General features: G+C 43.2%; 88 protein-coding genes and 3 tRNA genes (1 of these 91 only partly in view). 46 read left to right on the top strand and 45 right to left on the bottom strand.

Going from position 1 to position 98,700, the window contains the following annotated elements; translation table 11 throughout:
* Positions 1–274: 274 nt before the first annotated feature.
* The 7 genes from B3D47_RS08700 to pal all read left to right on the top strand — a co-directional run bounded on the left by B3D47_RS08700 (position 275) and on the right by pal (position 5,773).
* Positions 275–670, top strand: a complete 396-nt coding sequence (locus B3D47_RS08700) for a hypothetical protein (protein ID WP_286861417.1) — start codon at positions 275–277, stop codon at positions 668–670.
* Between the two features lie 225 nt (positions 671–895).
* Complete coding sequence (ybgC, locus tag B3D47_RS08695; protein WP_004815113.1) at positions 896–1,303, top strand: tol-pal system-associated acyl-CoA thioesterase; 408 nt, start codon at positions 896–898, stop codon at positions 1,301–1,303.
* Positions 1,304–1,330: 27 nt separating this feature from the next.
* On the top strand, positions 1,331–2,029 hold the full coding sequence (tolQ, locus tag B3D47_RS08690) for a protein TolQ (protein ID WP_004815111.1): 699 nt from the start codon (positions 1,331–1,333) through the stop codon (positions 2,027–2,029).
* Positions 2,029–2,478, top strand: a complete 450-nt coding sequence (gene tolR, locus B3D47_RS08685) for a protein TolR (protein WP_286861414.1) — start codon at positions 2,029–2,031, stop codon at positions 2,476–2,478. Before tolQ ends, tolR begins: the two co-directional genes overlap by 1 nt.
* 3 nt (positions 2,479–2,481) lie before the next feature.
* Positions 2,482–3,672 (top strand): cell envelope integrity protein TolA, encoded by a 1,191-nt coding sequence (tolA, locus tag B3D47_RS08680; RefSeq protein WP_286861411.1) that lies wholly within the window; start codon positions 2,482–2,484, stop codon positions 3,670–3,672.
* A gap of 204 nt (positions 3,673–3,876) precedes the next feature.
* Positions 3,877–5,160, top strand: coding sequence for a Tol-Pal system beta propeller repeat protein TolB (gene tolB, locus B3D47_RS08675; RefSeq protein ID WP_008302437.1), 1,284 nt, complete (start codon positions 3,877–3,879; stop codon positions 5,158–5,160).
* A gap of 40 nt (positions 5,161–5,200) precedes the next feature.
* On the top strand, positions 5,201–5,773 hold the full coding sequence (gene pal / locus B3D47_RS08670) for a peptidoglycan-associated lipoprotein Pal (protein WP_048882451.1): 573 nt from the start codon (positions 5,201–5,203) through the stop codon (positions 5,771–5,773).
* Positions 5,774–5,851: 78 nt separating this feature from the next.
* Here the strand turns inward: pal and B3D47_RS08665 are convergent, their stop codons facing one another.
* On the bottom strand, positions 5,852–6,037 hold the full coding sequence (locus tag B3D47_RS08665) for an NF038105 family protein (RefSeq protein WP_004815102.1): 186 nt from the start codon (positions 6,035–6,037) through the stop codon (positions 5,852–5,854).
* Between the two features lie 181 nt (positions 6,038–6,218).
* Between B3D47_RS08665 and B3D47_RS08660 the strand changes: the two genes are divergently transcribed.
* The 5 genes from B3D47_RS08660 to B3D47_RS08640 all read left to right on the top strand — a co-directional run bounded on the left by B3D47_RS08660 (position 6,219) and on the right by B3D47_RS08640 (position 9,506).
* On the top strand, positions 6,219–7,193 hold the full coding sequence (locus B3D47_RS08660; RefSeq protein ID WP_286861407.1) for a class 1 fructose-bisphosphatase: 975 nt from the start codon (positions 6,219–6,221) through the stop codon (positions 7,191–7,193).
* Between the two features lie 51 nt (positions 7,194–7,244).
* Entirely contained in the window at positions 7,245–8,021 is a 777-nt protein-coding gene (locus B3D47_RS08655; protein ID WP_048882448.1) for a TrmH family RNA methyltransferase, read from the top strand.
* 168 nt (positions 8,022–8,189) lie between these two features.
* Positions 8,190–8,804 carry an RNA polymerase sigma factor gene (locus B3D47_RS08650; RefSeq protein WP_004815096.1) on the top strand — a complete coding sequence of 205 codons (615 nt, stop codon included), beginning with the start codon at positions 8,190–8,192 and terminating at the stop codon, positions 8,802–8,804.
* Complete coding sequence (locus B3D47_RS08645) at positions 8,801–9,118, top strand: hypothetical protein (RefSeq protein ID WP_004815094.1); 318 nt, start codon at positions 8,801–8,803, stop codon at positions 9,116–9,118. Before B3D47_RS08650 ends, B3D47_RS08645 begins: the two co-directional genes overlap by 4 nt.
* Positions 9,108–9,506 (top strand): DUF3106 domain-containing protein, encoded by a 399-nt coding sequence (locus B3D47_RS08640; RefSeq protein WP_004892165.1) that lies wholly within the window; start codon positions 9,108–9,110, stop codon positions 9,504–9,506. The genes B3D47_RS08645 and B3D47_RS08640 overlap by 11 nt, the downstream gene beginning before the upstream one ends.
* A 90-nt stretch (positions 9,507–9,596) precedes the next feature.
* Here the strand turns inward: B3D47_RS08640 and B3D47_RS08635 are convergent, their stop codons facing one another.
* The 4 genes from B3D47_RS08635 to cxpE all read right to left on the bottom strand — a co-directional run bounded on the left by B3D47_RS08635 (position 9,597) and on the right by cxpE (position 15,989).
* Entirely contained in the window at positions 9,597–12,044 is a 2,448-nt protein-coding gene (locus tag B3D47_RS08635) for a hypothetical protein (protein WP_286861402.1), read from the bottom strand.
* A 14-nt stretch (positions 12,045–12,058) separates the two neighbouring features.
* Positions 12,059–13,927: a rhombotarget A gene (gene rbtA, locus B3D47_RS08630; protein WP_286861399.1), complete on the bottom strand. Its 1,869-nt coding sequence runs from the start codon at positions 13,925–13,927 to the stop codon at positions 12,059–12,061.
* Positions 13,928–14,049: 122 nt separating this feature from the next.
* On the bottom strand, positions 14,050–14,754 hold the full coding sequence (gene hda / locus B3D47_RS08625; RefSeq protein WP_004815088.1) for a DnaA regulatory inactivator Hda: 705 nt from the start codon (positions 14,752–14,754) through the stop codon (positions 14,050–14,052).
* A gap of 14 nt (positions 14,755–14,768) precedes the next feature.
* Positions 14,769–15,989 (bottom strand): chloramphenicol efflux transporter CxpE, encoded by a 1,221-nt coding sequence (gene cxpE / locus B3D47_RS08620; RefSeq protein WP_253169901.1) that lies wholly within the window; start codon positions 15,987–15,989, stop codon positions 14,769–14,771.
* A gap of 134 nt (positions 15,990–16,123) precedes the next feature.
* On the opposite strand from cxpE, the gene purM reads away from it, so the two are divergent.
* Positions 16,124–17,194, top strand: coding sequence for a phosphoribosylformylglycinamidine cyclo-ligase (gene purM, locus B3D47_RS08615; RefSeq protein WP_253169902.1), 1,071 nt, complete (start codon positions 16,124–16,126; stop codon positions 17,192–17,194).
* A gap of 4 nt (positions 17,195–17,198) precedes the next feature.
* A complete protein-coding gene (purN, locus tag B3D47_RS08610; RefSeq protein WP_286861394.1) occupies positions 17,199–17,828 on the top strand; it encodes a phosphoribosylglycinamide formyltransferase in 630 nt (209 codons plus the stop codon).
* A gap of 56 nt (positions 17,829–17,884) precedes the next feature.
* Here the strand turns inward: purN and B3D47_RS08605 are convergent, their stop codons facing one another.
* Positions 17,885–18,691 (bottom strand): alpha/beta fold hydrolase, encoded by an 807-nt coding sequence (locus B3D47_RS08605; protein WP_286861391.1) that lies wholly within the window; start codon positions 18,689–18,691, stop codon positions 17,885–17,887.
* Positions 18,688–19,710, bottom strand: a complete 1,023-nt coding sequence (sppA, locus tag B3D47_RS08600; RefSeq protein ID WP_286861389.1) for a signal peptide peptidase SppA — start codon at positions 19,708–19,710, stop codon at positions 18,688–18,690. The genes B3D47_RS08605 and sppA overlap by 4 nt, the downstream gene beginning before the upstream one ends.
* Positions 19,711–19,838: 128 nt before the next feature.
* Here sppA and B3D47_RS08595 point away from each other — a divergent pair, with 128 nt between their 5' ends.
* On the top strand, positions 19,839–20,849 hold the full coding sequence (locus B3D47_RS08595; protein WP_180184688.1) for a lysophospholipid acyltransferase family protein: 1,011 nt from the start codon (positions 19,839–19,841) through the stop codon (positions 20,847–20,849).
* Here B3D47_RS08595 and B3D47_RS08590 read toward each other — a convergent pair.
* The 3 genes from B3D47_RS08590 to B3D47_RS08580 all read right to left on the bottom strand — a co-directional run bounded on the left by B3D47_RS08590 (position 20,836) and on the right by B3D47_RS08580 (position 25,297).
* Positions 20,836–23,289 carry a DNA internalization-related competence protein ComEC/Rec2 gene (locus B3D47_RS08590; RefSeq protein ID WP_286861385.1) on the bottom strand — a complete coding sequence of 818 codons (2,454 nt, stop codon included), beginning with the start codon at positions 23,287–23,289 and terminating at the stop codon, positions 20,836–20,838. The genes B3D47_RS08595 and B3D47_RS08590 overlap by 14 nt on opposite strands.
* Positions 23,290–23,385: 96 nt before the next feature.
* A complete protein-coding gene (gene lolD, locus B3D47_RS08585) occupies positions 23,386–24,069 on the bottom strand; it encodes a lipoprotein-releasing ABC transporter ATP-binding protein LolD (RefSeq protein ID WP_004815072.1) in 684 nt (227 codons plus the stop codon).
* Positions 24,062–25,297, bottom strand: a complete 1,236-nt coding sequence (locus tag B3D47_RS08580; protein WP_004815071.1) for a lipoprotein-releasing ABC transporter permease subunit — start codon at positions 25,295–25,297, stop codon at positions 24,062–24,064. The genes lolD and B3D47_RS08580 overlap by 8 nt, the downstream gene beginning before the upstream one ends.
* 26 nt (positions 25,298–25,323) lie before the next feature.
* On the opposite strand from B3D47_RS08580, the gene B3D47_RS08575 reads away from it, so the two are divergent.
* Positions 25,324–25,890 carry a PilZ domain-containing protein gene (locus B3D47_RS08575; RefSeq protein WP_004815068.1) on the top strand — a complete coding sequence of 189 codons (567 nt, stop codon included), beginning with the start codon at positions 25,324–25,326 and terminating at the stop codon, positions 25,888–25,890.
* Positions 25,891–25,900: 10 nt separating this feature from the next.
* Here B3D47_RS08575 and B3D47_RS08570 read toward each other — a convergent pair whose 3' ends face one another.
* Together B3D47_RS08570 and B3D47_RS08565 are read right to left on the bottom strand one after the other, a co-directional pair.
* Entirely contained in the window at positions 25,901–26,803 is a 903-nt protein-coding gene (locus B3D47_RS08570; protein ID WP_286861359.1) for a DMT family transporter, read from the bottom strand.
* A gap of 15 nt (positions 26,804–26,818) precedes the next feature.
* Positions 26,819–27,322 (bottom strand): YaiI/YqxD family protein, encoded by a 504-nt coding sequence (locus B3D47_RS08565; RefSeq protein ID WP_034424949.1) that lies wholly within the window; start codon positions 27,320–27,322, stop codon positions 26,819–26,821.
* A gap of 229 nt (positions 27,323–27,551) precedes the next feature.
* Here B3D47_RS08565 and B3D47_RS08560 point away from each other — a divergent pair, with 229 nt between their 5' ends.
* Positions 27,552–28,481 carry a hypothetical protein gene (locus B3D47_RS08560; protein WP_004815058.1) on the top strand — a complete coding sequence of 310 codons (930 nt, stop codon included), beginning with the start codon at positions 27,552–27,554 and terminating at the stop codon, positions 28,479–28,481.
* 606 nt (positions 28,482–29,087) lie between these two features.
* On the opposite strand, the gene serC is transcribed toward B3D47_RS08560, so the two are convergent.
* Both serC and B3D47_RS08550 read right to left on the bottom strand, forming a co-directional pair.
* Complete coding sequence (gene serC, locus B3D47_RS08555; protein WP_004892133.1) at positions 29,088–30,170, bottom strand: 3-phosphoserine/phosphohydroxythreonine transaminase; 1,083 nt, start codon at positions 30,168–30,170, stop codon at positions 29,088–29,090.
* Between the two features lie 145 nt (positions 30,171–30,315).
* Entirely contained in the window at positions 30,316–30,942 is a 627-nt protein-coding gene (locus tag B3D47_RS08550; protein WP_227591048.1) for a hypothetical protein, read from the bottom strand.
* A 415-nt stretch (positions 30,943–31,357) separates the two neighbouring features.
* Between B3D47_RS08550 and B3D47_RS08545 the strand changes: the two genes are divergently transcribed.
* The 4 genes from B3D47_RS08545 (at position 31,358) to B3D47_RS08530 (ending at position 36,139) form a co-directional block, all read left to right on the top strand.
* Positions 31,358–32,821 carry a TolC family protein gene (locus tag B3D47_RS08545; RefSeq protein ID WP_286861353.1) on the top strand — a complete coding sequence of 488 codons (1,464 nt, stop codon included), beginning with the start codon at positions 31,358–31,360 and terminating at the stop codon, positions 32,819–32,821.
* 62 nt (positions 32,822–32,883) lie between these two features.
* The gene (locus tag B3D47_RS08540; protein ID WP_376747625.1) at positions 32,884–33,918 is read left to right on the top strand and encodes an HlyD family secretion protein; all 1,035 of its coding nucleotides are present in this window, start codon (positions 32,884–32,886) and stop codon (positions 33,916–33,918) included.
* Positions 33,918–35,048: an ABC transporter permease gene (locus B3D47_RS08535; RefSeq protein WP_286861349.1), complete on the top strand. Its 1,131-nt coding sequence runs from the start codon at positions 33,918–33,920 to the stop codon at positions 35,046–35,048. The genes B3D47_RS08540 and B3D47_RS08535 overlap by 1 nt, the downstream gene beginning before the upstream one ends.
* Positions 35,045–36,139 carry an ABC transporter permease gene (locus B3D47_RS08530; protein ID WP_286861346.1) on the top strand — a complete coding sequence of 365 codons (1,095 nt, stop codon included), beginning with the start codon at positions 35,045–35,047 and terminating at the stop codon, positions 36,137–36,139. Before B3D47_RS08535 ends, B3D47_RS08530 begins: the two co-directional genes overlap by 4 nt.
* 25 nt (positions 36,140–36,164) lie before the next feature.
* Here B3D47_RS08530 and B3D47_RS08525 read toward each other — a convergent pair whose 3' ends face one another.
* The 5 genes from B3D47_RS08525 to B3D47_RS08505 all read right to left on the bottom strand — a co-directional run bounded on the left by B3D47_RS08525 (position 36,165) and on the right by B3D47_RS08505 (position 43,554).
* Positions 36,165–36,581 (bottom strand): DUF4878 domain-containing protein, encoded by a 417-nt coding sequence (locus tag B3D47_RS08525; RefSeq protein ID WP_286861586.1) that lies wholly within the window; start codon positions 36,579–36,581, stop codon positions 36,165–36,167.
* 67 nt (positions 36,582–36,648) lie between these two features.
* Complete coding sequence (gene gyrA / locus B3D47_RS08520) at positions 36,649–39,624, bottom strand: DNA gyrase subunit A (RefSeq protein WP_286861343.1); 2,976 nt, start codon at positions 39,622–39,624, stop codon at positions 36,649–36,651.
* A gap of 1,067 nt (positions 39,625–40,691) precedes the next feature.
* Positions 40,692–41,624, bottom strand: a complete 933-nt coding sequence (locus B3D47_RS08515) for an electron transfer flavoprotein subunit alpha/FixB family protein (RefSeq protein WP_286861341.1) — start codon at positions 41,622–41,624, stop codon at positions 40,692–40,694.
* An 18-nt stretch (positions 41,625–41,642) separates the two neighbouring features.
* The gene (locus B3D47_RS08510) at positions 41,643–42,395 is read right to left on the bottom strand and encodes an electron transfer flavoprotein subunit beta/FixA family protein (RefSeq protein ID WP_004815037.1); all 753 of its coding nucleotides are present in this window, start codon (positions 42,393–42,395) and stop codon (positions 41,643–41,645) included.
* A gap of 553 nt (positions 42,396–42,948) precedes the next feature.
* Entirely contained in the window at positions 42,949–43,554 is a 606-nt protein-coding gene (locus B3D47_RS08505; protein WP_286861338.1) for a LysE family translocator, read from the bottom strand.
* A 114-nt stretch (positions 43,555–43,668) separates the two neighbouring features.
* On the opposite strand from B3D47_RS08505, the gene B3D47_RS08500 reads away from it, so the two are divergent.
* Entirely contained in the window at positions 43,669–44,163 is a 495-nt protein-coding gene (locus B3D47_RS08500; RefSeq protein WP_004815034.1) for an Lrp/AsnC family transcriptional regulator, read from the top strand.
* 56 nt (positions 44,164–44,219) lie between these two features.
* Here B3D47_RS08500 and B3D47_RS08495 read toward each other — a convergent pair whose 3' ends face one another.
* The 6 genes from B3D47_RS08495 to B3D47_RS08470 form a co-directional block, all read right to left on the bottom strand.
* Complete coding sequence (locus B3D47_RS08495; protein ID WP_004815031.1) at positions 44,220–44,600, bottom strand: hypothetical protein; 381 nt, start codon at positions 44,598–44,600, stop codon at positions 44,220–44,222.
* Positions 44,601–44,797: 197 nt separating this feature from the next.
* A complete protein-coding gene (gene xerA, locus B3D47_RS08490) occupies positions 44,798–45,730 on the bottom strand; it encodes a site-specific tyrosine recombinase/integron integrase (protein ID WP_253169916.1) in 933 nt (310 codons plus the stop codon).
* A gap of 109 nt (positions 45,731–45,839) precedes the next feature.
* Complete coding sequence (dapF, locus tag B3D47_RS08485) at positions 45,840–46,685, bottom strand: diaminopimelate epimerase (RefSeq protein WP_004815025.1); 846 nt, start codon at positions 46,683–46,685, stop codon at positions 45,840–45,842.
* Positions 46,686–46,697: 12 nt separating this feature from the next.
* A complete protein-coding gene (gene lysA, locus B3D47_RS08480) occupies positions 46,698–47,942 on the bottom strand; it encodes a diaminopimelate decarboxylase (protein ID WP_286861332.1) in 1,245 nt (414 codons plus the stop codon).
* A gap of 24 nt (positions 47,943–47,966) precedes the next feature.
* Positions 47,967–48,200, bottom strand: a complete 234-nt coding sequence (gene lptM / locus B3D47_RS08475) for an LPS translocon maturation chaperone LptM (RefSeq protein ID WP_286861583.1) — start codon at positions 48,198–48,200, stop codon at positions 47,967–47,969.
* A gap of 131 nt (positions 48,201–48,331) precedes the next feature.
* Positions 48,332–49,735, bottom strand: a complete 1,404-nt coding sequence (locus B3D47_RS08470; RefSeq protein WP_004815018.1) for an amino acid permease — start codon at positions 49,733–49,735, stop codon at positions 48,332–48,334.
* 322 nt (positions 49,736–50,057) lie between these two features.
* On the opposite strand from B3D47_RS08470, the gene B3D47_RS08465 reads away from it, so the two are divergent.
* Positions 50,058–51,404, top strand: a complete 1,347-nt coding sequence (locus B3D47_RS08465) for an alanine/glycine:cation symporter family protein (protein WP_286861329.1) — start codon at positions 50,058–50,060, stop codon at positions 51,402–51,404.
* 75 nt (positions 51,405–51,479) lie between these two features.
* Here the strand turns inward: B3D47_RS08465 and B3D47_RS08460 are convergent, their stop codons facing one another.
* The gene (locus tag B3D47_RS08460; RefSeq protein WP_286861326.1) at positions 51,480–51,899 is read right to left on the bottom strand and encodes a hypothetical protein; all 420 of its coding nucleotides are present in this window, start codon (positions 51,897–51,899) and stop codon (positions 51,480–51,482) included.
* Positions 51,900–52,086: 187 nt separating this feature from the next.
* Here B3D47_RS08460 and radA point away from each other — a divergent pair, with 187 nt between their 5' ends.
* The 13 genes from radA (at position 52,087) to B3D47_RS08395 (ending at position 68,867) form a co-directional block, all read left to right on the top strand.
* The gene (gene radA, locus B3D47_RS08455) at positions 52,087–53,472 is read left to right on the top strand and encodes a DNA repair protein RadA (RefSeq protein ID WP_004815011.1); all 1,386 of its coding nucleotides are present in this window, start codon (positions 52,087–52,089) and stop codon (positions 53,470–53,472) included.
* 121 nt (positions 53,473–53,593) lie between these two features.
* Positions 53,594–54,601 (top strand): Tim44 domain-containing protein, encoded by a 1,008-nt coding sequence (locus tag B3D47_RS08450; RefSeq protein WP_286861322.1) that lies wholly within the window; start codon positions 53,594–53,596, stop codon positions 54,599–54,601.
* A 248-nt stretch (positions 54,602–54,849) separates the two neighbouring features.
* Positions 54,850–55,194 carry a hypothetical protein gene (locus tag B3D47_RS08445; protein ID WP_286861321.1) on the top strand — a complete coding sequence of 115 codons (345 nt, stop codon included), beginning with the start codon at positions 54,850–54,852 and terminating at the stop codon, positions 55,192–55,194.
* A 1-nt stretch (position 55,195) separates the two neighbouring features.
* Positions 55,196–56,971: a PepSY-associated TM helix domain-containing protein gene (locus tag B3D47_RS08440; RefSeq protein WP_286861318.1), complete on the top strand. Its 1,776-nt coding sequence runs from the start codon at positions 55,196–55,198 to the stop codon at positions 56,969–56,971.
* On the top strand, positions 56,968–57,306 hold the full coding sequence (locus B3D47_RS08435; RefSeq protein ID WP_286861316.1) for a DUF3325 domain-containing protein: 339 nt from the start codon (positions 56,968–56,970) through the stop codon (positions 57,304–57,306). Before B3D47_RS08440 ends, B3D47_RS08435 begins: the two co-directional genes overlap by 4 nt.
* Before the next feature lie 97 nt (positions 57,307–57,403).
* Complete coding sequence (locus B3D47_RS08430) at positions 57,404–57,928, top strand: tetratricopeptide repeat protein (RefSeq protein WP_163169383.1); 525 nt, start codon at positions 57,404–57,406, stop codon at positions 57,926–57,928.
* 304 nt (positions 57,929–58,232) lie between these two features.
* Entirely contained in the window at positions 58,233–59,615 is a 1,383-nt protein-coding gene (gene ahcY, locus B3D47_RS08425) for an adenosylhomocysteinase (protein ID WP_286861311.1), read from the top strand.
* Positions 59,616–59,806: 191 nt separating this feature from the next.
* Entirely contained in the window at positions 59,807–60,643 is an 837-nt protein-coding gene (gene metF, locus B3D47_RS08420) for a methylenetetrahydrofolate reductase [NAD(P)H] (protein ID WP_004892076.1), read from the top strand.
* A 106-nt stretch (positions 60,644–60,749) separates the two neighbouring features.
* The gene (locus B3D47_RS08415) at positions 60,750–61,460 is read left to right on the top strand and encodes a 16S rRNA (uracil(1498)-N(3))-methyltransferase (protein ID WP_163169380.1); all 711 of its coding nucleotides are present in this window, start codon (positions 60,750–60,752) and stop codon (positions 61,458–61,460) included.
* Positions 61,461–61,655: 195 nt separating this feature from the next.
* On the top strand, positions 61,656–64,532 hold the full coding sequence (locus B3D47_RS08410; RefSeq protein ID WP_286861308.1) for a putative bifunctional diguanylate cyclase/phosphodiesterase: 2,877 nt from the start codon (positions 61,656–61,658) through the stop codon (positions 64,530–64,532).
* A gap of 138 nt (positions 64,533–64,670) precedes the next feature.
* Positions 64,671–66,950 (top strand): NADP-dependent malic enzyme, encoded by a 2,280-nt coding sequence (locus tag B3D47_RS08405; RefSeq protein WP_253169923.1) that lies wholly within the window; start codon positions 64,671–64,673, stop codon positions 66,948–66,950.
* Positions 66,951–67,033: 83 nt separating this feature from the next.
* Complete coding sequence (locus tag B3D47_RS08400) at positions 67,034–68,266, top strand: multifunctional CCA addition/repair protein (protein WP_286861305.1); 1,233 nt, start codon at positions 67,034–67,036, stop codon at positions 68,264–68,266.
* Between the two features lie 160 nt (positions 68,267–68,426).
* On the top strand, positions 68,427–68,867 hold the full coding sequence (locus B3D47_RS08395; protein WP_253169924.1) for a GNAT family N-acetyltransferase: 441 nt from the start codon (positions 68,427–68,429) through the stop codon (positions 68,865–68,867).
* Between the two features lie 39 nt (positions 68,868–68,906).
* Here B3D47_RS08395 and epmA read toward each other — a convergent pair whose 3' ends face one another.
* The 5 genes from epmA to B3D47_RS08370 all read right to left on the bottom strand — a co-directional run bounded on the left by epmA (position 68,907) and on the right by B3D47_RS08370 (position 75,257).
* The gene (gene epmA / locus B3D47_RS08390; RefSeq protein WP_163165365.1) at positions 68,907–69,881 is read right to left on the bottom strand and encodes an EF-P lysine aminoacylase EpmA; all 975 of its coding nucleotides are present in this window, start codon (positions 69,879–69,881) and stop codon (positions 68,907–68,909) included.
* On the bottom strand, positions 69,878–70,945 hold the full coding sequence (locus tag B3D47_RS08385) for a 4-phosphoerythronate dehydrogenase (protein WP_286861302.1): 1,068 nt from the start codon (positions 70,943–70,945) through the stop codon (positions 69,878–69,880). The genes epmA and B3D47_RS08385 overlap by 4 nt, the downstream gene beginning before the upstream one ends.
* 140 nt (positions 70,946–71,085) lie before the next feature.
* The gene (locus B3D47_RS08380; RefSeq protein WP_286861299.1) at positions 71,086–72,324 is read right to left on the bottom strand and encodes a CaiB/BaiF CoA transferase family protein; all 1,239 of its coding nucleotides are present in this window, start codon (positions 72,322–72,324) and stop codon (positions 71,086–71,088) included.
* A gap of 52 nt (positions 72,325–72,376) precedes the next feature.
* Positions 72,377–73,807 carry an MFS transporter gene (locus tag B3D47_RS08375; RefSeq protein ID WP_286861296.1) on the bottom strand — a complete coding sequence of 477 codons (1,431 nt, stop codon included), beginning with the start codon at positions 73,805–73,807 and terminating at the stop codon, positions 72,377–72,379.
* Between the two features lie 226 nt (positions 73,808–74,033).
* Entirely contained in the window at positions 74,034–75,257 is a 1,224-nt protein-coding gene (locus B3D47_RS08370) for an acyl-CoA dehydrogenase (RefSeq protein ID WP_004814982.1), read from the bottom strand.
* Between the two features lie 241 nt (positions 75,258–75,498).
* Here B3D47_RS08370 and B3D47_RS08365 point away from each other — a divergent pair, with 241 nt between their 5' ends.
* A complete protein-coding gene (locus B3D47_RS08365) occupies positions 75,499–76,458 on the top strand; it encodes a LysR substrate-binding domain-containing protein (RefSeq protein ID WP_004814981.1) in 960 nt (319 codons plus the stop codon).
* Between the two features lie 36 nt (positions 76,459–76,494).
* On the opposite strand, the gene B3D47_RS08360 is transcribed toward B3D47_RS08365, so the two are convergent.
* The 3 genes from B3D47_RS08360 to greB form a co-directional block, all read right to left on the bottom strand.
* A tRNA-Ser gene (locus tag B3D47_RS08360) sits at positions 76,495–76,585 on the bottom strand.
* A gap of 242 nt (positions 76,586–76,827) precedes the next feature.
* Positions 76,828–76,918: transfer RNA gene (locus tag B3D47_RS08355), tRNA-Ser, on the bottom strand.
* Positions 76,919–77,006: 88 nt separating this feature from the next.
* Positions 77,007–77,501 carry a transcription elongation factor GreB gene (greB, locus tag B3D47_RS08350; RefSeq protein WP_004814978.1) on the bottom strand — a complete coding sequence of 165 codons (495 nt, stop codon included), beginning with the start codon at positions 77,499–77,501 and terminating at the stop codon, positions 77,007–77,009.
* A 367-nt stretch (positions 77,502–77,868) separates the two neighbouring features.
* Between greB and B3D47_RS08345 the strand changes: the two genes are divergently transcribed.
* Positions 77,869–78,984: a transglycosylase SLT domain-containing protein gene (locus B3D47_RS08345; RefSeq protein WP_004814975.1), complete on the top strand. Its 1,116-nt coding sequence runs from the start codon at positions 77,869–77,871 to the stop codon at positions 78,982–78,984.
* Between the two features lie 64 nt (positions 78,985–79,048).
* Here B3D47_RS08345 and B3D47_RS08340 read toward each other — a convergent pair whose 3' ends face one another.
* The gene (locus tag B3D47_RS08340; protein WP_004814972.1) at positions 79,049–79,432 is read right to left on the bottom strand and encodes an SCP2 sterol-binding domain-containing protein; all 384 of its coding nucleotides are present in this window, start codon (positions 79,430–79,432) and stop codon (positions 79,049–79,051) included.
* Positions 79,433–79,658: 226 nt separating this feature from the next.
* Positions 79,659–80,585 (bottom strand): tRNA 2-thiocytidine(32) synthetase TtcA, encoded by a 927-nt coding sequence (gene ttcA / locus B3D47_RS08335; RefSeq protein ID WP_004814970.1) that lies wholly within the window; start codon positions 80,583–80,585, stop codon positions 79,659–79,661.
* 559 nt (positions 80,586–81,144) lie between these two features.
* Between ttcA and B3D47_RS08330 the strand changes: the two genes are divergently transcribed.
* Entirely contained in the window at positions 81,145–81,951 is an 807-nt protein-coding gene (locus B3D47_RS08330; RefSeq protein WP_171063233.1) for a lytic transglycosylase domain-containing protein, read from the top strand.
* A gap of 170 nt (positions 81,952–82,121) precedes the next feature.
* Entirely contained in the window at positions 82,122–83,027 is a 906-nt protein-coding gene (gene htpX / locus B3D47_RS08325; protein ID WP_004814968.1) for a protease HtpX, read from the top strand.
* Positions 83,028–83,096: 69 nt separating this feature from the next.
* Here htpX and B3D47_RS08320 read toward each other — a convergent pair whose 3' ends face one another.
* The 4 genes from B3D47_RS08320 to B3D47_RS08305 all read right to left on the bottom strand — a co-directional run bounded on the left by B3D47_RS08320 (position 83,097) and on the right by B3D47_RS08305 (position 90,183).
* Positions 83,097–83,690 carry a DUF4112 domain-containing protein gene (locus tag B3D47_RS08320; RefSeq protein WP_004814967.1) on the bottom strand — a complete coding sequence of 198 codons (594 nt, stop codon included), beginning with the start codon at positions 83,688–83,690 and terminating at the stop codon, positions 83,097–83,099.
* A gap of 79 nt (positions 83,691–83,769) precedes the next feature.
* Entirely contained in the window at positions 83,770–85,098 is a 1,329-nt protein-coding gene (gene mgtE, locus B3D47_RS08315) for a magnesium transporter (RefSeq protein WP_004814966.1), read from the bottom strand.
* A 125-nt stretch (positions 85,099–85,223) separates the two neighbouring features.
* Entirely contained in the window at positions 85,224–88,325 is a 3,102-nt protein-coding gene (locus B3D47_RS08310) for a multidrug efflux RND transporter permease subunit (RefSeq protein ID WP_004814965.1), read from the bottom strand.
* A 256-nt stretch (positions 88,326–88,581) separates the two neighbouring features.
* On the bottom strand, positions 88,582–90,183 hold the full coding sequence (locus B3D47_RS08305) for an isocitrate lyase (protein WP_004814964.1): 1,602 nt from the start codon (positions 90,181–90,183) through the stop codon (positions 88,582–88,584).
* Positions 90,184–90,858: 675 nt separating this feature from the next.
* On the opposite strand from B3D47_RS08305, the gene B3D47_RS08300 reads away from it, so the two are divergent.
* From B3D47_RS08300 to B3D47_RS08290, 3 genes are all read left to right on the top strand, one after another.
* Positions 90,859–91,848: a LysR family transcriptional regulator gene (locus B3D47_RS08300; protein WP_004814962.1), complete on the top strand. Its 990-nt coding sequence runs from the start codon at positions 90,859–90,861 to the stop codon at positions 91,846–91,848.
* Positions 91,849–91,975: 127 nt separating this feature from the next.
* Complete coding sequence (locus B3D47_RS08295) at positions 91,976–93,301, top strand: hemolysin family protein (RefSeq protein ID WP_004892036.1); 1,326 nt, start codon at positions 91,976–91,978, stop codon at positions 93,299–93,301.
* 61 nt (positions 93,302–93,362) lie between these two features.
* On the top strand, positions 93,363–93,644 hold the full coding sequence (locus B3D47_RS08290) for a hypothetical protein (protein WP_004892033.1): 282 nt from the start codon (positions 93,363–93,365) through the stop codon (positions 93,642–93,644).
* A 32-nt stretch (positions 93,645–93,676) separates the two neighbouring features.
* Here the strand turns inward: B3D47_RS08290 and B3D47_RS08285 are convergent, their stop codons facing one another.
* On the bottom strand, positions 93,677–94,183 hold the full coding sequence (locus B3D47_RS08285) for a hypothetical protein (RefSeq protein ID WP_286861284.1): 507 nt from the start codon (positions 94,181–94,183) through the stop codon (positions 93,677–93,679).
* Between the two features lie 174 nt (positions 94,184–94,357).
* On the opposite strand from B3D47_RS08285, the gene B3D47_RS08280 reads away from it, so the two are divergent.
* The 3 genes from B3D47_RS08280 (at position 94,358) to B3D47_RS08270 (ending at position 96,100) form a co-directional block, all read left to right on the top strand.
* Positions 94,358–95,086, top strand: a complete 729-nt coding sequence (locus B3D47_RS08280; RefSeq protein WP_273798621.1) for a hypothetical protein — start codon at positions 94,358–94,360, stop codon at positions 95,084–95,086.
* A 146-nt stretch (positions 95,087–95,232) separates the two neighbouring features.
* Positions 95,233–95,318: transfer RNA gene (locus tag B3D47_RS08275), tRNA-Leu, on the top strand.
* 92 nt (positions 95,319–95,410) lie between these two features.
* Positions 95,411–96,100, top strand: a complete 690-nt coding sequence (locus B3D47_RS08270; RefSeq protein WP_286861280.1) for a hypothetical protein — start codon at positions 95,411–95,413, stop codon at positions 96,098–96,100.
* Positions 96,101–96,128: 28 nt separating this feature from the next.
* Here B3D47_RS08270 and B3D47_RS08265 read toward each other — a convergent pair whose 3' ends face one another.
* From B3D47_RS08265 to ftsH, 4 genes are all read right to left on the bottom strand, one after another.
* The gene (locus B3D47_RS08265; protein ID WP_004892021.1) at positions 96,129–96,443 is read right to left on the bottom strand and encodes a DUF5713 family protein; all 315 of its coding nucleotides are present in this window, start codon (positions 96,441–96,443) and stop codon (positions 96,129–96,131) included.
* A 105-nt stretch (positions 96,444–96,548) separates the two neighbouring features.
* On the bottom strand, positions 96,549–97,403 hold the full coding sequence (folP, locus tag B3D47_RS08260; protein WP_286861277.1) for a dihydropteroate synthase: 855 nt from the start codon (positions 97,401–97,403) through the stop codon (positions 96,549–96,551).
* A 76-nt stretch (positions 97,404–97,479) separates the two neighbouring features.
* Positions 97,480–98,094, bottom strand: a complete 615-nt coding sequence (locus B3D47_RS08255) for a GNAT family N-acetyltransferase (protein WP_286861275.1) — start codon at positions 98,092–98,094, stop codon at positions 97,480–97,482.
* Between the two features lie 108 nt (positions 98,095–98,202).
* On the bottom strand, positions 98,203–98,700 hold the 3' portion of the coding sequence (gene ftsH, locus B3D47_RS08250) for an ATP-dependent zinc metalloprotease FtsH (protein WP_004814946.1). Its footprint extends 1,392 nt past the window's final position; the window shows 498 of its 1,890 coding nt (coding positions 1,393–1,890); the start codon falls outside the window, past its right edge; its stop codon occupies positions 98,203–98,205.

The raw sequence follows: 98,700 nt of genomic DNA, 5'->3' as shown, positions 1-98,700 counted from the left end.
TTTATGAAAGAGATCTATTATACTTACTCTTTACTGTTCGCTACAAATCCTCTCTCTGAAGATATTGATAGGTCTATATAAACCTTTTAAATTAAAAAATGAGAAGCAATACTCACTTAAAATAAAAAGTGATTAAAATTCTTTAGAAAAAATATAAAGTTTAAACTGTCTATTCTGATTAAATTTTCTTCCATACATAGTTTTTAAAATACAAATAAAAATCAGCGTATAGGCATTCTAAAACTATGAAAAAGTATTCAATGAGGATTAAGTCATGAAAGTGTTCTTATTGGCGACCTGCGCTATTTTATATCCAGCAATGACTTCTGCCCAAGATGTCTGGGAGTGCAATAATGCAATTTTGCAAAGTCTTTGTCCGCATCCAAATTGTATTAAAAACCCATCTAGTTCTTCACCAGATAAATTAACAATCTCAGTCAATCGTCATAAACATGTCTCCATCTGTGCCGAAAATGCCTGCTGGAATGGTGAAGCTTCAGTGACTTACGTCAACGCTCAACCCCTACTGCAACTTCCTCAAATTCGCTGGGTAGATCGTGATTACCCTCATAATAGTCCAAGTTATGTACTGTCCATAAACCGCGATACGCAATCCATTTTCTTTAAAGGCGATCGTGATAATCATCCAGTTCAGTGCAGGACTGTTTAAAAATTAATTGATTAGTTCTTATCGCTAGCAGTCTCTCTAATACCGCCCCTACAGGTAAAATTTTTCACGTCTTTGAAATCTTGTGCCATTGGTCAAAAAAGTCAGTATGCTAAACTGCCTAGCCTGATATCACTTGACTTGTAGCCTGATTTTGGCAAATTCTAAGCTCAAAATTAGGTGCAGAAAGCAGCATTAATCTGCATGTAAAACCAATGGAAAAGCATTATGGCGAATAAATTTGAATTCAATATCCGCGTTTATATTGAAGACACAGATGCGGGTGGCATTGTCTATCACGCCAATCATATTCGCTTTATGGAACGTACACGTACCGAATGGCTGCGTGCATCAGGTATTAGCCATTACTGGCATCAAAAAGATTACAATTTTGTTGTACATAAAATTAACGTGAAATATTCACGTCCTATTATGATGGATGACTTAATTACCGTCACTGCAAGTGTCGTTTCACTTAAAGCTTCATCTTTTGTATTGCAACAAAATATTTATCGTGGTGAAATCATGCTTGCATCGGGTGAGGTAGAGCTGGCCTGTATCGGCGCTGATATGCGTCCACGTCGCCTACCTGATGAAATACGCGACCTGATTCGACAAGAATTGGAACAAGATTAAAAAAATGAATTGGCACATGTAAACACTATGGCAACCGAGTTAGCATCATCCCTACAAGTATCAGATCTTATTTTACAAGCAAGCCCTGTCGTACAACTGGTTATGCTGTCTCTTTTACTGGCATCTCTGTATAGCTGGTATCTGATTGCCAAGCTTTACATGGGCTACAAAAAAGCACAGGCAGAAGATGAACATTTTCAGAAGATCTTCTGGTCTGGTGCTGAACTGAATACGCTTTATAACAATGCTCAGCTGAACTCTAAACGTACTGGTCTGGAAGATATTTTCTATCAGGGCTTGGGTGAATTTCTTAAACTGAAAAAACGCAATGCCTCTACCACCCAGTCGATTGAAGGCACTGAACGTATTCTGCGCGTGGGCTTAAGCCGCGATCAGGGTAGCCTGGAAAATGGCTTAGGTGCCTTGGCCAGTATCGGTTCAGTTGCGCCTTATGTCGGTCTGTTCGGTACAGTCTGGGGCATCATGAATGCTTTCATTGGTTTGGCAGATGTGGATCAGGTCACGCTAGCAACTGTAGCGCCAGGCATTGCGGAAGCTTTAATTGCAACTGCAATTGGTTTATTTGCTGCCATTCCAGCAGTCCTGGCATTCAACCATTACACAGCTAAAGGTGAAGCAGTTTATTCTGATCGTGCCCTGTTCGCAGAAGAAATGGTGGCCCTGTTACAACGTCAGTCACTTGGCCAGCCTCAGGACAATGACTAATGGCTATTCAACGTTCAGGACGCTTTGAGCGTATTAAAAAACCACTGAAAAGTGACATGAACGTCGTGCCTTATATTGACGTGATGTTGGTGCTTCTGGTGATTTTTATGGTGACGGCACCTATGATTACTACCGGTATTAAGGTTGATTTGCCACAAGCCAATAGCAATCCGATTCAAGCTGAGGACCGCCCTGCCATCGTGACTTTAGAAGCAGATGGTACGATTAAATTAGAAGATAAAAATCACGCAAATGATGTGTTAACGCTCGATGAATTAAAAACAGTCCTGACCCATGCACAAAATGAAGCACAGACTGCGAACAAACAGCTTAGCGTTTTGATTAATGGGAGTGAGACTCGTCCTTATGGCGAAGTCATGAAACTCATGTCTGCCCTACAGGATGCCGGTCTCGCACAAGTCGGCTTGCTTACCGCCCCTATAAAGTAATTTATGAAAGATTTCAAAAAGCCACCCTCTAAGCAGAAAGTGCTTGCGATTGGATTCACGATCGGAGTCCATACAGTCGCTTTGGTGGGATTACTTTATCTGGGGATGAGCAAACCGCCGGAACCGCCAAAACAGATTAAAACTGTACTGGTAAATCCTGAAGACCTAAAACCGGTCACACGTGAAGAAACCGAGTTTGATGAAACTGCCCATGAAAATGTGGCAGAACAGATCACGCAGACTGCTGAGCCTACGGAAGCAGCCCCAGTAATTCCAACTGCTGCCCCTCCAGTGACGCCACCGGCACCAAAAGTAGATACTCAAAAGGCCGCACAAGAAGCGAAAGTCGCAGAAGCAGCACAACGCAAGACTGAACAACAAGCAGCAGAAGCAGCAAAACGTGCTGAGGCTGCAGAACAGGCCAAGGCAGCGGCTGCTAAAGCAAAAGCTGATTCTGCAAATAAATCAAAAGCTGAACAAGAAGCTGCCCGCCGTGCAGAACAGCAAGCTCAGCAGAAAGCAGCTGCTGCAGAAAAAGCAAAACTAGAAGCACAAAAGCGAGCTGACTTAGCAGCTAAACAGCAAGCGGATGCACAGGCGAAAGCCAAGGCTGAAGCTGCTGCTAAGGCAAAAGCCGATGCTGCTGCGAAAAATAAAGCTGCCGCTGATGCAAAAGCGAAAGCTGATGCCGAAGCAAAACGTAAGGCTGATGCTGCCGCGAAAGCCAAAGCAGATGCCGCTGCCAAGGAAAAATCGGATACCGCTGCAAAAGCGAAAGCCGATGCTGAGGCCAAACGCAAAGCCGAAGCAGATGCTAAAGCTAAAGCGGATGCCGAAGCTAAAGCACAGGCTGAAGCTGAGGCAAAGGCTTCTGCTGCTAAACAGGCTGCTGAAGAAGCTGCCCAGAAAAAAGCTGAAGTAAAACGGATTGCCTCTACAGCAAAACGCGACTTTGAAAATAAGATCAAGCGTGCCTGGGATACGCCTACTGGTTCTTCCGGTCAGAAAGCGACTGCCCGCGTTACCCTGAGTGACAGCGGTTCTGTGGTTTCTGTGATCGTGAATGCTAGCGATCCGGACATGAAAGCCAGTGTAGAAGCCGCAGTTCGTGCTGCTGCACCCTACCCGATGCCATCAGATCCAGATGCACGGCGTGAAGCCCGGAGTTTCACCTCTACCTTCACTGCACAATGAAAATTTAAGCCATAATCTGAAAAACAGTTATGGCTTTTATTTTTTTAAGTTAAACTTCAGCAAAAAGCGGCAAAATAATATTCACTTTTCACAGTGTTATAACAGTTTGATCATTGCTGAGTGGTTTCATTCAGCCAAATTCATGCGATGATGTAACGCAATCATATTCACAATAAATCCGTTGATTTGAGTAAATAACGAATGATGGAAAAAACGCGCAAACACTTACTCTGCCTTGCCATATTCGCTGCGCTGGGTACACTGACTGCAACACAATCACAGGCGCAACTGCATCTTGAAATTACCAAGGCCCCTGAAGCAGCTCCAAAGATTGCGATCGTGCCATTCAGTCAGGACCAGAGTATCTACCCGATTGTAGAAAATGACCTGAACCGTTCTGGCAAGTTTACTAGTGCTTCAAAAAACCTGCCGGCAACAGCAACCCTGAATAATCCGAATGCGGATGCCTGGGCGGCTGCAGGTGTACCTTATGTGGTAACAGGCTCATCCAAAACCAATGCTGATGGTTCTTATGAAATTCAATATCAGCTCTATGATATTGAGAAAAAACAGTATCTATTGAATGAACTGTTAACAGTACCGGCTACACGCACCCGTCAAGCTGCTCACATGATCAGTGATGCCATTTTCCAGGCATTGACCGGTATTCCGGGCGATTTCAGCGGCCGTATTGCTTATGTACTGCGCAATCCTGCGACACCTGATCAGCGTTATACCCTGCAGATTGCTGATACCGATGGTGAACAACCAAAAACCATCCTGACTTCACGTGATCCAATCCTGTCCCCAGCTTGGACACCAGATGCGAAAAAGATTGCCTATGTTTCATTTGAAACCAAACGCCCGGCAATTTACCTACAAAATCTGGCAACTGGTCAACGTGAAAAATTGGCCAGCTTCCGTGGTCTCAATGGTGCGCCAAGTTTTTCCCCAGATGGCAAGAGCATGCTATTTACAGCTTCTATGCATGGCAATCCTGAAATCTATGAAATGAATCTGGAAACTCGCCAGTTAAAACGTCTGACGAATGACTCAGCGATTGATACTGAGGCGCGTTATGCACCAGATGGCAAATCTTTTATTTTCACCTCTGACCGCGGCGGTTCGCCACAGATCTATCGTTATGATTTTGCCAACAGTGCAACCAAGCGTCTTACTTTCCGTGGTGCCTTCAATGCTCGCGGTACTTTAAGCGCAGATGGTAAAAAACTGGCATTGGTTCACCGTCCAAGTGGCAGTAATTACAAAGTTGCCATTCAAGACTTGAATTCAGGTGTGAATAATATCCTCACGCCTACCAGTCTGGATGAATCACCAAGCTTCTCACCAAATGGTCAGATGGTAGTCTATGCAACACGTGAAGGTTCACGTGGGCTGCTATCGATCATGTCACTTGATGGCCGTTTCCGTATGAACCTGCCAAGTGAACAAGGTGAAGTTCGTGAACCAGCTTGGGCTCCTAAATAATCCATTACTTCAACATACTCAAAACTTCATGGAGATGAAGATGAAAAAAGTACAATTATTCGCACTTCCATTACTGGCTGCTGCACTAGTGATGACTGGCTGTGCCAGCCGTAAACCAGCAACACAAACGCAAACCGGTGAACTTGGCGCAGGTTCAGCCACAACTGTCGACACTCAAGGTTTGAGCGAAGATGCTGCACTAAATGCACAAAGCATGGCTGGCGCATCTTCTAAAGGTGTCACTGCTGAAAATAAAGCTTACCTGGCAAAACGTGTGGTGCACTTCGACTATGACAGTAGTGAATTGTCAAATGACGATCTTCTCACCCTGCAAGCCCACGCCCAATTCCTGATGGCAAATGCCAATTCACGTGTTGCTTTGACAGGTCATACTGATGAACGTGGTACACGTGAATACAACATGGCACTTGGTGAACGTCGTGCCAAAGCGGTAGAAAGCTTCTTGATAACGACTGGCGTGAATGCAGGTCAACTTGAAGCGGTGAGCTATGGTAAAGAAATGCCAGTGAATCCAGGTCATGACGAAAATGCCTGGAAAGAAAACCGTCGTGTAGAAATTAACTATGAAGCGGTTCCACCACTACTCAAATAAAACTGCCTGAACTGTTCTCAGTTCTGCAAATAAAAAAGCACTCATTGATGAGTGCTTTTTTTGAATGCGAAACATATTTTAGTGCTGAGCTTCTTCGTCCTCGGGATGCTGCATCGACTCAATCATGTCGTGTTTATTGAACTCTTTATACTCCGGCTTAGCCTCATAAGCCTTCCAGGCTTCCTTCATCTTATCTTCAGAAATTTCATCTAAATTAATGGCTTCGCTCGGCGTAGGAGTCGCATCAAACTTTAATGTTGTCATATTTGTGCTCCTGAACCTATGTTTTCCTTTTAATCAACATAGCATTTTCTAGCGGACTTGCAAGTGTAAAATCATAGCAAATAGTCTCAGTTTAATTTTTCTTTTACCTCGTTCTCATCTAAAATATAGCCCAATTACATTTTTATCATTCTGATAAATTTTTATTCGGAGTTTTTCTGACATGTCTTACCTAAGCCTTTCCCAATTTTTACAGCAAAAAACTGGGAATCTCACACCTGAACTTGCACAAGTGATTGAAACAATTGCAAATACATGTAAGACAATTGATCAAGCACTGCAAAAAGGTGCATTGGCTGGCGTATTGGGCAGTGCTCAGCATGAGAACGTTCAGGGCGAAGAACAAAAAAAACTGGATGTCATCTCTAATGACTATTTAATTGATGCATTAAAAATTCATCCAAATGTAGGTGGTCTGGCATCTGAAGAACTGGATGAGTTCACTCCTGCCCAGGAAAATGGTCAGTTCCTGGTATTGTTCGATCCACTTGATGGTTCAAGCAATATTGATATCAATATGTGTGTTGGCACCATCTTCTCGATTTTACCTGCTAAAAATGCCCTAACTCAGGCAGAAGACTTTATGCAAGCGGGTGTCAATCAGGTTGCAGCCGGTTATGTATTGTACGGTCCATCTACCATGATGGCGCTGACTGTAGGGGCAGGTACAATCTTTTTCACTTTCGATCCAGAAACCCAGGAATTCCTGCTGACTTCTGAAAATATTCAGGTTGCTGCAGATACTAAAGAATATGCAATTAATGCATCAAACCAACGTCATTGGGAAGAACCTGTAAAACGTTATATCGATGAACTTCTTGCAGGCAAAACTGGTTCTCGTGAAAAAGACTTTAACATGCGCTGGGTTGCATGTATGGTAGGCGATATTCACCGTATCCTGTGCCGTAGTGGTATCTTCATGTATCCATATGACCTGAAAGATCCGAAAAAAGCTGGCCGTTTACGTCTGATGTATGAAGCAAATCCAATGAGTATGTTGATGGAACAGGCAGGTGGTGCATCTACGACTGGTCGTGTTCGCATTCTTGACATCCAGCCTACTGACTTACATCAGCGTGTTCCAGTGATCATCGGTTCGAAAAACGAAGTTGATCTTGTCACTAGCTACCATAACTAATATTTAAAAACGGCAGTTGGCGTTCTGCTGACTGCCGTGGACTTCTCTCCCATGCCAACGATCTTCCTTGAATCCAAAGATAATCCTAAAATTAAGCACTTGCGTGGCTTGATTGAACAGAATTCATATCGAAAAAAGCAAGGACAAACTGTGCTTGAAGGCACACACCTTTGTCTTGCATGGCTTCATGAAAGCAAGAAAATCAATTCTATTTTCACCACCGAACATGCCCTGCAACATCCGGACTTTGAGATCATTCTACAGAAATACACCGGTGTCGTTTTCGTTATTGGTGAATCTTTATATAAAGACTTAAGTACATTAGGAACTTCGATTGCCTGTATGGCGATCGTGGATATTCCAAGCTCTAGCCAAGCATTGGATTACACCGCAGACACACTGATTCTTGAAAATGTTCAAGATCCGGGCAATGTCGGTACCCTGCTCCGCTCAGCTGCTGCGGCTGGCATTGATCAGATCATTTGTACCAAAGGTTCTGCATCGCTCTGGTCTCCACGGGTATTACGTGCAGGAATGGGTGCACATTTTTCTTTACAGTGTTTTGAGAATGTCACTTTAGAAGAAGTGCTTAATAACTTTAAGATTCCTGTTTATGTGACTAGCTCTCACCGTTCTAGCAGCTTATATAGCAAAGATTTGCGTAAGGCCTGCGTATGGATTCTGGGCAATGAAGGTCAAGGCGTTTCTGACTATGCACTGGAACATGCCGAAGCAGTCACTATCCCTCAACCAGGCGGTCAGGAATCACTGAATGTTGCCATTGCAGGTTCAATCTGTTTCTTTGAAATGGTCCGTCAACGGATCTGATCACACATTTAAGTTACTTTATTTTATTTCTCAGCGACCTGCATAAAAAATAGATTACACTAGAAAAAATAATCAAGTGTAATGTCAACCAAACCATTATTTTCAACGTTATATAGACATGTACTTGAAAATAATGGTGGGTATCCAATGACAGGATTTTCCATCTCTATGGATTTAGCGCCAAAACAGCTTCAGTCGCAAGATGCTAGTACTCTAAAGAGTACAGCCGAGTCACGCCTGAAGAATTTTATGCAAGATGTGACGGGTCGTGCATTGGTGATGATGGAAAGTGCAACCCAAAGCCAGCATGGCATTGCCATGGATCTGGTCCAGGAAGCGTTTATTTCCCTGCATAAATCCTATGCAGACCGATCCACTGAAGAATGGTATCCCCTGTTTTACACCATTTTAAATAACAAGTTACAGGACTGGCGACGTAAAGAAATGCGTCGTAATCAGCCATTTTCATTTTTTAAAAAAGTTCAGCTCGATGACGATGATGCCGAACTCAATGATGTCGTCGATGAAGCAACGCCATCCCCATTGGAGTTTCTGGATCAAGCCGTTACAGCCGAAGAAATTCAGCAAGCCATTGCCCAATTGCCTGTTCGTCAGCAACAGGCTTTCATGCTTCGTGCATGGGAAGGCTTTGATACGCATACCACCGCACAAATTATGAACTGCAGCGAAGGCAGTGTGAAAACTCACTATCACCGTGCAATCCAGGGTCTGCGTGCCTCACTTGCACATTTAAATCCATTTCTGGGAGGGTCATCCGAATGAATCAAGATGATTTCTTAAAAAAAGTAACTTCCAAACTTGATGGTATGGCACAGCAGCATAAGGACAAACCTGTTGTGATGAACCGTGTTCTTGAAGAAATTCAGGAGACCAAGCATTCTCGTTTTGCATTCTTCAAAATGTCAGGTTTTGCACTTGCAGCTGCCATTGCAGGTATTGTTGTTTTACCAAATGTCGCTAACCAAGAGGAGCCTCAAACCCAGGTAGTGTCCGTACCTAAGCTTTCACCCCAAATGGTTGAAGACTTAGAAATGTTAATGGTTTTAGGTGAGGACCAGGTTCCACATGGCAGCTAAAAAACTAGCACTCGCATTTTGTGCATTCGGCTTTCTGCAAACCAGCTTTGCCGGATTTGAGCGTTTTTGGATTTTTTCCAAAGATGCTGATACACAAGTCAATGAAACCTGGAATAGTCTTTCAGATGCAGAACAGGTTGCTTTAATTAAGCGTTATCAGACCTTAAAAGAACTTCCTGCAGAGCAAAGCGTAAGCTTACAACAGCGCATGGACTGGTTTACCCAACTGCCCGAAGCTGAAAAGCAAAAGATGCGCGAAACCTGGCAGAAAATGAGTTCTCATGAACGCAAAGAGTTAGCTTCACGTATGCAAAAAGCAACGCCTGAACAACGCCCTGTGATTCGTGAAGAATATTTCAACAAACATTTGATAGTTGCTGAAAACTAACTCTCCCAGCCCGACTATTAAAATTATTGCCAAAAATAAAAGATATTAAAAAAGCCTCAATTGAGGCTTTTTTATTGTTTCTATAATGCTTTAGCTCTTGAATAAACGACGTGAACGATAAGCTGCAATGCCAAGCAGACCGAATAAAGCAATGATATTAATGGCACCGCCACCGCTGCTATCGCTATTGGTATTTTTCGCGCTATTTCTTAAAATAATAGTTGCAGTATTTGACTTTATACCTTCTGTATCATAATAGTGATACTTAATTGGATAATCAAACTGACTTAAATTATTTTTAATCTCGAAAGTAATTTTACCACCATAACATTTCTCACTCGTCGTTCCATCCAGACACACTCCCTCACGTTCCGCATACATATTGATTAATGAAGGATCAATATCTTCAAAGCGAATAGGTGCCGCCGTGTTATCCAAATGAGTTGGAGTTTTCCTGTATTGTGGCGCTAAATTATCCATTGGTCCATCATCGTCGAAGTCATTACTTAATGGATTGACTTCTACCCTTAAATCATTTTCTGGACGAATGGTATAAATATCATTTTTAGCTACAGGTGCAATATTGTTAAAGGTTGCAGCTAATACACCCGATGAACTTTCTGCCACTACACCATTCGCTCTTTCACTATCGGAAAGATTCTCTGTAAGAGTATAAACACAATACTCACTCACACCAGGCGGTGTGATAGCACCATCCTTACGGTAAAACATAATACGTTTCAGCTCAGGCACCCATTCACATACTTGTTGTTCGTCTGGACCAAAAGGAAATAAGTTAGTTCCACCTGTAGCACTGGCATCCAATTTTCCTACACCTTTGGCTTGAGTACTTATCGAATACTGATCTGCATCAAATGGTTTATTTCGTAGTTCACCATCTTTTTCAATTTGTTTAGGTAATGCCAATTCAAATGGATCGATATAAATTGCACGGTATTTTGCAGATATTTTCGTATTTGTTAATAAAGAATTAAAGTCATCGAGTTCAGCCTGAATTTGCAATTTTCTTGGTGCATTTCCAGGATCATCCAGCATAGCTTTCAGCTGCTGGATTCGATCTTCATAAACAGTAATCATTTCACTATATGCGATATTACTTAATGACTGTATATCCGCTGCAGTTAGGCGCATCAATTCAACAGAACCAATATCGCAGGTATTGGCATTCTCTGGATTGAGCAATAATGTTCCATTCGAAACACGGAAAATTTCACGCTGATCACTTTCACTACAGTTAAGATGTCCAGCATTTACAAAATCTGTATTACTGTTTTTATCTATAGGGTAATACAGTGGCAAATATATATTATATGGAGAGGCAGGTTTATAATCCGAGAGCAATTCTGAACGTTCTATGGCTGCAGGGATGATGATGTTTTTCGCAGCATCTGTTAATTTTACGGCCGGAACCGTACATGTACTATCTAATGCATTATTTGTCAGAATCATATTAATTGACTGATCTGCCGTATTCCCTCCATTTAAGGCATAACTACAGGATTGACCGGTATTAAATGCCAATATATTAGAGTTAAATGCTTTCATTCCCTTATCATCATATAAGAGGGTTGCAGCAGCTTCATTTTCTACAATCGTATTACTCACTAAACCTAATAAAGCTAAACCATTAAGAGGCTTTTCAGCACGAGAGCTGAACTGAATAATTGCACCATCTTCTTCATCTACCCTATTTTTAGCAATAGTAGAAGCATGAATATCAATACTGCCTGCGCCACAATAATCAATAATGCTTGTGCTGGAACTCATTCCCGTTTGATAATTACCATTCTCGACAATACTGCTATGACTGATACTAGTTGGTGAGGTCGTTGGTAGTCCTTTACGCTCACAATCCATTGCCCAGACACTACCCAGTGGTGCATGATTACGCATGATCAGGGTTTTAATGAGAGATACGGTTCTTTCACTATCACTACCGACAAAGTAGATCGCTCCGCCCTCATTATCCGCTTTGGAATCGAGAATGGCGGAATTGTAGATTTTGAGTATTCCCCCAATAAATAAAGCTCCACCATTGCCACGATCGGTACTAGATGCCTTGGCATAACCATTCTTTAGCGCAATATTATTAATTTCAAGTGTAGTTCCAGAAGTAACCGTATTGAAAATTCGTGACTGGCCTTGTGCATTAATACTGGTCTGAATTGGCTGTTGGGCCGGGAAAGTTCCCTTTAATAAATCTTTAGCCTGCTCATCAAATGGTAATGCACCATACAAAGATATTGGTGAATTTAACTTGAGCTCACCCCGAGTAAGTATATATTCACCTTTTTCTAACTGAATATAATCAGGCTGTCCAGGTAAACGATTGCCTACATTACAGCTTCCATAACTTTTATTTTCATAAGCTGTTCTGATTGCTTGTCGTAGTGAACATGATTTACGATCATCTATATCCAGAGTCGTCGTTACTTGAATAATTCTACTTTCAGCTGCCATCAATGACATAGTCGACAAAAAGACAGCTGTGAAAAGTCCTTTTTTATAATTCTTCATCACGTATTTCCAAATTATTTTTTTAGTTTTCGCCAGGTCAAGCCGCCCATCAATAGTACCAGCCAGAATATACTGGTTGCCCCCCCTGATGTTTTGACTTTATCACTTTTCATATTATTTTCTGCTTCCATTACGATATTTACTCGAATTGGAAGATAAGCTGCATTCGAATCAAAACGATTCATCGTAGTCACTACACGTATAGTAAATAGATCTGCGCCTGCTTTAGGGTTTCTTGGGGTATAAACCAAATTACCATCCAAATCCAAAGAAACGGTTCCCTTAGAACTTACATGAGCCTGTTGTTCAATCAGTAAACAGCCGTCTTGCCATTCTTCACCCTGAGGATGGTCTAGTACAACTTCCTTACATTTCTCTTTAGGCAGAAGATCGCTATCACCTAATGCTTCTATGATAGAAATCCGGGCCACCTGATTATTTAACTTACCAATCAGTAAATCCTGTCCCACCAGACTCGTATCTCTGGAATCCTGGATTTCGATTGCTCCTCGATCACATTTACCGAATGGTGACTTACCACGCTGGTCATAACCTACACATCCAGCTTTAGTTTTATCAGTATTCTGTTCACCTTTATTCAAGATTGGAGTGGTATTCAAACTTGTATATGTCATCAGGATTCTTGGCCTGAAATACCCCAAAAATTGTTTTTCATTTTTAAAATAGGGGCATAAAATCGCATTTGCTGAAGTGGTAATATTCGGACACTTGCCCTCTAACTGATCACCAGCAAGAACCGTATAAGCATCATCCAGAATTTCATTCGCATAAATAGAAGCTCCCGTACCACAGGAATTCCCTACCAAGTTATTCTGCAAAATGGAACTCATTTTGACTTGCTCAGAACTAAATTGACAGTTCTGATCAGTGTTAGCAGAAGTACTCCCTGGATTATTCAATACAATACTATTTGCTAGATAACCAGGTTTGTTTACTACATCAAACTTGACCCCAATTGAATTATTTATAATTGTGGTGTTATTAATAGCAATAGCATCAAGAATAGTTACTGCTGCCCCTGTATTTCCATACAGAGTAGAACTGTAAATTGAAGATTGTGGCAAAACAAGTACATCAGTTTCTTCATTGGATAATACATCTTCAGTATAAATATTGGATGAACGAGAACTTGTAGCTGTCGTTGTATTTTTACTAATTACAGATTGCCTGATATGGAAGTTTGGTAATTCATTATAAATAGCCCCCCCTTCATTCGCTGTATTGTTTTCGAGTAAGGAGTTTTGAACCGTGAGGCTACCATTTTTAGTTTGATCGGTCTTATTTGTGCCAGCGATATAAATTGCTCCTCCATCGTTGGCCATACCACGATGTAATTTCACATACTCTAGGGTGAGCTTACCTTGGTTATAAATTAAGCCCCCTTTGCTCACTTTACAACTGATAGCACCACATCCTTCTAGTGTAACTTCACGCAGTCTGACAGATACGGTCTGATTTTTTTCTGAAACTGTTTCAGAATTAGCAATATTGAAAATTCCGCCCAAGGTATTAGCAGGCAGATTGTCCATAATTCTTATAGTTGCATTGCTCAAACCATCCTCTAGATTATCCCCCATCTTCTTTTCATAGGTGGTATGGATATACATGGAGCGTATTATTTGTAATGGAGAATTTAGCTTATAAATTTCCTTCTCTTTTAACTTGATAACAGGAACAGGCTTGTCATCCCCACAGCCCAGATAAGGCTTATCCATCCCCTGATTAATATATTGCACAGCCTCACGTAGGGAACATTCTTTATCATCCCTGACGATATCTTCAGTGGTAGTGACGACAATTTCAGCACTGTATGCCTGCCCCATAATACATAGCAAAGCAATGCCTAAGCTCTTCTTGAGCATGACCTTCTCCTAATTTCTTATATTCTTTCTTTTTATTCTAAAATCGCATCATCCTAGCGATATTTGAATTATTTTGCTCTAATCTGTCATAACTTGAGTAATTACTCAAGAATTTTTATTATTTATCGATATTCGTCAATCAATGCATAAATCTGCCTTAAATTAGCATTACTCACTTTGAGTTTCTCGCCCTTTAAAAGTTGAATAATTTGTTCAAGTGTTTGTAAAAGTACTGAGGTCTGATGCGGACCATGACTCAGCAGGTAATCAAAAATTTGCTGATCCAGATGAATCCCACGTCTATCCAATACTGATGATACCAAGGCAAAACGGTCAGCATAAAGACTTCCGTTCGGAACGCGCGTACTTACCGCTTGGGTCAAACGAGACTGTAAATCCGGTAATTCCAGCTTAAGTTCAATCGGAGCAAACCTTGAAGAAAAGACCAGCTGACCACCACCTTCATTATTATAATTAATTAAGTGAAAAACTGCCTTTTGCCAGTGGGGTACGCCACTAATCGCTTCAATATCATCTAAAGCTACCAGATCATAGCGGTCAAGTGAGGTAATGGCTTCTGTAGGCGCATCCAAAAGTTCCAATAAAGAGACCTGAATTGCAGTTTTCCCCACTTCTAAGTAAGAATCACAAATCGCAGAAAGCAAATGACTCTTACCTGTTCCCGCACCCCCATAGACATAGAAACGATTAATCAGACCCGCATGGAGCTGGCGAATCGCATCAATTACATGCCCCCATCCCGGACCCGAAAAATCACTGATTCGGGCATCGAGCTGGGGTTCAATATCAAGTTGCAATTGACGCATATCTATTTTTTGGCCTATCCATCTTTAAGCTGGTTTTGTTCAATCTTACTCGATTTTTCATCTGCTTGCAGTGCTTTCTCATGAGGCGATTTTAGGTCAATATCTACATCTACATTAGGGGTTTCAATATTGATAGAACCAGTAGAGGCTTTTTGGATGATGAGGGTTCTATTATCGTAGAGTGCACTTTTTTCATAGAATTCACGCGCATGACGCAGTAATACAACGATCACCGCAGCGACTGGCAAGGCAATCAGCATACCCAGGAATCCTGCCAGTTGAGCACCTGCCAATACGGCAAATACCACAGCGACTGGTGACAGGCCTATTTTATCGCCAAGCAGGAATGGTTGCAGGATATAGCCTTCTACCGCCTGACCTACCATGAATACAATGCCTACTAGAACCAGTTGCCACCAGTCAATTCCAAACTGGAATAAAGTCGCCACTACTGCTGCAATAATCCCAACTGCAAAACCCAGATACGGGATAATACTGCACAGGCCTGCGACCATCCCGATGATCAGGCCGATTTCCAGGCCAATCAATTGTAAACCGACGGCATAAACAACGCCTAGTAATACCATGACCAGAAATTGTCCTTTCACAAATGCACCCAGAACTTCGTGACATTCACCAACAACTTCCAAAGTACTACGCTCGTATGGACGTGGAATGAGTCGGCGCAGGCTGTCGAGCATGCGCTCCCAGTCGAGCAGGAAATAAAAAGCAATGATAGGAACAAGAACAATTGTTCCACCAATCTGAATAAAACTGATCCCTGATTGTGCCAATTTCAAGGCCATTGCCTGAATGCTGTCGGCACTATAATTGGTCTGGACATAATCCATGACCACACTGGAAATCTGATTGGTGTCAATTTCCATTGGCACGAGATTAAAGGTATCAGACAACCATGGCAGGAAAGTATAATTGACCCAGTGAATTCCAGCAGGAATGCTGTCGCGGGCATACATTAACTGTTTCCATACCAACGGTACCAAGTACCACATGGCTAGAGTCAGTACCACCCCGATCCCGATAAAAACAATACTGATAGAGAGCCAGCGCGGCAGACCAATACGATGCAAACGATCAACCAAAGGGCTAAATAGATAGGCGATAAAAAATGCGCCGACAAATGGAACAACAACAGGCTTAAGCAGGTATAACACCCAAATAATCAAGGCGATACCAGCCAAGATAAAAATGCGACGTAAGGTACGATCTACCATAAAGTCTTGCCTTTTCTCTATTAATCATTATAAAAAGTAAAATATTTGAATAAAGATAGCATTTTAGGACATAAATAACATAAGAGTTTCGTATATTCGGGTATAATCAGCGCCGCGAATGCGGAGACTTCATTATGAGCAACTCAACTTCTACCCCAAACACTGGTTTAAGCTACAAAGATGCAGGTGTCGATATTGAAGCGGGAGACGCGTTAGTCGACCGAATCAAGTCCGTCGCTAAGCGCACTAAACGTCCTGAAGTTATGGGCGGTCTTGGTGGCTTTGGTGCACTTTGTAAAATCCCTAAAGGTTATGAAGAACCTGTTCTCGTATCTGGCACTGATGGTGTTGGTACAAAATTACGTTTAGCATTGAATTTGAACCGTCATGACACAATTGGTCAGGATCTGGTTGCAATGTGTGTAAACGACCTTCTCGTTTGTGGTGCTGAACCACTGTTCTTCCTGGATTACTATGCAACTGGTCACTTGAATGTTGATGTCGCAGCAAATGTTGTTACTGGCATTGGTGCTGGCTGTGAACTTGCTGGTTGTGCATTGGTTGGTGGTGAAACTGCTGAAATGCCAGGCATGTATGAAGGCGAAGACTACGACCTTGCAGGTTTCTGTGTGGGTGTTGTTGAGCAAAGTAAAATTATTGATGGCTCTAAAGTTAAAGCAGGCGATGTGCTAGTTGGTGTTGCATCTTCAGGTGCACACTCAAATGGTTACTCACTACTTCGTAAAATTCTTGACGTGAAAAACGTTGATTTAAACCAGATCATCGATGGTCGACCACTTGCTGACGTAGCAATGGAACCAACACGTATTTATGTAAAACCGATTCTTGAATTGCTTAGACAGGTAGATGTGCATGCAATGGCACACATCACTGGTGGTGGTTTGCCAGGTAACCTGCCTCGCGTCCTTCCGAACGGTGCTCAAGCAGTTGTGAATGAGTCTTCTTGGGAATGGCCTGAACTATTCAAGCTTCTTCAACGCGAAGGTGGTGTAGAACAGTTTGAAATGTATCGTACATTTAACTGCGGCGTGGGTATGGTACTTGTTGTTGACGCAGCAGATGCAGACAAGACTGTAGACATACTGAATAGCCTTGGCGAAAAAGCATGGACGATGGGTCACATTGCGGACAATGCCGAGTCTGTAGAAGGCGCTGATGAAAAAATCCGTGTAATTTTCGCATAATCGCATGATTAAAATTGCTGTTCTTGTTTCAGGCAGTGGGTCTAACCTGCAAGCCCTGATTGATGCCAATCTGTCAGGGCAAATTGTCGGCGTAATTTCCAACAAGCCTGAAGCTTATGCTTTAGCGCGTGCGCAAAAAGCTGGAATTCAGACTGCAGTCATTGAACACAAGCAGTATCCGAATCGTGAAGCTTTTGATGATGTGATGCATCAACAACTGTTAGATTGGGATGTGGATTTAGTAGTACTGGCAGGCTTTATGCGAATTTTAAGTGAAAAATTTGTTAAAGCCTGGGAAGGTAAAATGGTGAACATCCATCCTTCTCTCTTGCCGAATTACAAAGGTATGCACACGCATCAACGGGTGCTGAATACTGGGGATACCCTGCACGGCTGTACCGTACATTATGTAACCGCTGAATTGGATGCCGGTCAGGCCTTGGCTCAAGGTATTTTAAAAGTATCTCATCAAGATACGACACATTCTTTAGCTCAGCGCGTTCATGTACTGGAACATCTGATTTACCCGCAAGTGGTGGAGTGGATCTGTACAGGTACCATTCAGCATACTGCTACTGGCGTGATGTATCGCGGTCAGTTGATGCAGGAACCGGTTCAATTCTGCAAACTCTAAAGAATACACTGCATAAAAAAACGCATCCCCGGATGCGTTTTTTTATGCTTCACTTTTTACTTTAAAGACTGCTCTGCGATGAGCTGCTTGATCAGACCAACGACTTCATACGGTCTTTCTAAAGGAAACATATGTCCACCCGGTGTTACCGTAAAGGGAATACCAAATTTCTTCTGGACCAATCTTGGAAACTGTCTTTTATGAAACAGGCTTTCATCACCTACAACAAGATGCATCGGCAGTTTGACCTTTGCTTGCGGTAACCACCATAAGGATGGATTGGTACGAAAGATATTCACTTCGTCCATTTTGGGAATGGTCAGCTCAACCCCACCCCGCACTGGGTCATCTTTCAAGGCATGATCAATATAGGCTTGAAAACACTCCTGATCAAAATCTTTATAAAAGCCCTTTGAACGTAGTAATTCTGCTGCCTGCTCACGGGATTCCCAATGATCACGACGGCGTAAAGACAAAGCAGCAGGTGACATCGTATCTACAGCCTTTAGCTTGAATACTTTTGCCATATGCAGCATCAATGAAGATGGTCCCATAATCAAAGGTGGATCCAGCATGATCACCTGCTCGAACAGTTCAGGCCGTTGACGAGCAGCCATCATGGTTAAGGCTCCACCTAGCGAATGCCCCAGACCAATCACCTGGCGACCTTGCGCTTGGCGCACGATACTGTCGATCACTTGCTGGGTCAGGCTATTCCAATGATTATCAATCGGATAACGTTTATCTGGGCCCAGCAACGGCACATAGATAATGTCATACTCATCTTTTAGTCCATCAAACAGTTTCTGATAGACACGAGAAGGCACGCCATTGGCGTGCGCAAAATGAATAATTGGCTTCATTGCAGTTTGGTCTGATTTTCAGTACTGAGTTTCTGAGCGACCGAGCTGGCAATACCTTCGCCTAGGGAAGTCCCCATACGGCCCAAGATAGACTCAAATGGGCTGTATTCAACGGTGTAGTTCAGGGCTTTATCAGTTTTCAGCTCACGCTTCAGGGTTTGTAAGCTACCGGTACGGTCAGCAATACCTAATTGTACTGCCTGTTCACCCGTCCAGAACAGACCAGAAAAAATTGCAGGATCAGTTGATTTAAGCTTTGCTCCACGACCTTGTTTCACTGCATTGATAAAGTGAGCATGCACATTATCCAACACACCTTGAACATGGGCTTTCTGTGCAGCATCAACTGGCTGGGTCATCGAAAGTAGTGCCTTATTTTCACCCGAAGTCATGGTACGGTCTTCCACGCCCAGTTTCTGCATCAGGTTACTCACGCCATAGTTCGGCATGATTACGCCAATTGAACCGACCAGACTCGATGGATTGACAATAATTTCATCTGCAGCAGAAGCAATATAATAAGCACCCGAAGCGCCAGTATCACCAATTACAGCATACAGCTTTTTCTGCGGATACTGCTTTTTCAGGTACTGGATTTCCTGCCAGATTTCATCAGATTGCACTGGTGAACCACCTGGAGAATTGATATTCAGAACCACTGCTTTCGCCTGCTTACTTGCATAAGCTTTCTTCAGCGACTTGATGGTGTTGTTACTATTCACACTTTGCTTGTCTGATGCAATCGTGCCAATAATATCAACCACCGCCAGATGCTCATCTGAAGTTTTAGTGGCATCGGTAGATGCTGTACTGCAGCTTTTGCCCATGGCAAGGATAATAAAGAGCAAATAGGCAAACGTCAGGAATTTAAAGAAGATCCCCCAACGACGTGCGCGGCGCTGCTCTTCTACAGAGGCAAGTACCGCTTTTTCAAGCAGTTTCCACTCAGGTCCTGTCGGTTGCTGAGGTTGTGGCGTATTTTGTATTTGATTTTCAGGTTTTGGTGGCCAATCGGACATAAACAATCCAACACATAATTATATTGTGCCCATTATATACACCGATTTGAGTATTTCTGTCTAAACCAGCAGTTTTATCCTATAATAAATTTCAATTATTCCTTCCCATTGCTCTTAATATCAATTCAATGACTGCACAAAGCTCAAAGAATTCAACCTATGGTTTGCTTAAATTCGTCAGCCGACTTCCACTTCCAATTACGAGATTGATGGCAAGCAGTCTTGCGGGCATTGTAAATCTATTGAAGACTTCCAAGACCTCAGAAACAATTCGCTTTAATCTGAAAATTGCACTTCCGGAGCTTTCAGAGCAGCAACGCGAAGAGATTACGCGTGCCTCAATCCGGAATGAATTGATGTCTTATTTTGAGTTTTTTAGTATTTGGGGTTCGAGCAATGAAAGAAATCTTCAACGTGTCCATCATGTAGAAGGACAACATTTACTTGAGGAAGCACTTGCAGCAAATAAAGGGCTGGTACTGATTGTGCCGCATTTTGGTACCTGGGAAATCATGAATGCTTATCTCGCTCAATTTACTCAAATGAGCATCATGTATAAGCCGGTCAAAGATCCTGCCGTGGATGACTTTGTTCGTGAGGCACGGAGTCGTGAGCAGGCCACCTTATTACCCACCGATGAAACAGGCGTTCGTCAGATTTTTAAAGCCTTGAAACAAGGTGGCACGACAGTCATCCTTCCAGACCATACCCCAACTGCAGGCGGTGAATATATTCCTTTTTTTGGTGTACCACTCAGCTCAAGCAACCTCAGCGCCAAACTGATTCAAAAGACCAAGGCAAAATGCCTGTTCCTTTTTGCAATGCGTAATACTGAAGGAGGCTTTGATGTGTTCTTCGAACCCCTCGATGAGCAAATTTATAGCTCTACCCCGAATCAGGGTACCGAGATTATTTTCAAGAAAATGGAAGAATTGATTCATCGTTACCCGGAGCACTACCATTGGAGCTATAAACGCTTTAAAGCGCATGAGTCTCTGGGCGGCACAATTTATCGCATTCCACAGGATGAAGCACTGGCTAAAATTAATGATCTGCGCCAGGCTTATCAGGACGAACAGGCAAAACTTGCAGCAGAAACTTTACAGACTTTAAATACGAATACAGCTATTGAATCTTAAGATCTTCTCTCTGCAACCATCTATATTTTGATCGATAAGATGCAAGATGTATTTGTTTTTCTTTAATAAAAAACTCGATGCTACCGTGCTCTGGCGTACTTAACAGTGGAATATTTAAAGCTTGTAATCGTGCTTGAGTCAATCGACTTGGATGGCCATAACGATTAAATCGCCCAGCAGAAGCAATCGCGATTTTGGGGCGGTAATGCTGTAAAAACTGATAGGCTGAACTGTGCTGACTACCATGATGCCCCAAGATCAACACATCGACTTTTAAATCCGGATAATCTCTTAGTAAATGAAACTCAGTTTGCCAGCCTGTATCGCCCATCAGTAAAAAATGCTGATAAGGCCAGGCACCTTTAACTTGTATATGGATAACACAGGAATTTTCATTTTTATCAGGTTTAAACTGATTAAGTGAGTCTGACCGCGGTGATAACACCTGAAAATAAACCTGTTCATTCCAGTTCCAGGACTGTCCCTGCTGACATAATTTAAATTGAGTGCTTTCATTCAGTTCAGGCTGTTCACTGGCGATAAGCTCTGAAACCTTAAGTTGATCACGGATATGCATATAAGCTCCGCTATGATCCTGATCCAAATGGGTCAATACCAGCTGATCAAGCTTAGATATTCCCTGCACGGATAGAAATGGAAGAATGATCTGTTCACCGACACTAAAACGGTTTTCATCATAATTGCCACCAGTATCTACCATCATGTTATGTTGGCCTTGACGGATAAAGATGCTTTGACCCTGCCCCACATCCAGCACATGCAATTGAAATGGCGAATGATAAAGCGGTATTGCCATGATGGGGACCAGTCCACATGCTGCCCATGACTTAGGTACCGCTCCACGCGGTATAAAAAGAATTACAAGAATAACTACACTCAATATCAGTAGCCATGGTGTCATTGCGACCGGGATCAGTTCAGGTGAAAACAGATGATCCAGTAGATTTAAAAAACCAACTAACATACTAATCATCAGATCGTTCATTTGAAAGATCAGTGCCGCAAATGGTTCCGCAATGAAGAAAAATAGAGCGGCAATAATATCCAGTGGCACAATAAGTAAACCAATCCATGGAATCGCGAACAAATTACTCAATGGTGCGATCCAGGCCAGCTGTTTAAAGAAAATAATCATTAAGGGAAATAACGCGACAAAAATTTTCCACTGAGATTCGACTAAAACTTTTACTGCAAAATATATACGTTGTCCTGGACTTTGGATTACATCTCGTGGTTGTCGCTGTATGGTCTGATAAATTCGCAGCAAGACAAAACAGGCACCATAAGACAACCAGAAAGCTGCGGACAAAATACTAAAAGGATCCAGTAATAGTAATATTGCTGCACTTAAGATCAGTAACTTTAAAGGTTGCACATACTGCCTCAACCAGATACTGGCCGTGATCATCACACAGATCAACAAGGTACGTAGGGCCGGAATTTCAAAACCGACAAAGGCGCAGTACAGCAAGACACAAAGTAAAAAAGGTATACTCAGGTAAAATTGTCTGGGCCATTTCAGATAGAGAGCTGGAAAAAGCCTGGCTGTCAAAAACTGTAGACTCGCACAGAATATCAGTGCAAAAATCACTACATGCGGCCCAGAAATTGCCAGCAGGTGACTCATACCAAAACGGCGAAACTGCTGTTCAATTGCTGGATCCAGTAAACTCTCATCTCCCGTTAGCAGAGCCAACATCAACCCTTTGTTTCGTATTGGCTGTTGGTAAATAAATACTCTTAACTCTAATCGTTTTTGTTCAATCCAAAGAAGTAGCTGGGATCTTAAACTTTGCTGTTGGCGTAAATGCTGGCTAAAACCGAGTGCATAAACTTCTTGCTGGGTTAAAGGCTGAATCTGTTGAATACGAAATCCTGCCATCAGGTTTTGTTCGAGATACCATTTCTCCACATCGAATGCACCGGACGTGGCATAGGCATGTGCCGGTCGTACTTCCCCATTCAGTCGATAATACTGCCCCAGCTGGAGTTGATTTGACATATTAAATGCAGCCTGCACTGGTCCTTCCTGTTTAACAGAACCCAGCCACTGCACTAGCGTCCCATTCGGCTGTAATACCTGTAAGGGTTGCTGAATACTGGCGGTATTTATTTTGTTGAGCCGGGAGATATAAACGATAACTTCTCGCTGCCCAACTTCTTTCTCGATAAATTGCAATCGCTGATCAAGAGCATGATTGGCAAAGCCCTGCCCTAATAAAAAGCTCAGACTTAGGGAAAATGAAATAGAAATAAAACGTAGATAAACATGATGCAGTCTTAAATGGATGACCCGGTAGATAAGCAACCATACCAGCATAATCAGGCAGACTGATCCTGCTGATAACTGGTATTCAGCTTTATTCCACCCCATTGTTGTCAAGCCAAGAATCCAGCCTACACCTAGCCATTGCAGCATGATTTTTCTTTTTATTGTTATTTTATGACGCAATAATAAAGCCCACCGGAGTGAGCTTCAATCAAAGAGGATTATTCCAATATTTTTAGGACAATATCAGTCATTCACCCATAATCCATCCTGCATATGCAGAATACGATCTGCTGACTGAGCCAATTGCTCATCATGGGTTACGATCAGCATGGCCATATTGAACTCCTGACGTAATTCAGTCAGTAGCTCAAATATTTTTACCGCAGTTTTACGATCCAGATTCCCGGTCGGTTCATCGGCCATCATCAGTTTTGGTTTCCCCACTAAGGCACGCGCCATGGCCACACGCTGGCGTTCACCACCAGACAGCTCGCCCGGTTTATGGGTTAAACGATGACTTAAGCCCACACGTTCCAGCAGATATTCAGCTTGTTGTTTTACTTCCTTGAATTTGCTGCCCTTACGTAGCATCAGTGGCATCGCGACATTTTCAAGTGCAGTAAACTCAGGCAGAAGGTGGTGGAACTGATAGACAAAGCCTAAGTGCTCATTACGCACATAACCTCGCTCAGCTTCAGACAGCGTATCAAAACGCTGGCCGTTCACCATCACGTGACCCGAAGTTGGACGATCTAAACCACCGAGCACATGCAGCAAAGTACTTTTGCCTGAACCACTTGAACCAACAATTGAAACAAATTCACCCGCCTGCACCTGCAAAGACAGACCACGGATCACTTCAACTGTAGATTTACCATCGGTAAAAGATTTTTGAATATTCTGGGCATCTAGAATGATATTACTCATAACGCAATGCCTCCGCAGGCTGAATCTTGGCTGCTCGTAGCGCAGGATAGATTGTTGCTACAAAACTTAAGACCAATGACAATACGACAATCAGCACTACATCCTGCCAGCGTAGATAAGACGGCAAGTAATTAATGAAATAAGCATCAAACATATGCAGACCTAAAGTATTGTTCAGCCAGCCCACCAGACTACTAATACTGGTTGCAGCAATAATACCCAGAATTGCGCCGGCACAGGTACCAATTACACCAATGACAGTGCCCTGCACCATGAAGATTTTGGTAATAGTTGCAGGTGAAGCACCTAAGGTACGCAGAATGGCAATATCCGATTTCTTGTCAGTTACCACCATCACCAGAGAGGAGACAATATTAAACGCTGCGACCAAGACAATCAGGAACAGCAGCAAGCTCACCATTGCCTTTTCCATCTGAATGGCACTAAACAGGTTACCGTGAGTATAAGTCCAGTCAGATGCATAGAAGTTTGCTGGCAAATTCATAACAATATCACGTGAAACTTGCGGTGCCAGGAAGATATCATCCAGCTTCATGCGGATCCCCTGTGCACCATCTGGCAGACGCAGCAAAGTTGCCGCATCATTCAGGGCGATATAGCCCATCATTGAATCCACTTCTGCACCAATACTGAATATCCCGACCACATTAAAGCGCTTAAAGCGTGGCACTACACCAGCAGGTGACGGCGTGGCTTCCGGCAATACCAAGGTAATACTGTCGTTTAAACCGACCCCCATTGAGTCTGCCATCTGCTTGCCCAGCACAATTCCGAACTCGCCTTTTTTCAGCTGATCGATACTGCCTTCAACCATATGATTTTGAATGATAGAAACATTCTTTTCATAATCTGGTTCGATTCCTGTGACCATGATCCCGGCAACCTGCCCTTGCGCAGTCAACATTCCCTGTAACTGGGTAAATGGAGCAACACCTTGAACATGTTCATGTTGTTCAATTTTTTTTGCAAGTTCAGGCCAATTTGTTAAAATTTGTGTTGAAGAAACAGTGGCTTGAGGTATCATTCCTAAGACACGATTTTTTAATTCTCGATCAAAACCATTCATTACAGACAGTACTGTAATGAGGACTGCCACACCAAGCGTGAGGCCGATCATAGAGACTAAAGCGATAAAAGAAATAAAGTGGTTACTGCGCCGTGCGCGAGTATATTTCAACCCTATGTACAGCGAGATTGGTTTGAACATAACCATCTAGTCCGAGGTAATAAATTATGGAAAATTTACAGCATCAGCATGGAGTTACTGAAAGACGTGTCATGTCACGCATCGATGCTGCCTTACGAATTAATTATCAGATTATTTCCGATGATGTAGCCTTAAATGATCCTTACGATGCTAATTTCGTATTGCCGCGCTATTTTCTACTACTTGCTGAGTTAGATCAATTTGATCATGCACTCAACTACGAATTAGAACAATTAGCTGAAAAAGATCAACAAATTGCTCGAATCTTATCCTTATTTAACCAAAAATTAAACCTGATCACCGGGTCTTTATACGATTCAATTGTACAGAGCATGTTACCTGTCCCTGAAGATGTGAACTTTTCCGAGTCTGGCTTAAGCTTTTTTAGTAAACATCTCATCAAGGAAGGCACCTATATTCACCTGACCTTAAGCCATCCGGAGAACTTCTTCCATATTGCAGCGACAGCGCAAGTGGTTTATAGCCGTGCCGAAGATAATGGCCAATTCCGCACTGGGGCTTATTTCATTACTCTACATCCACAGGATCGGGCAAAAATTAGCGAATGTGTGAAAGCTTACGAAATTCCATAATCTGACTAAATTATTGCTTTTTATGACGGGCCTGAATGCTCGCCCGAATTTCTTTCAGGAAATATACAACAAGACCAGACAATAAAATTACGACCCCGACCAAAGCAATGAGGGGCAATTTTTCATTATTCAGTAAAGCACCTATCATCAGAGCCAACATCGGTGTCAATACATTGGTGAGCGACAAGGTAGTCGGTTTGATCTTCTGTACTAGTTTAAAATAACAGAACATCGCAATCAGCGAAGCCATTATTACGGCATACCCTAATCCAAATAGACTCTTGGCATGTGGCATGGCAGTAGGTGCGTATTGCCAGATAAAAGGCAGCATACCGATAGAGAAGATTACCGACAAGCCAATTGAGCCTGCTGCCTGTGCCATCGGGTCAATTGGCGCATTAATCTTTTTCACCCAATACATGGACATGCAATAAACCAGCACACCAATCAGCGCAATCACAATCCCGACTGGTTGAATATGCTGATCTGCATCCCCCAGACAAATGATGGAAAGTCCTGTTAAGGCAATTGTCATCCCTAGCAATTGATTGAGAGAAAGATGCATCCCAAACATGAAGCGCCCAATCAGGCCGGAAATCACAGGTGAAAGACCAAACATCAGGGCAATGATACCGGAGCTAAGATAGTCTGTAGACCAATAGGTAAAGGTCTGCGAGCCGATAAAACTGCAGGCCCCTGCCAGATAGCTGTGCAAGGAAACACGATCAAATGGTAACCGGGTTTTAAACAGCCAAAGTAGTCCCAAAGCCAAAGGCAGAGCCAGAAAGAACCGGATTGCCAATGCCCACATTGGATGTAGATCTTCCACACTCCAGACAATTGCCAGTGGTGTGGTGGACCAGATGAAAACCAGTAAGGCATAGGTTACCATCAGGTTACTTTGTTTGGGCATTTGAAAATTTTCTCGTTATTTTGCAGCTGTTTTGCGCTTTTGCTTTTGAATGGTTTGATCGAGCGAACTGGAAAACTCGCGTTTATCACGCTCAGAAATTGGTGGCGGTCCACCAGTTTGTACCCCTGCGCCACGCAGCGTATCCATAAAATCACGTAAATGCAGACGCGCTTTGACATTGGCCGTGGTATAGATTTCACCTCGTGGATGAATGGCAATACCACCTTTTTCAATGACTTGTGCCGCCAGCGGAATATCCTGGGTAATCACGATGTCATGTTCATTCATGCGATCTATAATTTCCTGATCTGCCGCATCGGCACCACTGAGTGCCTGAATCGAGTTAATACGAATTGAAGGAGTGATCCCTACAGGCTGGTTTGCTACAAAGGTCACTTCAAGCTGATAACGGTCTGAAGCGCGAATAATGACATCTTTAAGAATACGGGGTAATGCATCGGCATCTACCCAAAGTTTAAATGGCAACACGCATGGGTCCGGGATAGAAATGAATGTCATCTATTCTAGCAAATGCAGTGCTCATCGTTCCGGTTTTCTTTATACCCTTTTGATATGATCATGTTTGGTACACCCTTTGAACAATTACAACTATGCTGATCTCTAGACTGCGAATAAGAATTGACAAGAATCTGATGGCAATTTAATTTTAAAATTCATCTGATTGACTTGAAAAATCAGAATGACCCTCGATTAACTATAAATAAGCAATCCCAGATCAATTGTGCATATGAAAAATTCAAACAGTCCTGAGATCATCACTATCGATGATCAAAACTTCGGTAGTCATGTTGAACACTGGAATCTCCTTACAGACAATCCAGGTACCGATGTACCGAAGTGGTTAACTCAGGCACTTGATGCCCCGGTCATGCCGATGGGTCTCTGCAAACAAGAATGCGATATGGATGAAAACACCTGGCTGATTCAGGGTCCGAGCAAGGCCACTGTGCAGTTAAGCCAGATCATTGAGGTGGAAAGCAATAAACCCAAAGCAGTCAAAACTGCCTTTCCATGCTTCGACAGTCCTTATAAAGTAAAGGCACAAATTGAACGGATTATCAGCTGCAAGTCCAATACTCAAGCGGTCTTACGCCTGAATCTGGGTCTGAACAATATTGTGTATGCGTTTGACAGTCTGTATAGCGTCAATCATACACAATACGATAAAGATCAAAATTATCTGGTGAATCTGAATGCCTGGGCTTATGAACTCGAGCCTGTAGCGGAACATGAACATCTGATTGTCGATGATCCGGCTTCAATCAAGCACCACCGTGCGCTGAATGATATTCTGGCAGCCAACAATGGCGTTGCACCTGAAAATCTGCAGGAACAGATTGATGCGTGGGAACCTAAATCTGAAGATGATAAAGCTCCGGTTACTGTGGATTTCTCTAAAATGGTGGCTTACCTCTATGGTGAAACCATTGGTCAGGAAGATGAAGCCTGGTTCCAGGGCAATATTGTCGGTAAGACTTCAATGCAATTTATGGATCAGGAATACACACTTTATGATGTCACCCTGATTCATGATGAAGGTCGTCCTGCCACCCTGCTCCGTGTTGCTACGCGCAATCCAGCACATAAAGACTTTAGTATCGGGCAATATATCCGTGGCAATCTATGGATTCAGGCCAACATTTATAGCAAAGCCTAAAAATTTTATATTTTAAATTCAAAAACAGGAGATATTCACATCCGTTGAATATCTCCTGTTTTTTTAAATAAATATTTTCATTGATGATTTTATTGAGCTGGTTATTTTATCCACAACTTACTCTTCTAAATACACTTTATAAATTCACAAATTAATCACTTATCCACAATTTTAAATTCAAATAAATTCATTTTTAAAATAACGAATATTATTTATGATATTGGCAATACCCTGTAAACAGTGACTCTTGCTTTCGCAGGATTAAATAAATAGATTTATTTAATGGATAAAAAAATAATAACTTTATGCAGTTAAATTAAGAATGTACTTTATTTAACCAATTTTTTATGATAAAAAGGCTCATAACAAATAGTAATTAACGATAAATAGATCGGACAATAATATCTATGAAAATCGTACAGGAAGAAAATTTACATCAAGTCGAGCATCATCTTCGCTCGAGCTATGACATTGACATGATGTCATGCTTGTTTTTTGCCTTGGGCATGCTGATCTGCGCCTTTCTACTTCATCTTTTCGTGTTTTAATTTTCAGAATCGGAAGATAAAAAAACCCAGCCTGAGCTGGGTTTTTTGCATGCTGGATTTAAGCATTGCGTTTTGCAAACTCATCCATGAATTTTACCAGTGCCTGAACACCTTCAAGCGGAACCGCATTGTAGATACTTGCACGCATACCACCTACTGAACGGTGACCTGCAAGGTTCAACAGATGATTTTCTTCAGCTTCTTTCAGGAACTGTTTTTCCTGTTCAGGTTTCGCCAAAGTAAATGGCACGTTCATCATTGAACGGTTTTCTTTGGCAATCGGGTTTGCATAGAAATCGCTAGAGTCGATATAACCATACAGCAGTTCAGCTTTTGCGAGGTTAGCTTTATAAATTGCATCTACACCGCCCTGCTCTAACAACCATTCAAATACCAGACCTGACAGGTACCAGGCATAAGTTGATGGAGTGTTCACCATAGAGCCGTTTTTCGCTTGATCTGCATATTTCAGGATGCTTGGAATTTCCGGTTTCGCTTGATCCAATAGATCTTCACGGATAATGACCAGCGTCAGACCAGCAGGACCAATATTCTTTTGTGCACCGGCATAGATCAGGCCAAATTTAGTTACATCGATTGGCGCAGATAGAATACTTGAAGAGAAATCACACACCAATGGCTTGTCAGTTTCAGGAATATGGGCAAATTGCAGGCCACCAATCGTTTCGTTATCTGCGTAGTGCACATAAGCAGCATCATCTGACAGGTTCCAGGTACTTTGCTCAGTAATCGCTAATTTACCATCAGCAGTTTTAGTACCTGCTTCAATGACATTGATGTCGCCATAGCGTTTTGCTTCTTTCAATGCTTTTTCAGACCAGATGCCAGTATGGATATAGTCAGCCTTGTTGTTTTTACCCAACAAGTTCAACGGAATTGCAGAGAACTGTAGCGATGCACCACCCTGTAAGAACAATACTTTATAATTCTCAGGAATGTTCATGAGTTTGCGTAGATCTGCTTCTGCTTTCTCAGCAACCGCGACATAGTCTGCACTACGGTGACTCATTTCCATGATCGAAAGACCCTTGCCCTGCCAGTCGAGCATTTCAGCTTGAGCTTTTTCAAGAACGGCAGTAGGTAATGCAGCAGGACCAGCACAGAAGTTGTACGCGCGCATGATTTTTCCTTTCAGAGTGAAACACAATAAAATGATGGCATTTAACCATATCTGGACTTAGCTTGCACAAAATTATTTCAATCCATGAATGAAGATAGAGTCAAAAAATCAATGTAGATTCGAGGGATAAATTTAATTTCTACTGTTAACTTAAAGTTTTCGTTAAATCGTTTATAGCGGCCTGAACAACCAACCAAGAAATACTAGTAGTATCTTTATTAGGATTAAAATTCGATATCATATGTTCATAAGGATGAATTAAATTTCTAAATTCTCTGAGAGAATGGGAGAATCTTTTTACATCAATTTCAATCCAACCTAATGAATGCGCAACATCAATCATTTCACTCAATTTCCATTCTGAAAAAGGTTTAACCTTTCCTTCTCGGGTTTTAGGAGCTGAATATGCTTGATTAGCAAGCTTAATATTTTTATGAATTACTCCTAAAAGTAATCCTTCCAATAAGCTTCCCATAAGAATTACCGCCGATAAATCAGCATCAGCTTCGATACAACGTTGGATTTCGTCCCATCTATAATCAAGAATTTCTCCTACACCAGGTTCTAAACCTAATACTAGAAAATTGGGTCTAGGGATTGGCTTGAATTCAGGTTCAATCTTCTCACTAAAATTTATTTGTATTTTTTTAAACTTGGGTTCAATTCCTTCCAGATAAATTTCGAAGCCTTCTATATACAAAATTTTGTTAAGAAGTCTTAATGCACTTATTACTTTTGAATGATTTCCACTATATTCTTTTGGAGAAGCCAATCTTTTTAAAACATCAGCTAGCTGACTTTTACTACAACTTACAAGTTGCTCGAATACCCATTTAGCACGTGTTGATCCATCATGATAAACAGATATACCTACACTATGAAAAAAAGAAGTTAGATCTGAACCTTTTCGATAAACCGGATATATTTCTTCATTTGTTCCACATATGAATTCTGCTAAATTTTCTAATGTTTTTTTATCAATTTTTTAGAATCAATCTCAATATTTATGTTTATATTTTACACAAAATATATATTTTGATATTAACCATAGAATTTGATTCTTATATAAATGATTCCTATAAGTCGTGATTATAACACTATTACAACTTTCCTTTTCTCCTAACCTACAAGCACTTGACTTATAATACTCATAAAACTGATTTAATGTGCTTTTGCATCTCTACTTTATGAATATGAAGAAAAATAAACGATGTGTTTACTGGGGTCTGTCTGTACTTGCATCCATGATGTATGGCGGTTTTGCCTATGCACAAACTATCAGCTTTCAGGATGCAGAACGACAACTGCTGCAACGTTCCTATACCAGTCAGGCTTTCCAGAATCTGGAACAGGCTGCAAAACTTGAAGCAGAAGCGGTTAAAGGCATTGGTCTGCCACGGATTGATCTGAATGTCCGTGCCTATGCCTTTCGTAATGAATTAGACATTCCTTTAGGTGCTGTTAAAAATAACCTTGAGCAGTCACTTACCAATGGCTTAAATAATAAAATTGATGAGTTTAATTTAGACCAGGCTATTGCCGACCCGCTTAAAGAAAGCCTGAAGCAACCTATTCAGGATGGTGTTGGTTTAATTCCAGATTCATCCAATGTCGTACTTAGAGATGAAGTTATTCGCCCTACTATTTCAGTGATGATGCCACTTTATACCGGCGGACTTACCAGTAGTGCCAAAGAAATAGCCAGTATTCAGGCGGGACGCAGTGAATTGAGCAACCAGCAACAGCAGGATACACAACGCTTTGAACTGATTCAGGCTTATTTTAATGTGCAACTGCAAAAACAGTTATTGGAAGCCGCACGTTTCAATTCAAATGCCATGCAGCAACATTACCGTAACGCGCTGAAAATGGAACAGCAGGGATTCATCAGTAAGGGTCAGCGTATGCAGTTTGAAGTGGCGCGCAACAATGCTGATCGAACACAACAAAATACTCAGGCGAATCTAAATGCTGCCTTATTCCAGCTAAATAATCTGTTGCTGGACAGCCATATTACCGAACTGAGCACACCTTTATTTGTAAATCGTGCTGAACCTCAAAATGTAAATATTCTGCTCAGCAGTTTTAGCCAGAACTCCCCGCTTATTAAAAAGATGAAAATGGATACTGAGCTGGCCAAAGCCAATGTTAAAGCCCAGCAGGCAACAAAAAGACCCAATGTATTTGCCTTTGGTGAATATAGTCTGGATGAAAACCAGAACTGGATTGTAGGCGTTGCAGCACGTTATAACTTATTTTCCGGCATTGATAAAAACAAGAATATTCAGGCTGCCGAACTGAAGCGCCATGCAGCAGAATTGATGACGGCACGTACCCAACAGGAAATTGAGAATCTGATTTATAAATCATTTAGTGAAGCAGTCAGCGCCCAGCAAAGTGATCTGTTATTACAACGAAACCTGAAAGCAGCACAAGAAAATCTGCGTATTCAGGAACTGTCTTTTAAGGAAGATGTTGGCACCGCGACGCAGGTAATTGATGCGCAAAATATGTTGAGTGGCCTGAAAGCTGAAATGGCCCTGAATGCCTATAAATACATCATGTCACTTGCCACTTTATTGCAAAGCCATGGCTCAATTACTGAATTTCCAGACTATATGCAACATGCCAATACTCACTATATTCGTTAATGGAGCCAAACATGACTGATGAGCAAAAGCCAGAATTTCCTGTTGATGAACCGGCTTCAGAAATGAATCATATCGATTCACCAAAACAAAGTCCTACTGAAACTAAACAGGACAAATCTACCAAAAAATACCTGCTGTTAGGTCTGATTCCAGTCATCCTGGTTTTAATTGGCTTTGGCTTGTGGAAAACTTATCAGCCTAAAGACATCGAACTGCAAGGTCGGGTTGAGGCTGAAACCGTACAGGTCGCGACCAAAGTTCCAAGCCGGATTGAAAAAATTTATGTGCAGGAAGGTGATGACGTCAAGCAAGGTCAGGTATTAGTTAAGTTGCATAGTCCTGAAATAGAAGCGAAAAAACAGCAGGCTTTAGCAAGCTTGCAATCTGCCTTAGCCTTACAATCGACAGCCGAACGCGGATCACAAGAAGAAAATGTCGCTTCACTGTATGCCAACTGGCAATCTCTCAAAGCACAGGAACAGCTGGCAAAAACCTCTTATCAGCGCGGTGCAAACCTGTTTCAAGAAGGTGTAATTTCCCGTCAACGCCGAGATGAGCTATTTGCTGCCTCACAGTCTGCCTCCCAGATGACCGAAGCTGCTTATCAGCAATATATTCGCGCTAAACGTGGCAGCACACCAGAACAGAAGAGTTCAGCAGATGCACAGGTCGACATTGCCCGTGCAGCAGTCGCTGAAGCCAATGCCCTGGAAGCAGAGACCGAACTACTGGCGCCCATTGATGGTACAGTATCTAAAACCTATGGCAATCTCTCTGAGCTGGTTGCAACCGCAGTACCTGTGGTCAGTCTGATTTCGGCAGAACGCTGGGTCAGTGTGAATATTCGTGAAGACCAATATGCTTCCCTAGGTGAACAAAAGCAGCTCGAAGGTTTTATCCCGGCACTCAATAAAAACGCAATATTTAAAGTAAAAAGTATTAGTGCTGAAGGTGAATTTGCCACCATTAAAACCACACGTCAGACTGGTGGCTACGATATTCGCAGCTTCAAAGTCCGCCTTGTACCAGCGACTACAATTCCTGAACTGAAAGCTGGCATGAGTGTGCTGTTTAAGCTGCAAGAGTCTTCAAAATAATGTGGGCAGGTATCCGGCGCGAACTGTGCTATTTACTCAGGGAAAAATGGGATCTGGCTTTGGTTGTACTTGCCCCTGCCTGCATTTTGATTTTACTCGGCAGCATGTTTGCTCAAGGCAAGCCCGATCATTTAGCGATTGCGATTATTGATCAGGATCAAAGCCGCCTGAGTACCCGGATTTATGATCATTTATCGCTAAATCATACCTTACAGATATATATCGTTTCTGATCAGACCGTTGAAGTAGAAAAACTGCTGAATCAGAATAAAATCTGGGGTTATATCCATATTCCTGCGGGCGCAGAACAACGATTAGTCACAGCCCAGGATGCTGAAATTAGTATTGCCTTTAATCAGAGCTATTTTAGTATTGGCAATACTATTTCTTCGGCTATGTTCTTGAGCACGCTTCAGGCAATGGCAGAATTTACTGGCAGGCAGTATCTGGGTAATACCCTACCTTATCTGGAGGCACCGACACCTAATATTAAAATTTCCCCGCTGTATAACCCGCAATTAAATTATGAATTTTATCTGGAACCTTATATGGTTCCAGCAATTTTGCATTTGTTATTGTGCTGCTGTGTGGCATTTGCTGTAGGGCAGGAAATCAAACGTCATACTTTTAATCATTGGATTAATGGACAAAATCTCTGGTCAGTATTACTGTCTAAAAATCTGGTCTATATCGCAATTTTCTGTTTCTGGACCTGGGTTTGGATGCTGTGGATGGTGGAGTTTCGTGGCTGGTTTATTGCTGGCTCATTATGGCTGATTTTATTGGCACAAGTCCTATTCTATAGTGCCTATGCCTTTATCAGTAGCGCAGTCGTACTGGCAACGCAGGATCTAAGCAAATCTTTTGGTTTGCTGGCAGTCTATGGCGGTTCATCGCTCAGCTTCGCCGGTGTCACATTGCCTCTCAATAATGCGCCACTGTTTACCCAGCTCTGGGCCAATATTATTCCCTATACACCTTATGCCAAATTACAGACTGAACAATGGGTGATTGGTAGTCCCTTATATCTCTCAGCCCAACCAATATTCATACTGACCGCCTATGTGGTGCTTTATGCTGTATTGGCCTATGTATTTTTAAAGAAAATAGCGAAAGGAGTGTCCACATGAAAGCACTCTGGGCCGCTTACTGTAAAACTTTTAAAGATATTGTTAGCAATACCAGTATTTTTACTACGTTAATCCTATCTGTACTGTTTTACAGCTTTTTCTATCCAACCGCGTATAAGGCTGAACACGCCGAAGCCTTGCCCATTATTATTGTCGATGAAGAGCAAAGCAACTTAACCAATACTATTATCAGTCATGTTAGCCAAAGCCCGAATGTACAGATCAAGGCAGTCACTGGAAATTTTGCGGAGGCCAAACAGTGGGTAGAGGCTCAAAAGGCTGACGGGATTTTGTTATTACCAGACAACCTTTCACAATCCATTCGACACGGTGAAAATGGCGGGATTGGGCTGTATTTAAGTGCAGCGAATTTCCTGATTACCAAACAGATCGGTTTAGGCCTGGTTGGTTCTGTCGAAAATACCTTAAGTGAATATGCAGAACGTTTTAGCGAAATTTCGCATTTCTCTCCTGCCCTATCGATTCACCAGATTCCACTATTTAATCCACTTTCTGGCTATGGAAGCTATGTATTTCCAGCGGTTGCCCCACTGATTATTCATCAGACGATTTTTCTGGGGCTCAGCATGTTGATTGCGCTGTATCGTGAAAATAAACAGGTGATCAATTTGACGACCTTATGTGGAATCAGTCTGGTAATTTTGACCATTGGCTGTCTGGGGTGCTACTACCTGTTTGGTTTCACCTTCTGGTTGTTTGACTATCCACGTGGCGGGAATTTCTGGGGCATGCTGCTGGCTGTTCCGGTTTTTGTATTCTGCATCATCGGTATAACAACCCTGTTCGCCAGTTTTCTGGATATGCCAGAGCGTGCCGGACATGTTATTGTCTTTACCTCAATTCCCTTATTTATGCTGTCCGGAGTCGCTTGGCCACATGCTGCAATGCCCGTCTGGATGCAAATGTTTGGACAGGTCTTACCTTCCACTCAAGTCGTACAGATGTTTATTCAACTGAATCAGATGGGCGTACCGACCAGCATAATTTTGGGGAAACTCGCCTATCTGCTGGTTGTTGGATTTTTTTGCTTTATCTTAGGCTATTATCGCCTATGCTCATGCATTAGATAAGCTTGAACCCTGTTAAGCTAAAAGCTTATTCCCCATATACGCGGATATAAAAGTTCTGGATTTTGCTGCTGCCGTTGGGCTTGTCAAAGCTGACATCGTATTGCACCAGATTGTTTGGATAAGCGATTTCATAGCTGACCTTGTATTCACTTGGTTGACCTGATTTTTCAACAAAAGTTTTTACCATCAAGGTCTTAGACTTATACTCACCTTCAGGAATGGAATGCGAAAACTTCTTCATGGTTTTCTGATTTTCCTGAAAATACTGCTGTAATTTCGGATCCAGATAACTTAAAAATTCTTCATACTTACCATCACGCAAGTCATTATAGGCAATTTCCGCTGCCTGGGCTTGGGCTGTACTTGGATCTGCTACCTGCTCGGTAGTGCTACAACCGGCAAGAAGAGCTAGCCCAGCAAGTAATATCAATTTAGTTTTCATCATGGTCATTTCCAGTAAAGTCTGTAAAAAAGGACGCCGAAGCGCCCTTTTTATAAGAATTGAAGACTTAGTCTTCTGCTGTATTTTCGCCATCTTGAGCTGCATCTACAGCCTCAGGAGTTTCAGCCAGATTATCTTCAGAAACTTCTGTTTCTTCCAATACATCCAATTCTTCATCTTCAACGGCTTCAATCGCTTCTACACCAACCAGTTTTTCATCTTCAGCCAGACGGATCAAACGAACACCTTGTGCATTACGGCCAGTTTGTGCCACTTCAGATGCACGGGTACGAACCAAAGTACCGCCATCAGAAATCAGCATCAACTCTTTAGATGCATCAATTGCCACTGCACCCACTAGCTCACCGTTACGTTCAGAGGTCTTGATCGCAATCACACCCTTACCGCCACGTTTTTTGGTTGGGAAGTCATCTACAGGCGTACGTTTACCATAGCCATTTGCAGAGGCACACAGTACTTCACCCGTTTCAGGCACGACAACTAGAGATACGATACGGCTAATGAAATTCGCTTCAGTTGCATCTTCATCATCAGATTCAACCTCTGCATCTTCTGTATCTTCAACTTGCGAAGCACCGATGGTCACACGCATACCGCGCACACCCTTGGCTGAACGACCCATTGAGCGTACGTCTGTTTCTGCAAAGCGAATGGCTTTACCTTCGTTCGAGAACAACATGATTTGCTGTTCACCGTCAGTAATCGCAACACCAATTAACGTGTCATCGCCATTCAGTTCAATCGCACGCAAACCATTTGAACGAACATTCGAGAACTGTTCTAGTTCTACACGTTTAATCGTACCGTGCTCGGTCGCCATAAACACATAGAAATTCTTGCGCACGGCTTCAGCTTGCTGAGCAAAGTCATTGATGATGTCATCATCAAGATCAGTGGTTGAAAGTGCTAAGCCTAATTCTTTCAACTGAACACGCAGTGCATCAGAAATGTCATCTGCACCCTCTTCAGATTCAGCAAGTGCAGCTTCTAGTGCAGCAAAGTGACTGTTGATCACTTCGTTGCTTTGTAGCTGAGCAGCATTGGCTTTTACAAATGCTTTAAAGTCTGCCAAACGTTCTTTGAATTTCTTCGGTGCATCAATCACTGGCAAGATTGCAGTAATGGTTTCGTTATCATCTAGTGGCAGTAAGTTCACCATTGGACGACCTTTGGCACCACGAGAGGCTTGTGGTACTTCGTAGACTTTCAGACGGTAAACCTTACCGACATTGGTGAAGCAAAGCACGGTTGCATGGTTCGAAGTAACCACCATATGCTGGATATAATCGTCTTCTTTCATGCTGGTTGCAGACTTACCACGGCCGCCACGACGCTGAGCCGCGTAGTCAGACAATGGTTGAGTTTTTGCATAACCAGTTTTTGAAACTGTCAGCACCATTTGCTCTTCAGGAATCAAATCTTCACGAGAGAAGTCGATACGTGATTCAACGATATCGGTCTTACGTGCATCACCATACTGCTGAAGAATCAGTGCAAGCTCTTCACGAATTACGTTCATCAATAAATTAAAATCATTCAAGATGGCAGTATATTCAGCGATTTGCGCAAGAATTTCAGAATATTCAGCTTGCAGCTTATCTTGTTCAAGACCTGTTAAGCGATGGAGACGCAGCTCCATGATTGCGTTCACTTGGGTCGGTGATAAACGATAGATATCGCCATCAATACCAAATGGACGGCTAGGATCTTCACCTTCAATTTCGTCAGGACGTACAGAAACCGCGCCTGCTTTTTCAAGCAGGGCTGCTACACCGCCTGCTGCCCACTCGCCCGCTTGTAGACGCTCACGCGCCTCAGCCGGGTTTGCAGAAGTTTTGATGGTTTCAATAATCTGATCGATATTTGCAAGCGCAACTGTCAAACCTTCCAGGATATGACCACGTTCACGCGCTTTGCGTAACTCAAACATGGTACGACGTGTCACGACTTCCTGACGGTGACGGATAAATGCCGCAATGATGTCTTTCAGGTTCATCAGCTTCGGTTGACCATTGTCCAGACAAACCATGTTGATGCTGAATGAGTTTTCTAACTGGGTATTCTGGAACAGATTGTTCACGATCACTTCAGCGTTTTCACCACGCTTCAGGTCAATCGCAATACGCATCCCTTCTTTATCAGATTCGTCACGAAGTTCAGAAATCCCTTCGAGTTTTTTCTCTTTCACCAGCTCAGCAATACGCTCAATGGTTCTCGCTTTGTTGACCTGATAAGGAATTTCAGTGAATACAATCGTGCTACGACCAGTTTTGGCATCTTCTTCGATGTGGTATTTACCACGGATATGCAAACGGCCTTTACCGGTACGGTAGGCATCTACAATACCCGATTTACCGTAAATAATACCGCCAGTAGGGAAATCTGGACCCGAAATATGTTCCATCAGCCCTTCAGTGCTGATATTCGGATCATTGGCATAGGCTAAACACGCATTGATGACTTCAGTCATGTTATGCGGTGCCATATTGGTCGCCATACCTACGGCAATACCAGCAACACCATTAATCAACAGGTTAGGAATACGCGTAGGCATGACTTGTGGAATGCGCTCAGAACCGTCGTAGTTGTCTTCCCATTCCACTGTATCTTTTTCAAGATCAGCAAGGAGCTCATGGGTCAGCTTACGCATACGTACTTCGGTATAACGCATTGCCGCTGCACTATCACCATCGACAGAACCGAAGTTACCCTGGCCATCAACCAACTGGTAACGCAAGCTAAAGTCTTGTGCCATACGGACAATCGTTTCATAAACGGCAGAATCACCATGCGGGTGATATTTACCGATCACGTCACCGACTACACGTGCAGATTTTTTATATGCTTTGTTATAGTCATTGCCTAATTCGTGCATTGCGAAAAGCACACGACGATGAACCGGTTTTAAACCATCTCGTACATCTGGCAATGCACGTGACACAATCACGCTCATCGCATAATCGAGATATGAGCTTTTAAGTTCATCCTCAATGGCAATCGGTCTAATTTCCGATACGCTCATGCATACTCCTTATTCTACAGGCCCTGTTTGACCTGTATTTATATGTCGTAAATCCAGCTATAAATTGGTTCAAAAAACGCTGAACCAATATTTAAAATTCAGTCGGACAGTATAGCATAAATCAGGCTAAATTAAGCCGTTTCAGCCCCAACTATCCAAAGGATTTTTAGTAGAAATTTTAACCACTTCACAATTTTTAACGCATAAAAAAACCTCTGCACACAGAGGTTCATTCTTAGCTTGAATTATCGCATTTTATGCACGGAAATATCTTGTACTGAATCCACTGTTTCTTTCTGCTGATCAAGCATACAAAGAAGATTTTCCTGCATGCAATCCAGCTGCATCAATAGCCAGGTAATTAAATACTGGACAACAATTAATATCACCAACATGCGTCAGGGCGACAGATCATCAAAGTTCACAGGGAGACGCTGCCAAACCGGCAAGTAAATTAAAATATGAATATTAGTATTACTTTTAAATCTTCTAAAGCTCACTTAATATCTGCCCTATTAAGCACCAAAAGCAACACATCTAATCTTTATTTTCAGTCCAATTTTCTAATCATTATTCAAATTTTCATACTTAATTTTTAAATAATTTAGAACATCCATATAACAACCACGTAGATAATACAAAAGGAAAAATAGGCGCCAATACCATCAGCGCATCGCCTTAGATAGCATAAGCACTGTTCTGAAATCGCTGATTATCAAGTTCAATCCATTGCTCTGCTTTCGCAAGCACCTGTGCATCTGAAAGCGCGTTCAAATAGATCAGATGGATAAACCCTACAAAACTACAGGCAGCAAAAATAAACTATTGTCCAGCGCTATATTAAGATGATCAAATAAGCCAATACAGCAAGAATGAATAGTATTAGAGTTGAACAAAACAGTCGATAAAATCGAGCATTTTCGATTAAAGGCTGATATACAGGCAATATAAAAACTTGCATTATTATTTTATTCATTTTTCATTATAAATAAAAACGCCCCTGAACAGAGCAGTAAGTATTCACTTACCGCTCACGCAAGAGCGTCTTTTTAAACTGTATTCAGGAATTAGATTTTAGATACTAATTCTGGAATAACAGTGTTCAAGTCACCTACTAACCAGTAGTCAGCGACTGCATTGATTGGTGCTTCTTCGTCCTTGTTGATCGCAACGATCACTTTAGACTCTTTCATACCTGCCAAATGCTGGATCGCACCAGAGATACCTACAGCGATGTACAGGTCAGGCGCAACGATCTTACCAGTTTGACCAACCTGCATATCGTTAGGAACGAAGCCTGCGTCAACAGCCGCACGAGATGCACCTTGAGCTGCACCCAGTTTGTCTGCAAGTGGATCAAGGATTTTGTGATAGTTCTCACCAGAACCAACACCACGACCACCAGAAACAACGATACGAGCAGCTGTTAATTCTGGACGTTCAGATTTAACGATTTCTTCGTTAATGAACTTAGAAATACCAGCATCACCAGTCGCTGTAGCAGCTTCAACAGCAGCAGAACCACCTTCAGCAGCAACTGGATCGAATGCAGTACCACGAACAGTTGCCACAACAACTGATTCAGAAGATTCTACAGTTGCAATCGCGTTACCTGCATAGATCGGACGCTTGAATGTGTTTGCAGAATCAACAGCAATGATGTCTGTGATCATGCTTACGTCTAGTAATGCAGCTGCACGTGGCAGGATGTTTTTACCAGTCGTCGTAGAAGCAGCAAGAATATGGCTATAGCCTTTGCCCAATTCAGCAACCAGTTTCGCTACGTTTTCAGCCAACTGGTTTGCATAAGCAGCATCATCCGCAAGCAATACTTTGCTTACGCCAGCAACTTTAGACGCTTGGTCAGCAACTGCTTGAGCGCCAGAACCAGCAACCAATACAGTGATATCACCACCGATTTTTTGCGCCGCAGCAACAACGTTTAAAGTAGCAGCGTTTAATGCTTTGTTGTCGTGCTCAGCGATAACTAAAATACTCATGATTTTTATCCTTCTGTATTAGATCACTTTCGCTTCGTTTTTCAATTTTTCTACAAGCTCGTCTACAGACTTCACTTGTACGCCAGCTTTACGCTCTGCAGGAGATTCAACTTTTACTGTTTTCAGTTTAGTTGTAGTGGTTACACCGAAATCTGCAGGTGACTTGGTATCCAGCGGTTTTTTACGCGCTTTCATGATGTTTGGAAGAGCAGCATAACGTGGCTCGTTCAAACGTAAGTCAGTGGTAATGATCGCTGGCAAGTTCAATTCAACAGTTTGTAAACCACCGTCGATTTCACGAGTCACTTGTACTTTGTCGCCTTCAACTTTCACTTCAGAAGCAAAAGTACCCTGGCCTGCACCTAGAAGTGCACCAAGCATCTGACCAACCTGGTTAGAGTCATCATCAATCGCTTGCTTACCAAGAAGGATCAATTGTGGTTGTTCAGCTTCAACAACGCCTTTAAGAATTTTCGCTACTTCTAACGCACCTAATTGGCTGTCATCAGCTTCAACCAGGATACCGCGGTCAGCACCAAGAGCCATAGAAGAACGGATTTGTTCTTGAGCTTCTTTAGGACCAATAGAAACAACAACGATTTCTGAAACAGTTCCTTTTTCTTTTAAACGAACCGCTTCTTCCACTGCGATTTCACAGAATGGGTTAATTGACATTTTAACGTTTGTTAAGTCAACACCACTGTTGTCCGGTTTAACGCGAACCTTAACGTTGGCATCAACCACACGTTTTACAGCAACAAGAGCCTTCATGTAATCCTCGGCTGTTTTAGCAAATGTAAATATTTAGAAAAGTTATAATAACTCTTCACTTAAATTTTTTTAGGTGCCCTATCTTGCAATGCGTTCGGCATTTCGGTCAAGTCACAATTCACCAATAGGGTGTAAAAATGCGTAATTTTCCTTGAACGTCGCGTTCACATTTCAAGATTTGACATTTATACAGAACAAATTCCCATCATTTTATTTAAAATTTAACTATTGATTTTTAGTATCTTTTTATTTGATTATGCACATCAAAAGATTTGATCTATTTTATAAAATTTAATTTCATTTCTTGTCACTATTATTATAAAGAATACAAATTACTCCTATCTAAGTCTGTCATTTCTGACATATGGTGATGGGTTCGATTCATTCTTCCAGATTTGGTCAAAATTCTCTCTTATAAATAGATCAGTGAAATAGCAGAAAATAATTTTTATAAGGAAATATATTAAAAAAAGCACGCTGTGATCACGTGCTTTTAAATTTTTAAAACGAATTTATGACTTATTTGATGAACATTGGTGAATTTTATAGCTCATTAATTAATGATTAGCCATGAAGCAGCGAGTGCCAATAAACCACCTGAAGTCCCATCAATCCACTTTTGCTTACGTTCATCAATCTGAGCCGAACGGGTAAGTCGGGCGAATAAAAGGCTTAAGGCACAATACACCACAAAGATCATGGCAATAAAGATAAAGGACAGAATCAAACCCTGGCTCACCGTATTCCCGCTTTTATCTATAAACTGCGGCAGGATTGCAAAGTAAATCAGCATGCCTTTTGGATTCAGTAACGCAGTAATGAACCCTTTTTTTACCGGATTGCTGGATGATTTCTTTTCAATGATCAACGTATTTTTGCTAAATACCGATTTCACCAGACTAAATGCCAGAAATAACAGATAAGCAATTCCTAACCAGCGAATGGTTTCAAACAGCACTGGAAAAGACACAATAATTGCTGCAATTCCTAACGCCACCAGAATCGAATGCACCAGATAACCGCAACATACCCCAATAGTCGCCATCATGCCTGCTTTTGCATCTTTACCCATCACTTGAGACAGGATAAATAGCATATCTGGTCCAGGTGTAAAAATAAGGGGAAGCACGGTTAGTGCAAAAAGTGCAAATACAGACATTTCCTTGTTCCTCTGTACATGTCGGAAAGTGAAATTAGTATCTGCGATTTTTTACAAAATAGGCTTTCAATTTATTTTATAATATGCATTATTTTTAGAATATTATTCTATTTTATGAAGATATCTTCCAAGTCTATTCGAGTAAAACTCGATCGTATTGACAAAAATATCATTCAACATTTGCAAGCCAATGGCCGGATTCAGAATAACGATCTGGCACGTGAAATTGGTCTTTCGCCTTCTTCGTGTTTGCGTCGGGTAAAACTGCTTGAAGATGCGGGGGTAATCCAGAGCTATACCACGATCGTGGACCAGCAGAAGATTGGTTTCCAGCTGATTTTATTTTCTCGTATCTGGCTAGTGGGTCAGGATGCTGAAACGATTGACACCTTTATTGAAGCCATGAAGGAACTGCCCCAAGTGATGGAATGCTATATCATTTTGGGTGAATGTGATGCAATGCTCAAAGTAGTGGTGCCCGATCTGGAAAGTTATCGTAAATTCCAGTCTACGCATTTAACTAAAAAGAATGGGATTACCAGTGTCAAAACCGATTTACCGAGTCAGATTATCAAGCAGAGTTTTCAACTACCTTTAGATGATCTTTAATATTGGCCAAATAAAAAGGACGATTGATATCGTCCTTTTTTTACTGAAGATCAGTTTTAGACACGACTGTCCAGAAAGTCACGGTGCACATGACTGAGGTCAATCAGTTCATAAGATTTTAAATCGAAGATCTTCCAGATTTCGATGGCATCTTCTTTTAAGTCCACTGCCTGGGTCGCACGAGTAGTCGCTTGCCATTGCAAGTCTGAAATCCAGATATAGTATTCATGGCTATCAGGATTATAGGCTTGAACCTTACCATCTGTATTAATTCCCTGCACATGAGCACCTTCGGGTAAAGATGTTTCAATATTTGGTAGACTGATTTCCACAAAATGTTTGATCTGGCGCAGACCATAACCTGCAAAAATTTCTTTTTGTGCTTCGCTTAACCGATCATATTTTTGTTGTATATCTACAATAATTTCTGTGCCCATATACTTCCAGTCCTGTCAGGCTGAATTCTTTTCAGCCATACCCTATTTTTCAGCTTAAATTCTGTTCTTTTGTTATACCTGAATTTTAGCTTTTCGCGAATAAGACCATGGTGAAATAATCTGCATGGTCATTCTATTTCTCTCAGCATAAATATTCTTTATGAAATTTTTATGCCAACCTATATTTTTAATAATGATTATTTAAGATTTTCAGGTTTATGTTGTGCCCTTGGATGCGCCTGATCATAAATCTGCGCCAGATGATCAAAATCGACATGAGTATAAATTTGGGTTGTAGTCAGATTACTATGTCCCAGCATTTCCTGCACGGCTCGTAAGTCTCGGCTATTGGATAACATATGACTGGCAAAACAGTGACGCAGTAAATGCGGATGCAGGTCAACATTGACGCCTGCGCGCTGCGCCTGAAATTTGACCCGATTTTCAATCTGCCTTGCTCCTAGCGGATTACCCTTCTGAGTGATAAAGACATGTGCTTCTGGCACAAAATCACCATGCCATAGAGGATAAATCTGTAACCACGCCATGACACTATCTTTGGCTTTGGAACCAAATGGCACGATACGGGTTTTATTCCCCTTACCCGTAATGCGAAGCAGCTGACGGTTGAAGTCAATATCTTTAATTCTGAGGCCTTGTACCTCAGCCAGACGTAGCCCACTAGAATAAAGCAGTTCCAGAATTGCCTTATCACGCTTCCACATCTGCTGCTGCACCTCACCTTCAGGTTCAGACTGATCCAGAATCTGATGAATGGTTTCAATATCAACCATACCGGGCAAAGGTCTGGATTGTCTTTTCAGCTGAAAATCATCTGCCGGATTAAAACTGACATACTGTGCCTGTTCAGCCCATTTCATAAACTGGCGAATTGCTGAAAGTAGCCGCTGCAGACTGCTGGAACTTAGGCCCTGTTGTTCAACTTTTTCCGCCATAAACTGGCGTAAATCTGTTGATTCAACATCTCCAAGTGCTAAAGCATGACGCTGACAAAAATTCAGAAAGTCGGAAACATCACGTTCATACGCCTGCAAAGTATGTTTGGACTGGTTCTGGATTTCACGTTCTTTGAGCCATATGGATAACAATTGCTGTGGATTAAGCTGCATTCTATCCTCCTTGGCTGTTTGAATCCGACAAACATCAGTCTATCAAATAATGCAAAAATAATTTATTCGGCCTATATAAAAAAGCCCTGACTCTTCAGGGCTTTTTAAATTAAGCTTGGAAATAACGTAAGTCTAAGCGACCTTCATAAACAGTTGCGGTTGGACCAGTCATCCAGACTACATCCCCCTCGACCCATTCAATCTGCAACTTGCCGCCCGCCAGTTCAATCTCGACATTGTTGGCAAGTAGACCACGGCGCATACCAGATACTGCGGCTGCGCAAGCACCCGTACCGCATGCCAGTGTTTCACCTACACCACGCTCATATACGCGTAAACGCGCATGCTTTTCATCAATGATCTGCATAAAGCCTGCATTGACGCGTGCCGGAAAACGCGCATGCGATTCTACTTGTGGACCAATACGAGCTACATCTGCATTAATCACATCCGGTACGACTGTTACTGCATGAGGATTACCCATGTTCACTACATCAATCGTCAGTTTTTCACCCTCTGCCAGATCGATGTCATACAGATTATCCGGCTCATCGGCCAGGAATGGAATTTCTTGAGGCAAAAATTTTGGATAGCCCATATTGACGCGCACCCAACCATTGGCGCCCAATTCAGGTTCCACAATGCCAGATTTGGTCTGTACTTTGATTTTGGTTTTCGTCGTCAGCTGACGCTCATGCACAAAACGGGCAAAACAGCGCACGCCATTGCCGCATTGTTCTACTTCAGAACCATCGGCATTGAAAATACGGTATTTAAAATCAGCACTCGGTACATCAGGTGGTTCTACAATCAGTAACTGATCAAAGCCAATGCCAAAATTGCGATTTGCCAGACGCTGAATAGTCAGGGTATCCAGATAAGCGCGCTGGCTGATCAGGTCAACCACCATAAAGTCATTGCCCAGACCATGCATCTTGGTAAATTCAAGTAACATTATTGTGTCTCCTTAAGGCAATAAACGCTCACGTTCCCACAGTGATTCAATCGTTTCGCGTTCGCGAATCAGATGTCCTTGATCACCATCGACCATCACTTCAGCAGCACGGCCACGGCTATTGTAATTCGAGCTCATCACAAAACCATAAGCACCAGCACCGAGTACTGCCAGCACATCATTTTCCTTGATCGCAAGCTCACGCTCTTTACCGAGGAAATCACCAGTTTCACAGATCGCACCCACCACATCCCATTCTTTCGTTTCGACATCATTACGCGGTGTCACAGACTGAATATCCATCCATGCTTCATATAAAGCTGGGCGAATCAAGTCATTCATGGCCGCATCAATAATTGCAAAATTACGGTGATTGGTCGGTTTGAGCAGATCCACTTTGCTCAGTAGCACGCCTGCATTGGCAGAAATACTACGGCCCGGTTCCATATAGACTTTTAGGCCCAGCTTTTCTAAAGCCGGACGCAGCGCATTGGCATATTCTTGAACAGATGGAGGTGTCTCATCTTTATAAGTCACTCCTAAACCACCACCGATATCGATGTGTTTAAGGTTGATCCCCATCTCTTTTAACTGGTCGATCATCACGATGACACGATCCAGCGCATCTACAAAAGGTTGGGTTTCAGTCAGCTGTGAACCGATATGGCAGTCAATTCCGACGACATCCAAGTTGGCTAAAGATGCTGCATACTGATAAGTTTCAAATACGCTATCCGATGGAATGCCGAATTTATTTTCTTTCAGACCCGTTGAAATGTAGGGATGAGTTTTCGCATCCACATCTGGATTCACACGCAGTGAGATCGGCGCTTTTACACCCAGTTCTGCCGCAACTTTCTGAATACGATCCAGCTCGGCATAAGATTCTACGTTAAAGCAGGCAATACCAACTTCTAGGGCTTTCTTGATGTCCGCTTCTGATTTACCTAGACCCGAGAATACGATTTTAGAAGGTTCACCACCCGCTTTCAGTACACGTGCCAGCTCTCCGCCCGTAACGATGTCAAAACCTGCCCCTTGCTTTGCCAATACATTCAATACCGCAAGATTGGAGTTTGACTTCACGGCAAAACAGATTTGGTGATCAATAAAGTCAAATGCACGGTCCATGTCCAGATAATGCTTTTCAAAAGTCGCTTTTGAATAAACATAGAGTGGTGTGCCAAATTGCTCTGCCAGCTGTTGCAGTGAACATTGCTCGGCATGCAATACCCCATTAATACGGGTGAAACTCATGAAGGTATCCTTTCTTTGAAAGCGTTAAGGTGTAATGGTTGAATCTGATGTTTCGGGCGCAGCAAACAGTTGTTGCACAGGGGCATCTCGTTCTTCATCGGAAGTTTTAGACTCAGTTTCGGTATTTTTATAGAGCAGATATTTGGCACGCTTGTCGTAATCCGGATCATTTGGCAAGTGCAAGGCACCTGACTGACCACAACCTGCAAGAGCAAGACCTGCTGCTAAGATACTGATGTAGCAAATGACTTGGCGCATCTGACCACCTAATTGAATAGTTTCGATGAGTATAACGCGATCATTCGCCATGACCAAAGCGTTAAACGCTAGAGAGTATCTTTAGACAAAAAAAAACGCCAGCAGATCGCTGACGTTTTTATTGATATGGATTATTTATGTTTCTGTTTATAGAAGCCTAAATAGCCCAAAATCAGTAGAACAAACCAGATCGGACTGACCATCAAGGCACGGCGAGTATCATCTTCTAATGCCAGCACACCAATCATGCCGACAAAGAAAATAATCACGATCCAGCAAGTCACCAAGCCACCTGGTAACTTGAATACTGATTTGGCATGTAGCTCTGGACGGGTACGGTAATAAATCATGTAACTCCAGATAATCATCAGCCATACACAGATAAACAGGATGGTTGATAATGTCGTTGCCAATGTAAAGGCTTCAACAGTATTCGGTACAAAATACTGTAACGCCGCACCTAATAATAAGCAGACTGCAGAGAAATACAGGGCATTGGCAGGTACAGCACGGGGGTTCAAACGACCGAAAGCTTTCGGTGCCTGTTCTTCACGCGACAGACCGAATAGCATACGGCTGGTCGAAAACACACCGCTGTTCATCGAAGACATTACGGATGACAGCACCACCAGATTCATGATGATCGCAGCAGCTGCAATACCGGCTTGGCTAAACAGATTTACGAACGGAGAAACACTTGGATTAATCTGATCCCACGGCGTCACAGACATTACAATGACTAGAGCAAGTACATAGAAAATAATGATACGGATCGGAATCGAGTTCACCGCTTTTGGCAGGTTACGCTCCGGGTCTTTGGTTTCGGCAGCCGTGGTACCTACAAGCTCAACACCCACAAAGGCAAAAATCGCAATCTGGAAACCAGCCAAGAAACCCATAGCACCCGTCGGGAACAAACCACCATGATCCCAAATGTGCGCAAAGGATGCGACCGTACCGGCATCATTGGTAAAGCCGGTGAAAATCATCCACAGACCAACCGCAATCAGCACCACAATCGCAATAATTTTGATCAGGGCGAACCAGAATTCCATTTCACCAAAGAGCTTCACGGTGGCCAGATTCAGCCCCATGATAAAGACAATAGAGGCGATACTGATTAATACCCCTTCGCCTGGGGTAAATGGGAGACCATTATTAAAAAACTGTAAATAATAAATAATCGCAGACAGGTCAGCGATTCCGATCGTAATCCAGCATAACCAGTAGGTCCAGCCGACAAAATAGCCTGCCCATGGTCCGATCAGATCCGTAGAGAAATCGATAAATGACTTATATTGTAAATTTGACAGTAATAACTCGCCCAATGCACGCATCACGAGAAATACCATGAAACCGATGATCATATAGATCACCAGAATCGAAGGTCCTGCCAGACTAATGGTTTTACCTGAGCCCATAAACAGGCCGGTACCAATAGCACCTCCAATCGCAATCAGCTGCAGGTGTCGATTGGATAAACTACGCTGCAGCTCGCCGTTTTCGGACGGCGAACCAGTATGATGACCTGACATTATTTTTCAACTTCGATGTCTAATCGCGACAAATTAACGCAAAAAAGGGGGAATACAAAAAGAAAATTCGCATCATTTGTATTTTCCACTTAATCTTAAAAGTTAATTTATTTTTCTTATATAACGAATAGGCTCTCTTTAGTCGTAGAAGCTCCGGATAAATTTCCTGCATATTTGTTGTAAAAGTTCCGAAACTGTGCAAAAAATAAACCTATAAAAATGTCGTGAATAGTGCTGAGGATGAGCACGTCTGGCATGTCATTTGCTTGATTAAAATTAAGTGAACTTTAAACTAATACTCAGGACAAATAAGAAGAACTTTATGCAAAATTTACAAAGCATCATGGAAACCCTCAGTGGTTGGGTCTGGGGTCCATATATGCTGGTACTGATTGTCGGTACTGGTGTATTCCTTACTTTCCGATTACTTTTCTGGCAATTCCGCATGTTGCCACTGGCCTTTAAACAGGTTTTTGGCAAACACCCTTCCCACGAAGGCGATATTTCCCAGTTTAGCTCACTCATGACCGCCCTTTCTGCCACCATTGGTACCGGTAATATTGCAGGCGTGGCAACTGCCTGTGTCTTGGGTGGCCCAGGTGCAGTTTTCTGGATGTGGATGACTGCCCTGTTCGGTATGGCGACCAAATATGGCGAAGGCGTTCTGGCGGTAAAATACCGGGTAAAAAATGAGAAAGGTGAAATGTCTGGCGGTCCGATGTATTACATCGAACGCGGCCTGAAATGGAAATGGCTAGCCTTAATTTTCGCATTTTTTGGTGCTGTTGCCTCTTTCGGGATCGGCAGCTCGGTACAGTCTAATACTGTAGCACTGGCCGTTGAAAATGGTTTTGGTCTGGAAACCTGGATTACAGGCGTGATCATCACAGCCTTTTCTGCACTGGTGATTCTGGGCGGGATTAAATCCATTGCCAGAGCTTCTTCCTTTATTGTACCGATCATGGCGATTGGTTATGTCGCGGGCGGTCTGATCATTATTTTTAACAATCTGGAGCTGGTTGGCCCTGCCCTGAAAATGATCTTTACCTATGCATTCACCGGTGAAGCAGCGGTTGGTGGCGCCATTGGTGCAGCGATTCGCTACGGTGTAGCACGTGGTGTATTCTCGAACGAAGCCGGTATGGGTTCAGCACCGATTGCCGCCGCTGCAGCAAAAACGGATCACCCGGCTCGTCAGGGTCTGGTATCGATGACAGGTACTTTTATTGATACCATTATTGTCTGTTCGATTACCGGTATTGTGCTGGTGATGGGCTTTATCATGGCGGGCAATGATTTTGGTGGTCAAACTGGTGCGGTACTGACCATCGCTGTATTCGACAAACTGTTACCGGGCGTTGGTGGTTGGGTCGTGACTTTCGGCATTATCTTCTTTGCCTACTCCACTATTCTGGGCTGGAGCTACTACGGCGAAAAATGTGCGACTTACCTGCTCGGTGAAAAGTTTGTTCTGCCTTACCGCATTATTTACATTGCTACCGTATTCATTGGCTGTATAGCTACACTGGATCTGGTCTGGCTATTTGCCGATACTTTCAACGGTCTGATGGCGATTCCAAACTTGATCGGCTTGTTACTGCTTTCAGGTGTGATTGCCAAAGAATCGAAAGACTTTATTGCCCGACGCAAGTCTGGTGAGCTTTATTAATATAATCTAAAGCCCTAAAGAAAAAAGCCACTGTAAAAGTGGCTTTTTTTTACGGTCCCAGTGTTCTAAACAAAATCAGTTCAGACGACCTGAAAATTCATCGTCATCATGATTTTGATTAAGATTCAGAAATCCCTCACGATCTGCTTCAATCTCAAGCGCAGTTTCCAAAGATAAGACAAAAAATAGTACGCCAGGAATTTTCATTTCCCCTTCGCTATCTTCCAGATGGTCACTCAGCATTTGATAGATCGGGTTGGCTTCATCAAATGGCACATCGATATAAAGATCACCTGAATAGCTTTCAATCACACCAGGTTGTTCAATCCCCATACATGGTGCAAAAGCAATTTGGCGTTGCTCCAGCCACTCCATCAGATTCTGGCGCAGGTGATAGGAGTCAGCATCTGCATTTTCATGTTCATAATTTTCAAAATGTACAAATAATACATCACGGTCTTTTTCACGTGCGATTGCATCAATATGTTGTAGCATGTCCGGTTTCCTGTTCCCGTGATGATTAAGGTCATTATAGGGTGTATTTGATGCTCATGTAGAGTCGCAGATGCAGATACGTCACACCTTGACGTAAAACAGCGAATTTTTCAGGTGAAGATCTTGGTTTTCAGTGGCATTCACCGCTATGCTGTAGCCCTATTCCCAATCTTGTTTTTCGGAAACTATGGCTAAAGCAAAAAGTGTCTATCGTTGTGAACAATGTGGTGCAGACCATCCTAAATGGTCTGGTCAGTGCGCTGAATGTGGTGAGTGGAACAGCTTGCTGGAAGTCAACATTGCACCTGCGGTGACTCATCGTGCCCAGCCTAAAATTGGCGGCTATGCTGGTCAGGCCGCTGCGATTACCACGCTTAATAAAGTTTCCGTTTCACATGAAAGTCGCATGCCGACCGGAATTGGAGAATTCGACCGGGTTCTGGGTGGTGGTCTGGTGACAGGTTCCGTTGTACTGATTGGTGGTGATCCGGGGATTGGTAAATCGACTATTCTGCTACAAACTGCTACACATATGGCCGCGGGTAACAGTTCCGCACTCTATGTGACAGGTGAAGAATCTTTATCTCAAGTGGCATTACGCGCTCAGCGTTTAGACTTGCCAACTGAACATCTTAAAGTCATGGCAGAAACCTGTGTAGAACGCATTTGCGAAGTGCTGGCACAGGAACGACCAGCAGTTGCAATCCTCGACTCGATTCAAACGCTTTATACCGAAACCTTGCAGTCTGCACCGGGTGGCGTATCACAGATTCGTGAATCAGCAGCGCTCCTGACCCGTTTTGCCAAAAATAGCGGAACTGCCCTGTTCATTGTCGGTCATGTTACCAAAGAAGGTGCACTCGCAGGTCCGCGTGTGCTGGAACATATGGTGGACTGCGTTCTATATTTTGAAGGTCAGTCAGATTCGCGTTATCGAATGATCCGTGCGGTAAAAAACCGATTTGGTGCGGTGAATGAACTTGGTGTATTCGGTATGACCGATAAGGGCTTGCGTGAAGTCTCCAACCCTTCTGCCATTTTTCTGAGTCGTTATGATGAAGCCATTCCTGGTTCAATTGTGATGATCAGCCGCGAAGGTACACGTCCATTGCTGGTTGAAGTTCAGGCACTGGTCGATGATGCGCATGGTCAACCGCGTCGTGTGGCATTAGGTCTGGAACAAAACCGTCTGAATATGCTGTTAGCCGTAATGCATCGTCATGGCGGCGTACAAACCTCTGGTCAAGATGTCTATGTCAATATCGTCGGTGGTTTAAAGATTACCGAAACGGGTTCTGATCTGGCCGTTCTACTTGCCTGTGCATCGAGTATCCGTGGTAAAGCTCTGCCGCAGCAACTGGCTGTGTTTGGTGAAGTTGGTCTATCAGGAGAAATCCGTCCAGTACCCAATGGTCAGGAGCGTCTCAAAGAAGCCATCAAGCATGGTTTTAAATATATTATCCTGCCGCGTGCCAATGCCCCGCAGAAAGAAATTCCGGGCGTACGCTTTATTGCGGTTGCCCGTCTGCATGAAGCCCTCAGTGAAGCAATGACTTTGAGTGATGAACTGTAGGATTCAATTTATAGCACTCAGTTTGGAATTTCGGTAAAAAAATACAGTTTTTTGATTGAAATTCCATGTAAAGCCTATATAAATAGAGTGTTCAAATATATTTTTTACATAGGAAAATTGAATGGAAGTTCGACAGCGCGGTTTGATCGCGGGTTTCTTGACTGCAGCATTACTGGTTGCACCTCTAGCTGCTGAAGCAAAACGTGCCGGTGGTGGTAAAAGCCATGGTATGCAACGTTCTGCTGCGCCGACTCAGACTTATCAGCAACCCCGTCAGGCAGCTCCTGCACAACAGGCTCCGACTGCAGGTGCAGCAACTCAGCAAAAATCTGGCCCTGGTGTAGGTGGTATGGTGGCAGCGGGTGTAGCGGGTGCTGCAATTGGTGCTGTCGCAGCGAATGCTTTGGCAGATGACAACGCGGCATCTCAAGCACAAGTTGAAGCTGTTCAAGAAGAAGAACAAGGTGGTATCCCAGGCTGGATCTGGATCTTACTTGCTGCAGCTGTTGCCTTCTTCATTTTCCGTAAGATGGGCGCAAAAAAAAAAGTAACTACTAGCAATCCATTCGCTCCAAACAATGGTGCTGGTTCATCAGCACCGTTTGGTCAAGCACCTGCTGCACCTCGCGGTGGCGATAGCACCAATATCTTTGGTCAGAATGTCGATGGTCAAACACCAGGCAATAATGCCCCATTTGGTTCTGCTCCGGTAAATAACGCGCCGTTTGGTACTGCTTATACTCAAAGCGGTAGTCAGCTGCCTGATGGTACTGAACCTGCTGCCTTCTTGCGTGTTGCGCGTCAGCGTTTTAACCATATTCAGTCTATGAATACAGCGAGTAACATTTCAGAAATTCAGCGTTATCTGACACCTGACCTGTATCAGTCTATGTATAACGACATTATGACGAATCAGGATCAGGACGTTGCTGAGTTCTCTAACCTGAATGCTATGGTTGTAGATTCATCAAATGAAAATGGTCAATACGTGGTGAGCGTACGCTTTACCGGTACAGTAAGTGAAGACCTGAACAGTCTGCCACAGCCATTTGCTGAAGTTTGGCACTTTGTAAAACCTGCAGGTTCTAACCAGGACTGGTTGGTTGCGGGTATCCAGCAAGAAAGCTAAGACATAATTATTTTTAATAAAATAGCGGCCTTCGAGCCGCTGTTTTATTTTCAGTATTGGGTTCCCATGCTGTGCTTCACAATCTATTTATCCCCCTATTTATACTGCTTAAACTCACACTTCATTTTAATCATTTAAAAGATCTTTAAAAATAGTTATTTAAAATATAAACAATAATTGTTATCATTCGCATCAATGAAATTCCCACAATTAAATAGACAGTATTTTCAATGACCAGCAGTCCTCATATGGATCTTACAGCTACTGAAAAATTAGCTGTTCCGAATCCAGTCATCCGATCTAAAAAGAAAGTGCAGCCCAAACTCACGGCTTATCGCTTTATGATTTTCTACCGTTTCATACTTGCTGCTTTAGGCGGATATGCTTTAGCCACTTTTGCAGCCATGGTCATTGCTCAGTACTTCAGTGATTATCAAAGTAGTGCTGCCATATCCGCCACTATGATCGCTTTTCTTTTACAGACAGGGGCTTTCATCTGGGTATTTATGGTCAATAAAACCCTAAAAGCGACGCTGGGCATTTTGATTCCAGCTGGGTTGTTCTATATCGCTTACCAGTTTTTAGGGAAATAAGATGAGACCAGATGCAAAACCGGAAGGTCCACGCCAGTCAATGTCATGGCTGCATACTTGGGCCAGTTTAATCTTGGGCTGGCTGCTTTATGCGATTTTCCTGACAGGTACATTAAGTTTTTTCCAGAATGAAATTACTATCTGGATGAAACCAGAGTTGCACCAGTCTGTTCCGCAAGCCACCCAGATTGAACAGACCCGGGTGGCACTCGCCTATTTACAGAAAAATCATCCTGATGCGGGTAGCTGGGCCATTCAGCTACCGCATGCTCGTCAGAACTATACTACGCTCAATATCCGTGGCGCTGGTGAAGATCCTCGTGCACGCCGCGGCGGCACACGAATTACTTTGGACAGTGCAACCGGTGAAGTACTAGAAGCACGCGAAACCCGTGGTGGTGGTTTCCTGTACCGTTTTCATTTTGATTTATATGGCATGCCACGTATGTGGGCACGCTGGATTGTCGGGATTGCGACTTTACTGATGATGGTGGGAATTATCAGCGGGATTATTACCCATAAGAAAATCTTTAAGGATTTCTTTACCTTCCGCCCAGGTAAAGGACAACGTTCATGGCTAGATGCACACAATGCAACCGCGGTATTTGCACTTCCTTTCCATATTATGATTACATTCAGTGGCTTATTGCTGCTGTTATTTACCATCATGCCTTGGGGCGTAAACCAGATTTATGAAAATCGTGGTGCTTTCCTCCAAGATCAGCGTAAAACTTTAGTTCAGGATAATAGTCAGGAAGCTGAATCTCGTGCAGGTCGTAGCGAACGTGGCGGCGAAATGGCTGGACGTGGTGAAGGGCGTACTGAAGCTGAAGAACGTCGTCCTCATGGCGCTGGTGAAGCACGTGGCGAACGAGGTGAAATGGCAGGTCGCGGTGAAACACGTCGATCTCGTGACGAAAACCCCTCTGCCCGTCCAGCGCCTTTAACCGATCTGGCACCGGTTCTGGCAGCTGCGGACAAAGAATGGAATAACAATCCGGTTGGTACCATCACCATTATTCAGCCAAATACCAGCCAAGCTGAAATCGAATTACGTGCTCTGAATGGCATCAGTGTTGCCTATCGTAGCGTGTACCCAAGTCTGGAATTCAACGGCGTAACCGGTGCGCTCAAACTGGATCAAACTGAACTAAAAACACCCTCAGTCGCGAATGGCATCTATAACGTGGTGACTTCACTGCATGAAGCGCGCGGTGTGGATCTCGCCCTGCGCTGGTTACTGTTCCTGTCCGGTATTGTCGGCACATTGATGATCGCTACTGGTCTGATTCTATGGTGTGTGAAACGCGCACCGCAACAGCAGAAACAAGGCTATAAATCTTTTGGTTATCGTACGGTGGAAGTGACCAATATCGCAGCAATTATCGGTTTGCCTATTGCCTGTGCCGCTTACTTCTATGCCAATCGTTTTATTCCGGTGGAACTGGAAATGCGTGCCAACTGGGAAATCCGTACCTTTTTTATAGTATGGGTGCTGACTTTCTTCTATACCATGATCCGAACGCATCGTCAGGCCTGGTTAGAGCTGCTGGCACTGGCAACTGCTTTATTTGCCCTGCTTCCGTTTATAAATGTCCTGACCGGTGGACAGCCAATCTGGAATACTATAGCGAATGGTCAATGGGTTATTGCGAGCTTTGATCTGGCTATGTGGCTACTAGCTGTTGTGTTCTGGCTTGCCTTTAAGAAAGTGAAAAATCACCAAGGCCTGCCTGCTAAAAAAGCCAAGACTACAGCTGTGGAGACTGAAGTATGATATTCTTCTTATTCATGTGGTCTGTATCTGCACTAGGGTTTATTGCACTGGCTGCTTCGATGTCTAAACATCAAAAACAGATATTTGGCAAAGAACTGGATGCTGGCAAAACCCGACTAGCCACGCTTGCTGGCTGGGGACTGCTGATCATTGCGCTAATTTTTTGCCTGTTTAGCGGTACGATCAGCAATATGGTCAGCTATTGGCTAGGTAGTCTGACTTTTGCAGCATTAGCAGTTGGCCTGAGCCTGACTTACTTTGAATCAAAAATTAAAATAATCAGTATTGGCTTTGTGCTCATTGCATTCATTTCTAGACTAATTTGCGTATTTTAAGCTCAATTTAATTCCTTTTATAAAAAAGCCAGTCTTCAGATTGGCTTTTTTATTTTGAACCTTTTAATCTACATGCAAAGATTTTTGAGATTTTGACATGACCGAGCGTGTTTCTCCCCCTGCCACTCTGGCAAACCGCGCACTGGCAGGCAATGCCGAAGCACAATTTGAGCTTGCCGAACTATATATGCACAGCGAGCATGAAGATGACATTATCTTGGCTGAAGAATGGGCACTAAAAGCAGCGAACGGCGGTCTGGTTGAAGCCATGTACTGGCTCGGTGAAGGTTATACGGTTTATGCCAAAGAAATTGCGGAGGAAGACCCGGAAGATTCTAAAGCTCACTTTGAGTTAGCCTATTACTGGCTCAGCAAAGCCAATTTCGAAAAACACCCAGCGGCGACTTTAGAACTGGCAGGTTTTTATCGTCGTGGTGATGTGGTTGAAAAAGATATCGAAAAATCCATTGCACTAGTGAAACAGGCAGCTGAATGGGGTGAAGTCCAGGCCATGCGTGACCTTGCCTTTATTTATGCCAATGGTCTTGGTGTTGTAGCGGATGACATACAGGCAGATTACTGGACACAAAAAGCAGACGAAGCTGAGCAGGAAATAGAATAAAGAAGAAGCCCATCAGATGATGGGCTTTTTTATAAGAATTAAATTGATTTAAACTTTTAAAAGAATATTTATTTTTCAAAATATTTTGCAAATTTTCTTATTAGTCAGATATTAAACAATTTCAGATTGGAACCAAATTAATTTCCAAGTACAATACCCGGCTAGTCGAGGGATGCTGCGACGTTTTACAGGTACGAAATGTAAAAGCGCCAGGCTCGACGATCGGTCCCTCTTTTTCCAGACAGACCAACAACGGCATCCGCGAACTGAATGATCAATTATTGTTTTTTATAAGGAGATCGTGATGAACGCGGTTAATGCTTCATTTACAGATTATAAAGTTGCCGATATTTCACTGGCTGACTACGGCCGTAAAGAAATCAAACTTGCAGAAGCTGAAATGCCAGCCCTAATGGGTCTGCGTAAGCGTTACTCTGTTGCTAAACCACTTGCTGGCGCTAAAATTTTGGGTTGTATCCACATGACAATCCAAACAGCTGTTCTTATCGAAACTTTGGTAGAACTGGGTGCTGAAGTTCGTTGGACATCTTGTAACATCTTCTCAACTCAAGACCACGCTGCTGCTGCCATTGCTGCGTCTGGTGTTCCAGTATTTGCCTGGAAAGGCGAAACTGAAGAAGAATACATGTGGTGTCTTGAACAACAAATCAATGTAAACGGCACACCTTGGGATGCCAATATGATTCTGGACGATGGCGGTGACTTAACTGCACTTGTTCATGAAAAATACCCAGAAGTATTAGCGAAAATCCACGGTATTACTGAAGAAACAACAACTGGTGTTCAACGTCTGCTTGAAATGTGGAAAGACGGTTCACTTAAAGTGCCTGCAATCAATGTAAATGATTCAGTAACTAAATCTAAGAATGATAACAAATACGGTTGCCGTCACTCACTGAACGATGCCATCAAACGTGCAACAGATATGTTGTTATCTGGTCGTCGTGCGCTTGTCATTGGTTACGGTGACGTAGGTAAAGGTTCTGCACAATCGCTTCGTCAAGAAGGCATGATTGTACGTGTTTCTGAAATCGACCCAATCTGTGCAATGCAAGCATGTATGGACGGTTACGAAGTTGTATCTCCATACAAAAATGGCGTGCAAACAGGTAAGAAAGAAGATGTAAATGCTGACCTTCTTTTAAACACTGACTTGATCGTAACAACGACGGGTAACTACCACGTATGTGATGCTGCAATGCTTGATACATTAAAAGCAGGTGCTGTGGTATGTAACATCGGTCACTTCGACACTGAAATCGACACCAACTACTTACGTGGTTACAAGTGGGTTGAAGTTAAGCCACAAGTACACCAAGTGTATCGTTCAGAAAACGAAAATGATTACCTGATCCTTCTTTCTGAAGGTCGTCTGGTGAACCTTGGTAATGCAACAGGTCACCCTTCACGTGTGATGGACGGTTCATTTGCTAACCAAGTCTTGGGTCAAATGCATTTATTCGCTGAGAAATTTGCTGATCTACCTGAAGATCAAAAACAAGCAGCGATTCGCGTTGAACTTCTTCCTAAGAAATTAGATGAAGAAGTTGCGGCAGCCATGGTTGCAGGCTTTGGTGGTGTGTTAACGCAGTTAACGCAAGAACAAGCGGATTACCTTGGTGTAGCTGTTGAAGGTCCGTTTAAGTCTGACGCTTATAAATATTAATTAGCCCTCACCCCATCCCTCTCCCATAGGGAGAGGGTGAAACTCTCAAGTCATTTACATCTCAGGTTTTATTTATGACATGTAAATAATTTGATTCAAAACCCTGTGTTATTCAGTAATGAATACTCCTCTCCCTTTGGGAGAGGTCAGGGAGAGGGTGAATAAAAAGTATTTATAAAAAGGATTTAAACATGTCTAAACAGATTCCTATTTCTTTTGAGTTCTTCCCAACCAAAACTGATGCTGGTGCGGAAAAACTTAAAGTAGTTCATCAAGAACTACAATTGTTAAACCCAGAATTCTTCTCTGTGACTTATGGTGCCGGTGGTTCAACCCGTGAACGCACCTTGTCCACATTGGCTGATTTCAATGGTAAAGGGACGCCAGTTGCCCCTCACCTTTCATGTATTGGTGATAGCAAAGAACGTATCGCAGAATTACTGGATTTATATAAATCTCAGGGTATCAACCGTATTGTGGCACTGCGTGGTGATTTACCATCAGGTCAAGTCGGTTTAGGTGAATTACCATACGCGCAAGATTTGGTTCGTTTTATCCGTGAACATTCAGGTGATCATTTCCATATTGAAGTGGCAGCCTACCCTGAAATGCATCCACAAGCAGACAACTTTGACGCTGATATCAAACGTTTCTGCGAAAAAGCCCGTGCTGGTGCCAATGCTGCACTTACACAGTTCTTCTTTAATCCAGATGCGTACTTCTACTTTGTAGAACGTATCCAAAAAGAAGGGGTGAATATTCCTGTTGCACCGGGCATTATGCCAATTACCAATGCCAGCAATTTAATCCGCTTTGCCGATGGTACAGGTGCAGAGATTCCACGCTGGATTCGTAAACAATTGGCAACTTATGGTGACGATGCTGCATCCATCAAAGCATTTGGTCATGAAGTGATCGTTAAACTTTGCGAACGCCTGATTGCTGGCGGTGCACCAAGCCTGCACTTCTACACCATGAACACCACTGACCCTACACGTCAACTTGTAAAAGACTTAGGTCTTGCATAAGTTTTGAGGCGGTATTTTCCTTCCTTAATTTATCCCTTTGGGAGAAATACAGAGGGGGCGTAAAAAAATACCGTCTTGTTTTGTTCCACTTGAGAGTAATCCTTAAATGCCACGTTTTTTTATTGAAGCAGACTTAAATGTTGATTCCACGGTTGAGTTAACTGAAACCGTTTTTCATCATTGGGTGAAGGTATTACGTGCTCAAGTCGGTGAAAAAGCCACCCTGTTCAATGGGCAAGGTGGTGAATATGAAGTTGAACTTGTAGAAGTTGCCAAAAAGTCAGCTACTGTACAGGTCAATAGCTTTAACCCAAGCAACCGCATGCCAAAATTCAAAGCTTTATTGGGTCAGGTCATGAGTAAAGGCGACCGTATGGATTATGCCATTCAAAAAGCGGTTGAACTTGGTGTCTCAGAAATTCAGCTTTTAACCTCTGAGCGCTGCGAAATGCGCCTCAAGTACGATCGTGACCAAAAAAAGCTCGATCACTGGCAAGCTATTGCTACGGCAGCCTGCGAACAATGTGGTTTGAATATTGTTCCAAAAATTCTCCCTCCGATGTCACTGGAAAACTGGTTGCAAAGTGAACTTCCTCAAACCAAGCTCGTGTTGGCTCCAAACAAAGATGAAGTGGATGTTCTTTACAATGCAACGCCAGACTTGGCATTACTCATTGGCCCAGAGGGTGGACTCAGTGAGGCTGAAATCTCTGCTGCCAATACTCAGGGATTTGTGAACTGGTGTATTGGTGAACGTGTTCTGCGTACCGAAACTGCGCCTGTCGTAGCTTTATCTATTTTGAACTACAAATTTTAATTTCTCTCAATGATCAATTTTACTTTATCGCATTTGTAAAAATTTGTGGGGCTTTTGATTGATTTTTATATATTGGCACTTTAGTCTTAATAAGATAAAAATGAATGACCTATTAAATGATAAAAGTTACTTATTTAAGGGGCTTAATAAAAACAATGCAGTACCACCCTTACGTAGATTAAAGGCATCTTAATCATGATTCATAATCAGGATGATTATATTCAGCAGCAGCTAAACAGTGCACAAATCGTGAATACGATTCGTCACAGTCGATACTTTTTAATTAGTATCCTGCTGGTATGTCTTTATATCTTCTGTATTTACCAGTTACATTATCATCCGGCAGACAATTACCTGAATCTCTGGTTTATTCTTACTGAGATGGTGGTCTGCATGTGCTGGCTGATTAGTACCGTCTACTTTAAACCGAATGAGTTTAAACTGGAAACTGCTCACCGCTGGCTACAAATCCAGTGTCTACTGGTAGGTATCTGTATTTCAACCGGGATTTTTACCCTGTATGTTCATTTGCCGCGTGTAAATCCATCTTTTGAACTGATTGAAGCACTGACCCTGACTGGCTTGCTGATTATGGTGACTCAAGCTTTTGGTCTCACCTATCTCACGCAAAAACTGAGTTATTTCTGCCTGATATTCTTGCCGTCCCTGGTCCCATTCTTCTTTCTGCAGATCACGGAATCCTCTTCACTTAATCCGTTTTTCAGTCTGGCACTTAACTTTTCTGTCATTGTAATTTTGCTGTGTGCCAATAGTACTTACCGTATTCATCAACGTACTTCACGTCTATATGCGGAGAATAATCTGTTGGTGACGAATGCTGAACAGCAAGTTGCCTGGACTGATGAACTGTGTAAACAGTTACAAACTGAAGTGAATAAATCCAAAGATATTGAACTTCAGTTACAGCTTAATAATCAGCTGCTGGAACAGAAAGTGCGGGAACGTACTTATGATATCGAGCAGATAAATCTTGCCTTACAGGATCAGCATCAGAACCTGGAACTTGCGCATGAAATTGCGGGCATTCGCCCGTGGGACTGGAACATTAAAGATCGAACCATTACCCTGACTACGCATACACAAGAAAAAATCCAGCGTAGTTCTGGTGAGCATCAGGCACAACTGCATCATCTGATCCATCCGGATGATCTTCATCATTTCAAAGATATGATGAAACAGCATTTACGCGGTCAGGTAGAGCGCTATGAAGCCACCTATCGCATCCAGAATACCCAAGGGGTATGGGGCTGGGTTCATGATATCGGGCGTGTCATCAGCCGTGATCCAAAAACCAATAAACCCGTACGCATGGTCGGTATTCGCCGTGACATTCAGCAGGAACGTAATTCTCAGGAAGGATTAAAACTTGCAGCAAGCGTATTAGAGCAAGCGGCTGAAGGTATCTTTATACTTAATCAAGAGCTGAGCTATATCGAAGTGAATCCTTTTTTCGAGCAGCTCTCAGGTTTTGAACGTCAGCAAATTCTGGGCAAGCACCTGTTTGATATTACGGTAAATACCAAATCTCAGCAGCGCAGTGTACATGCCAATATCATCAAGCAGGTCATGAAGATTGGTTCTTTTGATGGCGAACTTAATGAAAAATTCTTGTCCGGCAAAGAGATGCCACTATGGCTGCATATCAATGCCATTATGGATGATGAAGGCCGTATCACCCACTATATCGGGATTGTGTCGGACCTTACTGAACGTAAGCTTCAGGAACAGCGTCTGTCTTATCTGGAAAATTATGACACCCTGACCGACTTACCAAATCGTTTCTATTATAACTATCAGCTGCACCAGTACCTGGTGACACAAAAAGATTCCATCAAGCAGATGGCGGTGATTCGGATCAATATCGACCGTTTCCGTCCGCTGAATGAATATCTAAGCAACAACGGTGGTGATGAGTTATTACGTCAGGTGGCACAGCGCTTACGCTTGACCAATGCTGAAGCCATGTTTGTTGCGCATTTGAATGGCGATGACTTTGCCATTCTATATGAAATCTCGCATATTCGCCCTTCTGTGCAGGAACATTGTGAGCATATTGCGAAAGCCTTTAGTCAGCCATTCAATATCTTTGGTCAGGACTATGAAATTACGCTTTCAATGGGGGTAGCTTTCTACCCTGATCATGGCCGTCAACTGGACTATCTCAATAACTGTGCCGAACAGGCACTGAGTGAAGCCAAGAATCTCGGTGGTAATACCATTCACTTTTATTCAAGTGAAAATACTGCCCTGCTGGAACAAGGAATTTTCATTGAACGCGATCTGCGTAAAGCCATCCAGAATGGTGAACTGATCGTCTATTATCAGCCGAAGATCAATCTTAATGACCAGAAGATCTACGGTTTTGAAGCCTTAATCCGCTGGAATCATCCGGAGAAAGGCATTATTCCACCGGGGATGTTTATTCCACTGGCAGAGCAGACCAGTATGATTTCGGAAATCGGTCAACTGGTGATACAGCAAACGGCAAAGCAAATCCGTAAATGGAATGACCAGGGTTTCCATAATATCTGTGTTTCGGTGAATATTGTGGCGCAGCAACTCCGCCGCGGCCAGTTACTGGATGATCTGGATGAAGCGATCAAACTGAGCTGTATTTCTGGTTCGAATCTAGAACTCGAAATTACCGAATCTTCATTGGTAGAAAATTCTGAAACCGTAATGAATGTGCTGAATCAGATCAAGGAACGTGACATCAACATTTCCCTGGATGACTTTGGTACGGGCTATTCGTCCCTGTCTTATCTGGCAGAGTTCCCAATCGATATTTTAAAGATTGACCGCAGTTTTGTATCCAAAATTGGTGAAGCCAAACAGGATGCTATTGTCAGTGCAATGGTTGCAATGGGCAAAGCCATGGGAATGAAAGTAGTGGCTGAAGGTATTGAGACAGAGCAGCAGCTAGATTTCCTGCATCAACTCGGTTGTGATATTGCACAGGGCTATCTGTTTTCCAAGCCACTTCCTGAACAGCAAGCGACCGAATTTCTTGAACAAAATATGACACCTGAGACTTATACCTATCAGGTATAAATCCAGACCTAAGACCAATTATTTCTTCAAAAAACGGGTGTGTTTGGCTGGGCTAAGCGCACAACTAGTGATATATTCTCCTGTATTCCGCGGTTATGTTACCTGCAATTGGGTAATTATTGATACATCGAGAGACTAATGGACGAACAATCTTTAAAACAACAGGCACTGTACTACCACGAATTTCCTACCCCCGGCAAAATCAGCGTCACCCCAAGCAAACAACTCGTTAACCAACATGATTTAGCACTAGCTTACTCTCCAGGTGTTGCAGCGCCGTGTTTGGAAATTGAAAAAGACCCATCTAAAGCAGCGCTGTATACAGCACGTGGTAACCTGGTTGCGGTAGTAAGTAATGGTACAGCAGTTCTTGGCCTGGGTAACATTGGTCCTTTAGCATCTAAACCGGTTATGGAAGGTAAAGGCGTCCTGTTCAAGAAATTTGCTGGCGTCGACGTATTCGATATCGAAATCGCAGAAAATGATCCAGACAAAATTGTCGACATCGTTGCAGCATTAGAACCGACTTTTGGTGGTATTAACCTCGAAGATATTAAAGCACCAGAATGTTTCTATATCGAACAGAAACTTCGTGAACGCATGAACATTCCGGTGTTCCACGATGACCAGCATGGTACATCAATCATTGTAGGTTCAGCATTACTCAATGCTTTAATTATCAATGGTAAAAAAATTGAAGAAATCAAGATCGTAGCATCTGGTGCAGGCGCTGCTGCATTGTCTTGCTTGAACCTTCTTTGTGCACTAGGCGCGAAGAAAGAGAATATTATCGTTGCTGACTCACGTGGTTTATTGACTACAAAACGTGAAGGCTTAGATGAATCGAAAAAAGCGTATGTACAAGACATCGAAGGTACTCAGCTTGCTGACGTAATGGACGGCGCAGATATGTTCTTGGGTCTGTCTGCTGCAGGCATACTGACTCAAGACATGGTCAAGAAAATGGCCAAAGATCCAATCATCTTTGCCTTGGCTAACCCGGATCCGGAAATTTTGCCAGAACATGCCCATGAAGCACGTTCAGACGTGATCATGGCAACTGGCCGTTCAGACTATCCAAACCAGGTAAATAATGCACTTTGCTTCCCATACATCTTCCGTGGCGCACTCGACGTTGGTGCAACCACCATTAACGAAGAAATGAAGATTGCTTGTGTACACGCGATTGCGCGTATGGCACATGTCGAAGCAGATGCTGCATCTTATGGTGAAAAATCAGCATCATTTGGTCGTGATTACTTAATTCCTCGCCCACTGGATCAACGTTTGATTTTAGAGATTGCGCCAGCAGTTGCTAAAGCAGCGATGGATTCTGGCGTAGCAACACGTCCAATTCAAGACTTCTCTGTGTATCATCAACGTTTGTCTGAGTTTGTTTATAACTCAGCATTTATGATGAAACCGATTTTTGCTCAAGCAAAATCAGATCCTAAGCGTATTGCATATGCGGAAGGTGAAGATCTTCGTGTACTTCGTGCTGTACAAATTGCAGTGGATGAAGGCATGGCGAAGCCAATCTTGGTGGGCCGTACAGCAGTAATTGAAGCAAATATCAAAAAATTGGGCTTACGCTTGGAAAACGGGGTAAACATCACCATCGTTGACCAAGAAAAGAATCCAGATTACGAAAAATTTGCCGATGACTACTATAGCATTATGCAGCGTAAAGGGGTAACACCAGAGTACGCACAACGTGAAGCTCGTCGTCGCTCAACACTTATCGCATCTATGCTTGTCAAACACGGCCTTGCAGACGGTATGTTATGTGGTACGTACTCAAGCTACGACATCCACTTGGACTTCGTCAGCAATATCATTGGTAAAAAAGACGGTCACAATACCTTCTTTACTTTGAATGCCTTGATGCTTGAAGAGCGTAACCTGTTTATTGCAGATACCTATATCAACCGTAATCCAACTGCTGAACAGCTTGCTGAGATGACCATTCTTGCTGCTGAAGAAGTACGTCGTTTCGGTATGACACCACGTATTGCGCTATTGTCTCACTCTAGCTTCGGTTCTGACCAGAACGATGCCAGTGCACAGAAAATGCGTAAGGTCTACGAAATTCTGTCTGAGATTGCGCCTGAACTGGAAGTTGAAGGTGAAATGCATGGCGATGCGGCACTGGATGAAAATATCCGCCAGTTTGCTTATCCGAACTCACGCTTCAAAGGTGCTGCGAACCTGTTGATCATGCCAAACCTGGATGCAGCTAACATTTCGTTTAACCTGTTAAAAGCAACTTCTGGTAACAATGTGACCATTGGCCCGATTCTGCTGGGTGCAGCGAAACCAGTTCATATTTTAACGCCGACAGCGACTACACGCCGCGTCGTGAATATGACTGCTTTGACTGTTGCAGAAATCCAACAAGCGGAACAAGACGCCCTGTAAGCAAACGCGGCGAACGCCGAGTTTCTTGACTTGAGAAAACCTCTATTCTGTAGCATGATGCTTCTAAGAATAGAGGTTTTTTCATGCAAGTTTATTTAGTAGGCGGTGCAGTTCGGGATCATTTGCTCGGACACCCCTATCACGAAAAAGATTATGTAGTGGTGGGCGCAAGCCCCAATCAAATGCTCAATCTGGGCTATCAGCCGGTTGGGAAGGATTTTCCTGTATTTTTGCATCCTGAAACAAAAGAAGAATATGCATTAGCACGTACCGAACGTAAATCCGGCACCGGTTATCATGGTTTTGAATTCCATACCGATACCAGTGTAACGCTTGAACAGGACTTGATCCGTCGCGACCTGACGATCAATGCCATGGCCATGGATGAAGCCGGTCATGTGCATGATCCCTATAATGGTCAACAGGATCTTGCTGACCGCGTTTTACGTCATGTTTCTGATGCTTTTACTGAAGATCCTCTCCGTGTATTACGTGTAGCACGCTTTGCTGCGCGTTATCATGCAATGGGCTTCCATGTTGCCACGGAAACACTCGATTTAATGCGTCAACTCACTGAATCAGGTGAATTAAATACGCTAACACCTGAACGGGTCTGGAAAGAAACGTCCCGTGCCCTGATGGAATCACATGCGGATATTTATTTTGAAGTATTACGCAGCTGTGGTGCATTAGAAGTACTGTTTCCAGAAATTGATGCCCTGTTCGGCGTCCCGCAACGTCCGGAATATCATCCGGAAATTGACTGTGGTATTCACACCATGATGTCGCTACAACAGGCTTGTCGCCAGAACTATGATTTGGATGTACGTTTTGCTGTTCTGGTGCATGACCTAGGTAAAGCCTTAACACCTGCCGAGGAATTGCCACGTCATATCATGCACGAAGAGCGTGGTGTACAGCCGGTAACTGAATTGTGCGAACGTTTCAAAGTACCAACTTATACCAAACAACTGGCAATTGCGGTCTGTAAAGAACATTTAAAATGTCATCAGGCACTCAATCTGAAACCAGGTACTTTATGGCGGCTATTGCAGCGTCTGGATGTATTACGTCGCCCGGAACGTGTAGAAGCTTTTGTGCAAGCCTGTGAATGTGATTCTCGTGGCCGTTTAGGTCTGGAAGACCGTGCCTATCCACAAGCGCAATATGTGCGGGAAGCCATGCAAGTGGTTCGTGGCATCAAGGCTCAGGATTTACCAGCAGATATTCAAGGTCCTGATATTGGCGAGATGCTGATTGAACGTCGTATCCATGCCTTAGCCGAGCTGAAAGAACGCCATATTGCCTTAATTTAAGAAAGCTCCTTCGGGAGCTTTCTTCTTTGTATATATTGATATCTAAAATACTTTTATTCTGCGCACTTATATTCATATTCAAAATTATTAGAATTCATTGACCTCACCTTCCGCCTAAAATCAGGTTATCTCTCTTTCGCTTCTATCTTGATAAAAACTTATGAATTTTCTGATTCGTCCTTTGCAACTTGAACAGGATTTGTATGCAATCCATGCACTTACTACACAACTTGGCTATCTCACCACAGTAGAAAATATTCAGCAGCGCTGGCAACGCATTCATCAGGATGCGAATGATTTGACGCTGGTCGTTGAACATGAACAACAGGTCATAGGCTATGCAGGTTTAATTCAGGAATACACCTGGGAATTTGATGGGGGATATTTGCGAATTCAGGCTTTTGTAGTTGATCAGGCTCATCGCGGGCAAGGTGTGGGGAAAAGGTTCATTGCAGCGATTGAAAAGTTGGCTAAACAGCGTGATTTAAAATTGATACAAGTAAATAGCGGCAATCGTGAGGAACGTTTAACTGCACATGCTTTTTATCAAAATCTGAGTTTTGATGCTTACAGTATCGGTTTTCGAAAATATCTGGCTTAATCAGCCTGCTCAGATAACAGGCTGATTAGATCAGGAGAATCAGGAAATATCTGCCGGGAAAGTAATGACTTTCTCAAGCTTCATCTGATTGGTGACAATCATCAACAGACGATCCACCCCAAGTGCGATCCCGGAACATTCCGGCATATTCGGTAAAGCAGCCAACAGATACTCATCAATCGGCATGACATGTAAACCGAGAGAGCTACGCTCTACATTATCTGCTTCAAAGCGTGAGCGTAACACTTCCGCATCAATCAGCTCATCATAGGCATTCGCCAGTTCCAGACCTTCTATATAAAGTTCGAAACGTGCTGCAACCAGTTCACCATCTTCATTGAGTTTGGTTTTTGCTAATGAAGCAAGTTCAGGCGGGAAATCGGTCAGAAATACCGCTGTGTCAAATCCCAAGCTCGGTTCCACCATATGCGAGAACAACAGGTCAATATAGGCCAGACGATCCTGCCCCAGATCCAGATTTAAACCGACTCGACGGCAGCAGTCTTTCAATTCCTGTAAAGTTGCCTGTAAGGGATTCAGATCCAGTCGATCCATAAAGGCATGCTTATAGCTCAGTACCGTTGGACGGACTTCACCAAAACGGGCTTTTAATACCACATTTAACAGATCTGAAACTTCAAACATCAGGTCTTTCAGGCTAAAGCCTGGACGATACCATTCCAGCATGGTGAATTCGCTGTTATGTTTACGCCCATGCTCATCATCACGAAACACTTTGCAGATCTGGTAAATCGGGCCACTACCACTTGCCAACAGGCGTTTCATCGCAAATTCAGGAGAAGTTTGCAGATAATGGGTATTGAGCTTACCCAGTACATGACGTTGTGCTTGCACAGATGCCAGATGCACATCGGTCACACCCGCTTGAGACAAAATCGGGGTTTCTACTTCCAGCACATCACGTTCCGCAAAGAACTGACGCAGCTGTGCGTATAAATGAGCACGTGCGCGCATCGCATTTACATCACAGCTCGGTTGATAAGCAATCGTCATGCTTTCGGCCCTCCATGTGCCGCCCATTCACGACGTAACGGATAGGTCTTACGTAAATGGTCAAAAGCCTGTTGATCGACTTTAGCGTCTTTCAAGCAAGCACGCAGATTAGCATCGTCACGTTGGATATTATAGATTTCACCCAGATGCTGTTTGAGAGCTGCTTTTAAGTCCTGCCCTGCGAAATATTGCACACATTCTGGTAACTGGCTTTCAAACTGCTTATTAATCTCATAGCCAAAATGACGACAGAAAGCCTCATAGATCATTTGTGTACCACGCGCCTTACCTTCCAGACTATAACCGGCAATATGTGGCGTTACCAAGCTGGCCAGGTCCAGCACTTCAGCCGAAACTAACGGTTCATGTTCAAATACGTCCAGTACCACCTGACGCCGAGTTGCCCGGATATCAGCGATTAATGCTGCTTCTTCAACGACTGGTCCACGCGCTGAATTGATCAGGATAGTTTCAGGCTTCATTTGGGCAAAGGCATCTGCATTGATCATATGATAAGTCGGATGCTCACCCTGTTTGGTCAAAGGAACATGAATACTGATCGCATCGGATTGCGCCAATAAGCTTTGTAGATCAACTTGTTCAATATGGTCTCGTTGTACAAAAGGATCACAACCGATCACACGCCAGCCTAGCAGATCTGCCATATAAGCCAGTCGCGTGCCTACGTTGCCTAGCCCAATAATTCCCAAGGTAAAATTGGGGCCAGCATCTAGGAGTGCTGGACGAAGTTTTAATAAGGCAGTAATCACGTACTCAGCTACGGCTTGGGCATTACAACCAGCGGCATTGCTCCAGGCAATTCCATGCTGTTCAAGTGCAGCAATATCCAGATGATCCGTACCAATCGTGGCACTACCAACAAACCTGACCGGGCTGCCTTCCAGTAGCTGTGAATTGACTTTGGTCACTGAACGCACCAGTAAGGCATCTGCATCCTGCACATCTGCCGCAGTCAGTGTACGCCCTGCACAATGCTGAATCTCGGCAAATTCTGCAAAGAAATAATCGGTAAATGCCAGATTTTCATCTGCGACAATTTTCATAATGCCTTCCAACAACACAATGCCGTTATCTTAACGCGTGATGCTGCTGATGACCATTCAGTTATGTGGACTTCTATTTTCTTAAGTGATTAAAAAACCGAAGACTCGCTTCGGTTTAACTAGAAAAAAACATTAACCGTTTAGGAAGCCGCAGATACAACATGATCAATAATACCCTGCGCATTGAGCGCGGCAATTTCTTCGGGACTACGGAACTGGGACAGAATCTGCTGGGTATGTTGTCCCAGTTTTGGCGGTGCATGACGATATTGTACAGGTGTATCCGACAGCTTGATCGGTGAACCAACCATTTTAAACTGGGCGTTTAAAGGATGCGGTAAATCCACCAGCATTTCCCGCGCAGCAACTTGGGGCTCATTTAAAGCATCTTCAATCGAGTTAATCACACCGACGGGGACTTTGACCGCGTGAATGGCATCGACCCAGTCTTTGGCATTCTTTGCAAGAAAATATTCTGATAATAAGGGAATCAGTTCATCACGATGTTTCACCCGATCCTGATTGCGCTGGAATTTTTCATCCTGCAAAAGTTCAGGTAACTCAATTGCCATGCATAAATCCCGGAATTGCTTATCATTGCCACAGGCGATAATAAATTCTTTATCTTTGGCTTTAAAGGTTTGATAAGGCACAATATTGGGATGATGATTTCCCATTCGTTTTGGTGCTGTGCCTGAAGTTAGATAGTTCATTCCCTGATTGGCCAAAGCGGCTACCTGTACATCCAGCAAAGACATATCGATATATTGACCTTTACCTGTATGATGACGAGCCAACAGCGCAGCCTGAATGGCAATGGTCGCATACAGCCCGGTTTGAATATCCACAACCGCTACACCGACCTTCTGTGCACCACCACCCGGAACATCATCTGCTTCACCGGTAATGCTCATCAGACCTGACATGCCCTGAATAATAAAGTCATAGCCCGGCTCTTCGGCACGAGGCCCGTTCTGACCAAAGCCAGTAATCGAACAATACACCAGCTTCGGATTAATGGCCTTTAAGCTCTCATAATCCAGCCCATAGCGCGCTAATGCCCCCACTTTATAGTTTTCAATCACCACATCGGCAGTTTTGGCAATATCCCGGATGAGTTCCTGTCCTGGTGCAGAGGCAATATCAACAGTGACCGAATATTTATTGCGATTGGCACACTGAAAATAGCCTGCCTCACGGGTATTTTCACCAGATGGCGTTTTCATCCACGGCGGTCCCCACATGCGGGTATCATCCCCTACACCTGGACGTTCGATCTTAATCACTTCAGCCCCCAGATCTGCTAGAATTTGTCCACACCATGGTCCTGCCAGCACTCGGCTTAAATCCAGTACGCGTATTCCTTTTAATGCACTCATGCTCAATCCTTTTTTCATTGGCCAGGAAACCCAGCCTTTATAACGTTGATGATTACTGACTTGCAGTCGCTGGACGAGTTGGTTTCTTCGCAGTCACCGATCCAACTGAATCGCCATATTCTGCTTCAACCGGCTTCACCAGACTGGACTGTTGTGGATCATATTGACGCTCACGAATGAACAGTCCTGGAATCACCCCGGCAATAAAGTACGCAGTTCCCATCACGATAAATGCCATGGTGAATGAACCACCTGCGGCGATAAAACCGATAGTTGCCGGTGCAATCGCAGCACCTAGACGGCCCATGTTATAGGCTCCACCAATGGCTGTACCGCGTACATCAGTTGAGAAGGTTTCAGCCATATAAGTTGCATTGACACCGTATGGAATTCCGTAAAGGAAACCGAAAGTAATCAATAAGTAGGCAATATTGGTTGGGGTGTTATAGAAAATGATGATTGGCAGGAAAGCCGCTGTACTGACCGTACCAAATACAAAGGTAATACGACGTCCAAATTTATCCGCTGCATAACCGGCAATAATCTTGCCCAGAATCATGGCGGTATAAGCACCGACCATATAGCCAGTCAAGGCTTTGAAATTCATGTCGAGTTCGGTTTCCAGATAGGTCGGCATCCAGTTATTGACACCGTAATAACCAAACTGTAGAAATGCGGCAGTTGTCATCCATAACAGGAACATACGGCGATGCGACTGATGACCAAAGATACGCTTATAAATGCTTTCTGATGGTTGTTGAGCTGTAACTGTTGTTTCTGGATTTTCCAGTTTCAGCGCTTTACGTTTCGCCTGCTCGATTTTCGCTTCCTGCCAGGATGCTGGCTCTGGCACAAAACGCATAAATAGCAATGCAAAAGCGGCGGGAATGATTGTCACGTAGAACAGCATGCGCCAGCCATAATCTGGAATAATCGCACCTGCCATCAAAGTCGCCACGATATAACCGACAGTTTGACCCGTCTGTAAGGTACCCAGTACTGTAGTGCGGTATTTGGTCGGTACATATTCTGCCATCAAGGTATTACAGGCCATGTACAGTGAACCCAGGCCGAATGCACCAATAAAGCGAAGTACCATGAATTGCTCATAGCTTTGAGTGAAACCTAAGATACAGGTCATAATTGAGAAAAACACGACTGACCAGGCGATGGTTTTTACCCGTCCAAACTTGTCGCATGCCCATCCACCCGTAATCCCGCCAAGTGCCATCCCGGCCAAAGAGGCACTCCCCAGCATTCCGGCCTGAAACGAAGTCAGGCCAAATTCTGCTTTAAGACTGGTCAAGCTAAATGACAGCAGCATAATGTCTACACCGTCAATCACCAGAGAGACGAATGCGAAGATAAATGCCAGTTTCCAGGTATGGGCATGAATACGATGAGCTGTGCCGACATTATTCGGTAGCTTTATACCCAAGGCAACGGTGTCCTGATGGAGACTATTTTGATTTTCGTTGTTCATGTATTACCTCATTTTCCCAAATGAGTCATCGACATTCCTCTGTCTTCAGGTTTACAGCAGCGTTCTTTATTCTTTTTCTGCTTACATCTTATGAACTTCTGCTTATTAATACTGAGAATGACAAGAAAGCTTCACGATGAATCCTTTATTTAAGTTATTGACCGGTTTTTAGGGACAAAAGCCCTAAGGATGCTCAACCCTGAGCATCCCGAATTTAGAAAATAAATTAATTAGAAAAAGCTGCGATACCTGTTTGGGCACGACCGAGAATCAAGGCATGCACGTCATGGGTACCTTCATAGGTATTCACCACTTCCAGGTTGACCAGATGACGCGCCACACCAAATTCATCAGAGATGCCGTTACCGCCCATCATGTCACGCGCAACACGAGCAATATCCAGAGCTTTACCACAGTTATTTCGTTTGATCAGTGAAGTTCCTTCTACCGAAGCAATCCCTTCATCTTTCATACGGCCAAAACGTAAAGCGACCTGTAAGCCAAGCGCAATTTCAGTTTGCATATCCGCCAGTTTTTTCTGAATTAGCTGGTTGGCTGCCAATGGGCGACCAAACTGTTTACGGTCCATGGTGTATTGATGTGCAGTATGCCAGCAGAATTCAGCTGCGCCCATCGCACCCCAGGCAATGCCATAACGTGCACTGTTCAGACAGGTAAATGGTCCACGTAAGCCACGAATTTCCGGAAAGGCATTTTCTTCTGGAACAAATACATTATCCATCACGATTTCGCCGGTGATCGAAGCACGCAAACCCACTTTGCCGTGAATCGCTGGTGCAGATAAACCTTCCCAGCCTTTTTCCAGAATAAAGCCACGAATATCCCCAACATTACCTTCAGCAGAGACTTCTTTCGCCCATACTACAAATACATCGGCAATCGGACTATTGGTAATCCACATTTTTGCGCCAGTTAAGCGGTAACCGCCATCGACTTTCTTGGCACGAGTAATCATGCTGCCCGGATCTGAACCATGATCTGGTTCAGTCAGGCCGAAACAGCCGATATATTCACCAGTTGCCAGTTTTGGTAAATACTTCTGTTTTTGCTCTTCAGAGCCAAATTCATTGATTGGCACCATCACCAGCGAGCTTTGTACGCTGGCCATAGAACGGTAACCTGAATCGACACGTTCAACTTCACGAGCAATCAGGCCATAGCTGACATAGTTCAACCCTGCACCACCATACTGTTCAGGAATCGTCGGTCCTAGCAAGCCGAGCTCACCCATCTCACGGAAAATATTCGGATCAGTCTGTTCATGACGGAATTGTTCCAATACACGTGGTTGAAGCTTCCCCTGACAATAAGCGCGTGCAGATTGCATAATCATGCGCTCTTCTTCTGTCAGTTGCTGCTCCAGTAAAAATGGGTCTTGCCAGTCAAAATAGTTTTTCTGGGCTTTTTTTGTATTGACCATTTGATTCATCGCATCCTCTGCTTAGCTGTCTATTGTTCTCGATCTTCTGACTTGATCCTAGGCAGGAATGAAATAGCTTTCAAACGAGTATTTAGCATGCAGATATGCGTTAATTGCATAACTGAGATATGAGCCTTTCAATCAACAAACTTGTAAGCCTGATTAACTCAATGCTGTAGACCAAAGTTGTATATAGGTTTAAGTTTAATATGTCATTTTGTGATAGGACGATATTTTCAGGGAGGAAATTATGCGCCGAAAAATCCCTTCTACCCAAAGCCTCATGTGCTTCGAATCTGCAGGACGCCATGCCAGTTATACCCATGCTGCACAGGAGCTCTTTCTGACTCAGAGTGCGATCTCACGTCAGATCCAGCATCTGGAAGAATTACTCGAGGTACAATTGTTTAGCCGTACGCGTCATGGCGTGGAACTGACCGCAGCAGGACAGCAATATTATGAAAGTATCAAACCTTTATTAATAAGTCTGGAACAAGCTACGCTGGATGTTATAGAACATAAAGGTCAAGGCGGTACGCTGAAACTGGGAGTTGTTCCTACTTTTGCAACCCGGTGGCTACTACCTAAGCTACATCGTTTCCAGCAGCGTCATCCGGAAATTACTGTACATCTGGAAACCAGCACACGCCCCTTCCTGTTTCATGAAACTATCTTCGATGCTGCCATTTATGCAGGTACCCCAGAACAGGTCGCACAGTGGCCCGGGATTACCAGTCATTTCCTGATGCATGAAGACGTGGTTGCTGTCTGTTCACCCAGTCTCATCAAAACACATTTAAAAATGAATGTAACAGCTGACACACCACATTTAATACTGAGTGCTGAACAACTATTACAGTTACCGCTTTTACAACAGACGACCCGCCCCACAATCTGGCAGGACTGGTTCGAATTGCATCAGGTAAAACATCCAAATCCTTTAGGCGGACAGCGGCATGAATTATTTTCTATGCTGGCCGTTGCAGCCAAACATGATATGGGAATGGCCCTGATTCCGCAGATGTTAATTGAAACAGAACTCGCCAGTGGCGAACTGGTGAAAATTTCCGATCAGAAACTGGAACGACGTCGGGCCTATCACCTGATTCATGCTCATAATGAACATTCCACGCTCATTGCCAGATTTGTAAACTGGATGAAAGAAGAACTACAGCAAGAACCCATTCAGGCTGATTCTGAAGCCCCATAAAAAAACCCCAATCTTTCGACTGGGGCTTTGCAAATCTGGCGGAAGCGGTGAGATTCGAACTCACGGAGGGGTATAAGCCCTCGTCGGTTTTCAAGACCGGTGCATTAAACCGCTCTGCCACGCTTCCATGGGCGCCATCATATAAATATTTCTGTTTCTTGGCAATAAATTTTCGCAAAACTTATTAAAAAATCCGTTCAATCAGCTAATTTTCAGCCGGACGCTTTTCTTGAGTAGACACTTGATAGATAGATGAATAATAAAAATAAACCCAATAAATTTATGATGCTGATTAAAACGGAATCACTAACATGAAAAAAATTATAAGCATAAAAAAAACCCCAATCTTTCGATCGGGGTTTTCAAATTTGGCGGAAGCGGTGAGATTCGAACTCACGGAGGGGTATAAGCCCTCGTCGGTTTTCAAGACCGGTGCATTAAACCGCTCTGCCACGCTTCCATGGGCGCCATCATATAAATAAAAATCCGGCTTGGCAAATATTTTTCAGAAATTTAGCTATCAAATGCACAAAATAAAATCAATTCGGTCAATTTGCTGAATTTTCAGGCTTTTCATAGCGGATGGTATTGATGAACCAGACTTTCTTACCGGAGGGTGTTATTACTTCTGCTTCATCATCAACCTGCTTGCCGAGCAGCGCACGTGCCATTGGCGAATCAATCGAAATATGCTGTGGATGGTGGTCATAAATTTCATCAACTCCCACTATCCGTAAAGTCTTTTGTTCTCCGGCTTCATTTTCAATTTCGACCCAAGCACCAAAGTAAACCTTCCCTTCCTGCTCAGGTGAAAAGTCAATGATCCGTAGCTCTTCCAGACGTTTGCCCAAATAACGGACACGACGGTCGATCTTGCGTAACAGCTGCTTGTTGTACTGGTAGTCAGCGTTTTCAGAACGGTCGCCCAGGCTGGCGGCCCAGTTCACTTTTTTAGTGATTTCCGGTCGTTCTTCATGCCACAGATATTTAAGTTCTGCCACTAATTTGTCATGCCCACCACGGGTAATCAAATTGGATTTCATCGTTTTCTTACACCACTCATGACATCATTTTCCTTGCTAACTGCCCTATTTTATTGGCTATTTTAACAAGCAAACATAATACTAAAAAAATTTTCTAATGATTTTAAATACTTAAATTACATTTTTAAACATTTTTGCGTACAAAATTTGACAATCTATTTTTTGATCATTACCATGCGCACATCTGATTAACTTTGTTTATTTTTTACTCTGTGTAGTTTTTCTACACATTGCCGTTTAATCCCAAGTCATTTTGAATGACGTCATGACTGCCCAACCCTAATTGAATTTATCAACTTTAAGAAAGTTCTGTGGTGTCTTTTGCCTAAAACTTTCGAGGGCATAAATTACTTGTAGCGGAGACAACATGCACAGTAGTTCATCTTCTGGGTCGAGGCTTTGCCTAAGATCTTTATTTTCCTCTCTCCCTGTAAAAATTCTTGTATTGAGCACTGCGCTTGTTCCATTCCACGCTATCAATGCAAGTAAAACACCGGCACACCAGTTTGATAGTGTCGTCAACAGCAATAAGCTTACTGTTGTTGCTGTGAAGAGCCCGACCACAGTGTTTGAAGAAGGTGGTCACCTGCATGGTTTTGGTTATGATCTGGTTCGTAACTATGCCAAAAACATGAATGTAAAACTGGATTTCAAAACAGTGAGCGATGATGCCTCTGCATTAAAAATGGTTGCTCAAGGCAAAGCCAACATGGCAATGACTACAAGCAGTATCAGCAGCATTGAAGCGCGTAAACTGACGTCATTCTCTGCAACTTGTGGTGATGGCAGTTCCCTGTTGTCTAAAGGCCTGAATGCCAACCTGAACTGGGTTTTCAAATCAGCCAATGATCCATTGAGCCAGACTGCAAGTAATTTCGTATGTAACAGCAAGCAAAGCGGCGCAATCAATCAGCTCGCTTCCTTTTACAATCAGAATGTAGTCGAGGAGCATTTCAGGGATAATATCCATCAGGATCTTAGCCAGCGCCTCCCCATTTACAAGGCCAGCTTCCAGCGATCTGCACAGCAGTACGGCCTGGACTGGCATCTGCTCGCCGCGATCGGCTACCAGGAATCCTATCTCAAGCCAAACTCCGTGTCCCCGACCGGTGTCCGTGGTCTGATGATGCTGACAAGCTCAACCGCAAAGGCAATGGGTGTAAATAACCGTACCGATCCTGTTCAAAGTATTGAGGGTGGTGCGAAATACTATGACAAGATGCTGTCACGCTTTGAGCATATCCCTATGCCGGACCGTAACTGGTATGCCTTAGTAGCCTATAACATGGGTCCGGGTGCAGTTCAGAAAATTCAGAACAGTATCCGTAACCAGGGGAAAGATCCGGATAACTGGGTAAACCTGTATAGCTATCTGGAGCATAACAAAGCCAGCAATGGCCGTTATCGTCAGGCACTGCAATATGTAACCCGTATCCGTTCTTATCTGGAACAGATTAAAAGTTCAGAGCTTGTGAATATCTGATTTATTCAAACCATAAAAAAAAGCTTACCCTGGGGTAAGCTTTTTTTTATGCAGATAGGACTGATCAGGTTGTTTGCTCAAGCACTTTCTTGAACAGGTCTTTTTGCTCTTGGCTTGGTTTTGCAGTTTGCAACGCCATCAGCTGAGACATATCCCCCTGAACCTTGATCTTACCAGTCATGAATGCTTGCATTGCAGCAGCCATGTCAAACTCAAGGAATACTTTACGCAGAGTTTCTGCATCCATGTTCAGCGTAGTCTTCGCATTTGAAGACAGACCTTTTTTGATCGCTCCACCATCTAAAGATAATTCAGTATTACCTGTAGCGTCCGCAACCACCAGATTGATTGCAAGATTCGCAAGCGCTGGCGCCAGGTTTAGGTCACCTGCTTGAGCAGTCAGAGTTTCTACAGTTGAAAACCAATCATCAGTTAAAAAAGCAGGCATGATCTTTCCTCAATTTATTAGTTCGTGTGTGTCGTCTATCCAGACAACATCATTGTTGACGCTATTGCGCTTGCAGATTGTTATAACATGATCATTTGTCGAATGGCTAACGAATTTTGTACGCAGCGTTCAATTTTTGTCATTATCTTTCTGTTTTTATGTACATGATCTTGATTTATAAGGCTTGACGGGCATTCAACTTGAATGAATACCCGTCAAAAAGGTCTTAATCCGCAGCAAAACCGAGGTTGACCATATTAATTCGTTTGCTTTCGCCTTCTACTGCTTCTTCAGTTGAGCAAGAATCTTTAAAGTCGAATTCACGTTGGCTGTCGAGTGCCTCGAAGTCAAACAGTTCACGGTCAGCTAGTTGTGACGGTGAAACATTTTGCAATGCACCGAAAATGCTGTGCAGACGTTTCGGATGAGCTTTATCCCAGTCGCGCAGCATGTCATTAATAATGGCACGTTGCAGGTTTTCCTGAGAACCACACAGGTTACATGGAATGATCGGGAACTGACGCATCTCGGCATATTTGATAATGTCCTTCTCTTCCACATAAGCTAGTGGACGGATCAGGATGTTCTTCTTGTCTGAAGACAACAGTTTTGGTGGCATCGCTTTTAAGCTGCCGCCATGGAACAGGTTCAGGAAGAACGTTGCCAGGATGTCATCACGGTGATGACCGAGCGCAACTTTGGTCGCACCAATTTCTTGCGCGAAACCATACAGCGAGCCACGGCGCAGACGAGAACATACGGCACAGTAAGTCTTGCCTTCAGGCGTCAGTTTCTTGGTAATGCTGTAAGTGTCTTTTTCCAGGATGTAATACGGAATGTTATTTTCTTCAAGATAACGTGGTAATACATCTTCAGGGAAGCCCGGCTGTTTCTGGTCCAGGTTTACTGCAACCACATCAAAGTTGATAGGTGCGATACGCTTGAACTGCAGCATGATATCTAACAAGGTATAGCTGTCTTTACCACCAGAAATACATACCATGACCTTGTCGCCATCTTCGATCATTTTAAAGTCACGAATAGCGTGTCCGACCTGACGGCGAAGCTTTTTCAACAAACGGTAATAGGCAGAGCTTGTTGGCAATTCCGGTTTGAAATTAAATCCTTGCTCGGATTCAACTGGCGAGTACATAGACGAGAATAACCCATAAATAAAAATACCGCGCAATTTTATCCGATTCGGGTGCTTCTCGCATCAAAAGAATTTATTTTCCTGTTATTGAAGTAATACTCTAAACTTCATGTTTTATTTAGATTGATAAATTGAACGAAACAGTTCATTTTTTATCCAGGATGCTTATGTTTTGGACTTTTCCACAGTTTTCCACAAAACCTGTGGATAACTTTGTGGATTTAAAACGACTTGACAGCTTTATCGGCCCCAAAAATAAGGCTTCTATTTAAATTGATCATTTTTTAACCAATTTATTTTATATTTATAATCAATTACTTAAGTGTGTCAAGAAAGCCATATTAAAAAAAAATAAATATTTTTTTTGGTTAGTTCTTCAACATTAGGGACTTGCATTTACAAACTTGTTTATAAATGCGTCGCTCATCACTTTTCATTACAGTAAATTTTGTTAAACTCTGTAGTAAGTTTTGGGGACAAATGTTCAATACATATACTTACAATGAATAAAAATTTGTGGTTTAAGGGGACTTCTGTACTAAGTTGTCTTTATATTTTGATGGGAACTGCTGCTTTTTCGCATGCAGGTCAGACGATCTATCAAATGAAAGATAGCAATGGTGTTACCCTGCTGACGAATAATAAAGGTCGCTACAGTAATCTAAAAGTAGAAAAAAAGACCTATTACCCGGACAGTAACATTCATAGCTATAGCAACTGGGGCTCAAGTGAGGCTTCGGTATTGCCGAGCTATAGCAAAAACAAAAATGCCTTTGATTCAATTATCCGTGAGGCTGCACAAAAGCACGGTATTTCTGAAGGTCTGATCAAGGCTGTGATGCATACTGAATCCGGCTTTAATGTCCATGCCCGTTCTCCAGTCGGTGCTCAGGGACTAATGCAGCTCATGCCTGCTACCGCACGCCGCTTTAATGTATCCAATGCTTATGACCCACATCAGAATATTATGGCAGGTGCCAAATATCTGGCCTGGTTAATGAAACGTTTTAATGGCAATACCGCTTTAGCATTGGCAGGCTATAACGCTGGTGAAGGCAATGTCAGCAAATATGGCGGTATCCCACCCTTTCGCGAAACACAAGACTATGTACGCCGTGTGACCAGCCGGTATCACAATCTATATTCCAGTGGCGTTAATCTGACTGCCGCTGCGGCACCGGTTGAAACCGCCAAGATTCTAGCCAGCTCTGCCAATTATAAAACGTCGGCAGCACCTACCATCAAAGCCAACAATTATCAGCGTCAGATCATTGCCAATGCAGATGGCAGCTTCACTGATGCGCCTGCCGGTTCTTATGCCACCGCACATGCCACTGCATCCGCCAGAATATATATCAACGATTAAGCCCCTCCTCTTCATCATTCATCCTAAGTTTTGATTGATCATGGTGAGGAGGTAAATTCTGCGCAATTTACTATTTTTTTTCTTGAAATTTGAGTCATTTCACCTCATATTGAGGGTAATGATTGTAATTTGCTAATCAGATTATTTTTCTATAATAAGAGGATTTCTCAATGATGCGGATTGGTTTGTTTTTGCTAACCAACCTCGCGGTACTGGTTGTAGCTGGCATTATCTTGTCACTCTTCGGTGTCGGTAGTTACCATGGCGCGGGTGGCTTGAATCTAGGCAACCTGCTAGTGATCTGTTTTGTGTTCGGTATGGTGGGTTCTTTAATCTCACTATTCATGTCTAAATGGATGGCGAAGAAGACTACTGGTACTGAACTGATTGATCCGAATGCTCCTCGTAACCAGGCAGAAGCATGGTTATTACAGGAAGTAGCACAGCTATCTCAGCGCGCTGGTATTAAAATGCCAGAAGTGGGTATTTTCCCATCTTACCAGTCAAACGCCTTCGCGACCGGCTGGAACAAAAACGATGCACTGGTGTCTGTTTCTACAGGCTTGCTAGAACGCATGAACAAAGATGAGTTACGTGCTGTACTTGCCCATGAAATTGGTCACGTTGCCAATGGTGACATGGTAACACTTGCTCTGATTCAGGGTGTGGTCAACGCCTTCGTCATGTTCTTTGCCCGGGTTGCTGGTGATTTTATCGACCGTAACGTATTTGGCCGTGAAGATGGTGAAGCACCAGGAATTGCTTTCTTCGTGATTACCATTGTGCTTGATATCGTATTTGGTATCTTGGCATCCGCTATCGTGATGTGGTTCTCACGTCATCGTGAATACCGTGCCGATGAAGCCGGTGCACGTTTAGCAGGTAAACAGGCCATGATTTCTGCGCTATTACGCTTACAGGCAGAATCTGAAATGCCAGATGCCATGCCGAAAGAAATGAAAGCCTTTGCAATTTCAGCAGGTCAAGAACAAGGTTTCAGCTTAGCTGCATTGTTCCAGACACATCCAACGATTGAACAACGTGTAGCCGCTTTGCATCAGCTTGATTGTCCTTAATCTACTGAGCAAAAAGCTATACCGAAAAGCCTCCTGACGGAGGCTTTTCTTTTATCTATACTTTTGTGTTTAAGCAGCTTGACTGATCCATTGATACAGGGCCATCCCACCCCAGCCAATTGCCAGTACAAACAGAATCAGGAAAATGGTACCCAGAATATCCGGAATATGAATCCAGATCCAGGCAACTACTGGATTGCGCCAGAATGCAGACTGCTGCTGTTTCTGTTCCAGTTTTTCATGCAGAAAAGGATGTACCACATGCCGATCCGTGTGGATCTGGTATTCCTCACGGATATGATCATGCACGATATCTAAGGCCTTACGGCTAGGACGGATAAAAATGTCGAAGATGGTTCCAGCCACGGGAATGAAACCGACCACGGCGTCCATGGTTGCCAATTTAATGACCGGATTCAGTTTGGACTGTGGCACGCCGATCTGACGTGCCTTATAAATGGCATAACAGGTCAAGGCAAAACCAGCCAGATCTCCCGCCACTGGCACGGTACTGAGTGCAGCATCAGCACCAACACCCTGCTTGGTAAACGGAATCCGGACTACGGAGTCCATCATATTGGCAAACTTGGCCAAATCCCGTTCCAGGCGAATGACTTCCTGTTGTGTCAGTTTTGGTGAGTTGCTGTTGTCTGTCTCAATCATCGGAACAACCCGTTTATCATTGTGTAATGATTCAGCCTAACCTAATTAGATATCAAAAATATAGCGTAATTTTATTAACTTAAAACAAAAGTCTGGATGCCACGAACAAATACACCACTACCCCACTGGCATCGCAGATCGATGTCACCAGCGGCGCTGAAGCACTGGCAGGATCGAGTTTTAGCTTATTCAAGATAAATGGCAGACTCATGCCGATCAGACAGCCGAGTAAAACAATCCCGGTCATACTGATGGCAAGTACTACGGCAACCATCAGATCGCCCCGGATATAACCCAGAATCGACACTGCACAGGCCATAGTTAGACCAAGACACAGCGCCACCAGAGACTCCCGTCCAACCAGACGGAACCAGTCTGAAAACTGTACATCACCAGTTGCCAATGCCCGAACCATCAATGTAGCAGACTGAGAACCCGCATTCCCGCCACTTCCCACCAGCAGCGGCAGGAAAAATACCAATACGATATGTTCCGCAATGATATCCTCATATTTGGCAATACCAAAACTGGACAGCAAACTGCCAAACACCAGCAGTACCAGCCAGAATACCCGTTTTTTATACAGCGATAAAATCGGCACAGTTTTGATACTGTGTTGATCTAACGGTGACACCGCACCTGCTTTTTGGAAATCCTCCGTGCTCTCAGCCTCGGCAATATCCATGGCATCGTCATAAGTCACAATCCCGACCAGTTTTTTGGAAGTATCGACAATCGGCAAGGCAATAAAGTCGTAATAGGCCAGCGTGCGTGCAATCTTTTCCTGATCTTCATCCACCGTGCCATAAATCACTTCTTTCGTCATAACCTCGGCAATAGTCGCGGTAGGCAGTGCCTGAATAATTTGACGTAATGAAATTACCCCCAGCAGATGTTGCTGTACATCTACAATATAGATCAGATACAGCGTGTCATGATTTCCAGCAATATCACGTAGCGTCTCAATCGCCTCGTTCATGCTGAGTTCAGGAGGCAGCGTCAAATAATCCGAACTCATCAATGCACCGGCAGTTTCCTCCGGATAGGCATGGAGTACTTTTAGTACCTGACATGACTGTGCTGAAAGCTTGCCCAGCAATTGCTGCTGTACCGAAAGAGGCAGCTGTTTATACAGGTCGATAAAGTCATCCGAATGCATTGCATCCAGTAAGGTCACCAGTTCTTCGAGAGATAATGATGCCGTAAGCTGAAGCTGCTGATGCAGAGGCAAGTATTCAAAGACTTCTACCGGGCGTTGCAGCTGCTCAAAGCGATGCTGCCGTTCAGCTGGTTTCAGTTCGGCTAATAACCTTGCCTGATCGGCGATATTCAATTGTGCTAGCTGCTGGTCTGCACCTGTCTGATGCAATTTTAATAATTCCCGTACCTGTTCAACTTGCTGATCCATCTGCGCGCTGCTGCCCTCTTGTTATCATGTATTTTTATATTCTAATTTCATTCACCATGCCTCAGCTGAGTGAAGCATGGTGTTACTTCATTGATCTTTATAGCTGAAGGTAGATGACAGGCATCTTAATTCAGTTCCTGCTTTTTCTTCTGAAACAGGCTACGGATCATCACATACATAAATGGAATAAAGATCAGTACTAACACAGTTCCAAAGATTACCCCACCCAGAACACTAACCCCGATTTCCTGACGGCTGACCGCCCCGGCACCAAAGGCAAACACCAGTGGTAGAATTCCGGCACCAAAGGCCAACGACGTCATTAAAATTGGACGTAAACGCAAGCTTGCACCTTCCAATGCTGCCGCGACAACGGATTTGCCATGCTGCTCTGCCAAAGCAGCAAATTCTACAATCAGAATGGCGTTCTTACAGGACAGACCAATTGTGGTCAGTAAGGCAATCTGGAAATAGATATCATTCGGAAAGCCTGCGAAATAACTGAAAATGATATTCCCACCAATACCCAGTGGAATTGCTGACATTACCGCAGTTGGAATACTCCAGCTTTCATAGAGTGCAGCCAGACACAGGAAGATAAAGCCAATCGAAATCGCATACAGCCAGATGGCCTGATTGCTGGATTGTTTTTCTTCGAAGGACAATCCACTCCAGGTCACATCAATACCTTTTTGATCGGCCACTAATGCTTCTACGTCCCGCATTGCTTCACCGGTACTGGTATCTTTAGTGACATCCGCTTCCATCTGCAAAGCGGTATAACCCATAAAACGATTTACCACTTCCGGACCACCGCTCCAGTCTACCGTGGCAAAATTACTGAACGGCACCATCTGATTCTGGTCATTGCGCACATGCCACATCGCCAGATCTTCAGGTTTGGAACGGAATTCTGCATCACCCTGCATCATTACCCGTTTAATCCGGCCTCGGTCGATGAAGTCATTGACATAATTCCCCCCCCAGGCAGCAGAAAGTGTACTGTTGATCGCGGATTGGGTCAGGCCATTGGCCATGGCCTGTTTCTGGTCAATATTAACCTTTAATTCAGCCTTCTCGGGATTGGAGCGCTTACCCAGATTTTCAAACGTTGAATATTGTTTGGTTTTTTCTTCCAGTTCTTTAAATTGCTGTTCCAGATATTGACGGCCATTTCCCTCTATATCCCGAATCCAGAATTCCAGTCCATCGGTTTGTCCCAGACCGCTGACTGAAGCTGGCATATTGATATTGACCTGGGCATCCTTAAAACCACGGAAATGTTTTAAGGCACGTTCACGAATAGCTTGCGCAGTATTTTCCTCGCCAGGACGATCATCCCAGTGTTTCAGTGCCACAAAACCGGTTGCCAGATTCTGACCGGTACCCGAGAAGTTACGGCCATAACGCATCATCACCAGATTAATATTGTCTTTTTCCTGTTCAAGGAAATATTCACGAATCTTTTCTCCGGTGGCCACCGTATTTTTTAGCGGCGCACCTTCTTGCAGGCGCACCTGAATGCTAAGCGTTCCCTGATCTTCACTTGGCAGGAAGCTGGTTGGCAAAGCCTTATAGAACAGACCAAATACAGCAACCAAACCGGCAAATAAAATTAAACAGATGGCCTTATGTTGTAGGGTGACATTAGAAAGTTTCAGATAACGCTGCTTAACACTTTCCAATTTATGGTTAAACCATTGCGCCCAGCGTGCCGGATTCGGATTTGGTTTGAGAATCAGGGCACACAGGGCTGGTGTCAGAATCAGGGCCACCATCAGTGATAAGGACATGGCAGCAACCAGCGTAATGGAAAACTGACGATAAATAACCCCGGTGGAGCCACCAAAGAACGCCATAGGAATAAATACTGCCGTCAATACCAAAGTAATACCGACCAGAGCCCCACTGATTTCCTGCATGGATTCTAGTGCTGCTTCCTTGGCGGTCAACTGCTTCTCATGCATCAGACGTTCAACGTTTTCCACCACTACAATAGCATCATCTACCAGCAGGCCGATTGCCAGAACCAGGGCAAATAAAGTCAGGGTATTGATACTGAATCCAAGAGCATACAGGATTGCCATAGTACCGAGTAAAACCACTGGCACAGTGACTGCTGGAATCAGGGTAGCGCGCCAGTTTTGCAGGAAGATAAACATCACCACAATCACCAGGATAATGGCTTCAACCAGTGTTTTAAGGACTTCCTTAATGGATTCCTGAACGAATGGCGTGTTATCCCGTGGATAGGCAATCTTATAGCCTTCCGGCAACTGATTAGACAGACGGGCAATTTCTGCCTTGATTCGTTCTGACGTTGCGATGGCATTGGCACCGGAAGCCAGCGAAATTGCCAGACCTGCGGATGCATAACCATTATTGGTACTATAGGATTGATAATTTTCTGCACCGAGCTCAACACGTGCTACATCTTTTAAATAGATAAAGCTGCCATCCCGGGCAGACTTTACAATGATATTTTCAAATTCTTCTACAGTTCTGAGTCGCGTGCCCGAAGTTACCTTGGCATTCAGATACTGATCCTCGACCGTAGGCAGATCGCCCACAGCACCAGCTGCGACCTGGGTATTCTGTGATTCAATCGCAGCACGCACATCGCTAGGCATCAGGTTATACTGTTTCAGCTTGAGTGGATTCAGCCAGATTCGCATGGCATATTGCGAGCCAAAAACATCCACCTCACCAATGCCTTCAATCCGGGAAATGTCCTGTTCCAGATGTGTCATCAGGTAGTCTGACAAGGCAATATTGTCACTGCGCCCGGATTCGTCATACAGGCTGATCACCATATGCGTATCGCCCAGCGACTTGAACACATTCACACCCTGCCGTTGTACATCTTCAGGCAGGCGGTTCAGCACCCCATTAATCGCATTTTGTACCTGTACCTGAGCCGTGTCTGGATCAGTCCCGTTTTCAAAGCTGATATTGATCCGGCTACGCCCGGAGGAATCGCTGCTGGAACTGAAATACAGTAAGTGATCAATGCCTTTAATCTGCTGTTCCAGTACTTGGGTCACGCTCTCCTCCACCGTTTCCGCAGATGCGCCGGAATAGGTTGCCGATACGGTCACTCGCGGTGGTGCAATATCCGGATAACGTTCCACAGGTAAATTCATCACCGCAAAAAGTCCAATGGCCATGACTACAATGGCCAGCACACCTGCAAAAATAGGACGATGAATGAAAAACTTAGACAGCATAAGTCTGAATCACTTTGAATTTAATGAATTATGGAAAGCGTTGCATTATTGAGTCAGCTTAAGGATATTCAGGCAGTGGCCTAGAGAATGCAAGGCTTGATCACAGAAAAATATGTATAAAATTGAATCATGAAGAAAATATGAAGATTTTGCCTTTCATCTAGCTGTTTCAACAATTTATAAGGTTATTCATTTTATTTTAGGCATAAAAAAACCCTGCTTGCGCAGGGTTTTTTTAGAATCGATTCAGAGCTGATTAAGCAGAGAATTGGTTCATTGTGTTTTTCGCATCGTCACCCGCTTTAAGCGCGTTGTCACCAGCGAAGATTTCTTTGTGGTCGTCACCGATGTCAGAACCCGCCATTGCTTGGTGTTTCACACAAGCGATACCGCCACGGATTTCTTTACGTTGTACGCCAGCAACATAAGCCAACATACCTTCAGAACCGAAGTAACCTTGAGCAAGCTCGTGAGTAGAAAGAGCAGCTGTATGGTAAGTAGGTAGAGTGATCAAGTGGTGGAATACACCTGCTTCACGAGAAGCATCTGCCTGGAATGTACGAACTTTCTCGTCAGCTTCAGCAGCCAATTCAGTGTTGTCGTACTCAGCGCTCATTAGTTTAGCGCGGTCGTATGCAGATACGTCTTTACCTTCAGCAACCCAACGGTCGTAAGCTTGTTGACGGAAGTTTAAAGTCCAGTTGAACGATGGAGAGTTGTTGTAAACAAGTTTCGCATTTGGAACAACTTCTTTAACACGGTTAACCATGTGAGCGATTTCAGCTACGTTTGGAGTCGCAGTTTCGATCCAAAGAAGGTCAGCACCGTTTTGAAGGCTAGTTACACAGTCAAGTACAACGCGGTCGATTTGAGTGCCTTCGCGGAACTGGTACAGACCAGAAGCAAGACGTTTTGGACGGTGTAGTTTGCCATCACGCTTGATCAGGATTTCGTCTTCTTGTGCTTCTGAAATGTCAATTTCAGTTGTATCCAAGTAGCTGATGTATTGAGAAGCGATGTCGCCTGGCTCTTTAACCACTGGGATTTTTTGAGTCAAGTCAGCGCCTTCAGAGTCAGTACGTGCAACGATGATACCGTCGTCAAGACCCATTTCCAGGAATGCATAGCGAAGCGCGTGGATTTTCGCGATGAAGTCTTCGTGTGGAACAGTTACTTTACCCGCTTGGTGACCACATTGTTTCGCGTCAGACACCTGGTTTTCGATTTGAAGTGCACAAGCACCCGCTTCGATCATTTTCTTCGCTAGTAAGTAAGTTGCTTCTTCGTTACCGAAACCAGCGTCGATGTCCGCAATGATTGGCACAACGTGAGTTTGGAAGTTGTCGATTTGAGAAGTGATTTCAGCAGCTTTAGCAGTGTCACCAGCTTCTTGAGCTTTTTTAAGTGAACGGAACAGGTCGTTCAATTCTTTCGCGTCAGCTTGACGTAAGAATGTGTAGATTTCTTCAATCAATGCAGGAACAGAAGTTTTTTCGTGCATAGATTGGTCAGGAAGTGGACCGAACTCTGAACGAAGTGCTGCAACCATCCAGCCAGAAAGGTAGATGTAGCGACGTTCAGTTGTACCGAAGTATTTTTTGTTCGCAATCATTTTTTGTTGTGCGATGAAACCGTGCCAGCAACCCAGAGATTGAGTGTATTTGCTAGAGTCAGCATCATAAGCAGCCATATCACGACGCATAATTGCTGCTGTGTATTTTGCAATGTCTAAACCTGTTTTGAAACGGTTCTGAAGTTGCATACGCGCAGCATCTTCAGGACTGATGTCTGCCCAAGTGTTGCCGAATTTCGCTTTTAATTCGCGGATTGCATCAATCGCTGTTTGATATGTAGTCATGATATATTCCTGTAATAATATTAGGATTTTTCTGCAACGTTGTTCTAAAATCAGACCCTCAAAACTTTGTTTAGATTTTAGTCAGCTCGTTGCGATGTTTAGAGATTAGATGCAATAAAAAAATTAATCCAATATTCTGCAAGAATTATCACTATTTATTTAAAAAATATGTAGATGAAAGTCTAATCATATATTGATCATTTTTATATAAATTATTGTAATTAATAGTTTATTTCTGAATTTTTAAAATAGATTTTTGTCTAAAATTTCAGCTTATTGAATATAAAATATTCATTAGACTTAAGTCTTGACTTGCTTGATGACCTAATTTTTTTGGTCTTTTTTGCCAGTCTTCCTTTATATTTCCGGCAAACTGAATTAATGCAAAACTATATATTTCACATAATTTATATACTATTAATCATTGACTCATTTCTTGTCTTGAAATCATTTTCACTTACCCTGATTTAACTAAAAACAGGTATCCAGTTTGATCCGGTAATTGACCAAATTGACAGAAAAAACCCAGACTTGATTAATAGATTCCTCTTGCTTGAAAATGAATAAAAACTGCTATAAATTCGGTGGCTTTTTTTTCATCGGTCACGTACACAAGCCGCAGTACTTATGGCATAATCACTATAATTTCATGATTTTATTTTCGGTATTTTTTTTATGAATCTGGAGCGGGTCGATCTCAATCTATTAATTTATCTTGATGTACTTCTTCGCGAAAAAAATGTCACACGTGCAGCTGAGCAACTCGGCGTGACTCAGCCTGCCATGAGTAACATTTTGCGTCGTCTGCGCAATTTATTTAATGATCCCCTCCTGATCCGTTCTTCTGAAGGGATGACACCGACTGAACGTGCACTCGAACTGCAGCCACGTATTCGCGATGCCCTGTCTGATCTGTCCATGATTCTGGAACCCCGTACCGAGTTCCGCCCTTATACCTCAAATCGTGTGTTCCGTATCATGACTTCAGATTATGCTGAAGCGACGCTGGTACCGCGCTTGGTCAAGGCTTTACGCTCTGAAGCACCGAATGTAGTTCTGGACTTCCTGACACCTAGTGATGTGTCTTATCGTGACATGGAACAAGGTAAGGTTGACCTGGCGATTAACCGGTTTAATGAAATTCCGCAAAGTTTCCATCAGGTACTGGTGTGGCGTGACAGCTTTTCTTGTCTGTTAAATAATAAACATCCTGCCGCTGGCAATCTGAATCTGAAAAGCTATTTAGATGCACAGCATATCTGGGTATCTAAAACCGGCATGGGCGTGGGTTTCGGGGTTAATCCTGAGAAGCAGGCCGGACTTGGCTGGATTGATCAGGCGCTGGAACGTATTGGGCAAAAACGTAAGATTTCAGTATTTACCCGTCACTATCAGATGCCGGGACTTTTGGCGTCAAATGTAGATCTGGTAGCAACGCTACCAACCCGTATTGCCCGCCTGCAAGCCAAGAACCATAATTTGCTACTTAAAGATCCCCCTTTCTATATTCCTGAATTTGAACTGAAGATGGCATGGTGTCCATTACTGCATCATCATCCGGCACATCGCTGGTTGCGTCAGCTGATTTTGTATGTAGCGCGCCAGATGATTGAAGAAGAGAATCGTGAATTTATGCAGAATAATTCGCAATTTTCACCTTATTAAAATGAATTTCGCATAAATTATTATTTTTTAAGCTTATACTGTAAGGACTTGAGATCTGTTTTTACACCTCAAGTCCTTTTTTGTGTTAAAAATATTCCAAGATAATATCAATCCACAGGTGGATTACGTGAGCCTCTTTCAAAACATCGTGATTATCTTAATACTCATCGCGGGGGCTGGTTTTTTATCACTGACTGAAATCGCACTCGCAGGTGCCCGTAAGGTCAAACTTAAAATTTTGGCCGAATCAGGCGACGTCCGTGCCCAGAAAGTGCTGGACTTACAGGAAAACTCAGCAGACTTCTTTGCTGCCTCCCAAATTGGCTTAAATGCTGTCGCCATCCTCGGCGGTATTCTGGGTGAAGGGGCTTTCCGTCCTTATATCGCCGAATTTGTCTCGCGTATATATGATGGTCCTTGGACCGAGAACATCAGCTTTGCCTTATCTTTCACTCTGGTGACTTCATTATTCATTCTGTTTGCCGACCTGATGCCAAAACGCCTGGCAATGATTGCACCGGAAAAAATTTCAGTCGCAGTTATCAACCCGATTCAAATTTTTATTAAAATCTGCAAGCCATTGGCCTGGATAATTAATGCCATTGCCAATTTGTTGTTCCGTTTATTCAAAGTCAATACGATTCGTGATGACAATATTACCTTTGCAGATATTTCTGCGGTGATGGATGCCGGTGCTCAGGCTGGCGTGTTACAAAAGCAGGAACACCACTTTATTGAAAACGTGTTTGAACTTGAAGAACGTAATGTTCCTTCCAGTATGACCACACGTGAAAATGTGGTGTTCTTTACCCTGACTGAAGCTGAAGACAGTATTCGTCAAAAACTGGCGCAATATCCTTATTCCAAATTTCTGGTCTGTAATGAAAATATCGATCAGGTGATTGGCTATGTCGATGCCAAAGACATTCTGGTCCGTATTCTCAACAACCAGAAAATCAATCAGCTAAATGAATCCACCATTCGTAATGTGTTGATGATTCCGGACACCCTGACGTTATCTGAACTTCTGGACCGCTTCCGTTCGAGCAAAGAAAAGTTTGCAGTGGTCATTAACGAATATGCACTTGTCGTGGGTGTGATTACCCTGTCTGACATCATGATTACCGTAATGGGTGACTGGGTAACACCAATGGAAGAAGATCAGCAGATCTTTAAACGTGATGCTGATTCATGGCTGATTGAAGGCAGTACGCCAATTGAAGACATGAAACACGCCTTAGGCATTGATGAAATGCCAGATGAAGAGAATTATGAAACGCTGGCTGGTTTTATGATGTACAAGCTGCGCAAGATTCCACGTCCGGCTGATATCGTGATTCATGCAGGTTATAAATTTGAAGTTGTCGATGTCGATCATTTCAAAATTGACCAGTTGCTGGTGACTCGCTTACTGGAACCCAATAAAAATAATATTGAGGAAGAATCAGGTTAATCTGATTCTTCTACAGACGTTACACTAAAAAAAAGAATATAAAAATTGAAAGGATGAATCGATGTCTATTTCTGCCCTACTTGCGTGTTTTAGTTTTTATTCTGCGCTGTATCTAATTTATTTTTTCTTTGCCAAACAGCAAAATGCGCTATTTTTATTTTTAGCGGTAGGATTACTGATTTTCGCCTGCATGATCACACCGTATAGCTATGAAAGACGTCGAAAAAGTTACGACAACACCATGTCATTTGAACCTTTTTGGGCGATTTATCCTCTAATCACATGGTGGCGCTTATTTATTTGGCCTGTACGCGGTTTATTGCGCTGGATTTATGACCATTAAAAAAAGCACCCTAAGGTGCTTTTTTATTCGAATCAGTATTTGCTGATCAATGCATCTAATACTGCTTGGTAGTGAATACGAATATCATCTTCCAGAATTTTATAGGCATTATCGAACTGCACCATAGGCCAGCCTTCTTTCCAGAAGGGGAAAATATTATGCAGGTCATGCGTCACGATTGCATCTTCACGCACAATAGCCTGCGCGATCTGTGCCAATACAAATGCAGTTTCCGCACCATCAATCGCCAGGTAATCAATACCACGCGCTTTTAAAATACGGATACGGTCTTTCTTGTAACGAATCTTTTTGATCTGAGCTTCATTCAAATGAAGCGCGATAGACACTGCTTCAACAAATTTTTCTTCAAATGACTGATGCAATTTAACCAGCGCCTGTTTATGCGCTTCCTGACGACCCGCTTTACCACCCTGACGAATAGCTTCTTTCGCTTCGGTATCTAATTCATCGTTTTTCATTGTCTGTAACAGATCCAGAATTTCGATGTCGCTTAAAGTCTCAGGAGATTGATCAGTCATGAACTGCCCTTACAAATAATATTTACAATGGGCTATTTTCGCATAATTCCCGGACAAAAAGACAAAATCCTGCTGCAAGTGAGATGATTTAATTGCGCATTGCAATTTTTCGGAAAAATTCAGCAATTTACTTTATAGTAATCTTACTCATCCATCTCCTGCTCGACTTCATACATGCAAAACCAACAAGTCAATGTGCTGCTTCAGCAACTTCAGCGGCTCTATCCGGCGGCTTTTAAGCACAATTACCTGTTTTATAGCCAGATCAAGACCAGAGGTGTACTGGATGACCGTCGTGAATTTATTCCTTGGCTACTGGCGAGCATGATTTTTGTGCCCATCAGTTTCGTACTGAAAGATATTTTTCTGAGTAATTTTACTGAGCTGAGTAACTTTCAGGCACAAGCCTATGCCATTCTGGCAATTCTTTTATTCTTGATGCTGATTGTTCCCTTAGTCATTAAACAGATTCGGCATTCTTCGCATTCACTTTATCAACTATTACGACATAGTCCTGTCAAGCTTGCTGTAATCGTCATTCTGTCTGCCCTGAATATTCAATTTTTACAAAGTCAGTTTGTGATGTGGGCGCTCCTGTTCTTTGGTGTCAGTTTTGGCTTTGTGCGTTTTTATAAGGAAAATCTGTTTCGTCAAAACAGTCAGGACAGTGAATATTATCAGCTGCATCAACTGCGTCGTGTGTGTTTCTGGGCATACAAGCAAAGCCTGAGAACCCGATTAAAACTCTACATGACTTCGGCTCAAAGTCCTGAATATGAAGTACTCAAGCGTCAGCTAAACCGCTATGCCGACCTGTATAGCCAGTTATTCAAATCTGAACACCAGTACTGTAAAAGCATTAAACATATTGATGTGGACAGTTATCTGGATGAAATGCTGTAAATCCATTAATTTATTGAAATTTAAAGCTTTGAATAACATAAGCTTCACTTTCTTTTAAATTTTAATGGCTAAATTGCCTGAAAATAAAACAAATAATAAGAAATCATCTTGCCAAGCTCTCGCTGCTCATCTATGATGGCGCGCATGCCCGAGTGGTGAAATCGGTAGACACAGGGGATTTAAAATCCCCCGCCCACAAAGCGTGCCAGTTCGAGTCTGGCCTCGGGCACCATTTTGATTCAGTTTAAAATGGTGCAAATGCAGAAACCCAGCAATGAGCTGGTTTTTTTGTGCCTGAAATTTATAAATAGAGTGTGCCTCCTCATGTCCGCACCCCGCTCTTTCGATCTAGCCAGATTACAGTTACGTCATCCTGATGCATTCTTTTGCAGACTTAGCTATAGCCGCTATAAATATTTGAATCAAACCATTGATCCGTATTTATATTTGCGTATCGGGATTTTGATGCTGATTACAGCATTTTGTGGTCTGTGCTTTTCCCTGCCTTTTTATCCAGACTTTATGGATTCAAAGAATCAGGCCATTAGTGCGGGTACGATCGTACTTATTAGTATGCTCTATCCCTATATCTGGCGTGCCCAGTTTCAGGCCAAGTACAGTTCTGTACGCTACGCAAAGCGCCTGCAATTCTGTTTGTATATTCAAACCCTGATTGTTGTTCTTTCACTGATTAATTACCAGTATTTGCATTCAGCGTTCATTGCTTTACCTTGCCTGGGTCTACTTGCCTTCAGCAGTTTTGTAGCAGTGTTAATTGAGCCCGGCTTTAGAAACTCTACCCGCAGCACCCTGCTGGTACGTTTGCAGCATATCCGCCAAATGGCTTACTGGTCTTATCAACAGTCGCAAAGTAAAGAGCCGGAACCTGTGCCACTGCAAAAGGATTTAAAAAAATATTATCTAGAATTACATCAACGCTGCATGCAGGAAGAACAGAAACTGCTGGATGAAATTCATTATAAAAATTTTAAAGAAGCATTTTTAGATCATTAAAAAAAGCCCTGTAAAAACAGGGCTTTTTTTACCATTCGCGAGTGGCGACCAATTCTTCCATTTCAACTTCGAAGTATCCCTGTTCCTGCACCACCATCATCATGGCTTCAGCAATATAATCTGCTGCGGTATCATCTAAAGAGGAATCCAGGTCTTCGAACTGCGGCTTCATTTCATTGATTTCTGCCACAGTCGCATTGGCAAACTGATAAATCTCATATTCAGATAAACCAGATTTTGTCACCTTTTTGGCAAAACGTTCGATGTGCTGCTTTACTTCAGCAACCAGAATATCGGGATAATATTCATCATCGAACATTGGGAGAAGTAAATCTGCAAACATTACAGGCACTCTAAAACTATAACTAAAAATTAAGCGTGCCCTATATACCATATTGCCGCTTAAAAGCCAAACAGCACGCCACTTGACATGCAATCTAGCCAACAATTAAACCGCAGCTTGCATTGCCTTCCAGACCTTAATCGCATCTGCTGTCGCTTTGACATCATGTACACGTACCATGCAGGCACCTTGTTGAATACTTAGCAAGTGTGCTGCTACTGACCCCACTGCGCGTTCTACGGCTTCTGCTCCACCCAGCACCTGTCCAATGAAGCGTTTACGTGATAACGCAGACAATATTGGATAACCAAGTTGAGTCAGTTTGTACAATTCGTTCAATAGTTTCAGGTTCTGTTCAGCATTTTTGGCAAATCCAAAACCGGGATCAATCATAATGTGCTCAGCTTTCACCCCGGCATCTAAAGCGTCCTGCACCCGCTGTTTTAATTCCGCAATGACATCAAGCGTGACATCTTGATACTGATCCAGATTATTCATCGTAGTAGGTTCACCACGCATATGCATAATAATTACCGGAATATCCAACTCAGCAGCAGTTAGCAAGGCATTCGGTCGTGTCAGTGCACGAACATCATTCCAGATATGTGCTCCAGCTTTCACTGCAGCCTTAATCACTTCTGGCTGGGAAGTATCAATTGAAATCACGACATTGTGCTTGGCTAGTTCTTCAACTACAGGCACCACACGGCGAATTTCTTCTTTTACTTCAACCACCGATGCACCCGGACGGGTCGACTCGCCACCCACATCAATAACTGTTGCGCCTTCTGCCATCATTTCCAATGCACGCGCTACTGCAGCATCTTGAGAATTATGTTTGCCCCCATCACTAAATGAATCCGGTGTAACATTCAGAATTCCCATCACATGCGGCTGGGACAGATCCAGTGTTAAGTGTCCAAATGTCCATACGCGTGGTAATAACGGCATCAGCTGCATGTTTTCGTCCTAAATCCAATAACTAGCGTATTGTCGTATGGATAGAGATATAAAGCAAAGCTGAAACAAACCAGAATTAAATTTCAAACTGCGGTTTATTTGAGTATTGCATAAGCTTAGATTGTAACTGTGATCTTACCTCTACCCATTCATTTCTTAAAATGCTATAGATATAGCTATCCCGCACTGTCTGACCATCTTTACGCAACATATGACATCGAATGATGCCATCCCGTTTAGCTCCTAGAGCTTCAATGGCTTTTTGACTTTTTAGATTCAGATGATCCGTACGAAAGCCTACTACCCGAGCATTAAGCTCTTCAAAGGCATAACTTAACAGGAGATATTTACAGACCCGATTCACATAGGTACGCTGATAACGCTGTGCATACCAGGTATAACCAATATCAACACGTGGAATTTCAGGCTTGATATCATGATAACTGGTGGTTCCAATCGCTCGACCCGATGTTAAATCAATCACAGCAAAAGCCATCCTTGTACCCTGAGCTTGTTGAGCTAAAGCTTGCTGTACATATTGTTTTAATTCGCTTAAGTAAGGTACAGAATTATAAAGCACTTCTCCCAAATCCCCTTCAGCACAAGCTGCTTCTAAATCTGTCAAATGCTCCCAAGTTAGTGGTTCTAAACGTAACTGATAAATACGGGATTCCAAAACAGGTATTGTCATTTTTATTCTTGCCCATTGGTTTTTTATAGCTGAATATAGCATCAAGCCAAAACAATCCAAATCATTGCCATAAAAAAACCACCCGAAGGTGGTTTTTTTATTTTCAGCTTAATTGGCTGGTAATGGCGGAGGAGTCAACGGACCATCTTTCGGTGTTACATCAATCACAGGATTGTCTGAAACATAGACCTTAGGTGGCTTAGGCTCACGACCTTCCATGATGTCACGGATTTGCTCGCGATCGATTGTTTCCCATTCCATCAACGCTTTCACCATGGCATGTGCGATATCTTTGTTATTTTCCAGAATATCACGAGCCACTTTATATTGCTCATCGATGATACGGCGTACTTCAGCATCGACCTGCTGTTGAGTCGCTTCAGAAATTGTACGGCTACCAATACTGCCCATGAATGACTGTTGCGAGTCATCTTCATAGACCATTACGCCTAACTTGTCAGACATACCGTATTTGGTCACCATCGCACGCGCAACTTTGGTTGCACGTTCAAAGTCATTTGAGGCACCAGTCGACATCTGGTTAATGAAGACTTCTTCTGCGATACGACCACCGAACAAGATCGAAATATCATTCAGCATTTTATC

Origin of the sequence: Acinetobacter sp. UBA3461, assembly GCF_002381195.1 — a bacterium.
Lineage (GTDB): Bacteria > Pseudomonadota > Gammaproteobacteria > Pseudomonadales > Moraxellaceae > Acinetobacter > Acinetobacter schindleri.
The sequence above is the reverse complement of the archived record's forward strand: the minus strand, read 5'-3'. Positions and strand labels throughout refer to the sequence as shown.

Bases quoted from the DNA above. Each gene is read 5' to 3' on its own strand.
- B3D47_RS08450 (WP_286861322.1), top strand. From the start codon at position 53,594: ATGGAAGTTCGACAGCGCGGTTTGATCGCGGGTTTCTTGACTGCAGCA.
- B3D47_RS08290 (WP_004892033.1), top strand. From the start codon at position 93,363: ATGTCTATTTCTGCCCTACTTGCGTGTTTTAGTTTTTATTCTGCGCTG.
- B3D47_RS08525 (WP_286861586.1), bottom strand. From the start codon at position 36,581: ATGAAAACTAAATTGATATTACTTGCTGGGCTAGCTCTTCTTGCCGGT.
- B3D47_RS08300 (WP_004814962.1), top strand. From the start codon at position 90,859: ATGAATCTGGAGCGGGTCGATCTCAATCTATTAATTTATCTTGATGTA.
- B3D47_RS08510 (WP_004815037.1), bottom strand. From the start codon at position 42,395: ATGAAGGCTCTTGTTGCTGTAAAACGTGTGGTTGATGCCAACGTTAAG.
- B3D47_RS08440 (WP_286861318.1), top strand. From the start codon at position 55,196: ATGAGACCAGATGCAAAACCGGAAGGTCCACGCCAGTCAATGTCATGG.
- B3D47_RS08640 (WP_004892165.1), top strand. From the start codon at position 9,108: ATGGCAGCTAAAAAACTAGCACTCGCATTTTGTGCATTCGGCTTTCTG.
- epmA (WP_163165365.1), bottom strand. From the start codon at position 69,881: ATGACGATTGCTTATCAACCGAGCTGTGATGTAAATGCGATGCGCGCA.
- B3D47_RS08605 (WP_286861391.1), bottom strand. From the start codon at position 18,691: ATGAAGCCAATTATTCATTTTGCGCACGCCAATGGCGTGCCTTCTCGT.
- htpX (WP_004814968.1), top strand. From the start codon at position 82,122: ATGATGCGGATTGGTTTGTTTTTGCTAACCAACCTCGCGGTACTGGTT.
- B3D47_RS08560 (WP_004815058.1), top strand. From the start codon at position 27,552: ATGAAAAATTCAAACAGTCCTGAGATCATCACTATCGATGATCAAAAC.
- B3D47_RS08575 (WP_004815068.1), top strand. From the start codon at position 25,324: ATGGAAAATTTACAGCATCAGCATGGAGTTACTGAAAGACGTGTCATG.
- B3D47_RS08565 (WP_034424949.1), bottom strand. From the start codon at position 27,322: ATGACATTCATTTCTATCCCGGACCCATGCGTGTTGCCATTTAAACTT.
- B3D47_RS08540 (WP_376747625.1), top strand. From the start codon at position 32,884: ATGAATCATATCGATTCACCAAAACAAAGTCCTACTGAAACTAAACAG.
- B3D47_RS08405 (WP_253169923.1), top strand. From the start codon at position 64,671: ATGGACGAACAATCTTTAAAACAACAGGCACTGTACTACCACGAATTT.
- B3D47_RS08410 (WP_286861308.1), top strand. From the start codon at position 61,656: ATGATTCATAATCAGGATGATTATATTCAGCAGCAGCTAAACAGTGCA.
- ttcA (WP_004814970.1), bottom strand. From the start codon at position 80,585: ATGTACTCGCCAGTTGAATCCGAGCAAGGATTTAATTTCAAACCGGAA.
- B3D47_RS08445 (WP_286861321.1), top strand. From the start codon at position 54,850: ATGGATCTTACAGCTACTGAAAAATTAGCTGTTCCGAATCCAGTCATC.
- B3D47_RS08495 (WP_004815031.1), bottom strand. From the start codon at position 44,600: ATGGGCACAGAAATTATTGTAGATATACAACAAAAATATGATCGGTTA.
- B3D47_RS08280 (WP_273798621.1), top strand. From the start codon at position 94,358: ATGCAAAACCAACAAGTCAATGTGCTGCTTCAGCAACTTCAGCGGCTC.
- B3D47_RS08330 (WP_171063233.1), top strand. From the start codon at position 81,145: ATGGGAACTGCTGCTTTTTCGCATGCAGGTCAGACGATCTATCAAATG.
- greB (WP_004814978.1), bottom strand. From the start codon at position 77,501: ATGAAATCCAATTTGATTACCCGTGGTGGGCATGACAAATTAGTGGCA.
- B3D47_RS08660 (WP_286861407.1), top strand. From the start codon at position 6,219: ATGTCTTACCTAAGCCTTTCCCAATTTTTACAGCAAAAAACTGGGAAT.
- lysA (WP_286861332.1), bottom strand. From the start codon at position 47,942: ATGAGTTTCACCCGTATTAATGGGGTATTGCATGCCGAGCAATGTTCA.
- cxpE (WP_253169901.1), bottom strand. From the start codon at position 15,989: ATGGTAGATCGTACCTTACGTCGCATTTTTATCTTGGCTGGTATCGCC.
- B3D47_RS08320 (WP_004814967.1), bottom strand. From the start codon at position 83,690: ATGATTGAGACAGACAACAGCAACTCACCAAAACTGACACAACAGGAA.
- radA (WP_004815011.1), top strand. From the start codon at position 52,087: ATGGCTAAAGCAAAAAGTGTCTATCGTTGTGAACAATGTGGTGCAGAC.
- B3D47_RS08635 (WP_286861402.1), bottom strand. From the start codon at position 12,044: ATGAAGAATTATAAAAAAGGACTTTTCACAGCTGTCTTTTTGTCGACT.
- tolB (WP_008302437.1), top strand. From the start codon at position 3,877: ATGGAAAAAACGCGCAAACACTTACTCTGCCTTGCCATATTCGCTGCG.
- B3D47_RS08375 (WP_286861296.1), bottom strand. From the start codon at position 73,807: ATGAACAACGAAAATCAAAATAGTCTCCATCAGGACACCGTTGCCTTG.
- metF (WP_004892076.1), top strand. From the start codon at position 59,807: ATGTCTAAACAGATTCCTATTTCTTTTGAGTTCTTCCCAACCAAAACT.
- pal (WP_048882451.1), top strand. From the start codon at position 5,201: ATGAAAAAAGTACAATTATTCGCACTTCCATTACTGGCTGCTGCACTA.
- B3D47_RS08655 (WP_048882448.1), top strand. From the start codon at position 7,245: ATGCCAACGATCTTCCTTGAATCCAAAGATAATCCTAAAATTAAGCAC.
- sppA (WP_286861389.1), bottom strand. From the start codon at position 19,710: ATGTCCGATTGGCCACCAAAACCTGAAAATCAAATACAAAATACGCCA.
- B3D47_RS08340 (WP_004814972.1), bottom strand. From the start codon at position 79,432: ATGCCTGCTTTTTTAACTGATGATTGGTTTTCAACTGTAGAAACTCTG.
- B3D47_RS08255 (WP_286861275.1), bottom strand. From the start codon at position 98,094: ATGACAATACCTGTTTTGGAATCCCGTATTTATCAGTTACGTTTAGAA.
- B3D47_RS08650 (WP_004815096.1), top strand. From the start codon at position 8,190: ATGGATTTAGCGCCAAAACAGCTTCAGTCGCAAGATGCTAGTACTCTA.
- B3D47_RS08345 (WP_004814975.1), top strand. From the start codon at position 77,869: ATGCACAGTAGTTCATCTTCTGGGTCGAGGCTTTGCCTAAGATCTTTA.
- B3D47_RS08665 (WP_004815102.1), bottom strand. From the start codon at position 6,037: ATGACAACATTAAAGTTTGATGCGACTCCTACGCCGAGCGAAGCCATT.
- B3D47_RS08700 (WP_286861417.1), top strand. From the start codon at position 275: ATGAAAGTGTTCTTATTGGCGACCTGCGCTATTTTATATCCAGCAATG.
- ybgC (WP_004815113.1), top strand. From the start codon at position 896: ATGGCGAATAAATTTGAATTCAATATCCGCGTTTATATTGAAGACACA.
- tolR (WP_286861414.1), top strand. From the start codon at position 2,029: ATGGCTATTCAACGTTCAGGACGCTTTGAGCGTATTAAAAAACCACTG.
- B3D47_RS08365 (WP_004814981.1), top strand. From the start codon at position 75,499: ATGCGCCGAAAAATCCCTTCTACCCAAAGCCTCATGTGCTTCGAATCT.
- B3D47_RS08265 (WP_004892021.1), bottom strand. From the start codon at position 96,443: ATGTTTGCAGATTTACTTCTCCCAATGTTCGATGATGAATATTATCCC.
- B3D47_RS08545 (WP_286861353.1), top strand. From the start codon at position 31,358: ATGAATATGAAGAAAAATAAACGATGTGTTTACTGGGGTCTGTCTGTA.
- gyrA (WP_286861343.1), bottom strand. From the start codon at position 39,624: ATGAGCGTATCGGAAATTAGACCGATTGCCATTGAGGATGAACTTAAA.
- B3D47_RS08595 (WP_180184688.1), top strand. From the start codon at position 19,839: ATGACTGCACAAAGCTCAAAGAATTCAACCTATGGTTTGCTTAAATTC.
- tolA (WP_286861411.1), top strand. From the start codon at position 2,482: ATGAAAGATTTCAAAAAGCCACCCTCTAAGCAGAAAGTGCTTGCGATT.
- purM (WP_253169902.1), top strand. From the start codon at position 16,124: ATGAGCAACTCAACTTCTACCCCAAACACTGGTTTAAGCTACAAAGAT.
- B3D47_RS08645 (WP_004815094.1), top strand. From the start codon at position 8,801: ATGAATCAAGATGATTTCTTAAAAAAAGTAACTTCCAAACTTGATGGT.
- B3D47_RS08470 (WP_004815018.1), bottom strand. From the start codon at position 49,735: ATGTCAGGTCATCATACTGGTTCGCCGTCCGAAAACGGCGAGCTGCAG.
- serC (WP_004892133.1), bottom strand. From the start codon at position 30,170: ATGCGCGCGTACAACTTCTGTGCTGGTCCTGCTGCATTACCTACTGCC.
- B3D47_RS08460 (WP_286861326.1), bottom strand. From the start codon at position 51,899: ATGCTACAACATATTGATGCAATCGCACGTGAAAAAGACCGTGATGTA.
- lptM (WP_286861583.1), bottom strand. From the start codon at position 48,200: ATGCGCCAAGTCATTTGCTACATCAGTATCTTAGCAGCAGGTCTTGCT.
- B3D47_RS08465 (WP_286861329.1), top strand. From the start codon at position 50,058: ATGCAAAATTTACAAAGCATCATGGAAACCCTCAGTGGTTGGGTCTGG.
- B3D47_RS08435 (WP_286861316.1), top strand. From the start codon at position 56,968: ATGATATTCTTCTTATTCATGTGGTCTGTATCTGCACTAGGGTTTATT.
- B3D47_RS08515 (WP_286861341.1), bottom strand. From the start codon at position 41,624: ATGAGTATTTTAGTTATCGCTGAGCACGACAACAAAGCATTAAACGCT.
- B3D47_RS08590 (WP_286861385.1), bottom strand. From the start codon at position 23,289: ATGCTGCAATGGCTAGGTGTAGGCTGGATTCTTGGCTTGACAACAATG.
- mgtE (WP_004814966.1), bottom strand. From the start codon at position 85,098: ATGGATCAGCAAGTTGAACAGGTACGGGAATTATTAAAATTGCATCAG.
- xerA (WP_253169916.1), bottom strand. From the start codon at position 45,730: ATGCAGCTTAATCCACAGCAATTGTTATCCATATGGCTCAAAGAACGT.
- B3D47_RS08370 (WP_004814982.1), bottom strand. From the start codon at position 75,257: ATGAATCAAATGGTCAATACAAAAAAAGCCCAGAAAAACTATTTTGAC.
- B3D47_RS08270 (WP_286861280.1), top strand. From the start codon at position 95,411: ATGTCCGCACCCCGCTCTTTCGATCTAGCCAGATTACAGTTACGTCAT.
- ahcY (WP_286861311.1), top strand. From the start codon at position 58,233: ATGAACGCGGTTAATGCTTCATTTACAGATTATAAAGTTGCCGATATT.
- lolD (WP_004815072.1), bottom strand. From the start codon at position 24,069: ATGAGTAATATCATTCTAGATGCCCAGAATATTCAAAAATCTTTTACC.
- B3D47_RS08505 (WP_286861338.1), bottom strand. From the start codon at position 43,554: ATGTCTGTATTTGCACTTTTTGCACTAACCGTGCTTCCCCTTATTTTT.
- B3D47_RS08400 (WP_286861305.1), top strand. From the start codon at position 67,034: ATGCAAGTTTATTTAGTAGGCGGTGCAGTTCGGGATCATTTGCTCGGA.
- B3D47_RS08285 (WP_286861284.1), bottom strand. From the start codon at position 94,183: ATGACTGATCAATCTCCTGAGACTTTAAGCGACATCGAAATTCTGGAT.
- B3D47_RS08395 (WP_253169924.1), top strand. From the start codon at position 68,427: ATGAATTTTCTGATTCGTCCTTTGCAACTTGAACAGGATTTGTATGCA.
- B3D47_RS08430 (WP_163169383.1), top strand. From the start codon at position 57,404: ATGACCGAGCGTGTTTCTCCCCCTGCCACTCTGGCAAACCGCGCACTG.
- B3D47_RS08305 (WP_004814964.1), bottom strand. From the start codon at position 90,183: ATGACTACATATCAAACAGCGATTGATGCAATCCGCGAATTAAAAGCG.
- B3D47_RS08570 (WP_286861359.1), bottom strand. From the start codon at position 26,803: ATGCCCAAACAAAGTAACCTGATGGTAACCTATGCCTTACTGGTTTTC.
- B3D47_RS08415 (WP_163169380.1), top strand. From the start codon at position 60,750: ATGCCACGTTTTTTTATTGAAGCAGACTTAAATGTTGATTCCACGGTT.
- purN (WP_286861394.1), top strand. From the start codon at position 17,199: ATGATTAAAATTGCTGTTCTTGTTTCAGGCAGTGGGTCTAACCTGCAA.
- B3D47_RS08380 (WP_286861299.1), bottom strand. From the start codon at position 72,324: ATGAGTGCATTAAAAGGAATACGCGTACTGGATTTAAGCCGAGTGCTG.
- B3D47_RS08310 (WP_004814965.1), bottom strand. From the start codon at position 88,325: ATGCTGTCTAAGTTTTTCATTCATCGTCCTATTTTTGCAGGTGTGCTG.
- hda (WP_004815088.1), bottom strand. From the start codon at position 14,754: ATGCGTCAATTGCAACTTGATATTGAACCCCAGCTCGATGCCCGAATC.
- B3D47_RS08385 (WP_286861302.1), bottom strand. From the start codon at position 70,945: ATGAAAATTGTCGCAGATGAAAATCTGGCATTTACCGATTATTTCTTT.
- rbtA (WP_286861399.1), bottom strand. From the start codon at position 13,927: ATGCTCAAGAAGAGCTTAGGCATTGCTTTGCTATGTATTATGGGGCAG.
- B3D47_RS08580 (WP_004815071.1), bottom strand. From the start codon at position 25,297: ATGTTCAAACCAATCTCGCTGTACATAGGGTTGAAATATACTCGCGCA.
- B3D47_RS08500 (WP_004815034.1), top strand. From the start codon at position 43,669: ATGAAGATATCTTCCAAGTCTATTCGAGTAAAACTCGATCGTATTGAC.
- tolQ (WP_004815111.1), top strand. From the start codon at position 1,331: ATGGCAACCGAGTTAGCATCATCCCTACAAGTATCAGATCTTATTTTA.
- dapF (WP_004815025.1), bottom strand. From the start codon at position 46,685: ATGTTACTTGAATTTACCAAGATGCATGGTCTGGGCAATGACTTTATG.
- folP (WP_286861277.1), bottom strand. From the start codon at position 97,403: ATGCAGCTGATGCCGTTATTACCACGCGTATGGACATTTGGACACTTA.
- B3D47_RS08530 (WP_286861346.1), top strand. From the start codon at position 35,045: ATGAAAGCACTCTGGGCCGCTTACTGTAAAACTTTTAAAGATATTGTT.
- B3D47_RS08535 (WP_286861349.1), top strand. From the start codon at position 33,918: ATGTGGGCAGGTATCCGGCGCGAACTGTGCTATTTACTCAGGGAAAAA.